The sequence below is a fragment of the Dehalogenimonas formicexedens genome, from assembly GCF_001953175.1.
GTDB classification, from domain to species: domain Bacteria; phylum Chloroflexota; class Dehalococcoidia; order Dehalococcoidales; family Dehalococcoidaceae; genus Dehalogenimonas; species Dehalogenimonas formicexedens.
The window spans coordinates 1,877,151-1,992,493 of record NZ_CP018258.1 but is presented as its reverse complement, the minus strand read 5'-3'; the positions used below and the strand labels follow the sequence as shown (position 1 = coordinate 1,992,493).

The 115,343-nt window shown below is 52.0% G+C and carries 111 protein-coding genes, 3 tRNA genes, 1 other RNA gene, 1 pseudogene and 1 riboswitch (2 of these 117 cut by a window edge); of the genes and pseudogenes, 70 read left to right on the top strand and 46 right to left on the bottom strand.

From position 1 onward, the window contains the following. On the top strand, positions 1-1,856 hold the 3' portion of the coding sequence (locus Dform_RS10405; protein ID WP_076004908.1) for an ATP-dependent Clp protease ATP-binding subunit. It extends 640 nt beyond the left edge of the window; only the last 1,856 of its 2,496 coding nucleotides appear in the window; the start codon falls outside the window, past its left edge; its stop codon occupies positions 1,854-1,856. Between the two features lie 64 nt (positions 1,857-1,920). Here Dform_RS10405 and Dform_RS10400 read toward each other — a convergent pair whose 3' ends face one another. Next, positions 1,921-3,351: a cytochrome c3 family protein gene (locus tag Dform_RS10400; RefSeq protein ID WP_076004907.1), complete on the bottom strand. Its 1,431-nt coding sequence runs from the start codon at positions 3,349-3,351 to the stop codon at positions 1,921-1,923. A 244-nt stretch (positions 3,352-3,595) separates the two neighbouring features. On the opposite strand from Dform_RS10400, the gene pyrG reads away from it, so the two are divergent. The 10 genes from pyrG (at position 3,596) to Dform_RS10350 (ending at position 14,855) form a co-directional block, all read left to right on the top strand. Next, the gene (pyrG, locus tag Dform_RS10395; protein ID WP_076004906.1) at positions 3,596-5,242 is read left to right on the top strand and encodes a CTP synthase; all 1,647 of its coding nucleotides are present in this window, start codon (positions 3,596-3,598) and stop codon (positions 5,240-5,242) included. A gap of 136 nt (positions 5,243-5,378) precedes the next feature. Continuing rightward, positions 5,379-6,044, top strand: coding sequence for a fructose-6-phosphate aldolase (gene fsa, locus Dform_RS10390; RefSeq protein WP_076004905.1), 666 nt, complete (start codon positions 5,379-5,381; stop codon positions 6,042-6,044). A gap of 63 nt (positions 6,045-6,107) precedes the next feature. Beyond that, a complete protein-coding gene (locus Dform_RS10385) occupies positions 6,108-6,464 on the top strand; it encodes a four helix bundle protein (protein WP_076004904.1) in 357 nt (118 codons plus the stop codon). 212 nt (positions 6,465-6,676) lie between these two features. After that, positions 6,677-7,918, top strand: coding sequence for a transcription termination factor Rho (gene rho, locus Dform_RS10380; RefSeq protein ID WP_076005152.1), 1,242 nt, complete (start codon positions 6,677-6,679; stop codon positions 7,916-7,918). 794 nt (positions 7,919-8,712) lie between these two features. Continuing rightward, on the top strand, positions 8,713-11,817 hold the full coding sequence (locus Dform_RS10375) for a hypothetical protein (RefSeq protein WP_076004903.1): 3,105 nt from the start codon (positions 8,713-8,715) through the stop codon (positions 11,815-11,817). A gap of 284 nt (positions 11,818-12,101) precedes the next feature. Next, entirely contained in the window at positions 12,102-12,344 is a 243-nt protein-coding gene (locus tag Dform_RS10370) for a ribbon-helix-helix domain-containing protein (RefSeq protein ID WP_076004902.1), read from the top strand. Then, on the top strand, positions 12,329-12,667 hold the full coding sequence (locus Dform_RS10365; protein ID WP_076004901.1) for a type II toxin-antitoxin system PemK/MazF family toxin: 339 nt from the start codon (positions 12,329-12,331) through the stop codon (positions 12,665-12,667). Before Dform_RS10370 ends, Dform_RS10365 begins: the two co-directional genes overlap by 16 nt. A 403-nt stretch (positions 12,668-13,070) precedes the next feature. Then, entirely contained in the window at positions 13,071-13,385 is a 315-nt protein-coding gene (locus Dform_RS10360; RefSeq protein WP_076004900.1) for a hypothetical protein, read from the top strand. A gap of 18 nt (positions 13,386-13,403) precedes the next feature. After that, positions 13,404-14,441: a histone deacetylase family protein gene (locus tag Dform_RS10355; protein WP_076004899.1), complete on the top strand. Its 1,038-nt coding sequence runs from the start codon at positions 13,404-13,406 to the stop codon at positions 14,439-14,441. A gap of 63 nt (positions 14,442-14,504) precedes the next feature. Further along, the gene (locus Dform_RS10350) at positions 14,505-14,855 is read left to right on the top strand and encodes an endonuclease domain-containing protein (RefSeq protein ID WP_076004898.1); all 351 of its coding nucleotides are present in this window, start codon (positions 14,505-14,507) and stop codon (positions 14,853-14,855) included. Positions 14,856-15,042: 187 nt separating this feature from the next. Here Dform_RS10350 and Dform_RS10345 read toward each other — a convergent pair whose 3' ends face one another. The 11 genes from Dform_RS10345 to gatB form a co-directional block, all read right to left on the bottom strand. Continuing rightward, complete coding sequence (locus tag Dform_RS10345; protein WP_076004897.1) at positions 15,043-15,948, bottom strand: cation diffusion facilitator family transporter; 906 nt, start codon at positions 15,946-15,948, stop codon at positions 15,043-15,045. Positions 15,949-15,951: 3 nt separating this feature from the next. Then, positions 15,952-16,863: a protein translocase subunit SecF gene (gene secF / locus Dform_RS10340; RefSeq protein ID WP_076004896.1), complete on the bottom strand. Its 912-nt coding sequence runs from the start codon at positions 16,861-16,863 to the stop codon at positions 15,952-15,954. Continuing rightward, a complete protein-coding gene (secD, locus tag Dform_RS10335) occupies positions 16,856-18,205 on the bottom strand; it encodes a protein translocase subunit SecD (RefSeq protein WP_076004895.1) in 1,350 nt (449 codons plus the stop codon). The genes secF and secD overlap by 8 nt, the downstream gene beginning before the upstream one ends. 80 nt (positions 18,206-18,285) lie before the next feature. After that, positions 18,286-19,773 (bottom strand): CCA tRNA nucleotidyltransferase, encoded by a 1,488-nt coding sequence (locus Dform_RS10330; protein ID WP_083635449.1) that lies wholly within the window; start codon positions 19,771-19,773, stop codon positions 18,286-18,288. Between the two features lie 113 nt (positions 19,774-19,886). Next, the gene (gene priA, locus Dform_RS10325) at positions 19,887-22,307 is read right to left on the bottom strand and encodes a replication restart helicase PriA (RefSeq protein ID WP_076004893.1); all 2,421 of its coding nucleotides are present in this window, start codon (positions 22,305-22,307) and stop codon (positions 19,887-19,889) included. Positions 22,308-22,376: 69 nt separating this feature from the next. Then, positions 22,377-22,730: a 50S ribosomal protein L19 gene (gene rplS / locus Dform_RS10320; RefSeq protein ID WP_083635448.1), complete on the bottom strand. Its 354-nt coding sequence runs from the start codon at positions 22,728-22,730 to the stop codon at positions 22,377-22,379. A gap of 241 nt (positions 22,731-22,971) precedes the next feature. Further along, the gene (locus tag Dform_RS10315) at positions 22,972-23,175 is read right to left on the bottom strand and encodes a hypothetical protein (RefSeq protein ID WP_076004892.1); all 204 of its coding nucleotides are present in this window, start codon (positions 23,173-23,175) and stop codon (positions 22,972-22,974) included. Continuing rightward, positions 23,150-23,914, bottom strand: a complete 765-nt coding sequence (gene trmD / locus Dform_RS10310; RefSeq protein WP_076004891.1) for a tRNA (guanosine(37)-N1)-methyltransferase TrmD — start codon at positions 23,912-23,914, stop codon at positions 23,150-23,152. The genes Dform_RS10315 and trmD overlap by 26 nt, the downstream gene beginning before the upstream one ends. A 767-nt stretch (positions 23,915-24,681) precedes the next feature. Next, positions 24,682-25,509, bottom strand: a complete 828-nt coding sequence (locus Dform_RS10305) for an SAM hydrolase/SAM-dependent halogenase family protein (protein WP_076004890.1) — start codon at positions 25,507-25,509, stop codon at positions 24,682-24,684. A gap of 75 nt (positions 25,510-25,584) precedes the next feature. Beyond that, complete coding sequence (gene secG / locus Dform_RS10300) at positions 25,585-25,803, bottom strand: preprotein translocase subunit SecG (protein WP_076004889.1); 219 nt, start codon at positions 25,801-25,803, stop codon at positions 25,585-25,587. A 49-nt stretch (positions 25,804-25,852) separates the two neighbouring features. Beyond that, on the bottom strand, positions 25,853-27,331 hold the full coding sequence (gene gatB / locus Dform_RS10295) for an Asp-tRNA(Asn)/Glu-tRNA(Gln) amidotransferase subunit GatB (protein WP_076005150.1): 1,479 nt from the start codon (positions 27,329-27,331) through the stop codon (positions 25,853-25,855). A 226-nt stretch (positions 27,332-27,557) separates the two neighbouring features. Here gatB and Dform_RS10290 point away from each other — a divergent pair, with 226 nt between their 5' ends. The 7 genes from Dform_RS10290 (at position 27,558) to Dform_RS10265 (ending at position 34,224) form a co-directional block, all read left to right on the top strand. Then, on the top strand, positions 27,558-28,583 hold the full coding sequence (locus tag Dform_RS10290; RefSeq protein ID WP_076004888.1) for a S1C family serine protease: 1,026 nt from the start codon (positions 27,558-27,560) through the stop codon (positions 28,581-28,583). 30 nt (positions 28,584-28,613) lie between these two features. Next, the gene (locus Dform_RS10285; RefSeq protein WP_076004887.1) at positions 28,614-29,444 is read left to right on the top strand and encodes a S1C family serine protease; all 831 of its coding nucleotides are present in this window, start codon (positions 28,614-28,616) and stop codon (positions 29,442-29,444) included. A 610-nt stretch (positions 29,445-30,054) separates the two neighbouring features. Continuing rightward, on the top strand, positions 30,055-30,600 hold the full coding sequence (locus Dform_RS10280; RefSeq protein ID WP_099092378.1) for a transposase: 546 nt from the start codon (positions 30,055-30,057) through the stop codon (positions 30,598-30,600). After that, a complete protein-coding gene (gene uvrB / locus Dform_RS10275; protein WP_076004885.1) occupies positions 30,593-32,605 on the top strand; it encodes an excinuclease ABC subunit UvrB in 2,013 nt (670 codons plus the stop codon). Before Dform_RS10280 ends, uvrB begins: the two co-directional genes overlap by 8 nt. Beyond that, positions 32,592-32,750, top strand: coding sequence for a hypothetical protein (locus tag Dform_RS11490; RefSeq protein ID WP_192846588.1), 159 nt, complete (start codon positions 32,592-32,594; stop codon positions 32,748-32,750). Before uvrB ends, Dform_RS11490 begins: the two co-directional genes overlap by 14 nt. A 104-nt stretch (positions 32,751-32,854) precedes the next feature. Next, positions 32,855-33,658 (top strand): phospholipase D-like domain-containing protein, encoded by an 804-nt coding sequence (locus tag Dform_RS10270; RefSeq protein ID WP_145925588.1) that lies wholly within the window; start codon positions 32,855-32,857, stop codon positions 33,656-33,658. Further along, positions 33,655-34,224: a class I SAM-dependent methyltransferase gene (locus tag Dform_RS10265; RefSeq protein WP_076004883.1), complete on the top strand. Its 570-nt coding sequence runs from the start codon at positions 33,655-33,657 to the stop codon at positions 34,222-34,224. Before Dform_RS10270 ends, Dform_RS10265 begins: the two co-directional genes overlap by 4 nt. A 73-nt stretch (positions 34,225-34,297) precedes the next feature. On the opposite strand, the gene Dform_RS10260 is transcribed toward Dform_RS10265, so the two are convergent. Beyond that, complete coding sequence (locus tag Dform_RS10260; protein ID WP_076004882.1) at positions 34,298-35,158, bottom strand: universal stress protein; 861 nt, start codon at positions 35,156-35,158, stop codon at positions 34,298-34,300. A 170-nt stretch (positions 35,159-35,328) separates the two neighbouring features. Between Dform_RS10260 and Dform_RS10255 the strand changes: the two genes are divergently transcribed. Continuing rightward, positions 35,329-35,760, top strand: coding sequence for a YkgJ family cysteine cluster protein (locus Dform_RS10255; RefSeq protein WP_076004881.1), 432 nt, complete (start codon positions 35,329-35,331; stop codon positions 35,758-35,760). A gap of 30 nt (positions 35,761-35,790) precedes the next feature. Here Dform_RS10255 and Dform_RS10250 read toward each other — a convergent pair whose 3' ends face one another. The 4 genes from Dform_RS10250 to Dform_RS10230 form a co-directional block, all read right to left on the bottom strand. After that, the gene (locus Dform_RS10250) at positions 35,791-36,099 is read right to left on the bottom strand and encodes a GIY-YIG nuclease family protein (RefSeq protein WP_425481065.1); all 309 of its coding nucleotides are present in this window, start codon (positions 36,097-36,099) and stop codon (positions 35,791-35,793) included. Between the two features lie 161 nt (positions 36,100-36,260). Next, positions 36,261-38,942 (bottom strand): MEDS domain-containing protein, encoded by a 2,682-nt coding sequence (locus Dform_RS10245; protein WP_076004880.1) that lies wholly within the window; start codon positions 38,940-38,942, stop codon positions 36,261-36,263. Between the two features lie 179 nt (positions 38,943-39,121). Then, complete coding sequence (locus Dform_RS10240; RefSeq protein WP_145925587.1) at positions 39,122-41,239, bottom strand: hypothetical protein; 2,118 nt, start codon at positions 41,237-41,239, stop codon at positions 39,122-39,124. A 755-nt stretch (positions 41,240-41,994) separates the two neighbouring features. Continuing rightward, on the bottom strand, positions 41,995-42,354 hold the full coding sequence (locus Dform_RS10230; protein WP_076004877.1) for a DUF2200 domain-containing protein: 360 nt from the start codon (positions 42,352-42,354) through the stop codon (positions 41,995-41,997). 164 nt (positions 42,355-42,518) lie between these two features. On the opposite strand from Dform_RS10230, the gene Dform_RS10225 reads away from it, so the two are divergent. From Dform_RS10225 to Dform_RS10210, 4 genes are all read left to right on the top strand, one after another. Next, complete coding sequence (locus Dform_RS10225; RefSeq protein WP_083635446.1) at positions 42,519-42,947, top strand: DUF1801 domain-containing protein; 429 nt, start codon at positions 42,519-42,521, stop codon at positions 42,945-42,947. A 61-nt stretch (positions 42,948-43,008) separates the two neighbouring features. Continuing rightward, entirely contained in the window at positions 43,009-43,416 is a 408-nt protein-coding gene (locus Dform_RS10220; protein WP_076004875.1) for a DUF6941 family protein, read from the top strand. A 319-nt stretch (positions 43,417-43,735) separates the two neighbouring features. Beyond that, positions 43,736-44,299, top strand: coding sequence for a hypothetical protein (locus Dform_RS10215; RefSeq protein ID WP_076004874.1), 564 nt, complete (start codon positions 43,736-43,738; stop codon positions 44,297-44,299). Positions 44,300-44,428: 129 nt separating this feature from the next. Beyond that, complete coding sequence (locus tag Dform_RS10210) at positions 44,429-45,163, top strand: hypothetical protein (RefSeq protein WP_083635445.1); 735 nt, start codon at positions 44,429-44,431, stop codon at positions 45,161-45,163. Between the two features lie 6 nt (positions 45,164-45,169). Here the strand turns inward: Dform_RS10210 and Dform_RS10205 are convergent, their stop codons facing one another. Beyond that, complete coding sequence (locus Dform_RS10205; RefSeq protein WP_145925586.1) at positions 45,170-45,592, bottom strand: hypothetical protein; 423 nt, start codon at positions 45,590-45,592, stop codon at positions 45,170-45,172. A 211-nt stretch (positions 45,593-45,803) separates the two neighbouring features. On the opposite strand from Dform_RS10205, the gene Dform_RS10200 reads away from it, so the two are divergent. Next, positions 45,804-46,310, top strand: a complete 507-nt coding sequence (locus tag Dform_RS10200; protein ID WP_076004872.1) for a hypothetical protein — start codon at positions 45,804-45,806, stop codon at positions 46,308-46,310. A gap of 51 nt (positions 46,311-46,361) precedes the next feature. Here Dform_RS10200 and Dform_RS10195 read toward each other — a convergent pair whose 3' ends face one another. Next, positions 46,362-46,700, bottom strand: a complete 339-nt coding sequence (locus Dform_RS10195) for an antibiotic biosynthesis monooxygenase family protein (protein ID WP_076004871.1) — start codon at positions 46,698-46,700, stop codon at positions 46,362-46,364. 469 nt (positions 46,701-47,169) lie between these two features. After that, a complete protein-coding gene (locus Dform_RS10190) occupies positions 47,170-47,376 on the bottom strand; it encodes a nuclear transport factor 2-like protein (protein WP_076004870.1) in 207 nt (68 codons plus the stop codon). Between the two features lie 145 nt (positions 47,377-47,521). Here Dform_RS10190 and Dform_RS10185 point away from each other — a divergent pair, with 145 nt between their 5' ends. The 6 genes from Dform_RS10185 to Dform_RS10160 all read left to right on the top strand — a co-directional run bounded on the left by Dform_RS10185 (position 47,522) and on the right by Dform_RS10160 (position 51,401). Then, the gene (locus Dform_RS10185; RefSeq protein ID WP_076004869.1) at positions 47,522-48,082 is read left to right on the top strand and encodes a DUF1697 domain-containing protein; all 561 of its coding nucleotides are present in this window, start codon (positions 47,522-47,524) and stop codon (positions 48,080-48,082) included. Between the two features lie 193 nt (positions 48,083-48,275). Next, on the top strand, positions 48,276-48,977 hold the full coding sequence (locus tag Dform_RS10180) for a ZIP family metal transporter (protein ID WP_076004868.1): 702 nt from the start codon (positions 48,276-48,278) through the stop codon (positions 48,975-48,977). A gap of 121 nt (positions 48,978-49,098) precedes the next feature. Further along, on the top strand, positions 49,099-49,479 hold the full coding sequence (locus tag Dform_RS10175) for a hypothetical protein (protein ID WP_076004867.1): 381 nt from the start codon (positions 49,099-49,101) through the stop codon (positions 49,477-49,479). Then, positions 49,476-49,664: a helix-turn-helix transcriptional regulator gene (locus tag Dform_RS10170; protein ID WP_076004866.1), complete on the top strand. Its 189-nt coding sequence runs from the start codon at positions 49,476-49,478 to the stop codon at positions 49,662-49,664. Before Dform_RS10175 ends, Dform_RS10170 begins: the two co-directional genes overlap by 4 nt. A gap of 431 nt (positions 49,665-50,095) precedes the next feature. Then, positions 50,096-50,824 carry a hypothetical protein gene (locus tag Dform_RS10165; RefSeq protein WP_076004865.1) on the top strand — a complete coding sequence of 243 codons (729 nt, stop codon included), beginning with the start codon at positions 50,096-50,098 and terminating at the stop codon, positions 50,822-50,824. A gap of 172 nt (positions 50,825-50,996) precedes the next feature. Continuing rightward, positions 50,997-51,401: an A1S_2505 family phage non-structural protein gene (locus Dform_RS10160; RefSeq protein WP_076004864.1), complete on the top strand. Its 405-nt coding sequence runs from the start codon at positions 50,997-50,999 to the stop codon at positions 51,399-51,401. Positions 51,402-51,453: 52 nt separating this feature from the next. Here the strand turns inward: Dform_RS10160 and Dform_RS10155 are convergent, their stop codons facing one another. From Dform_RS10155 to Dform_RS10145, 3 genes are all read right to left on the bottom strand, one after another. Further along, positions 51,454-51,927 carry a deoxycytidylate deaminase gene (locus Dform_RS10155; RefSeq protein ID WP_076005148.1) on the bottom strand — a complete coding sequence of 158 codons (474 nt, stop codon included), beginning with the start codon at positions 51,925-51,927 and terminating at the stop codon, positions 51,454-51,456. Between the two features lie 60 nt (positions 51,928-51,987). Continuing rightward, a complete protein-coding gene (locus Dform_RS10150) occupies positions 51,988-52,542 on the bottom strand; it encodes an AAA family ATPase (protein ID WP_076004863.1) in 555 nt (184 codons plus the stop codon). Between the two features lie 122 nt (positions 52,543-52,664). Then, complete coding sequence (locus Dform_RS10145; protein ID WP_076004862.1) at positions 52,665-53,180, bottom strand: SRPBCC family protein; 516 nt, start codon at positions 53,178-53,180, stop codon at positions 52,665-52,667. A 140-nt stretch (positions 53,181-53,320) separates the two neighbouring features. Between Dform_RS10145 and Dform_RS10140 the strand changes: the two genes are divergently transcribed. The 3 genes from Dform_RS10140 (at position 53,321) to Dform_RS10130 (ending at position 55,530) form a co-directional block, all read left to right on the top strand. Beyond that, a complete protein-coding gene (locus tag Dform_RS10140) occupies positions 53,321-54,610 on the top strand; it encodes a LemA family protein (protein WP_076004861.1) in 1,290 nt (429 codons plus the stop codon). A gap of 28 nt (positions 54,611-54,638) precedes the next feature. Continuing rightward, entirely contained in the window at positions 54,639-55,067 is a 429-nt protein-coding gene (locus Dform_RS10135; RefSeq protein ID WP_076004860.1) for a hypothetical protein, read from the top strand. A gap of 70 nt (positions 55,068-55,137) precedes the next feature. Then, the gene (locus Dform_RS10130; RefSeq protein WP_076004859.1) at positions 55,138-55,530 is read left to right on the top strand and encodes an NfeD family protein; all 393 of its coding nucleotides are present in this window, start codon (positions 55,138-55,140) and stop codon (positions 55,528-55,530) included. 5 nt (positions 55,531-55,535) lie between these two features. Here Dform_RS10130 and Dform_RS10125 read toward each other — a convergent pair whose 3' ends face one another. Both Dform_RS10125 and Dform_RS10120 read right to left on the bottom strand, forming a co-directional pair. Next, complete coding sequence (locus Dform_RS10125) at positions 55,536-55,946, bottom strand: Fur family transcriptional regulator (protein WP_076004858.1); 411 nt, start codon at positions 55,944-55,946, stop codon at positions 55,536-55,538. 163 nt (positions 55,947-56,109) lie between these two features. After that, positions 56,110-56,251, bottom strand: a riboswitch (molybdenum cofactor riboswitch). Between the two features lie 84 nt (positions 56,252-56,335). Beyond that, on the bottom strand, positions 56,336-56,986 hold the full coding sequence (locus Dform_RS10120; protein ID WP_076004857.1) for a hypothetical protein: 651 nt from the start codon (positions 56,984-56,986) through the stop codon (positions 56,336-56,338). A gap of 439 nt (positions 56,987-57,425) precedes the next feature. On the opposite strand from Dform_RS10120, the gene Dform_RS10115 reads away from it, so the two are divergent. Further along, positions 57,426-58,628 carry an SLATT domain-containing protein gene (locus tag Dform_RS10115; protein WP_076004856.1) on the top strand — a complete coding sequence of 401 codons (1,203 nt, stop codon included), beginning with the start codon at positions 57,426-57,428 and terminating at the stop codon, positions 58,626-58,628. A 9-nt stretch (positions 58,629-58,637) separates the two neighbouring features. After that, on the top strand, positions 58,638-59,420 hold the full coding sequence (locus tag Dform_RS10110) for an SMODS domain-containing nucleotidyltransferase (protein WP_076004855.1): 783 nt from the start codon (positions 58,638-58,640) through the stop codon (positions 59,418-59,420). Positions 59,421-59,588: 168 nt separating this feature from the next. Here the strand turns inward: Dform_RS10110 and Dform_RS10105 are convergent. The 5 genes from Dform_RS10105 to Dform_RS10085 form a co-directional block, all read right to left on the bottom strand. Further along, positions 59,589-59,665 (bottom strand) — tRNA-Val (locus Dform_RS10105). 137 nt (positions 59,666-59,802) lie between these two features. Beyond that, positions 59,803-61,608 carry an adenosylcobalamin-dependent ribonucleoside-diphosphate reductase gene (locus Dform_RS10100; RefSeq protein WP_076004854.1) on the bottom strand — a complete coding sequence of 602 codons (1,806 nt, stop codon included), beginning with the start codon at positions 61,606-61,608 and terminating at the stop codon, positions 59,803-59,805. A gap of 38 nt (positions 61,609-61,646) precedes the next feature. Next, entirely contained in the window at positions 61,647-62,309 is a 663-nt protein-coding gene (locus Dform_RS10095; protein WP_076004853.1) for a Dph6-related ATP pyrophosphatase, read from the bottom strand. Between the two features lie 667 nt (positions 62,310-62,976). Beyond that, positions 62,977-63,053 (bottom strand) — tRNA-Arg (locus tag Dform_RS10090). Between the two features lie 19 nt (positions 63,054-63,072). Then, positions 63,073-63,158, bottom strand: a tRNA-Leu gene (locus Dform_RS10085). Positions 63,159-63,228: 70 nt separating this feature from the next. Here Dform_RS10085 and Dform_RS10080 point away from each other — a divergent pair. The 4 genes from Dform_RS10080 (at position 63,229) to Dform_RS10065 (ending at position 65,548) form a co-directional block, all read left to right on the top strand. After that, positions 63,229-64,449 (top strand): ArsA family ATPase, encoded by a 1,221-nt coding sequence (locus Dform_RS10080; RefSeq protein WP_076004852.1) that lies wholly within the window; start codon positions 63,229-63,231, stop codon positions 64,447-64,449. Beyond that, complete coding sequence (locus Dform_RS10075) at positions 64,446-64,670, top strand: hypothetical protein (protein ID WP_076004851.1); 225 nt, start codon at positions 64,446-64,448, stop codon at positions 64,668-64,670. The genes Dform_RS10080 and Dform_RS10075 overlap by 4 nt, the downstream gene beginning before the upstream one ends. 51 nt (positions 64,671-64,721) lie before the next feature. Next, positions 64,722-65,089: RNase P RNA component class A (gene rnpB / locus Dform_RS10070), an RNA gene on the top strand. 234 nt (positions 65,090-65,323) lie between these two features. Beyond that, positions 65,324-65,548, top strand: coding sequence for a hypothetical protein (locus Dform_RS10065; RefSeq protein WP_076004850.1), 225 nt, complete (start codon positions 65,324-65,326; stop codon positions 65,546-65,548). A gap of 32 nt (positions 65,549-65,580) precedes the next feature. On the opposite strand, the gene Dform_RS10060 is transcribed toward Dform_RS10065, so the two are convergent. From Dform_RS10060 to Dform_RS10050, 3 genes are all read right to left on the bottom strand, one after another. Beyond that, positions 65,581-66,711, bottom strand: coding sequence for a S41 family peptidase (locus Dform_RS10060; protein WP_076004849.1), 1,131 nt, complete (start codon positions 66,709-66,711; stop codon positions 65,581-65,583). Between the two features lie 131 nt (positions 66,712-66,842). Continuing rightward, positions 66,843-68,540 (bottom strand): cation:proton antiporter, encoded by a 1,698-nt coding sequence (locus tag Dform_RS10055; protein WP_076004848.1) that lies wholly within the window; start codon positions 68,538-68,540, stop codon positions 66,843-66,845. An 80-nt stretch (positions 68,541-68,620) separates the two neighbouring features. Then, on the bottom strand, positions 68,621-69,130 hold the full coding sequence (locus Dform_RS10050; protein ID WP_145925585.1) for a hypothetical protein: 510 nt from the start codon (positions 69,128-69,130) through the stop codon (positions 68,621-68,623). 649 nt (positions 69,131-69,779) lie between these two features. Here Dform_RS10050 and Dform_RS10045 point away from each other — a divergent pair. Both Dform_RS10045 and Dform_RS10040 read left to right on the top strand, forming a co-directional pair. Continuing rightward, on the top strand, positions 69,780-69,980 hold the full coding sequence (locus Dform_RS10045) for a hypothetical protein (protein ID WP_076004846.1): 201 nt from the start codon (positions 69,780-69,782) through the stop codon (positions 69,978-69,980). A 33-nt stretch (positions 69,981-70,013) separates the two neighbouring features. Then, entirely contained in the window at positions 70,014-71,330 is a 1,317-nt protein-coding gene (locus tag Dform_RS10040; RefSeq protein ID WP_076004845.1) for a deoxyguanosinetriphosphate triphosphohydrolase family protein, read from the top strand. Between the two features lie 872 nt (positions 71,331-72,202). Here Dform_RS10040 and Dform_RS10030 read toward each other — a convergent pair. Beyond that, positions 72,203-72,790, bottom strand: coding sequence for a hypothetical protein (locus tag Dform_RS10030; protein ID WP_076004844.1), 588 nt, complete (start codon positions 72,788-72,790; stop codon positions 72,203-72,205). A 22-nt stretch (positions 72,791-72,812) separates the two neighbouring features. Further along, the gene (locus Dform_RS11315) at positions 72,813-73,706 is read right to left on the bottom strand and encodes an NHL repeat-containing protein (protein ID WP_145925584.1); all 894 of its coding nucleotides are present in this window, start codon (positions 73,704-73,706) and stop codon (positions 72,813-72,815) included. A gap of 231 nt (positions 73,707-73,937) precedes the next feature. Between Dform_RS11315 and Dform_RS11870 the strand changes: the two are divergent. From Dform_RS11870 to Dform_RS09990, 8 genes and pseudogenes are all read left to right on the top strand, one after another. Further along, positions 73,938-74,108: pseudogene (locus Dform_RS11870) on the top strand (MarR family transcriptional regulator); the annotation flags it as partial. Positions 74,109-74,133: 25 nt separating this feature from the next. Continuing rightward, entirely contained in the window at positions 74,134-76,539 is a 2,406-nt protein-coding gene (locus Dform_RS10020; RefSeq protein ID WP_076004843.1) for a hypothetical protein, read from the top strand. Between the two features lie 2 nt (positions 76,540-76,541). Beyond that, complete coding sequence (locus Dform_RS10015) at positions 76,542-78,986, top strand: phosphoadenosine phosphosulfate reductase domain-containing protein (RefSeq protein ID WP_145925583.1); 2,445 nt, start codon at positions 76,542-76,544, stop codon at positions 78,984-78,986. Beyond that, complete coding sequence (locus Dform_RS10010; RefSeq protein WP_076004841.1) at positions 78,983-80,899, top strand: hypothetical protein; 1,917 nt, start codon at positions 78,983-78,985, stop codon at positions 80,897-80,899. The genes Dform_RS10015 and Dform_RS10010 overlap by 4 nt, the downstream gene beginning before the upstream one ends. Beyond that, on the top strand, positions 80,856-83,159 hold the full coding sequence (locus Dform_RS10005) for a hypothetical protein (RefSeq protein ID WP_076004840.1): 2,304 nt from the start codon (positions 80,856-80,858) through the stop codon (positions 83,157-83,159). Before Dform_RS10010 ends, Dform_RS10005 begins: the two co-directional genes overlap by 44 nt. Next, positions 83,149-85,392, top strand: a complete 2,244-nt coding sequence (pglZ, locus tag Dform_RS10000; RefSeq protein WP_158513506.1) for a BREX-4 system phosphatase PglZ — start codon at positions 83,149-83,151, stop codon at positions 85,390-85,392. The genes Dform_RS10005 and pglZ overlap by 11 nt, the downstream gene beginning before the upstream one ends. A gap of 8 nt (positions 85,393-85,400) precedes the next feature. Next, complete coding sequence (gene brxL / locus Dform_RS09995; RefSeq protein WP_335583010.1) at positions 85,401-86,891, top strand: BREX system Lon protease-like protein BrxL; 1,491 nt, start codon at positions 85,401-85,403, stop codon at positions 86,889-86,891. A 4-nt stretch (positions 86,892-86,895) separates the two neighbouring features. Further along, positions 86,896-87,093, top strand: a complete 198-nt coding sequence (locus Dform_RS09990) for a hypothetical protein (protein ID WP_076004838.1) — start codon at positions 86,896-86,898, stop codon at positions 87,091-87,093. Positions 87,094-87,378: 285 nt separating this feature from the next. Here the strand turns inward: Dform_RS09990 and Dform_RS11485 are convergent, their stop codons facing one another. The 8 genes from Dform_RS11485 to Dform_RS11415 all read right to left on the bottom strand — a co-directional run bounded on the left by Dform_RS11485 (position 87,379) and on the right by Dform_RS11415 (position 93,196). Next, on the bottom strand, positions 87,379-87,861 hold the full coding sequence (locus Dform_RS11485; protein ID WP_076005146.1) for a hypothetical protein: 483 nt from the start codon (positions 87,859-87,861) through the stop codon (positions 87,379-87,381). A 64-nt stretch (positions 87,862-87,925) separates the two neighbouring features. Then, entirely contained in the window at positions 87,926-88,222 is a 297-nt protein-coding gene (locus tag Dform_RS09980; RefSeq protein ID WP_076004837.1) for a hypothetical protein, read from the bottom strand. A 70-nt stretch (positions 88,223-88,292) separates the two neighbouring features. Continuing rightward, entirely contained in the window at positions 88,293-88,706 is a 414-nt protein-coding gene (locus Dform_RS09975) for a hypothetical protein (RefSeq protein WP_076004836.1), read from the bottom strand. Positions 88,707-88,788: 82 nt separating this feature from the next. Further along, entirely contained in the window at positions 88,789-89,091 is a 303-nt protein-coding gene (locus tag Dform_RS09970) for a hypothetical protein (RefSeq protein WP_076004835.1), read from the bottom strand. A gap of 159 nt (positions 89,092-89,250) precedes the next feature. Then, positions 89,251-90,456: a DNA polymerase III subunit beta gene (locus tag Dform_RS09965; RefSeq protein ID WP_225973688.1), complete on the bottom strand. Its 1,206-nt coding sequence runs from the start codon at positions 90,454-90,456 to the stop codon at positions 89,251-89,253. Positions 90,457-90,628: 172 nt separating this feature from the next. Further along, entirely contained in the window at positions 90,629-91,387 is a 759-nt protein-coding gene (locus Dform_RS09960; protein WP_076004833.1) for a hypothetical protein, read from the bottom strand. A gap of 1,171 nt (positions 91,388-92,558) precedes the next feature. Beyond that, positions 92,559-93,041: a response regulator gene (locus tag Dform_RS09955; RefSeq protein ID WP_058437584.1), complete on the bottom strand. Its 483-nt coding sequence runs from the start codon at positions 93,039-93,041 to the stop codon at positions 92,559-92,561. Continuing rightward, positions 93,038-93,196: a hypothetical protein gene (locus Dform_RS11415; RefSeq protein ID WP_158513505.1), complete on the bottom strand. Its 159-nt coding sequence runs from the start codon at positions 93,194-93,196 to the stop codon at positions 93,038-93,040. Before Dform_RS11415 ends, Dform_RS09955 begins: the two co-directional genes overlap by 4 nt. A 146-nt stretch (positions 93,197-93,342) precedes the next feature. Between Dform_RS11415 and Dform_RS11865 the strand changes: the two genes are divergently transcribed. Then, a complete protein-coding gene (locus Dform_RS11865; protein WP_065128649.1) occupies positions 93,343-93,789 on the top strand; it encodes a helix-turn-helix domain-containing protein in 447 nt (148 codons plus the stop codon). Positions 93,790-93,855: 66 nt separating this feature from the next. Here Dform_RS11865 and Dform_RS09945 read toward each other — a convergent pair whose 3' ends face one another. Next, positions 93,856-94,593 carry a class I SAM-dependent methyltransferase gene (locus Dform_RS09945; protein WP_225973687.1) on the bottom strand — a complete coding sequence of 246 codons (738 nt, stop codon included), beginning with the start codon at positions 94,591-94,593 and terminating at the stop codon, positions 93,856-93,858. A 301-nt stretch (positions 94,594-94,894) separates the two neighbouring features. Between Dform_RS09945 and Dform_RS09940 the strand changes: the two genes are divergently transcribed. From Dform_RS09940 to Dform_RS09930, 3 genes are all read left to right on the top strand, one after another. Further along, complete coding sequence (locus Dform_RS09940; protein ID WP_058437579.1) at positions 94,895-95,314, top strand: pyridoxamine 5'-phosphate oxidase family protein; 420 nt, start codon at positions 94,895-94,897, stop codon at positions 95,312-95,314. Between the two features lie 166 nt (positions 95,315-95,480). Then, entirely contained in the window at positions 95,481-96,695 is a 1,215-nt protein-coding gene (locus Dform_RS09935) for a bifunctional 3,4-dihydroxy-2-butanone-4-phosphate synthase/GTP cyclohydrolase II (protein ID WP_058437577.1), read from the top strand. Between the two features lie 43 nt (positions 96,696-96,738). Beyond that, a complete protein-coding gene (locus Dform_RS09930; RefSeq protein ID WP_083496288.1) occupies positions 96,739-98,244 on the top strand; it encodes a B12-binding domain-containing radical SAM protein in 1,506 nt (501 codons plus the stop codon). A gap of 281 nt (positions 98,245-98,525) precedes the next feature. Here the strand turns inward: Dform_RS09930 and Dform_RS09925 are convergent, their stop codons facing one another. Further along, entirely contained in the window at positions 98,526-100,109 is a 1,584-nt protein-coding gene (locus Dform_RS09925) for a reductive dehalogenase (protein ID WP_058437571.1), read from the bottom strand. Positions 100,110-100,398: 289 nt separating this feature from the next. Between Dform_RS09925 and Dform_RS09920 the strand changes: the two genes are divergently transcribed. The 4 genes from Dform_RS09920 (at position 100,399) to Dform_RS09905 (ending at position 103,806) form a co-directional block, all read left to right on the top strand. Then, complete coding sequence (locus Dform_RS09920) at positions 100,399-101,124, top strand: Crp/Fnr family transcriptional regulator (RefSeq protein WP_225973686.1); 726 nt, start codon at positions 100,399-100,401, stop codon at positions 101,122-101,124. A gap of 16 nt (positions 101,125-101,140) precedes the next feature. Beyond that, complete coding sequence (locus Dform_RS09915; protein ID WP_076004832.1) at positions 101,141-102,484, top strand: reductive dehalogenase; 1,344 nt, start codon at positions 101,141-101,143, stop codon at positions 102,482-102,484. Positions 102,485-102,613: 129 nt separating this feature from the next. After that, positions 102,614-103,198, top strand: a complete 585-nt coding sequence (locus tag Dform_RS09910; RefSeq protein WP_058437567.1) for a hypothetical protein — start codon at positions 102,614-102,616, stop codon at positions 103,196-103,198. Beyond that, on the top strand, positions 103,195-103,806 hold the full coding sequence (locus tag Dform_RS09905) for a DUF1638 domain-containing protein (protein WP_076004831.1): 612 nt from the start codon (positions 103,195-103,197) through the stop codon (positions 103,804-103,806). The genes Dform_RS09910 and Dform_RS09905 overlap by 4 nt, the downstream gene beginning before the upstream one ends. On the opposite strand, the gene Dform_RS09900 is transcribed toward Dform_RS09905, so the two are convergent. Then, a protein-coding gene (locus Dform_RS09900; RefSeq protein WP_099092355.1) for an IS3 family transposase occupies positions 103,799-104,913 on the bottom strand; the annotation gives its coding sequence in 2 pieces (ribosomal slippage) (positions 103,799-104,649 and positions 104,649-104,913; 1,116 coding nt in all). The genes Dform_RS09905 and Dform_RS09900 overlap by 8 nt on opposite strands. A gap of 607 nt (positions 104,914-105,520) precedes the next feature. Here Dform_RS09900 and Dform_RS09885 point away from each other — a divergent pair. The 13 genes from Dform_RS09885 to Dform_RS09825 form a co-directional block, all read left to right on the top strand. After that, positions 105,521-106,045: a hypothetical protein gene (locus Dform_RS09885; RefSeq protein ID WP_076004830.1), complete on the top strand. Its 525-nt coding sequence runs from the start codon at positions 105,521-105,523 to the stop codon at positions 106,043-106,045. Between the two features lie 100 nt (positions 106,046-106,145). After that, entirely contained in the window at positions 106,146-106,562 is a 417-nt protein-coding gene (locus tag Dform_RS09880) for a pyridoxamine 5'-phosphate oxidase family protein (RefSeq protein ID WP_058437556.1), read from the top strand. A gap of 264 nt (positions 106,563-106,826) precedes the next feature. Further along, entirely contained in the window at positions 106,827-107,585 is a 759-nt protein-coding gene (locus tag Dform_RS09875) for a Dph6-related ATP pyrophosphatase (protein ID WP_225973685.1), read from the top strand. 2 nt (positions 107,586-107,587) lie between these two features. Next, positions 107,588-108,328 carry a radical SAM protein gene (locus Dform_RS09870; RefSeq protein WP_058437551.1) on the top strand — a complete coding sequence of 247 codons (741 nt, stop codon included), beginning with the start codon at positions 107,588-107,590 and terminating at the stop codon, positions 108,326-108,328. Then, positions 108,306-109,046, top strand: coding sequence for a cobalt-precorrin-7 (C(5))-methyltransferase (locus Dform_RS09865; protein WP_058437548.1), 741 nt, complete (start codon positions 108,306-108,308; stop codon positions 109,044-109,046). Before Dform_RS09870 ends, Dform_RS09865 begins: the two co-directional genes overlap by 23 nt. 202 nt (positions 109,047-109,248) lie before the next feature. Beyond that, positions 109,249-110,061 (top strand): radical SAM protein, encoded by an 813-nt coding sequence (locus Dform_RS09860; RefSeq protein ID WP_058437545.1) that lies wholly within the window; start codon positions 109,249-109,251, stop codon positions 110,059-110,061. A gap of 11 nt (positions 110,062-110,072) precedes the next feature. Then, positions 110,073-110,846, top strand: a complete 774-nt coding sequence (locus tag Dform_RS09855; RefSeq protein ID WP_058437540.1) for an adenosylcobinamide amidohydrolase — start codon at positions 110,073-110,075, stop codon at positions 110,844-110,846. A 5-nt stretch (positions 110,847-110,851) separates the two neighbouring features. Next, positions 110,852-111,592, top strand: a complete 741-nt coding sequence (locus Dform_RS11125) for a radical SAM protein (protein WP_058437538.1) — start codon at positions 110,852-110,854, stop codon at positions 111,590-111,592. Between the two features lie 3 nt (positions 111,593-111,595). Further along, positions 111,596-113,359: an adenosylcobalamin-dependent ribonucleoside-diphosphate reductase gene (locus Dform_RS09845; RefSeq protein WP_058437537.1), complete on the top strand. Its 1,764-nt coding sequence runs from the start codon at positions 111,596-111,598 to the stop codon at positions 113,357-113,359. Continuing rightward, positions 113,359-113,892 (top strand): cob(I)yrinic acid a,c-diamide adenosyltransferase, encoded by a 534-nt coding sequence (locus tag Dform_RS09840; RefSeq protein ID WP_058437535.1) that lies wholly within the window; start codon positions 113,359-113,361, stop codon positions 113,890-113,892. Before Dform_RS09845 ends, Dform_RS09840 begins: the two co-directional genes overlap by 1 nt. Before the next feature lie 25 nt (positions 113,893-113,917). Beyond that, positions 113,918-114,868 (top strand): adenosylcobinamide-phosphate synthase CbiB, encoded by a 951-nt coding sequence (cbiB, locus tag Dform_RS09835; RefSeq protein WP_058437533.1) that lies wholly within the window; start codon positions 113,918-113,920, stop codon positions 114,866-114,868. A 17-nt stretch (positions 114,869-114,885) separates the two neighbouring features. Beyond that, on the top strand, positions 114,886-115,137 hold the full coding sequence (locus Dform_RS09830) for a hypothetical protein (RefSeq protein WP_058437531.1): 252 nt from the start codon (positions 114,886-114,888) through the stop codon (positions 115,135-115,137). 48 nt (positions 115,138-115,185) lie between these two features. Continuing rightward, positions 115,186-115,343, top strand: partial view of a cysteine desulfurase family protein gene (locus Dform_RS09825; RefSeq protein WP_225973684.1) — the start only. Its footprint extends 1,000 nt past the window's final position; only the first 158 of its 1,158 coding nucleotides appear in the window; it begins with the start codon at positions 115,186-115,188; its stop codon lies off the right edge, out of view.

Sequence of the window (115,343 nt, the reverse complement as noted above, 5' to 3'; positions counted from 1 at the left end):
CCGCCATTGCCGAAGGCGTGGCCGAAAAGATCGTTGCCGGAGACGTCCCGTCTTCCCTTAAAAATCGGCGTGTCATGGCCCTGGATATGGGTTCGCTTTTGGCCGGCGCCAAGTTCCGGGGAGAATTTGAGGAGCGGCTTAAGGCGGTGATGGACGAGGTGCGCTCGTCGCAGGGGGAAGTTATCCTATTCATCGACGAGATCCATACCCTCGTCGGCGCCGGAGCGGCCGAAGGGGCCATCGACGCGTCCAATATGCTCAAACCCTCTCTAGCCCGTGGAGAGATGCAGGTTATCGGCGCCACTACGTCCGATGACTACCGCAAATACATCGAGAAAGACAAGGCGCTGGAACGGCGTTTGCAACCGGTCTTCGTTGACGAACCAAGCGTTGAGGATACCATTGAGATTCTGAAGGGTCTGCGCCCCAAGTATGAGGCTCATCACAAGATCAAGATCACCGATGAGGCTTTGGACGCCGCCGCCAGTTTATCGCAGCGCTATATAACTGATCGGCATCTGCCCGACAAGGCCATAGATCTTATCGATGAAGCCGCCTCCAAGATCAGGCTGGATATGGAAAGTACCCCCGAAAACGTACGTGAAATTGAAAAGCGGCTGCAACAGCTGCAGATGGAAGAGGATGCCGCTTCCCAGCGTAACGATTACGCGGAGGCAGCCTCTTTGAAGAGCGAGCGCCTGCGCCTGGAAGAAGAATTCAAAAAGGAGCGGGACGCCTGGATGGCCGGTAAAAAGATAACCGGGGAAGTCTGCGCTCCCGATATTGCCGCACTCATCGCCGTCTCTACCGGCATCCCGGTAAGCCAGATGCTGGAAGGTGAAGCCGAAAAGCTGGTTCATATGGAAGAGCGTATCCACGAGCGTTTCGTCGACCAGAATGAGGCTGTCGTCGCGGTGGCCGAAGCCATCAGGCGCAGCCGGGCGGGACTGAAGGATCCCCGTCGGCCGATAGGCAGCTTCCTCTTCCTCGGCCCGACCGGGGTCGGTAAGACCGAACTGGCCCGTTCTCTGGCCTGGTTCATGTTCGGCGATGAGACTGCTATGGTCCGGATCGACATGTCAGAGTACCAGGAACGCCACACCGTTTCCCGCATGATCGGCGCGCCGCCCGGCTACATCGGCTTCGAGGAAGGCGGCCAGCTGACCGAAGCGGTCCGGAAACGCCCTTACCGCGTGATCCTGCTGGATGAGGTCGAAAAAGCCCATCCTGAAGTGTTCAACGTGTTGCTACAGCTCCTGGACGACGGCCGTCTCACCGACGGGCACGGCCGGACGGTGGACTTCAAGAACACCGTGGTCATCATGACCTCTAACGCCGGGGTTGAGACCATCCGCCGCGAGTCCCGCCTTGGTTTTGCCACCGGGGGCAACGGCGACGGCCGAGAGGGCTACGAAAAGATGCAGGAGAAGGTACTGGCCGAGGTCCGCAAGATGTTCCGGCCGGAATTCATAAACCGCGTCGATGAAATTATCGTCTTCCACGAACTCGGGGAGGAACAACTCCGGCATATCGTGGACCTGATGGCCAAAGAAGTCGAAACAAGGCTTGAAGATATGTCGATCGGCATTGTCATCACAGAGGCTGCCAAGGGTTGGCTGGCCAAGGTCGGCTACGATCCGGTCTACGGCGCAAGGCCGTTACGGCGGGCTATTGAAAAGTATGTCGAGAACCCGCTGGCCACCCGAATCCTTAAAGGCGATTTCAAGGAGGGTTCGACGGTGGTTGTCGATCTTGGGGGCGATGAATTGACCTTCACGCCTAAAGGGGAAGAAATTCCTGCCGGCAACGGCCGTCGCAAGGGTCGCAAACCGGCGGCTCCAGCCAAGGGTTCGTAACTCCAAAACGGTAAACAAAAGAAGGGCGGGTCAACCCGCCCTTCTTGCTTTATCCCGAGTGAACTTATCGCTTCAACCACTGGAACATATGGGGCCATTGGCTGGTGTTGGCGGTGGTGACCGCGGTGTGGCACACGTTGCAGGCGTTGAAACGCTCCGGGGTGGTGCCGCCGTGGGCTTCCATGTACTCACCCAGGCTCCCGTTGTTACCGCCTCCCTTTGAGGTGGGATGGCAGGTCTCACAGGCCCCGATAGGCAACGCCTTGCCCTGGTATTGCAACGCCTGGAAATTGTCGGATAGGACCTCCGTCGGCACCATGGCGTGCGGGCTGGAGTGGCAGGCGGTGCAGTACATACCCCCGTGGCCTGTGTCATTGCGGTAGAGAATCGAACCGGTGTCGACTTCCGCCACACCCGAATGGCACTGGACACATTTCGGCTCGGTGAACCAGGGCACCCGGCCGGCGGTGATAGAGCTTCCAACATTAGCCAGCGTCCCGTGGCAGCTGGTGCAGTTCCCGTCGGCGGCGGTGTGGGCTATACTGCGGCTGCAATTGGTGTTGGCGCCCGGATGGCAGTCGTAGCAATTCGGCTGGGGATTCACCGTTGAATGCTTGGTGTGCATCGCCTGGGACAGGAAGGTCCCGGCAGACCCGGGTTGGGTTAGCCCCAGCACCGGAGAACCGTGGCAACTGGCGCACAGCACGGGTTTCTGGCTGACCAGGGAAGTGCCTTCATTTTTGTCATGGGTAGCCAGGATGTTGGCGAAGGTATTCGTGGTGCCATGGCACTTGGCGCAGTTCATCTCTTCCGATGTCGGCGCCGTGGTGTAAGTTTGAGCAACAATGGAACCGCCGGAGTTCTTTACCGTTATCTCGGCTATCTGATAGGGCGTCCAGGTGCCGTTGTCCAGGATGGGGGTCAGGGGGATGCCGTCGACCTCGAAGTGGTCGGTCTTGTTGACCATTGAACCGGACAGGCCGTTGCTGATCGACGGATCGACGAGATTCAAGCCTTTGTTCTTTTCGACAGTCACGCCGAAAAGCTTGAGCACATTGTCCCAGAATTGACCGAAAACGCTCTTGCCATATGAGTAGGTATTGCCCACGATGCGGTACTCAACGCTAAAACCCTGGGTAACCACCTGCGGCGGGTTACCCCGCTTGACCACCTGTGCCCAGATGGTGTTATAAGGCGGCAAGACAACCGCCGAATCGTAGGACGGGTTCAGGCAGTGCATGCCGAGGTCGTTCCAGGCGAAAACAACGTACTGGGTATTCTGGAGGGTGGTTTTCTGGCTGATCAACGCAGCCGGAACGTTCAGTTGAGGTACGCCGGTTGAGGGAATGGTGGGCGGATCGGTGATGATGCCGTTTGAAGTCGTGCTGGTGTTTGTTTTCGCGCCTTGCCCGGAGCATGCCGGGATCAATAAAAGGGAAGCAAAAACTATCGCCGTGAGGATTACAAGTTTGTGGTTCGGGTGAAGTGAACGCATCGGCTTGGAACCTTTCTTTAATCCCCAATAATGTTAGCCTCGAAAAGGTGAACCGTCATCAGCAAAACTACTTAAAAATTGGTTTTGGGGGTACGTATTTCGGGTTATTTTCCTGTTTGGGCAGTTGACAACGTTCGGGGGCGTACCTATAATAGCTGTCGGGCTTGTGAAAGTCCGCCCCGCAAAAATTTCCACATGAACATCGCAATGACTTTCCATTTGAAAATTCAGGTATTGCTTTTGGATGACTAAATACATCTTCGTCACCGGCGGCGTGGTCAGCTCAGTGGGCAAAGGCATCACCGTCGCCAGCATCGGCACCGTGCTGAAAAGCCGGGGAGTCAGCGTCTCGGTCCTCAAGCTCGATCCTTATCTCAATGTCGATCCCGGCACCATGTCTCCCTACCAGCACGGCGAGGTCTTCGTCACCGGCGACGGCGCCGAGACCGACCTCGACCTGGGCAACTACGAACGCTTTATCGACATCGATCTCACCGCCGAATCCAACACCACATCCGGCCAGGTGTATTCCGCGGTCATCGCTAGGGAACGCCGCGGCGATTTCCTGGGCGGCACCATCCAGGTGGTGCCGCACCTGACGGGCGAGATCAAAGACCGGTTCAAGAAGCTGGCGGTCAAATCCAAAGCCGACGTCATCCTGATCGAAGTCGGCGGCACGGTCGGCGACATCGAAGGCCAGCCGTTTTTGGAAGCCATCCGCCAGATGCGCAAGGATGTCGGCCGCGACAATGTCCTCTACGTTCATGTCACTCTCCTTCCTTATATAGGGCCCACCCAGGAACTCAAGACCAAGCCCACCCAGCACAGCGTCAACGAACTCCGCCGTATCGGTATCCAGCCGGATGTCGTCGTCTGCCGTTCCGATGTTCCCATCCCTGAATCGATACGCGACAAGATATCCCTTTTCTGCGACGTCGACCGGGAAGCCGTCATTTTTGCCCAGACCGTCGATTCTATTTACGAAGTGCCCCTGATGCTTGAATCGGAAGGCCTGGGCGACTTCCTCGTCCGCAAGCTGGACCTGAAGTCCCATGCCCCCGAACTCGACGCCTGGCGCGAAATGGTATCCTGCGTCAAGGGCGCCTGCGGTACCGTCCGCATCGCGCTGGTCGGCAAATATGTCGAATTGAAAGACGCCTATTACTCCGTCCGAGAGGCTCTTTCCCACGCCGGTATGTTCCACGGCCGCAAGGTGCAGATAGACTGGATCCAGTCTGAAGACCTGGAAAAACCCGGCGGCGAGAAACTGCTGGAGCACGCCCAGGGCATCATCGTTCCCGGCGGTTTCGGCGACCGGGGCATCGAGGGCATGATCAAGGCCGCCCAGTACGCCCGCGTCCATAAGGTGCCTTACTTCGGCCTGTGCCTGGGCCTGCAGATCATGGTCATCGAGTTCGGGCGCAACGTGCTGTCGCATTCCCGCGCCAATTCCACCGAGTTCGACGCCGGCACCGCCCACCCGGTGATAGACATCATGCCGGAGCAGAAGGCGGTCTGCGGCAAGGGCGGCACGATGAGGCTGGGCAATTGGCCGTGTCAACTGGTTGGCGGCACCCAGGCGGCATCCGCCTACGGGCGCGACCTTATTTACGAACGCCACCGTCACCGCTTCGAGTTCAACAACCAGTACCTGGAACGCTATGAAGCGGCGGGCATGGTTTTTTCCGGCCTGTCGCCGGACCGGAAGCTCGTTGAGATCTGTGAGCTGAAGGGCCATCCGTGGATGATCGCCTCGCAGTTCCATCCTGAGTTCACCTCGCGGCCTGGCAAACCCCAGCCCCTCTTCCGCGATTTCATCGGCGCGGCCAAAAACGTCATCCGCGAGGGTGACCAGCCTGCTTTGCCGTTGACTGAAATATCTAATGTCTAATATCTAAATCCTAAACAATGACCAAATATCAAATATCGAAATTTAAAACGTGTTTTGCCATTGGTGCTTTGGTCATTTGAAATTGTTTTGTGCTTAGACATTAGATATTAGGATTTTGGTTCAAAACAGGAGCCTCATGAAAATATTCCTCGATACCGCCAACATCTCCGAAATCAAAAAGGGCGCCGCGATGGGCGTCATCCACGGCGTGACCACCAACCCGTCCCTGGTGGCAAAGGAAGGGCACAAGGACTATAAAGCCGTCGTTAAGGAGATTGCCAACCTCCTGCCGGTGGCGGCGCCGATCTCTGTCGAGGTCGTTTCCGAGGCAGTGGCCGACATGGTCGCCGACGGCAAGCGGTTTTATTCCTGGGCGCCGGAAAACGTCGTCGTCAAGCTGCCGATGAACGCCGAGGGACTCCAGGCGACGCGCGAACTTGCCAAGGACGGCGTCCGGGTTAATATGACGCTGTGTTTTTCGGCCAACCAGGCTATTCTGGGGGCTCTCGCCGGCGTTGCCTTTATCAGCCCGTTCCTGGGCCGCCTCGACGACATCGGCCACGACGGGATGCAGCTTATCCGGGACATCCTGGCCATCTACCGGAACTACGATTTCAAGACCGAGGTCATCGCCGCTTCCATCCGCCACCCCCTCCACACCATTGACGCCGCCAAGGCCGGCGCCCATATCGCCACTATTCCTTACAAAGTGCTTGAGCAAATGCTGAAACATCCCCTCACTGATATCGGCATCCAACGTTTCCTCGATGATTGGAAAAAGTCGGGAGCCACCAATCTCTAATATCTAATTTCTAATGTCTAAACAATATCCAATACCAAATATCAAAAACTTTGGTTGAATGAATTGGAAACCGTAAAACCGAAACATGACCTTGAAGAGCGGACGTTGAATTTCGCAAAACGGGTCGTTACGTTTGTCGGAACGGTTCCGCAAAGTTTGGCCAATGTCGAAATAATTAAACAACTAGTCAGATCATCAGGCTCAATAGGTGCCAACTATATTGAAGCCAACGAGGCGATAAGCAAAAAAGATTTTACATTAAGAGTAAAAATCTGCCGCAAAGAGGCTAAAGAAACGCGATACTGGTTGCAGCTTATTGAGGCAAAAGGTGACGAACAGGTTAAACAGAGGGAATTGCTTTTCAAAGAGGCAACCGAGATCACCAAGATATTTGGAGCTATTGTAGATAAAACGACTTGATACAACTTTTTCCGATTTTGAAATTAGAGATTTGGATTTAGACATTATTTTGGATTTAGAAATTAGACATTAGATATTCGTGACCCAAGGAGAATCCCATGACCGAAATCGATCCCGTCAACAGTATTGAACCCGTCGAGGTTCAGCGAACCCCCGAACCCCCCGCCCCGCCGCCGCCGCCGCCGCCGCTGGCCTTGTCCGTCCTGGAGACGATGAGCAGGGAAGACCTGCTCGAACTGGCCAAGCGGATGAAGCTGGTCGGTGTCACCGGCGCCAAGAAGCAGGAGATCGTGCTGCGGCTGCTCCAGGCGTTCACCGAGCAGCAGGGCAACATCTTCTGCTCCGGCATCCTGGAGATCATGCCGGACGGCTACGGCTTCCTGCGCCAGGCGTCGCTGCTGCCGTCGAACTCCGATATCTATATCTCCCAGTCCCAGATCCGCCGCTTCGGACTGAGGACCGGCGACATGATCATCGGCCAGTCGCGCCACGCCAAGCCGGGCGAGAAATACTATTCGCTGCTTAGAGTCGAAGCCATCAATGACCTTAACCCGGACGTCGCCAAGCAGCGGCCTCATTTCGGCGCTCTCACTCCCACGTTCCCGGACAAGATGATCAACCTCGAGACCGAAATGGGACAGCTTTCGACCCGCCTCATCAACCTCATCGCCCCCATCGGCCGGGGCCAGCGCGGCATGGTCGTATCGCCGCCCAAGGCCGGCAAGACGATGCTTCTCAAGAATATCGCCAACGCCGCCACCGGCAATTACAACGACATTCACCTGATGGTCGTCCTTATCGGCGAGCGCCCGGAAGAAGTCACCGACATGCGCCGCTCGGTCAAGGGCGAGGTCATGGCCGCCACCTTCGATGAAGCCGTGGAGAACCAGACCCGCGTCGCCGAGCTGGCCCTCGAGCGCGCCAAGCGCATGGTGGAATCCGGCAAGGACGTCCTGATCCTGCTCGACGGCATCACCCGCTTGACCCGCGCCTACAACCTGGCCATGCCGCCATCCGGCCGCACCCTGTCCGGCGGCCTCGACCCCGTCGCCCTGCACCCGGCCAAGAAGTTCTTCGGCGCCGCCCGCAATACCGCGGAAGGCGGCAGCTTGACCATCATCGCCACCTGCCTGGTCGACACCGGCTCCCGCATGGACGACCTGATCTACGAAGAGTTCAAGGGCACCGGCAACATGGAACTGCACCTCGACCGCAGACTGGCTGAACGCAGGATCTTCCCCGCCTTCGACATCCCGCGCTCCGGCACCCGCCGCGAGGAACTGCTTATGTCGGATCAAACTTTCAGGCAGGTCCAATTGCTCCGGCGCATGGTCGCCCTCATCGCCGACGACGCCACCCACTTCGCCGAGGTCACCGAGCGCGTCCTGGACAAGCTCAAGAAGAGCCGCAACAACACCGAGTTCCTGGACAACCTGCAGCGGGGCAAAGACTAAAAACTATCTCCTCTCCCGCTGACGGCGGGAGAGGGTAGAGCCTGCACTGAGCGGAAGCGAATGTGGTGAGGGCGAGCGGATGCCCTCCCTTATAATGAAATCCGGAAGGGCGCTGCGGCGCCCTTCCTTTTTTTATTGTGTCTTTGCGAGGAGGGTGAAGCCCGGCGTGGCTTTCACTAATCCGTGCGCCCTAGCTTGTCCCGATGCTAATCGGGAAGCTTGTCGAAGGGTGAAATGATCCTTGTTAAGCACCGTCCGTTCGTGGTGAGCCTGTCGAATCCATGAACGGGCTAAAAAGGCGGTTTGTTTACTTGATTTTGCCGAAGCATCCCGGCCTACCGGTTAAAGCTGACGGCTGATAGCTGATTGCTGACAGCTGACGCCCAAAACTACTCGACATAAAAAAATAATGTATAACTTTCTCCTAACGTCCCCTTTCCCCGTCCGTTATTATTTTTGAAACCGGCATGCCCCTCGCGCTCTTCGTCTTACGTTTGGAATTTGGTAGTTTGAACCTGTTTGGTATTTGGAAATTGGTATTTGGAATTTGGACCCGGGAGGAGTGGTAGGGATTGACACTGGTGTTATCATAGTAAGAAGTGCAGGGAGAACCACCTGTACTGCGATGTTTTGTGATTAGTCGTAAATTAATATAGAAAGGAAGTGATGGGATTCGAAAATGAGCCGTAAGGCGGAACATGACACAATTGCTACCCCATAAGTCTAAGGGAAATAACCAAAAATAACCGATAGACAATAACCATAATAAAATTGAAAGGTAAACTCAAAGGTCGATGAAACACTTAAATAAAATCTTCGGTATCGTTATGACCGCAGCGATCGCCGCCAGCATGCTGGTGGTGTCCGCTCTGCCCGTCAGCGCTGCGGACAACGCCTGGACCGCAGTCACAATGCCCACGACAACTAGCCTCACTGGTTCCGGTCTTCTGACCAAAGCCATTGATGGTACCCTTTACGCCTGGACCAACACCGCCACGGCTAACACCAACAGCCTTGCCAAATCCACCGATGGTGGCCGCACCTGGACGTCTGTCAAGACTCCCGGCACCACCGCCGGGGCTGCTGCCATCACAGCCATCGCCACCTCACCCAGCGAAGCGAATGTTCTTTACATCGCTACTGGCTTGAGCGTGTGGAAATCCACCGATGGCGGCGCCACCTTTGCTGCCCTGCCCGTCGGCACGATTGCCGTGGCAGGTGTCACAAGCGTCAAATCCCTCGCTGTTGGCCTCCTGGGCGGCAGCTATAAGGTATTTGCCGGTACGGATGGCGGCGTGTACCTGTTTGACGAAGGTGTCTCCCTGAACAACCAGTTCGTCCTCTTTGGCGGCTTGGTTGCCAACGTTCTTGACGTCAAACTGTCTCCCACCTTCAACACTGCCGCTGGTATCTACGCTCTAACATCTACTGGCACTAACGCCTCGCTCTACGTCAGCACCGGCGGTGCATTCGCTCCGACTCCGGCCACAATCGCCTCCGGCGCTGGTACTACGGTTGGTGAAATCGGCTTCTCTGCCGATTTCAATATCACCAGCAACCCCGTCCTGTGGGTTGGTACTGATGGCGCAACCGGTGGCATTTTCCGCACCACCCTGGGTGGCACCGGTTTCCACCTGGGCGCCAACCTGCCTGTTGCCACCATTGATGTCACCGGTTCCGGCGTCTTCGGTGGAGCCGTTACCATCGTCTTCGGCACTACCGCCGGTGAAGTCTACACCACGTTCAACGCAGGCTTCTCCTTCAACGCTGCTGGGGCTAACCTGACCGGTGGTGCCCGCACCGCCTACGTTGCCCTTGCTAACGACTACGCCACTTCCGGCACCATTTTCGCCTTGAAGGCCGCTGGCGCTGCCGGTGATGAAACTGCTTTCAGCGTTTCCACCGATAAGGGCGCTACCTTCAGCCAGATCAGTTTCATCAACTCTTCCATCAATGAGATTGATAGCACTGCCTTCGCCGCGAATGGCGACTACTACATGGTTACCTCTGCCGCCGTAGTTACTCCTGGCGCCGGCGATGCCTTCACCTTAACAGCTACTGCTGCTGGTACGGTAACCTTGACTGGTGCGGTCGCCGCTGTTATCACTACGAATACAAGCGGTACTTCTTCAGTCGCCGGTTTGACCATCACCTTCGGTGGTGTTGGAGATGTGGCGACAGTTACAGCCACCGCAGCTGGCAATGCTAGCTGGACTGGTGCAGCCACTGCTCTCGAAACCGTTGACACCAACGCCAGCATGACCGTTGGTGCTTCCGGTGTCGCTTTCGCCATGGACATGAATCCCGTAACCACTTCCGGTAACCATAGCCTCTGGCGGAACGTCGGCGGCAAATGGAATCGCATCCAGGGCAATGTGGCCGCTGGCATGTATTCCATGCTCCGCGTTTCCCCCAACTATGCCACCGACAAGGGTGTCTACTACGTCTCTGCTACTAACGTTATCATGGCTTCCAACGACCAGGGTATCACCTTCACCGCCCAGTCATTCTCCCCTGGTACCATCACCACCTACGTGGTGTTGGACAATGCCACCTTTGTAGCCGCTACCTCCACCGCCGGTATCCAGAGAACCACTAATAATGGTTTCGTTTGGAACCAAGTCAGCACCCAGAACGCCGCTTTCCTGGTCCGCTCTTCTGACAGCACCGCTCTCGCAGCTGTCACCGCCGCCGGCAACGTCTTCACCTCTGCCGATCTCGGCGCCACCTGGAAGGCCGCTCTTTCCACCGGTTTGACCCTGGCCAACATCAGCGGTGTCACCTTCCAGAATGGTTCCAACACTGTTCTCTATGCCGTCACCAATGCCACTGGCACTGGTAACATCTACAAGTTGGATACCGCTGCTGCTACAGTTGCCTGGGGTACCACCGACTTGAACACCGGTACCGCAGTCACCAATGGCGTTGGTATCGTTTCTGGCGTAGCCGCCAGCCCCGTTATATACGCCCTGGGCGCTAACGGCGCTCTCGTCCGCTTGTTGACTGACAACAGCGCCAGCGAAGATATCGCCGCTGCCACTGGCGTCACCGCTGCCTCTGGACTCTTCATCGTACCCGCCGCCGGCGGCAACACGCTGTGGGCTGTTACCGCTACCAAGCTGTACACCTTCAAAGACACCATCGCTGTCGCCGTCCCGAACGTTGCGGTCACTTCCTTTACCACCACCACCGCTAATGTGACCTTCGGCGCTGTCGCTGGCGCTACCGATTACGCCGCCTTCGTCAAGGCCGGTACCGCCGCACAGAAAGACTACTTCACCGCCACCACCGTCGGTACCGTGACAGTTGACAAGACCGCTCTCACTGTTACCGTAAGTGGCTTGACCTCTGACACTACCTACACCGTAAGTGTCTTCGCCAAGACCCCGTTCACCTCTCTGGTTGGTTCGAAAACCTTCTCGACTCAACCCAATGTTGTTACCAATCCAGTGGACCTAGCTCCCGCCATGGGTGCTACCGGCATCGCCCTCACCCCCGGCTTCGGTTGGGGCGCTGTCACCGGCGCTACCAGCTACACTGTTGAGGTTTCAACCTCCAGCACCTTCGCTACCCTGGTTGGCACCAAGCAGACCACCACCGTCCCGGCCTTCGCCTGGACTACTCCGGCTTTGGCCTACAGCACCACCTACTACTGGCGTGTTGTTGCCATCACCCCCACTGGTTCGTCTGATCCGGTCGTCAGCGTCTTCACGACGATGGCCGCTCCGGTGACCCAGCCGACCACTCCTCCCGGCACGACCACCATCACCAACACCACAGTTACCCTGACCTCCCCGGCTGAGACCACTCCGGCCTACATCTGGGCGATCATCGGTATCGGCGCTCTCCTGGTTATCGTGGTTATCGTCCTCATCGTCCGCACCCGCCGCGTCGCCTAACCTTAAACGTTAGACAATCGGTTGGATAAAAAGAGGGGCTCCCGCAAGGGGGCCCCTCTTCTATTGTTCCTTTCCCTTATTCACTTCTGTCTTTGCGAGGAGGGCACAGCCCGACGGGGCAATCTGCCCCCTATGTCTTTGCGAGGAACGAAGTGACGTGGCAATCTCACGTGAATTGTTTGACCTATTTCAGAATCCTTCTCTCTGTTAATCATGATAGAAAACCCTGACATACAACTTGACGCTCTCGGAGGTATGACATATAGTAATACCGGAGAATGAATATGGAAAAGACCAAAGTTGCTGTTACTATCGACACCAAGACTCTTGAACGTCTGGATCGTATGGTTAAAAACCGCGTTTTCAATAATCGAAGCAGGGCGATCCAGCAAGCCGTCGAGGAGAAACTTGACCGGCTTCAGAGGAGCAGGCTCGCGATAGAATGCGCTAAACTCGATATCCCAGCGGAGAGGTCCATGGCCGAAGAAGGTCTGGCTGAGGACGCTATAACGTGGCCCGAATACTGAGAGGCGAGGTCCGCTGGGCGGATCTCAATCCCGTTAAGGGACATGAACAGGGTGGTTTGAGGCCGGTTGTAATAATCAGCCAGGACGTTTTCAACGAAAGATCGGGAACCGTCATTGCTTTGGCGGTTACCAGCCAACCGCAGCGGGCGGGCTTCCCGCTAACCCTGGAAATCGGAGGCTGCGGGCTGCCCAAACAGTCATGGGTCAAGATCGGCCAGGTGCGCGCCCTTTCGAACGAACGTATCGGAGAAACCATCGGCGTCCTCCCTCCCGAGCAGATATCGCAACTTGTTGAAGGCCTCAACGAGATCGTCGGGGACTAGGGGCTTGCTTTGGAGAAGGCACAGCCCAACGCGGCAATCTACCCCCTGTGTCTTTGCGAGGGCTGCCGGTTGGCAGTCCGTGGCAATCTGATTGGGAGTGTCCAAGATCAACCAGTTCCGTTTTTCTGAATACTGCTCAGTTTGAAAGCAGCACGCCGTCCCCCCGATTGTCATTCTGAACGTAGTGAAGAATCTCCATCTCGCCCTTCGATATTACCCTTCCTTTCTGCCGATAGAGTCTCCCCGGCCGCCTATTACTGAATACCGTAAACTGAAAACTGCTGACAAAAATATTCCACCAAAAACGTCATGAGACGCTTGACATCGAATAAGAACATAGGTACTATGTATGCCAGTACATACATTCTATGAAAGGTCTTTGGGAAATCGGGGACATATCCTCATGACGATTCAACACTCTGTTGAAAAGAAAACGAAAACCTTAAAACCAATCGGTTTTGAAAACGAATCCCACGTTTGGACTGAACGTAAAAATACAGCATTCGTTTTGCAAAAAACATTTTTGGAAATGTCGCCAAAACAATTTGCTCGTTTTTTTCAGACAACCCCCCAACTCCTTATCGGGGTCCGATTCGTTTCATTCGTTTTCACCCTCACCGGCGCAACGCACAACACCCCGGCGCGAAACAGCGCAACGAGAGCAAGAATTGTTTCATTTGTTTTACAGCAGAGAATTAGACTGAACGCTGATAGCTGATAGCTGAAAGCTGGCACTATGAAAACCGGCTACGTCTTCCACCCCTCATACCTCCTCCATGATCCCGGCGCCGGGCATCCGGAAGCCGCGGCGCGGTTGGCATCGGTGATGGCTTACCTGAAATCGTCCGGCCTCCTTGAAAGGCTGGTCAAAGTCGAAGCCCGTCGCGCAACCGCCGAGGAAATTTCCCTCGTCCATACCCCGGCGTATCAGGAGAAAATCAATTCGATATGCGCCTCAGGCGGCGGCAGCCTGGACGCGGATACCGTCCTTTCACCGGGGTCTTGCGAAGCATCGGAATATGCCGCCGGAGGCGCTGTGGCGGCTGTAGAGGCGGTGATGAGCGGAACAACAGGGAAATGCTTTGCCCTGGTCCGGCCGCCCGGCCATCACGCTTTCCCCGGCCGGGGTTCCGGCTTCTGCGTCTACAACAATATCGCCGTCGCCGCCCGGTACGCCAGGGTAAAATTCGGCGTCCGGCGGGCGGCCATCCTGGATTTTGACGTCCACCACGGCAACGGCACCCAGGGGATCTTCGACGATGATCCGGAAACTATGTATGTGTCCGTCCACCAGTCGCCCCACTACCCCGGCAGCGGCGGCGTCGATGATACAGGGATGGGTGGCGGGAGGGGTACCAAGGTCAACATCCCGTTGCCGGCGGGTTGCGGCGACGCGCAGTACGCCTTAGTCTACGATGAGATCGTGATGCCGGCCGTCAGGCGTTTCAAGCCTGAGTTGATCCTGGTTTCCGCCGGCTATGATGCCCACCGGGACGACCCGCTTGGGGGGATGAAACTGACCGAAACCGGCTACGCGGCGATTGTGGCGAGGATCGCGGCGCTGTCGGAGGAGTGCTGCGGCGGCAAAGCCGTTTTCTGCCTCGAGGGCGGGTACAATCTGGAGGCTCTTGCCAGATCGATCGGGGCGACTTTCAGGGTGTTGGTGGAGGAGGCCCCGGCGGTGGGGATCGAGACGGAACCGTTAAATTACAACTTTGGGCCACCGGATATAGCCGGACTGATCAGGGAACTCAAAACGATCCATAAAATCTGATAGCCGCCACATCAATCCCCTCGCCCCCACGGGGCGAGGGTTAGGGAGAGGGGGAACATCTCCATGAAACGAACTAACACAGAACTTGCCCGAAATCTTCGGCGGGAACAAACGCCGGCGGAGAGATTGCTCTGGAATCACCTGAACGCAAAACAACTGGGTAGCCTTAAGTTCAGGCGGCAACATCCTATCGGGGATTACATCGTGGATTTTGTCTGTCCGGCTAAGCTCCTCATAATAGAACTTGATGGCGGCCAACACGACGAGGCAAACAACCGAATCAACGACGCTCAGAGGGCGAAAGTTCTCGAAGCGATGGGTTATCAGGTAATCAGGTTCTGGAACAGCGAGGTACTTCAAAATCCAGAGGGAGTTATACTAGTGATAAGACAATGCCTGGGCTTTGTTGAGTAATGAACCCCCTCTCCCTACCCTCTCCCCGTGAGGGAGAGGGGACAAACGGGTGGAGTTCTGGCAATGAACCCCCCTCCATACACCCTCCCCGTTGGGGAGAGGGGATTTGAGACAGCGAGGCTTGTTTACCACCAAATATTCGACAAGAAGCCAACTGTCGACTGTTAACTGTGAACTGTGGACTGCCCTATCCGCTCCGCCGTGAATCGCAGGACATTTCGCAGGACTTGCAAGAATCGTCGCAGGGTTCGACATGGAGGGTTATTTCCAATCGGGGAAGGCGGCGTTTCAGGTCGGCTTCCAAATGGTCGCACATCTTGTGCGCCTCATCGACCGAAAGCGTCCCCGGCATGACCAGGTGCAGGTCGGCAAACCTCTCGGCGCCGGATTTTCGGGTGCGGATCTCATGGAAATCGACTAACTGGCTTTTATGTTCCGCCAGGGTATCGATGATGATCTTCTCTTCCTCCGGTGGCAGCCCGGTATCGATAATGCCGCCGAAAGACTTCCTGAGAATGTCCCAGGCGGCCTTGACGATGATCAAAGCAACCCCTATGGCGATGATCGGGTCGAGGATCTTGAGGCCGGTGAACTGGACCAGCGCCAGGCCCACCAGGACGCCAAGCGAGGTGATGACGTCCGTCCGCAGGTGCTGGCCGTCCGCCTCGAGGGCTATCGAATCATGGATCTTCGCCTGCTTGAACAGGTTGCGGCTGACCAGGGTATTTACAATCACGGACACCGCCATGACCGCGATGCCCCAGCCGAGGAGTTCGACCTCGACGCCGTGCATGATCTTCTTGACCGCCTCGTAGATGATCCAGATAGCGGCGACAAAGATGAGGACGGCTTCGACGCTGCCGGAGACGTTCTCCCATTTGCCGTGGCCGAAAGGGTGCTCCCGGTCGGCGGGCTTGCCGGCGGCGCGCAGGCCGAAAAAGGCGATGACCGCCGCCAGAAGGTCGATCGAGGAATGGATGGCCTCGGCCAGGATGCTGACCGAGCCGGTGACCAGCCCCACTACCAGCTTAAGGGCGATCAGCAGCGAGTTGGAGCCGACGGAGATGGCGGCGACGCGGCTGGCACCGCTCATGAGCTAGGTTCCTGCCCGGGAAACCCTGGGCGCAAGGCGTCTTTTGTCGAAATTGTCCCAGATCACCAGGATCGCCGGGGCCACAAACAGGGAGTCGTAGGTGCCGACCAGGATGCCGATGAACATGACGATAGCCAGGTTCTCCACGGTGGCGCCGACGAAGAGCATCAGCGCCAGCACTGCGATGATGGTGGTAAAGGAGGTATTCATCGACCTGACCACGGTCTCGACGACGCTGCGGTTGACGGTGGCTTCGAAGGTCGGAGCCACGCCGCGCAGCACGTTTTCCCGGATGCGGTCATAGATGACCACGGTGTTGTTCACGGTGTAGCCGAGCACGGCCAGGATGCCAATGACGAATACCAGGTCTATCTCCCAATGGAAGACGCTGGCCAGGATGGCGAAGATACCCAGGACGACGATGACATCGTGAATCAGGGCGATGACGGCGCCGGTGCCATAATGAAGCGGCTTGGGCATCCGCCTGAAGGCATAGGTCAGGTACAGCAGAATGCCGACGGCGGCCAGGGCGATGGCCCCGGCGGCGATTTTCCGGGTATCGCCGGCGATGGTCGGATCGATTGACTCGAAGCCCTCTTCAGTGAGCGCGCCGAAGGAGGTCTCAAGGCCGGTCTCCAGGCTGTTCTTCTGAGCATCGGTGACAACGCTGAGATGGATGATGAAATCACCGCTGCCGGTTTCCTGGATGACGGCTTCGGGGTGGCCCAGATCGCGCATTTTAGCGTTCAGGTCAGCCAGGGCGGGGGCAATGTCGAACTTGACGGTGAGCGACGAACCGGCGGAAAAATCGATGCCTGATTTGAGGCCGAAAATCGTCAGGCTGAGTATCGAGCCGATAACCAGCAGCCCGGAGATGATCAGAAAAATATTTCTTTTGCCGATGAAGTTAGGCATTGCGGTCTCCCGATTCAGTGGTAAACAGGGCCAGGTTTTTGGTGAGATTCGTCCCGATAGTCATCCTCAGGAAGGTGCGGGTGACGAAAATGGCGGTGAACATGCTGGCGATGACGCCGATGCCCAGCGTCAGGGCGAAGCCCTGGACCTTCTCGCCGCCGGTGACGGTGGCGCCGACCCAGACCAGGATGCCGCAGACGATCAGGGTGGTGATATTGGAGTCCCAGATGGCGCTCCAGGCCCGGGAGAACCCGGCCTCGATGGCCGCGCCCAGGGTGCGTTTGGCTCGGAGTTCGTCCTTCATCCTTTCAAAGATGAGGACGTTGGCGTCGACCGCCATGCCTATCGAAAGGATGAAACCGCCGATGCCCGGCAGCGACAGGGTGACCGGTAACAGCTTATAGACGGCCAGGATAAGAGCGACGTAAAACAGCAGCCCCAGGCTGGCCAGGAAACCGGGGAAGCGGTAGAAGAGGATCATGAAGGCCATAACCAGCAGCACGCCGACGATGCCGGCCAGGAACGACAGGTGGACAAAGTCGGAGCCGAGGACCGGCGAGACGGTGTTTTGATAGATGATGGTCAGCGGCACCGGCAGGCGGCCGGCATTGAGCTGCTTCGAAAGAAGCTGGGCTTCGCTGATCGAAAGCCCCTCGATGACGCCCCTGTCGGTGATGACCGCGTTCACCGTGGGAGCCACCGGCTGGCCGTCGTCGCCAAGCAGGGTGGTGTCGCCCTCGAAGATGCCGAGGCGCTTCCCCAGCATCCGCGTGGTCACCGCCTCGCTGATCTTGGCGCCTTCATCGGTCCATTCGAAATTCAGTAATACCTGGCCGGTCTGGCTGTTGGTGGTCAGAAAGGTATTGTCCTTGAAGTAGCTGGAATCCAGCACCTTGCCGTCCGGGGTTCCGGTGTCGGTGGCCGGTTTCCATTTGCCCAGGGCGTTTTCCCAGGTGTAGGGCTCGTCACCGGTGACCAGTTCGCCGAAAACCAGCAGCGCGGTGGAGCCGATGCGCTGCTTCTGCTCGTCGGAAAGGGCGGTGCCCGGCAGATCGACGACAATACGGTCGTCACCCTGCTGGGCGATGTTGGGTTCGCTGACGCCAAGGGGATTGACCCGGTTGGAAATGACCGAGACGACGCCGGAGAGAACATTGCCTTTTTCACTGTCGGCCACCCCTGAAAGGTCTGCCTGGTAGACGATATGCAAGCCGCCCTGGAGGTCGAGGCCGAGCTGGATCGGCTTGCCGAAGAGGACGCCCTTGCCGGTCGGCAGGACGATCAGGGCTGAGAGCACAAACAGGATGAGAATCACTACGAATCCGGGAAGGTGTTTTTTCATTCTTTCATTTCCATGATGGTCGTTCGAATTATGTTTAATTTATAGTTTTTTTGAGCAGCGGGATTTTACCCTCAGGTTCCTCATTTGGCTGTATTGATCAACCGTTCGGCCAGCTCGAGACCCTCTTCGTGGGTGCTGATTTCGCCGGTCGCCCGGGCTTCGGCGAGCTCTTCCAGGATCCGGCCGAGTTCCGGTCCCGGCTTCAGGCCGAACCGCGACTGCAGATCGTTGCCGTCGATCAGCCGGTCAGGGGCTTCCGCCTGCTGACGGTCGCGCTCGGACAAAACATAAGTCACTATTTTAACATGTTCGGCGAAGTTATCAAGCTGAAGGGTCGGTCCCCGCGCCGCCAGGTGGTCGGCCAGGCTTAAATAGAGGGTGGCGACGGCGGCATCGCCGGCATCCCGGTTGAAGCGGTAGACCGCCCTGGGGGTGGGCTGGATCGAGTCCGGGCCCATCTGGGTGGGGCGCATGTGAAGTTCCACCATGGCGGCGATAAACTTGATCTCCTTCTGGGAGAAGCGCAGGCGGGTGAGCATCGAAACCGCCGTTTCGGCGCCGCGGCCTGGGTGACCGTAGAACCTTACCCGTCCGTTGGGAGCCAGGGTCTTGGTCTCCGGCTTGGCGATGTCATGGATCAAGGCCGCCAGGCGGGTCAACGCCGTCCTGCAGGCGCCTGAGTTAACGGTGGACTCAAAGTAGTTTTGGACAGTTTTTGTCCAGGGGATCAGTTTTTGCGCCTCGACGGGGGCATAGTTCCAGGGGCCCCGGCGCAGCACCCAATCCAGGGACTGGACCGTCTTGAACTGATGCCCTAAGACATCCCAGGCGTGCTCGATGGGCTGGTCGACGCCCCTCGAAGGCTCGAGTTCGGGGAAAATCCGGGTCAAAAGCCCCAGCCGGTCGAGATAGTCCACTACCGAGTCCATCGACGGCAGCGAAAACAGTTTGACCAGGTCCTCCCGGGTGCGTTCGCCAGCGACGTTCTGACACAGGGCGGCGTTCTCGGCAATCAACTTCTCGGTTTCAGGCTCGATGGCGAAGCCCAGTTCGGCGGACAGGCGCACCCCGCGCAACAATCGGGCGGGATCGCTTTGAAATACGCCGGGGGAAACGGCGCGGAGAATCAGGTTCCGGGTGTCGGCGAGGCCGTTGGCAGGATCGATAATGGCCAGCCGGTTACCGGTCAGCTCCGGAATCGTCAGCGGCGCCGCCATGGCGTCCGCGGTGAAGTCCCGGCGCATCAGGTCATCGGCCAGTGTCCCATCTACCATGGTGACGTCAATCTGATCGAACGCGCCTGCAGCCAGGTTGATCCGGTACATCCCGGCTTCCTGGTGTAGAACGAACATGGTGGCGCCGAGTTTTGCCGCCAGAGCCCCGGAAAAAGCGCCGGCATCACCTTCCACCGCCAGATCCAGGTCCTTAACCGGACGGCCCAGCAGGGTGTCGCGGATAAAACCGCCGACGATGGAAACCCGTTCGCCGCGGCCCGCGGCGACCACGGCGGCCGCGATGATCTCAAGCTGGCCGGGGTCTGTAATCACAAGATCAGGTAAAGACGCCATTAAGTACACTACTATACAAGCAGGGGGTGACTACGACAAGCGTTAAGCCTGAAACCATGGGCGCCGACCTTGCCGGCGATGATTAACGTCGAATCAGGAGAAACCCGAAAGGGTTAATCCAAACCGAGGGGATCCACGTCTACGCCGACGCCGGAAGACAGACAGGCTTTATCCAGGAAATCAACGATATCCCGCCCCTTCACGATAACCTGCCAGCGGTATTTGCCCCGGCGGCGGGGAACGAACGCCGGCGCCGGGCCGATAAACTCGATGTCCTTGGCCCCGGTGGAATCCCGTTCCAATTCCAGTTTCTTCTTGAGATTGTGGGCAATCTGCAGGCCATCCGCCTCCGCAGGATGCTGGACGGTGAGCACCGCCAGTTCGATGAAGGGAGGATACCCCAGCAGACGGCGATACTCCAGTTCTTTTTGATAGAAGCCCTTATAGTCATGCGCCACCGCCGCGGTGATGGCATAGTGCGCGGGCTGGTAGCTCTGGACAACGACCCGGCCGGGAAACTCTCCCCGCCCGGCGCGTCCCGCCACCTGAAGCAGAAGCTGGAAGGTCCGCTCGCCAGCCCGGAAATCGGGGAGGTTGAGCGCGGTATCGGCATTGATGACGCCCACCAGTCCCACCCTGGGCAGGTCGAGGCCGCGGGCGACGACCTGGGTGCCGATCAGGATATCCGCCTTGCCGGCGCGGAAATCATCGAAAATCCGGTATCCGGTATCTTTATCTCGGGCGGCATCAGAGTCCCAGCGCAGGATTTTGACTCCCGGAAACTCCTTCTTCGTCTCTTCTTCCAGTTTCTGCGTGCCCAGGCCGATAAACTTGATACGGCTGCGGCCGCAAACGGGACAGACGGCAGGCACCCGGTACTGAGCGTTGCAGTGGTGGCACACCAGCCGGTTCTCCACCGGGTGAAAGCCTAAGGGCAGGCGGCAGTTGCGGCATTTCAGGACTTCGCCGCAGTCGCGGCACTGGATGAAAGTGGCGCCGCCGCGCCGGTTGAAAAAGAGGATGACCTGTTCGCCGTTTTTGAGCGCGGCTTCTATCTCGGCTTTCAGTTTGCGGCTGAAAATGGAGAGATTGCCGCTTTTCAATTCGTCGCGCATGTCGATCAGGGTCACCGGGGGAAGCGGGGCGGAGGGGTGGGGAGTGAGCCGGTCCGGCAGTTCCAGGAGGTGGTAATCGCCGCGCAGGGCCTTGAAATAACTCTCGATGTCCGGGGTAGCGGACCCCAGGAGCAGCGTAGCCCCGGTTTCCAGGGACAGGCGGCGGGCGGCCTCCCGGGCGTGATATAAAGGCGGCGTATCCTGCTGCTTGTAAGCCCATTCGTGTTCTTCGTCGATGACTATCAGACCCGGATTGGCGAACGGGGCGAACAGGGCGCTTCTGGGACCTATGACGATGTCGTAATCGCCCTCGGCGATGCCCCGCCACTGGTCAAACCTTTCCCCCAGCGAGAGTTTGCTGTGGAGAACCGCCACCCGGCCCGAGAACCGGGCGGTGAAGCGCTCGATGATCTGATGGGTCAGGGAAATCTCCGGCACCAGCACCACGACCTGCTTGCCCTGTTTCAGGGTGTGTTTGGCGGCATGGAGGTAGACCTCCGTCTTGCCGGAGCCGGTCACGCCGTGAAGCAGGAAGGTCTCGCCCCCGGCCCGGTCGACAGAAGCGGTCACTTCGGAAACGGCCGCGGCTTGGGCGGGGGTCAAAGTATGAGGCATGGGGAGCTCGACGGCTGCCGGAAGACTCGGATTGCGGCGGGATTCCTCGTTGGCGATGTGAACGAGGTCTTTGGCCACAAGAGCCGAAACAACGGCGGCGACATCGCCAAATTCCCGCCGGATCTCGGCTAACGGGAGGCGGCCGCGCGAGGTGGCTAACAGCCGGAGGACCGCCGATTGTTTGGGGGATCGCTTAAGCAGATTAGCCGCGTTTTTCAGGGCGTTCTCGGGATCGCCTTTCAGGTGCACTACCCTTTCAAGCAGGGGCTTCACCTTGAGCGCCTGCAGCCGGTAGCGGCGTTCGATCAGCCCGTGACCCAGCAGATGCCGAACGGCTTTTTGGGCCGCGAGTTTGCCGAACCGCTTTTCGAGCGTTTTCTGATCAGCGGGAATAGTGGTGTCAAGGGTAGCCAGGAAGTCCCGTTCGAGTTCCGAAAGGGGGATTTGGCCGATGTCCAGCCCCGAACGGGTAAACACCGACTCGGCGGACCGCTCAAAACCGGGCGGCAGCCACAGCGCCAAAGAAGGGAATAACGGCGCCAGGTAATGGCGTCTTATCCAGCGGCCGGCGGCCAGTTGAGCGGCGGTCAGGTATAACGGCGGATCGATGACCCCGGAGAGCTGGCGGGTGGCATCGAATCTGGGGGTGTCCGAGACCTCGACGGCGATGCCCTGAAGTATCCTGGGGCCGAAAGGAACCAGGACCGCCTGGCCGGGACGGACGGCGAGGTTTTCCGGCAGTTCGTAGCTGTACGCGCCGCGCCCGGCGGCTGGGGAATTGACGCTGACCTCGGCGTAAGGCAAAGCATACTCCCCTTGTTAAATCGGCGTCTCCTATCTGGAGACGCCGATGAAATTCAACGACCGGAGAAATCAGGTGGCGGTTCCGCGCTCGCCTTCCTTGATTCGGGCGGCCTTGCCGGACAGGTTGCGCAGGTAGTAGAGTTTGGCGCGGCGGACACGGCCTCGGCGGGTCATCTCGATCCTGGCAATCAGGGGCGAGGTGAAAGGAAATATGCGTTCGACGCCGACACCGTAAGATACGCGGCGCACTGTGAAGTTGCCGCCATCGGCGCCGGAGCGTTTCCTCAGAACAATGCCCTGGAACACCTGGATGCGTTCCTTATCACCTTCGATAATCCGGTAATGCACTTTGACGGTGTCGCCGGGGTTGATCTCCGGAAACTCGGCTTTGACCACCGGAGGCACCAATTCATCAATTCTCATACCTGGGAACTCCTTGTCTTGCCCGCCCCGGTCATCACCAGGCGGATAAATTCAATGTCACAGACTGAATAGTAAATCACAAATGGGGGGTTGATGGCAAGCCCAGCCGGCTAAAGGCGCCGGAAACCTCAAATCCCAAGTTCCAAATACCAAACAAATAACAAATACCAAATATCCAATATCAAACGGAAGGCAGGCCCCCGGATATTTAAAACGGGGAGGGGTGATAGAAGATTTCAGGCTATGTTCGCATATTCCTGTCGTTCATATCCTGAGCCAGACCGTCGATGAACATGGCGACCAGCCAAAAAACGAGAATGAGGAATCCGAAAGCGGTCAACTCGTTATTAAAAACGGCGTCGCCAAAGGTGATGCCCAGAGACAAGGTAACCACAATGCCGATAGGCGCCACGAAGATCTTAGCCCGTTTGGCTGTCAGTTTCACGCGTCGCCTCCGGTTCCGAATTTAGTTCGGCTAACGTTTTCCGGTCGGCCTTTGATAACGCGACACCAGCCAACATGTCCGGTCTCCGTTCCGAGGTGCGTTTCAGCGATTCTTTGCGCCGCCATTTGGCAATCTCTGCGTGATTTCCTGAGAGGAGAATCGCCGGCACGGGTGTCCCCCGGAATTCCGGAGGGCGGGTATAGTGGGGATATTCCAGGAGCCCCTGGCTGTGGGATTCCTCAACGTGGGACTCTCCGCATCCCAGGACGCCGGGAATGAGCCTTGCCACGGCGTCCACGATGACCATAGCGGGCAGTTCGCCCCCGGAGAGGACGTAATCCCCGATGCTGATCTCGTCGTCGATATATGATCTCACCCGTTCGTCGAACCCTTCGTAATGTCCGGCGATGAGGATGAGGCGTGATTTTAGAGCAAGTTCCGCAGCAATACCCTGGCTGAAGAGTTTTCCGGAGGGGGACAGCAGAATTGTCCTTGATTCCGCATCTGACAGCCTTTTTACGGATTCGATGGCCTCCACCACAGGCTCCGGTTTCATAACCATGCCGGCACCGCCGCCGTAGGGCGTGTCATCCACGACGTGGTGTTTGTCATGGGTATAGTCCCGGATCTGGTGAAAGTGGATCTCCAGAAGGCCCTTTTCGGCGGCCCGTTTCAAGATGCTTTCGGAAAACGGTCCGGCAAACATTTCCGGGAACAGCGTCAGAATATCAATCCGCATCGACTGATTTTAACATAAACCGGTATTCCGGTTTGACCGGTCAAAATACGAATCAGATGGATATATGGGTTTATGAACACGGTATTCATAACGCGATAAGAGAAGAAAAACGGGCTTGGAGACGGGTTAATACGAGTGAACGATTATGGTGATTGCCGGCAAATCCGCCTGTTTAGCTACACTTACCGTTGACCTTATACCGGATTGGGAGTAGGTTATAGGTGTGAGTACCGGTACTAGTACTCACAGGGTCACCCAAATAAAGCGAAAGGAGGGCGAATGGTAGAGAGACAAGCCGTTCTCGGGATTTGGCTCTTTCCGTGCACATGCTCCTCGCTGGGAGGTGGGAAATCCTAGTCAATGTCCATGGCGAGGAGTCAGGACGAAGGCTCTTGAGCTTTTCATAAGTGAGGATTGAAACCCATCTGGTTTTCTGACCAGGACGGAAAAGTAAAGGGCGAAGAACTTTCCCGGGTAACGAAAATAGAATAGGTCTCAAGGATCCACTGGTTCCAACCAATCTGGTTTCAACCAAGGGTTCAAAAGAGTTCAATCTTGGGGCGGGTGCTTAAGCGGACTAGCTAGGCACCCGCCTCTTTTTTAAATTCCAAGCACCAAGCACGAAATCCTAAACAAATTCAAAGGACCAAAATTCCAAATTCAAGCCGCAGAACCTTGCGGCGCTGTTCCGGTTCCAGCCGGGGAGTTCACTGAGCTATGAACTGATTTCGGCGATTACACGCAATCGATTAATTGCCAGAACCCTGTTATTCGGATGAAATTCTGATTTTGCCGCCCGCTTGAATGCCGGTTGAAGCCGCCGCACTTCCCCCAGGCACAGCTATTTCCAGGTAACCTGAGGACCCGATGAGAGCTATCAATCCGGTACCCTCGGCATAGGTCTTTTTCAGCCCGCTTATAACGTATTTGCCCAATTCGACGCGCAGTCGGTTACCCAAAGGCAGGTCATCGGCGCGGACATCGGTGATGAGATTGCCGAAGCTGTCGACAATGACAATGCGACCCAGAATCGACCCGTCGGTCTGCCTGGTTGCCTGCGGCAAATCGAGCATAACAAGGCGGTCCATGGGTTCTCCGAAAGCGGTTAACTCAAATCCCTTCGAGAGCATCGCCGCCACGGGAGCCATGATATCGCGTCCATGGAAGGTGTTCGATACCGGTTGGCGGAAGTGCCGGCTGTTGGTGACGGCCACCGCTTGGGCCGCCGCAGCAAGTTCGGCGCGATGCCGGCCGTCCTCCGAAGGGCCAATTTGGGTCGCATAATCTCTGAGGACGTACGAAAACACCCCGTTGTCAGGGCCGACAAATATGCCCTCGGGCGTTTTAACGGTAATGATCTTGCGGCCGGTGCCGACCCCGGGATCGACTACAACCAGGTGAACGGTGTTCTCCGGAAAGAAGCGGTAAACCGTTGCAAGGGTAAAAGCGGCCTCGAAGACGTTCTGCGGTGAGATGCGGTGGCTGATATCGACAATCTGGGTCTCAGGGGCGATACCCAGGATGACGCCCTTCATGGCGGCGATATAGCCGCCGGAATCCCCAAAGTCGGTAGTCAGGGTGATAATGCCGGACATGACCCACCCCCGGGCGAGTTTGGCCCCGCCCTCTCATGATACTCGACCGCGGGATCGCGGCGAGAGTATTTTAAGTTAGATTACCAGCAACACCCAGATGGAAATGAGAACCAGGAGGACGACCAGGACGATGGTCATCTGGAAAAGCGTCTTTTCAATGCCGCGCTTGGTGCGGAAAACAGTGTCGGACTGCCCGAAAATGCCGCCTAATCCGCCGCCGCGGACCTGCAACAACGCCGCCAGGCCCAGCGCGACAGCGACGATTATCTGGGCAACGAGTAAGAATGTCAGCATGTTTTAACCTTCCTGTAGGGGCACGGCGCGCCGTGCCCGCGGGCTTAAATTAACCTTCCTTGAGCTTTTGCAATATTATATCAGAAGCCACTGCCGGGTTGGCTCGCCCTTTGGACAGTTTCATCATCTGGCCGACGAGGAATTTCAGCGACTGCTCCTTGCCCGCTTTGAAATCCGCGACAGCGGCTGGATTATCGCCAATGATTTTCGCCGCCATCTCCCGCAACGCTGAATCATCGGAGATCTGGGCCAGGCCTTTCTCGGCGATGATGGCATCGGCAGCCTTGCCTGTCTGCCACATTTCTTCGAGCACGGTCTTGGCGGTGGCGGTATTGATGGCGCCTTTGGAGGTTATGGTAATCAGCTGAGCCAGGGCCGAAGCCGGAACCCTGGCGGCGAAAGCATCGATGCCCGCGTTAACCGCGTTCATGATCCGGGTAACCTCGCCGTTGACCCAGTTGGCGGCTTCTTTGGCGCTGACTTTCAGATCGGCGGACAGCACGCCTTCAAAATAATCGGCGGTGTCCCGGGCAGCGGTCAGCAGCGTCGCGTCATATTCGGACAACTCGTAATCACGCGTAAACCTGGCCTGGCGGACTTCGGGCAGTTCGGGAAGTTTAGCCCTGATCTCGGCGATCCACCTGTCGTCGAACTGGAGCGGCGGCAGGTCGGGCTCCGGGAAATACCGGTAGTCGTGGGCGAATTCCTTGGAGCGCTGGGAAACGGTGACGCCTTTTTCGTCCTGCCAACCGCGCGTCTCCTGGGGAACCCGGACGTGATTGTCGTAGTCTTTAGCCTGGCGGACTTCTTCGTATTCCAGCGCCCGGAAAACGGCGCGGAATGAGTTCATGTTCTTGACTTCAACCTTGGGATTGAAACCGGTTTCGCCTGTTGGCCGCAGCGAGATATTGGCGTCGCAGCGGAAAGAACCTTCTTCCATGTTGGCTACCGACACGCCGAGGTAGCGCAGGATGGTGCGGAGCTTCATCAGGTACTGGCGGGCTTCCTCCGGGGTGCGCATATCCGGCTCGGAAACGATCTCCATGAGCGGCACGCCGGAACGGTTGACGTCCACCAGGGAGTAACCCGGGCCGCCCGGTTCGTCACGATGGACGAGCTTGGCGACATCCTCTTCCAGGTGGACGCGGGTGATGCCGATCCGCCTGACCTTGCCGTCGACGGTGATGTCGATCCAGCCCTGGCGGCCGATGGGTTCGTCATACTGGGAGATCTGGTAGCCCTTCATCAGGTCGGGATAGGCATAATTCTTACGGTCGAACTTTGAGTGCGGCGCGATGGTGCAGTTAAGCGCCAGCGCCGTCATCATGGTGAATTCGACGGCTTTCTTGTTGATCACCGGCAGTACGCCGGGCAGGCCAAGGCAAACCGGGCAGACGCGGGTGTTGGGCGGAGCGTCGGCATAGTCCGAGGCGCAGCGGCAGTACATCTTGCTCTCGGTCGCCAACTGGGCGTGTACTTCCAGCCCGATGACTGTCTCGTATTTGGAGGGGATCGTCGCGTTAGTCATAAAATTAACCTTGTAAGTATAGCAATACCATTTTGCCTCAGCAACCGGACGCAGTAACGGTTGAGAATTCATTTCTTCGAGGTCTTTCAAATCGCTTGACCTCAAAGTTCCCACGAATCGCACATAATTTATCCACTATTGCGTGACAAAATAAAAATGTCATAATAGAAAAAGAGGGTAAATAAGTCGTAATTTTACAAGAATATTGGAAAGGATGAGATTGGAAATGGAAATGGAATCGTCGAACATGCCGGAACAAAATCCTTCGGAAGAGATGAGGGCACCGGAAACGCATCCCGCGGCAATGCGGCAGCCCGCGCCTTCTCAACCGGCGCCCGAACGCATGGAACCCATGCCGCGAAAATCGCACGGATCGGGAAGCAACGCTCTCGTCGCCGTCCTCATCGTCATCCTGGCTCTTGCCACCGTAGGCAACGGCGCGCTGGCTATTCAATCAAATTCCAAGGTGAACACGGCCAATACCGACCTGACCTCAGCTCAAAGCGCTAACACCTCCCTTCAATCCTCTATCGCTCAGCAGCAGACTGCGGCCAATACGTTGAGTGCCAATCTGGCAGCGCTGCAGCAGACCGTGTCCAAGCTGAGCGGCACCACCACTCCGACCCCCACGACCACTGATTTTGTCACGCCCGCCAAGCTGATCGAACCCCAGGTAGTGTATATAGAGGTTACCGACCGTACCGGCGGCGCCAGCGGTTCAGGCACCATTATCCGCTCCGACGGTTATGTCCTGACCAACCAGCACGTGATCGCAGGCGCGACGTCGATAACCGTTACATTGAAAACGGGTGAGAAGTTTACGGCCACATTGGTTAACAGCAACGCCGACCTCGATGCCGCCATTCTCAAGATGAACACCACCCGCACCGACTTGCCGACGGTAACCATTGGCTCTTCGGCCTCGGTGGTCATCGGCCAGGAAATCCTGACCTGCGGCTTCCCGCTCGGCTCCGATCTCTTCGCCCCCAATGCCGCCTTCGGTCCCGCCACCTTCAACGCCGGCGTGGTCTCGGCAATACGCAACCTCCCTTCCGGCAATACTGATAACCCGGCTTTCACCCTTGACTACATTCAGATTGATGCCGACATCAACCCGGGCAACTCCGGCGGCGGGCTGTTCACCCTTGACGGCAAGCTTGTCGGCATCCCGTCATACGGGTTTGCCACCGGTATCAACACCGCCATACCGATCGACGCTGTCAAAGCCCTCATCCAGAGTTCGGTAAAGTAGTGTAATTGAAGAAGGAGAGGTTGAAATGATATGAAAAATCCAGCTTCAATCGCTATTGTCGTCGTACTTCTGGTTGCCAACGGCGTTTTTGCCGCTTTCAACCTTGGGGCGGCCAGCACAATTAATTCCGACCAGGCAAAGATCTCGGATTTGACCTCCGCCAATACCTCGATGCAAAGTGGCCTGGCATCCCTTCAAAGCAGCAATACCCAGGCTCAGACAGCCCTGGCGGCGGTTCAGGCGGCGGTGGACAAGCTGACCTCCCAGACGTCTTCCGCGGCCTCAAAATACGGCACGGTGATGAATTCGATTAACCCGGTCGTCGTCAAGATCAATGCCACCGGTACGGGCCTCAGGGGTTTTGCTTCCGGCGTGCTGGTAAGTTCCAACGGATACGTCCTCACCGTACTGCATAATGTCACCGGTGCCAGATCAATCACCGTCACCCTGTCTACCGGCGAACAGTTCACCGGGACGCTGAGCGCCACCGATACCGTAAACAACCTGGCGCTGATCAAACTGACTTCGACGCGAACGGATTTTCCAGCGGCAGCCCGGGGATCGATGAGCACCCTTCAGAACGGACAGATAGTGATCTCGGCCAGTTACCCCTTAAGCGATGAACTGCACGGCCCGGCGACGTTCGACACCGGGATCGTATCGGCGCTGCGTACCGACATACCGGCCAACTACTTCATCCAGAGCGATGCTGATATCGCCCAAGGCAGCGGCGGCGGCGGCCTGTTCACCATGGACGGGAAGCTGGTCGGAATCGCCTCGCTCGGCATAGCGGACGGGATTTACGATTACATCCCGGTCGATGCGGCGGCTACATTGTTAACAGGCGCTAACATCACCTAGTCGAATTTAATGGGATACGAAGAGGAGGCCCTTGTGGTCTCCTCTTTTGTTTTTCCAACCGATTTGATGCCGTTACATAATCGCCCAAATGTCTTATAATTTAATGTATGCCTGAATTCAAGACCATTTCGAATCGTTCGTCGGTGCCCGTAGGGGCAGGTTTTTAACCTGCCCGGGGCGGGTCAACGACCCGCCCCTACATAAGATGACGAAAATGCCGAATAGTAAATTAAAAATCCACCATAGACGTTCGATTCGCCTCGAAGGGTTTGATCATCCGGTGACGTCATTTCCACCGAAAAGGAAATTATATGGATAAGGAACATCTCCCGGATAATGTTGATTTCGTAGGGGCAGGTTTTTAACCTGCCCGGGGCGGGTCAACGACCCGCCCCTACATAAGATGACGAAAATGCCGAATAGTAAATTAAAAATCCACCATAGATGCTCGATCCATTTCGAGGGGTTTGATTACTCGATGACATCATTCCCACCGAAAAGGAAATTATATGGATAAGGAACATCTCCCGGATAATGTTGATTTCGTAGGGGCAGGTTTTTAACCTGCCCGGGGCGGGTCAACGACCCGCCCCTACATAAGATGACGAAAATGCCGAATAGTAAATTAAAAATCCACCATAGACGTTCGATTCGCCTCGAAGGGTACGATTATTACCAGCCCGGGGCGTATTTTGTCACGTTTTGTACTAATAACCGAACGAGTTTATTCGGTGACGTCGTTGCCGGTAAAATGTATTTGAATGAATTGGGTAGTATTGTCCGGGATGTGATTGATGCGCTGCCTTCCCATTATCCATCGGTCGAGATAGGTTCCTGTGTTGTCATGCCCAACCACGTACACGCGATAGTTATTATCAATCAAACAGCCGATAATCGTAACACCATTCAGCTATCTGAAGTTGTAAGATTTGCCAAAAGTTTTTCGGCTAACCGATGCAATAAGAAACTCGGGAATCGTGGTACCCCGGTCTGGCAACGAAACTATTTCGAGCATATCATCCGGGACGAACAAGACCTGAACACTATTTACGATTACATCGAGACCAACCCGGTCGGTTGGGCAGATGATGAAGAGAATCCGCGGACAGAGAGAAAGGTTGGGTCAACGACCCGCCCCTACACGAAAAATGCCTGAATTCAATCTTATTTCCGATTTTGGACTTATGGGTGATCAACCTGGGGCGGTGGCGGGGTTGACCAAGGGCCTCGCCGATGGTCTTAAGGACCAGACCCTGCTCGGCGTCACCGGCTCGGGCAAGACTTTCACTATGGCCAACATCATCGCCCGCTGCGGCCGCCCGGCGCTGATCATTTCCCACAACAAGACCCTGGCGGCCCAGCTCTACGCCGAGTTCCGGGAGTTTTTCCCCAACAACGCCGTCGAATATTTTGTCAGCTACTACGATTACTACCAGCCTGAAGCGTACGTTCCATCCAAGGATATGTACATCGAAAAAGATGCCGACATCAACGACGAGATCGACAAGCTCCGGCATGCCGCTACCAGGTCGCTCCTGTCGCGCCGGGACACCATCATCGTCGCCTCGGTTTCCTGTATCTACGGCCTCGGCGAACCTGAAGAATACATGCGCTTCGTTCTGAATCTCGAAAAAGGGGCGCGGTACCCGAGGGCAGAGATCCTGCACAAACTGGTCGATATGCAATACGAGCGAAACGACCTCGATTTTTCGCGGTCGAAGTTCCGGCTGCGGGGAGATACGCTAGAACTGCACCCGGCTTACGAGGAAACGGCTCTGCGGATCGAATTCTTCGGCGATGAGATCGAGCGCATGGTGAGGATAGATCCGCTTACCGGCGAGATGCTGGAAGAGCTCAAGATGGTGGATATCTACCCGGCCAAGCATTTCGTCACCTCGCCGGAAAAGCTTGTCAAGGCTATCCAGGCCATCCGGGAGGAGCTGGCGCAGCGGGTGGAGCAACTGAAGAAAGAAGGTAAACTCCTCGAAGCCGCCCGGTTGGAACAGCGCACCGAATACGACATTGAGATGTTGGAACAAGCCGGTTATTGCAACGGCGTGGAGAATTATGCCCGGCACCTCTCCGGCAGGCCGGCGGGTTCGGCGCCATGGACGCTGCTGGATTATTTCCCCAAGGATTTCATCCTGTTTGTCGATGAGTCCCACATGTCGCTGCCCCAGATCCGGGGCATGTACAACGGAGACCGGGCACGTAAGGAAGTCCTTGTCGATTACGGTTTCCGGCTGCCGTCGGCCATGGACAACCGGCCCTTGAACTTTTCCGAATTCCGGCAGCGTTTCGAGCAGGTGGTTTACGTCTCGGCGACGCCCGGGCCTTACGAGAAGGAACATTCTCAGAACACTGTCGAGCAACTCGTTCGGCCGACCGGACTCCTCGAACCCATTATCGAGGTGAAACCGACTGAGGGCCAGATCGACGACCTGCTGTACCAGATTAAACTGAGGGTTGAGAAGGGCGAGCGCTGTCTGGTGACCACACTGACCAAGAAACTGGCGGAGACTTTATCGGAATACATTGCCGAATCAGGGATCAAGACCCAGTACCTGCATTCAGAGGTTGAAACCTTCGAGCGGGTGGAGATACTGCGCGATCTTCGATTGGGTGTCTACGACGTGGTCGTCGGCATCAACCTTCTCCGTGAGGGCTTGGACCTTCCGGAGGTCTCTCTCGTTGCCATCCTCGATGCCGATAAGGAGGGTTTCCTCCGTTCCGAGTGGGCGCTCATCCAGACAATGGGTCGTGCTGCCCGCCACGTCGACGGCCGGGTTATCATGTACGCTGATAATATGACCGGCTCCATGGAGCGGGCCATCGCCGAGGTCAAGCGCCGGCGTGAAGTGCAGGAAGCCTACAACGCCGAGCACGGCATCACACCGCAGGGCATCCGCAAAGCCATCAAGGATATCACCGAACGAATCCGCACCGCCGAGGCGGTGGTAGCCGAGCAGTCAGCCGAGTCTTACAAAGCCATGCCTCTGACTAAGGAGGACCTGGCTCGTCTCATTCGTGAACTCGACACCCAGATGAAGAAGGCGGCCAAGATCATGGACTTCGAACGGGCGGCGCTCTTGCGCGACCGGATTGTTGAATTGAAACGTGAATTGATAGAACCGGAGGCCAAGCCCCGTGCCAGGCGATAACGATCAGGGTTACTCGGAAACCCGCCAGGAGCGCCGGGAAAAGAAGCGCCAGGCGCAGAAAAACCGGATGACGCATCACGGTAAATCGATTGCGCTGATTTATCGGCAAAGCGTCGAGAAACGGGCGGGGAAGAAGGGGAAATAATCGTAATTAGGTAATATCGGTGACAATTAATCAATAGCCACGTTTTGCATTTTCTGGCTAGTTTGGTATATACAAAAGCCCAAGGGATTGCCTGGGAGTTAAAAATGGCCGAATTTCTAAACACCCAAAACGCCTATGCTGCCATTACCGATATCGTCGCGAAAGCGCAACACCAACTGGTGCTCATAACTCCTTACATTAAAATGCCTTCCCAATTGATGCAAAGGTTAATGTATTACGACAAAAATGGTGGAAATACTATCATTGTTTGCCGTAAAGACGATTTGAAGGAGGATACCTTACAAGAACTATTAAATCTTAAGCACTTAGATTTGAGGTATCTTAAAGAACTACACGCCAAGTGCTTCTACAACGAGTCTTGTATGGTGATTACCTCACTGAACCTTCATGATTATTCACAGCAAAACAACTATGAGATGGGCATTTTGCTTAAAAATGATGCTGACTCCACACTTTTCAATGAAGCGGTTAAAGAAGCGAATTTCATCACGGGCTCGGCTGTTCCCCATGAAAGCCCTAAAACCACAACATATAAACCTAAAGAATTGTCTATTGCTTTTATTCGTGAAAACCCCACTAGGGTTAATCACAATCCAAAACCCCGAGTCCAGATTACCGACTCAAAAAAGCAGAGTTCAACAGATAAAGTAATTGGTGGTTTGGCGGCTGCTTTGTCCGGGATTTTTGGTCCAGAACAAGGTCATTGCATTAAGTGTGGTAGCAAAATCGACTTTGACCCAGAGAAACCGTATTGTCCAGATTGCTACGCAGTTTGGTCTAAATGGAAAAATGTGGATTACCCTGCAGAATTTTGTCACAGTTGCGGAAAATCCCATAAGACCACAATGGCAAAACCTTTGTGCCGAAACTGCTATGATAAACTATGACCGACGCCCATTTTGACATATCCAAAGCCGCCCGCCTGGATAATCCCGGCCGCATCGCAGAGTTGAGGATTCCCGATCTTCTGCGCGACATCGGCGGGGTGAAAACCGGAATGGTCTGCGTCGACCTGGGATGCGGCACCGGGACATTTACGCTGCCATTGGCCGGCATGGCCGGAGACAGTGGCAAAGTTTTTGCCGTTGATGACAGCGCTGAAATGCTGGGTATCCTTGGGTCCCGCAATCCACCGGGGAATGTGGTTACGATTAAAGCGGATTTCATCGGGACCGGCCTTGAAAACGGCATTGCGGATTTCTGCCTTACGGCGTTCATTTTGCACGAGACCAGGCATCCTGAAAAATTGCTGGCTGAAGCCTATCGGCTCCTGAAACCGGGCGGCATTTTACTGGCAGTAGAGTGGCGGCCGGATTATGAAAGCCACGGCCCGCCGCTCAATATACGAATATCTGCCGAACGAATGGAGACAATGTTCGGAGTCGCGGGTTTCAAGATGTTCCGGACTGCCATGTGGACTGAGAAACACTATTACGGGACCGGTGCAAAATAAGTCACCGGACCGTTAGTCTTCGAAAAATTGGTACGGGGATTTGTTTCGTATTTCGTGCTTCGTGCTTTCGGATTTATCCGCCCGGCGGATGCACCACCAGCACCGGGGTTGTACCGTAAACGACAATCTTTTCTGTGACAGAACCGAACACCCACCGCGTCAGACCGGACAGGCCATGGGTTGACATGGCAATGAGGTCCACCTGGTTATCCCGGGCATAATTCATGATCAGTTCGGCGGCGGACCCGGTTTTGACCACCGTAGACACGGTGATGCCCTTTTGGCGCAGGGCTTCGGCGCGGCGGTTCAAAAAGGTGGTGGCGTCCGCTTCGATCTCGGCGTCATCTATGGGGAGGGTATAGGCGCCCATACCGTCAACGCTCGGCAGGTACCGGACGGGTTCGACAACCTGGGTAAGCACAACCTCGGCGTTGAAGGCCGGCGCCAGCTGGCTGACGATATCCAGGGCGGCTTGCCCAATGCCGGATCCGTCGAGGGGAACCAGGATTTTACTGATGAGCGGTCTATTCTCAGGCGGCGGAGATTTGATGAGAAGCGCCGGCTTATTGGTGCCGGTCATGATCTTGTTGGCAACCTTGCCTACCAGCGCCGAGCCGCGTCCCGAAGCCCCGTGGGCTGAAAGGATGACCAGGTCGGCTACGTGTTCCTCGATGAACCGCAGGATTTCCTCGGCGGCTTTACCGTTCTGGAGGCGGGTTTGCCAGGCTCGCTGGCCGGGATATTTGGCTTTTAAGCGTTCGTCGAGGTGGCGGAGATAATTCCGGTACAGGTTGCCGGTATCGGCGGCGCCGGTTTCGTCGACGCTGACAAAATCAAGCTGAGCGCCCAGTTTCTGAGCCAGCGCCATGCCGTAAGGGACGGTTATTTCCGCCTCCGCCGAGCCGTCGAGGGGAATTACAACCTCTTTGATCATGCGGCTTTACCTTTCTTCAGAGAGTCGAATGATCGCCTGTATCGCTAGTATAACATCGTTTGCCTGCGCCGTGGCAAGAAAATGACAGCATCCATCGGTTAACCTATAATATTTCTGTCGATGTCGACAGGCCTGGGTGAAATCCCAGGCGTTTTAATATGAGGTGACATGTGTCCGGTGAAGGTTCTTTCCAGTGCTTTTGCTGCGGCGTGTGCTGTTCCAAGTACCAGGTCCAGATGACGGTGAATGAAGCGCACCGCATCGCTGAAAAATTGAAAATTGAATGGGATATTTTCGAGAACGATTATCTTGACGGCGCCTGGCCGGGGACGAGGACGGTGCTGCTGCGCCACCGGGAGGGACATTGCGTTTTTCTGGAGCAACAGCCGGACAAACGGGTTTTCTTCTGCCGCGTCCACAAATTCAAGCCCGAATCCTGCATCCAATGGAACGCCGACGCCGATAAGAAAGACTGCCAGGAGGGGCTCGAAAAACTCTGGAATCTGACCGTCGACGCTGAGGGCAGTTTCTCCGGCGCGCCGGGCGCCGTGGAAGAACTCGAGGCACTCCTGGAAACACTGAGCAAACCAACTCGCCGTTGAGCATCGCCCCCAAAGGTTTGTCATTCCCCGCTATAGCGGGGAATCCACGTCACCTGCTAGTTCGGGATACAAGTCTCGCCACTCGGGATTATCAGATTCAATGAGTTGTTTCTTCCAAGCCCTGTTCCACTTTTTTAACCGTTTCTCGCGCCAAATTGCCACTGTGACGTCGTTGCATTGTTCAAAATGTACCAGCATGTGTACGCGATACTTCTTTGTGAAGCCATCGACCAGGTCATTCCGATGCTCGTAAACCCGGCGGATCAGGTCATTGGTCACTCCGATGTAGAGATGTTTCGTTGGGTTGGCTTGCCATAATGTAGACGTAGTGCAATCCATGGCAATGTGGATTCCCCGCCTGCGCGGGGAATGACAAGGTTGTTGGTCATTTGTCACACCCATGTAAACGTCCTGATTCGGTTGTCTTGCCGTGTACAGGCGCAGTGGCAACTCCCGCGATTGGGATTATGTTTGCTGGCTCCGGGAAAAATGGGCTGACTTCAGGGATTGACGGTTGCGTTAATGGGCAGGGTCAGCGTTATGACCGTCCCCTTGCCTGGGGCGGAAACGCACTCACAACTACCCCCCAGGAGGGCCGCCCTCTCCCGCATCGCTGACAAACCCGTGGATTGTCCCGGCTGCAGCAATGAAGGGTCGAAACCGCGGCCGTTATCCCGGATGCCAACGAACAGCCTGTCTCCCCCATTTTTGATGCTGACCCAGGCTTCCTTGACCCCGGAATAGCGCAGGACATTGGTCAGCGCCTCCTGGACGACGCGGAAAGCCCCGGTGGCCTGGTCGATGGGCATCTGGGGCAGCAGCTGGCATTCGAAAAATACCTTCAGCCCGGCCTGGGTCTGCAACTGTTTGAACAACGACTCCAGGGCGGGCACCAGTCCCAGTTCGTCAAGCACGCTGGGGCGCAGCGACAGCGAAAGGTTTCTCACGTCACGGATGATGTTGCCGATCTGGTCGGAAAGGTCCTTGAGGATGGGATGAAGTTCCTCGGGGGCCTGCCGGTCGGCCCGGCCCGCCATCAGCTTGGCCACGGTCAGTCCCTGGCCGATCTCATCGTGCAGTTCGCGGGCGATGGCGCGGCGTTCGGTCTCCTGGACGCCCATGAGGCGGTTGGACAGGGCCCGCGCCGTTTCCTCTGCCCGTCGGCGAAGCTCCACCTGTTCCCGGAGTTCAAGTTCGACCTGTTTAAGGTCGGTAACATCGCGGGCGGCGGCGAAAACCCCGCTGACATTACCGTCCAGGTCACGGATAACCGAACCGTTGTAAAGAACATCGATTAACCTGCCATCTGCACGCCGGATGGTAAGCGGATAACCGGTCACCAACCCCTGCGCGAAACCATTCAGATACGCTTGCCGCGCCTTTTCGGGGTCGGTGAAATAGCCGCAGAAATCGTCTCCGATGAGCATGTCGCGTTCAACGCCTGTGGCTTCGACGGCTGCCTGGTTGACATCGGTGATCTTGCCTTCCGGGTTGATGGTGACCAGCGGATCCACTGAAGCCTCTAGTAGACTTCGTACGTAAGAGTGGGCCCGCGCCAGTTCCGAGGTGCGCTCGTGGATCCTGGCTTCCAGGTTGCCTTTAGCCTGTTGCAGCTGCTCCTCGGCCGAAAGCCGCTGCAGCGCCATGCCGATATTGGCGGCGATACTCTCGAAGAAGCTCACCTGGTCGGGGGTGAAACGCCCCGGCTGCCGGTCGTTCAACTGCAGCAGCCCCACGATTTCATTACCCGCCGTCACCGGGAACAGGCCGACAGACATGTAACCTGTGTGGATGCACCGGTTACGGGGTTTAATCCGGGGGTCCTCCTCTGGGGTCAGGGCTAACAGATCCGATGAATGGTTGGTCCAGAAGCTTCCGGAGGGCGTAAAGCAAGGCATATCCGGAAGGCCGCGTCCCGAAAGGATCAGGCCGCAGGTGCATTCCAGGTTCGGACGGCCGTCCGCGCCGGTGATGACCTGTCCGTCGCCGCCCCTGCGGCACAGGAAATTTTCTTCCCTGATGAACTCATCGGAAAAGCCCTCGATGCCGAAATAGGGATAGTCCTCCCCCATGGACAGCCTCAGGCCGACAGCCTCGAAGCCCGTCGCCTTCTGGATCAGGCGGAGGGTGTCGCCGATAATCACCTCGAGCGGGTCATGCCGGTTTAGTATCTTGAGGATCCCGGTCAGGAGGGCCTGGCTGGATTCCTGGCTCTTGCGCTCGGTGATGTCGCTGAAGATGGTGCCGAACCGGTTTTTGCCCGGCGAAAAGACTGAAATGCTGAAGTGCTTTCCCATGGGCGGGAAATACGTTTCGAAGGATTCCGGTTTGCCGGTTAAGGCCACTCTTTCGTAAATGTCGAAATAGGGCGGCTTTCCGGTGCCGTAGAGCGCCGACGCTTTTTTCCCCATCGACTGGGAACGGCTCAGGCCGGTGAAAGACTCAAAGGCCGGGTTTACCTCGAGGATGCGATAATCCACGGCTTTCCCCGAATCATCGAAGACCAGTTCATGCAGGCACAGTCCCTCGCGCATCGAGCGGTAGGTAGCCACGATCTGCTCCTGCTGCCGCTGCAACGCCTGGCGGGTCTCCCGGTGGGCTGAGCTTTCGATCAATTGCCACTGGCCTTTTTGCTGGATCAGGGCGAATTCATGGTTCTTGATGACGTCAATGATCTCGGTCGCGCCGCATTTTTCCAGCGAGTAGGTGCACAGCGCCAGCATATTGTACTGGCCGATGACCGAATCGACGGCGCGCTCGTAATCGGTAAAGCCGTCCCAGTCGTCCTTTTCCAGCCAGAAGGTGTTGCCGGTCAGCCGCAGCCCCTCGAACCCGTTGTCGAGGGCTTTATTCAGCCTGTCGACCCACCCTGCCAGGACGCGATTTGAATCGAACGTCCCGCCGATCAGATACCAGTCCCGGTGCGACAGGATCTCGATCTGGCCGGAGGCGATCCTTGAATCCAGGTCGGGTACCGCTTCGGACAGGGCGGCTTTAGCCTCGGCGACATCCAGGGGTTCGGAGGTGATCCACATGCAGAACTCGTTGTTTTCAAGCCCCGACCGGAAATACGGCACCAGAGTGTCGATCAGGTCTTGCCTGGATTGATAGAACTGACAGAAACGCGTGCCCCAGGGCACGTTGCCGATAATGTCGATTCCGCTTTGCCTGAGGGTTTCCAAACGGGTCTCCGTTCTCCGGATTCGGGGTTACAAGGATCATGGAGAAGAGTACGTAACATTATACTCCGGACTTCAACAACCGGTTAAATCGATCTCAGGCGAACCGGGCGGACGCGAATCAGCGGGCAAAAAAGAAGCCCCCGGTAATCGGGGGCTTCTTTGGGTTCAGAAATTAATCCCTAGAATGAAGACCGGCGTCTCATCAGCAGCAGGTACACCCCGCCCCCGATGATGATCACGGCAAAGAAGCCGACGGTCACCCACACCCACACCGGGACGTCCGCCCAGGAGAAGCCGACGACGAAGGAATTGGCGGTGCTGGGGGATCCGACATTGCCCGCGGCGTCCGTGGCGATAACCCGCCAGTAGTACGGGACCTTCTTTGAGACAGTCGGCAGTTCCTCAGCCTCGGTCGTGGTGTAACTGGTGGTGGTCAGGCCTTCCTTGGAAAGGATAAGGGTGGTGAAGTTGGCGTCGGTAGCCACTTCTAGTTTGTAGGTCACCGGGTTGGACTGGTCGGTGACGGCGCCCCAGGTGAATGTGATAGGCTGCTTGGCCTTGATCCCGGATGCCGGTTCGGTCAGGGTCGGTCCGGCCGGCGCCGTGCCTTCCATAGTGAACGTGAACGGTTTGGTCGTCTGTCCGTCTGACACCGTCACCGGATGGGCGCCCTTGGCGATAACCGGAGCTTTGAAGGTAATGGTGAAAGCGCCGGAAGTGTTCGATGTGCCGGTGGCCACTGAGTTTTCCTCAAGCTTGACGGTGATAGTCGCATTAGGTTTGAAGCCGCTGCCGGTGACCGTGATGTCCTGGCCGACAAAGCCCGGCGTAGCCGATGTATCCGGCGAGATGCTGGCGGTTATGGATGAAGAAAAGGCTGTCGTGGCAACGTTGCCCAGTCCGTCGGCGGCGATGATGGTATGGGAGCCCTCGACAGCGCCGGGGACGGTGAATATGCCGCTGAAAGTGCCGTCGGGCAGGACCGTAAGCGTGGCCGGCGCGGTGGGCAGGGCGATGGCATCATAAGCCAGGGTTATCTGACCGTTGGGATAGAAGCCTGTGCCGCTGATGGTGACAGAGTCGCCGGTTTTGCCCGTTGTCGGGCTGACGGTTATCTTGGAGGACACCGTGAAGTTGGCCTGGGCAAACATCGCGGCGTCTGTAGTCACCCTGGCGGTTATCACGTGGACGCCGGAGGGTGAGTTAGTGATGGTGATAGTTTTGGAGAAGCTGCCCTTGGTATCGGTGGTGACCGTGGCGCCGGTGATCGCCGTGCCGTCGAATTCGAATCCGACGACAACGCTGTCGGCGAACCCGGTGCCGTTGACCGTCATTACCGTCCCAACCGGGCCGGAGGCCGGGCTGAGGATGATCTTGGACTGGTTGATGGTAAAGGCTTTTAGCGCAAAAACCGTGGTGTAGGTGTTGTCCCGGACATAAATGGTATGCTGTCCTCTGGTAGCAGGCGGGATCACTATACTTGTGGCTGGAATGGCACCCAAGGAGTTGGCGGCCACTGTGACCAGCGGGGTGTTGGTGATGCTGTCAAAGAAGACACTGACCGAACCAAGGGCGGTGAAGCCGTCGGCGTTAACAGTAACCGAATCGCCTACAGCTCCGGCTTCTTGGGAAAGACTGATAATCCTTGAAAGAATGGCGAATTGGGTGCTGGCGATATTCGATGCTGAGTCGAAGGCAGTTATGTAGTAGGGGACAGGCAGGTAAGGAGTTTGAGGGAGATTAAATGGGTTGCTAGTGAATGATCCATTAACATTCTGCGTTGTGCTCACAGTCATCAATGGGGTACCGGTTGTAGTTTGGGTTGTCCCAAAATAGATGTTTACGGCTAGATTGGCTCCAAATCCGCTACCGTAAACGATTATTGGCGTTCCTGCCGTGGCGGAGATTGTGGATAATGTGATCGAAGGAGTTACGGCAAAATTACCTACATCTACCGCTGTCGGGTTGCCATCCCCAAGCACGCTTATTTTATAGTTCCCTTTGGGTACTGCGGGAACCGGGAAATTCCCGGAAACGAATCCATTTGTCGGTATAACCGTCGACTGGATCACGGTCACATTTATACTGTTGTTTCCGGCATCGATACCAATAAAATGGACAGTATAATTAGTCCCTGTTACCGGGGTCGGATCTGTACTAAAGGTCACCGTGGAGCCTACGTGTCCTGTTATCGGTGCCGAACTAACCGCGGACACCGGAGAAATGAACACTCCGATCGCGATCGACGCAGCAATTATCAGAGCGGGGAACACCCTTAACAACGTTTTAATCTTCATCTGCCTGCTTTACCCTCCTGACATTCCAAACGTACTTCCGAATTTGCCGGTATTATAGCACGAGTTTTCCGGCCTGTATCCAATTTCTTTAGAAATATTACGATGGTAACACCTGCGCTCATCTGTTTGTAACGACAAGGCGCCGGGGAGGATAGCCCCGCCTTTCCACTAGTTGCTGACCGCTGGTAGCACTAACCAAAAAATCAATTACGAAGTTGTAAACACTACAGAAAGGAAAAAACGTCGTTTCTTCCCAAATTTCCATCTTCCCACAATGGTTGTTCCTGTACTATTTTTTATTGGCGCTGTTGCGTGGTTCTCATATTTCTTATATATGCATATTCAGGAAGCTGTTTTTTTAAACACAGGAACACATGCTACAGCGGTGGTAGTTAGCACGAAAGCGGTCTCGACAGGCAGGTATTCAACTGACTACCGCGTTACATATGCGTTTACAGCGAACGATGGCAGATCGTGGACGGCAACGCATTCGCTTTCTTATAATTTATATAAGCCACTTAAACAGGGAGATCCGATTGACGTTGTTTACGACTATTCACGCAACATGAGCGCGCCACTAGGGTGGAATACATATACATTTTGGGGCATTGTTGGTATGCCGTTGATTCTAACCTTCCTTGGAATAATATCTCTTCCGAAACGAAGAGGTCGCAGACAAAAAATTGGCTTCTACATTTGAAAAATGACTGAGTGTGGCTTCTGGTAAAATGCCAACTTTGAAGGAATATATCATACTAACAGGTCTTCGGCCGTAAAATCTTCTCCATCGCTTTCCCCTGTGCCAACTCATCAACCAGCTTATCCATAAAGCGGATTTCCCGCATTGTCGGCTCTTCGATGTCCTCTACCCGGATGCCGCAGATCAGGCCTTTGATAAGGGTGCGGGAGGGGTTGAGGTGGGGCGCTTCGGCGAAGAAGGTCTCGAAGTCGGTCCTCTTTTCAAGAACCGCCTCCAGCTCGATCTGGCTGTACCCGGTTAGCCAGCGGATGATCTCGTCGACTTCGGTCTTGGTGCGCCCCTTTCTCTCGGCCTTGGCAATGTAATGGGGATACACCTCGGCGACGGGCATGGTATAGATCTTATGTTTGGGCATGGAAAAGTCCTCCATCCTGGTCGGAGACGGGCGCCGAAAACGCCTCGGATTTCAGCCTTTAATCTACCATGTCGGCCCGGGGAGACAAAAGGTGGGATCTGTTTGACCTAACCGGGTCAGGTGGGTACAGTTAAATCGAGTTCATATACCACAAGGAGAAGGCCGTGGCTGAAAAGAAAGTTGCCCAGTTATCGGAAGGCGAAAAGGCCTCACTGAGGGAACACCTTGAAGAGTTGGCGGCGGGCAAGGCGGCGGAGGGGGAAGGCGCCGTGATGGCCAAGATCGGCGAAATGTCTGAGCCGGACATGTCCCTGGCCACGCGGCTGCACGCCATCGTCAAGGCTGCCGCCCCCGGCTTGACGCCAAAAACGTGGTACGGCATGCCCGCCTGGGCGACCAAAAACGGCAAGGTAGTTTGCTTCTTTCAGAGCGGGATCAAGTACAAAACCAGATACTCGACGTTCGGCTTCCAGGACGCCGCGAAGCTCGACGAAGGCAATATGTGGCCGACCTCATACGCTTTGATGGAGTTGACCGCCGCCGAAGAGGCGCGGATAACCGCACTTGTCAAGAAGGCGGTTGGGACCGGTTGATTAAAGTTGGTCGGGATGCTTAAAATGCGTCGTAACGTTGTGGTTGAAAGCCGAAAACTCTATGTCTGAATTCAGACCCTTAAGCCAGGTCAAACCGGTACTCATCGCCGCGCTTGTTTGCGATGTGGCGATGAAAGACCCTACCACCGGGAAAATCTCCCTGATCGGCATCTTCGATAAAGTCCACGTCAAGCAGTTTCCCGCCCAGCGGCCCGTTTCCCTTTACGCCAAGCTGACCGAGGCCGAGGGCAACTACCAGTTCCAGGCCAAATACGTTTACTCTAACACCGGCGAGACCCTCGCCGAGGCCAAGGGCGAATTTACCGCCAAGGACAAGCTCGGCACGGTCGAGCTTAACCTTCAGTATCCACCTCTCCCCATTACCGCCGAAGGCCGCTACGATTTCCAGCTCTGGGTCAACGGCCAGTTCCTCGGCCAGACGTTTATCGATGCTGCCGTGATGGCATGACGCTTCATGGACCTTCACTGTAACGACGCTGAAAGCTGACCGCTGAAGCCTGATAGCTTGGATCGGTGTGACATTCGTCATATTTGTCCTCAGCCCAAAGTATTAAAATAGCCACGCAAAGTTGAACCGCATAACCCCGTCAGACAATAACCACCCTCAAATTCCCCGGGATAGCCTCAAATAGCTTCAAGTTTCAGCTTTGATACCCAAAAGGATTACTCGGATTCCTTAAAAAATACCTATTTTGAGGAATGTTCGAAAAGGCTTTTCCCGGCTAGACTTAACATAACACCCCAGATACGACCTGAATGGAGGAAAAATGAAACGCCAAACACTCATCACCACGGTTGTCGCGCTTTGCACCCTGTGGATCGGAAGCGCCGCCGGTCTCCTTTTCAATAACGATAGCCCGGCTACGATTGTCCTTCCCGTCCCCGTTTCCTTCGATGCTGCGACGATCACGCCCGCCCCGGTTGCCGATGATAGTAATCTTGCAGCCCTGATTCCCGGCACCACCGCTCCCGTAGTTGAACCCGCCACGGTTCCGGCGGTGACTACCGCCGGACCGACGACCGTCCCTCCGGTACCCGCCACCACCCCCGCTCCGGTTCCGACTGTTGTTGTTCCGGCTCCCGTTCCGACGGTGGTTCCTGATCCGGTTCCGGCGCCCGTCCCCACGACCACGCCGGTTCCCATCCCCACCCCGGTGCCTGTACCGACTCCTACTCCGACTCCAATTCCTACCCCGGTGCCGACGGTGACCACGCCGCCTCCGCCCGCGACTACCCCGGCTCCCGCTCTACCGGCGGTTCCCACCGGCAGCCTGATCAAGACCCACATGACGCTGCCGGCATACCAGGGGTTGTGCGCTTCCTGTCACTAGCTGAAAACTGAATAGAAAACCGAATAGAGGAGACCCGGCGAAAGCCGGGTCTCCTTCTTTTTGACCTCAGAACAACGGGTGTTATGCTTTTGGTGACAGGTTAAGCGTTCACTTTGAGGATGGTGTTAGATGAAGATGAAAGGCGTTTACATTGCGGTTTCTTCGGCTTTAATGTTGTTTGCGCTGGCCGCAGCGGGTTGCGTCAATAACAACCCGACGACCACAACCAATCAAACGACTGCGCCGCCCACGACCACACCGCCGATAACTACGCTGCCGCCGGGGACTTATTATCCCGGGGGTGGTTACGGCCCCGGAGGGATGATCGGCATCGGCGGAATGATGGGTCCGGGAAGCGGCATCTACCAGCCTAACGCCCAGAGGATGACGCTGGCCCAGGCCACGACTATCGCCAACAATTTTATCCAATCGAGAACCGATCTCGGTTTCAAGCTCGGCGAGATCATGGAGTTCCAGTACAACTTCTACGTCGATTACGTTGAAAGCAGCACCGGCCTTCACGGATTCGAGGCGTTGGTCGATCCGTACACCGGCGATCTTTACCCTGAGCCGGGGCCCAGCGTAATGTGGAACACCAAATATGGCATGATGTCGGGTGTCCTGTGGGGGGCGGCTTCAAATGCCACTCCGATGACCGTATCGCCGTCACAAGCCCAGGCCTACGCCCAATCGTTCCTCGATGGCTATCTCAAGGGGTCCAAGGTATCGGACGTGTCGCAGTTCTACGGTTACTACACGCTCGATTTCACGCTGAATGGCAGGACCTACGGTATGCTGTCGGTGAATGGCTATACGGGGCAGGTCTGGTACCATTCTTGGCATGGCCAGTATCTCGGACCGTAGCAGCCGCTAGGGTAAAATCGTCGCCTGGGTCACACTGATCTGGAAGTTATAGGCGTCTAGATGCCCGAACTTTCCTTGCTGGAATAACCCGGTAAGTCGAATGTGGCCGAACTTTTCGGGATAGCCTGACGGCGTGTCCGACTGCTGCTGCAGATTCTGATAAACCGACTGTCCCAGGTCCCCGGTTATCCAGATGAGCGGTTGGACCGGGGTGAGGCGTGCCGGATCATATATAGACGGGACGAGTCCGGATGAAAGGGCGGAGATTTCGAAGCCGGCAAAGAAGTAGCCCTCCACGGTGACCGCCCGGTTATTGTACGAAGCCGGTTGGCTGACGAGATCGTTGAAGGTTATCAAAGCCGGGGTCTGAGTCGCCCCTTTGCAGCCTCCAAACAAGGAGATCGACACCAGGGAGATTCCGATCGCCAACCAGCATCTCAGGATTTTGTGCGCTCGACGTTTCATCTTTTAGCCTGCCAACCATGATAACGACCGAAGTGCGAAATAGTTTGCGCACACGGGAACCACTTTTATTGTAACTTTTCAGTAATTACAATTAAATATGGTTGCCAAAATTTCGAGGATGAGCCGGTTTCCGTGGCTCGTATTTTGAAAGCCTCGGCGTTATATTATTCAGGATATGAACACGAACTGGTGTCGGATTCTGAAGGTCGCCGTTATTTCAGTCGTAGCGATCACGCTCATGGCGGGGTGTGTCGGAACGCCTTCACCCGCGAGTGAAACATCCTCTACCCCGTCGCCTTCGTCAATCAATTGGCCGGCCCAGGGCAAACGCCCGGACGGCATTCTCGGCCTGCCCACGCCGGTTACTCTGACCGCCGAGGACAAATCGCTTCTCACCCTCATCGCCCAGGGGCCGGTCTACCAGTTATTGGGTTCAAAGTTTGAATGGCTGGCAATCATCTGGGATGAAAATGCGGTACCTGCCACCGTCTGGACGCTAGATGAAGATGCTGCGCTGAAGGGGGTGCCTGAGTATATCAACCCGAATGCCCTGTGGTACCCTGCGGCGACAGTAACTCTTATCGGGACCAGTGTGGTTTATCAGAAACAGGTAGCCGTAGATTATGACAGTTTCAGGGTGGTGTACACGGCGGTATTGTCCACCCAGAACATTGCGCCCTAGAAGGGGAGGAGTTCCTTCCTTTGCAACGAAGCTTTTATCGGGTTCTCGGGGTTACGCCACGCCAGCCAGTTGCCGGTCTTGTTTCAGCGCAGTGTAGGTCCATCCGGGCATGGGCTCTTCCTTGTAGACGGTGACATGAGGTTTATCCACGAGAAGTTGCTCGGCGCTCTCCATCAGTTGCTTTCTTACCCTGGAGAGTTCCCATGATTTCCAGTCGTCGAGGCTTTTCCATTCGTAAACCAGGGCGACGACCGAGCGCTCCGGCAGCATTTCGATGCACTCGACCTTCGAGAAGCCGCTAAACGACCCGGCGTAAGACATCATCCTTTGCAGTAGGGGTTTGATGTCTGCGTTTGGCTTCTTTCTGAACCCGACGATTGCCTTGATCATTGAAACTTCTCCAAACCAACAAAATGTGTCACGAATTGTTATCTGATGTAAAATTATATTCCCGGTGTCAATAGCTTTTTGAACGTCCATTCAATGACTGCGGTTCCAAAACTTAGAAAAATATCCCCTTCTTCCCTTTTTCCCAACAGTCAACAGCAACACGGTCGGTAAAAATATTTTTGATAATCGGATATATGAAGAAAGCCGGATTTGTTCCGGCCTTCTTCTTCTCCTCCACCTCGGATAGATGTCTGAGGAAGCTATGTCTTGGATCGACCTCAGAACGACCCTCCCGCGTTAGGCATGTCTGGCATTATCTGCTGGGTGATGTCCCAGTACTCGGCTATCCTGCCGCCATCGAACGGAAAAGGTGTACCTGCCTCAGGCCGCCGGCCGATGGTTTGGCCTTATCGTTCAACAATTGCGTATATGCCGCCGCCATATTTCCTTCGACGATAACGTAACGGACCTAAAAACCGGCATCAGGGTTCTGGGCGCGACCTTCTTTATTTGCGGCTGCCATCGCCTTTGTCAGATCCGCCATTGTACCCGTGACATAAGGGTTGTGGATCTGGCAGTCCGGAGAACAGAGTCTCAATATGCCATCGAATTTTTGGGCCGTCACTAATTTGAAGAATTCGTTTACAATGTCGCGTTGTTTCTGTGTCTCTGCCATATTTCAGCCTCTCATACATTTCCTCCAATGTAAATCTTACCCCCGCAAACACCCCCTTCAAAATCCGTAAAATTGCCGGGTAGCGGGTTCCAGAGGCTTTAATCGGCATGTTTTCCCTGGCGATTGTTGCTGGTACACTTGTGATATGGTTTATGTAGCTCTACTTCGGGGCGTCAATGTCGGCGGGAAGGGTCTTGTCAGCATGACGGACCTGAAGGCCGAGTTGAATGGGCTCGGTTTTAGAGAAGTCCGAACCTATATTCAGAGCGGCAACATCCTTTTCGAAACCAACGATGATGTTGCTACTGTCAGGCATAAACTGGAAGACTTGCTCAAAGCAAAATTCAAGATCGATACCCTCGTGATCGTTAAAACTCGGGAACAGCTGAAACAAGTTGCCCAGAATGCCCCGGAAGCATGGCACAGCCGCGACGATTTACGTCGCTACGTTGCTTTTATCAGTGAACCGCTTGATCCCGGCGATGTTCTACCTGAGGTGGAACTCAAAGAAGGAATTGACTCCGTGAAAGAGGGTCCGGGCGTTCTTTATTTCTCAATACTTTTAAGCGGCCGGACCCGGAGTCGCCTCAACAGGTTGATGTCGAAGCCGGTGTATCGGTCAATTTCTTTTCGTGACTTCACCACAGTTCAAAAACTCGCCGAAATGATAGAGCAGACTGGTGTTCGACAGGCACTTGGTGATTAGGCTCCGCCCGCCGAAAACCGCATCTTGTCGTCAAACCCCGTTCATCCTCAGCCCCGATAACCATGTCTTTTCCCGTAAAGGGAAAAGGTGTCGGACACACACCTAAAATAGGTATTTCTACGTATTTCCTTCGGCACCGTTTACGATTACTCTTGAATTGGATCGCTACAAACGGCGGTCCTGGAGGAAACACGTGCCTGAAGTCCTGGAGATCATCCTTTTCTCCTTCGCTTCCGGAGTTACTGTCATCCTGGGATGGGGCCTGGCGGGTTTTCGCGTCCTCGAGAGCGGATCGACATTCCTGCACAGCATCACAGCCTTCGGCGCCGGGATCATTACAGCTGCCGTAGCCCTCGTCCTCGTCCCCGAGGGGATAGCTGGTTTGGGGATTCCCCGCATCATTGTTGCCTTCGTCATCGGGGTCTTTTTCTTCGCGGTTCTAAACTGGTTTATAAAGTCACGCACCGGACGCGTGGCCTTATTTCTCGTCATGCTTTTGGATTTTATTCCGGAGGCATTGGCCCTTGGTGCTGTCTTCTCCGCCAGCAAAGCTACCGGACTGCTGCTAGCTATATATATCGGCCTTCAGAATTTACCGGAGAGCTATAGCGCTTATTTCGAATTTGTCGGAAGCGGTTTCAGCCGCCGACGGACCTTTGCCGTCATGGCTCCATTCAGTCTGGTGGGTGTGGTTGCCGCCTTGATCGGTTTTTATTTTTTGACCGGGACAGTCGCCCTGGTCGCCTTTATCATGATGTTCTCTGCCGGCGGCATCCTCTACCTGGTCTTCCAGGAGGTTGCCCCTAAGGCTCGAATCAAGGAAAATCGGATTCCCGCGGTTGTTTTCACCCTCGGGTTTCTGGTTGGGGTCATCGGCCATATCCTCTTCGCGTAAGTTCGGACAAATTTCCGGTTACCGCCAGAAAGACTTGGAATGGCTAGCGAAATGTAAATAATACTTGACATTATGGCAATAAAGCATTACAATGGTCTCAAAATCTTGGGGGAGGGTGAATATGAAGAACAGAGTCACTGATACCGCCATCTACGTGACCGCCGGGTTGATGGCGGTAGCCTGGGTCTTTGCCGCAACGTTGTTAGCGCTGGTTCACACCAACCTTGCCGTCCGAATCCTTATCGGTATGGTGCCGGTAGCCGTTCTAGTTTACCAGGTTAGTCTGGCTTATCGATATACCCTTAGCCAGGATGAGGTCCAGAGAAGGATAATCCTCGAGGGATTGTCTATTGCCTTTATGATCTCCCTGCCGGTGATTTTCTTTGTCGGGTTTCTCATGGAAGCAGGCGTGAGCTTGCCATTTCGGTTCATCGACGCCGGCTATTTTCTGGAAGTAATGCTGGTTATCGGCTACACCATCGCCTGGAGGCATTACCAGTGAAAAACCGGTTGCGAGTGCTTCGGGCAGAACGTGACTGGACTCAGGAAGAACTTGCTCAACGTTTAGGCGTCTCTCGCCAGGCCATCATCGCCATCGAAAAGGAAAAGTACGACCCTAGCCTGCCGCTGGCATTCAGGATGGCGGAGCTATTCGGTAAAAAAATCGAGGACATCTTCGGCCCTTAGCTGAGGACTATTTTCCCTTTAAAGCGAAGCCTTTCCGGATTTTCATCTCCACCCTGAATTATAGTTCCGGACACTCTCTGATAATTGAGAAGAGGCCGTTAAGGTCTCTTCTCAATTATATGGGCGAACTGCGGAAATTATTATGATAAATACAAAATAATATTTTATAATTAAATAAATATACACCATAATTACGATCGGATGTCATGATTTGTTGACATCATTTTGATGAAAATTATAGATCACCAAAAATGGTACTTTAGGGTAGGTTAGATAAACTAAATGCATCTTGAAAAATACTGTTGCCGGGCAAATAATTGGTAGGAATTTACAAAATTACAACTGGATATTCATGAATGGAGGGGGTGGTGCCAATCAATAACGCCCGACGACCCATGGACAGTCACCATTACAAAAATGGAGGAGAAACAGTGAAAAAGGTTTTACTCATGGTTGCCATGGCTCTTGTAATGGTCCTTTCGGGAGCTCTAGCCGTTTCAGCCGCACCAAAAGGCATTGACTTCAACGGTGCCCATTTCAATCTGAACCTGATTGGTAAAGCTAAGACGATGCCGGGCGACTATAACAATCCCGACCGTCACACCATGTTTGTGCCAACCGATACCTCCGATTTCTCGTTCAATCTGAATACCCCTAACAACCTGGACCAGGAGACCATGGCCGGGGTCAAAATCAACATGACCCAGGGTTCTGAATTTGCTGTTCTCGACGGCAATGCCACCGATGGCGAGGGATCCTTCCAACTGGGGCCTGGCAAATATCGTGTTTACATTGCCGTGAAGGCTAAAATGCCCAAGACCCCGGGCAACGTCCAGATCGACGGCTGGGTCGAAGCATACGACAACCTCGGCCAACTCTGGTACTACATCAATGTTGGGACGGTGACCGTCAGCAAGAACAAGACCTGGACAGATGCCTCTACCCTGTTCTACGTGAATACAACAGAAGACACCTTCGATTTCCTGACCGGCAGCGAAGCAAATTACGAACCCGGGCTTGGAATGTGGGTCTTCGACTACATGGCCGGCCTCGATGCCTGGGTAACCGACGACTACAACTTATCCGATCTGGCTTACTTCTGGCAGTTCCAGAACGATGGCGCCAAGTTAATTCAAGTACGGTTCTATCCTGTCAACTAATACCACGTACATAACAGAATATCGTGCTTAAGGGCTGGCGCACTGCGCCAGCCCTTTCCTTTTGTTTTGGTGGATCGGAATTAATTATTAAATATCTTTTTCTTGTTTAATGAAGTGATATTTTGTAATATTTGGCATCACCCGATCGAAACAGGGAAAGGAAGTATGGGACATGGCGCAGTACCACACTGACCACACCCTCCCCGCTGATTCGGAGATCTTTGTTTTCGGCAGCAACCTCAAGGGGCTTCACACCGCGGGGGCGGCGCTTGTCGCCAGGGAACGATTTGGCGCTGAACCCGGAGTCGGCGCCGGGCCTACGGGCAAATCTTATGCAATTCCTACGGAGACCTTGATATTCAAACCGAGGACTTTGCCTGAAATCGAAAAATCGGTCACCGAATTCATCGAGTACGCCCGGAAAAATCCGGCAAAAAAGTTCTTCATCACCAGGATCGGATGCGGGTTGGCGAGATATAAGAACTACCAGATTCTGCCGATGTTCAAGGACTGCCCCGCAAATTGTTCTTTACCAGAGGAATGGCGGGAAGTTTTCGAAACCCTCGGTAAGAGGTGATGTTTCTTCTTGCCCGCCAAGCGTGGGAACATGAGGCGAGGATTCGGACAAATTAATCCAGAAACTCGATGCAGGCAGGTGGCCGCGGCCTTAACTCGACCTCGATTCCAACTTCTTTGAACAATTCTATGAAGCTGTCATCGGCGTATTTGCCGTAGCTGACGAAGCGCTTGATCCTGACATTAGCCAGCATCTTGGCGCACAGGATGCACGGCGTATGGGTGCAGTAGACCGTCGACCCCTCCAGATTCACACCGTGCTGAGCCGCCTGGATAATGGCGTTCTGCTCGGCATGGACGGCCCGGCAGATCTCGTGGCGGGTCCCGGAGGGGATATTGTTCTGATCACGCAGGCAGCCGAGTTCCAGGCAGTCGCGGGTGCCGGCCGGGGCGCCGTTGTAGCCCGTGGTCAGGATGTGCTTGTTCTTGACCGCCACCGCCCCGACGTGATGGCGCCGGCAGGTGCTTCTTTCGGCAACCACCGCCGCGATCTTCAGGAAATACTCGTCAATGTTGGGTCTGTTTATCTGCATATCGTTTTTTTCTTTCCTCGCCCCCTGTGGGAGAGGATTTGAAGGAGAGGGGTTTCAGCACTTCAATTCGTGAATGAGATTTTCAACCTGCGCCCGCAGTTCCTCGAAACTGCCGCTGTTGACTACCATATAGTCTGCCACGGCGATCGGACCCGCCTTTGAGACCTTTTCGATCTCGGACTTGTCGCGGGAGAAGGTCTCTTCCCGGGTTAGCGGCCTCACGGCGCGGGTGGAGAGCCTTTGGGTGCGGGTTGTGGGCGATGCCCATACTGCCGCCACCGCCAGGTTGTCGCCGTAGCGCTCTTTAAGGAACAGGTACTCCTCCCAGGAATACATGCCGTCGATAACTACCGGTCCCGTCTTAAGGGCTTCATCGATGCGGGGCAGGTTCAGCTTGGCGTAGGCGGCCATGCCGAGTTCGGAACGCAGTGCTTCGCGTACGGCGCGCTCGTTGGCTTCGTTGAGAGGCAAACCTCGCTTCTTAACCTCGTCGTCGGTAACGTCGCCGAAGCGGATGCGGGTGTAGCCGTGGTTCTCGAACATTTTCGAGGCGGCTGTCTTGCCGGCTCCGGCCATGCCGACCATGGCGATGATTTTGGGTGTGTTCATTGGGGGACATTATAGGGGAGAGGGAGGGGAGGGGACAAACGGAAATATCGGTCGAGGAGACCGACCGGACCGCTGTACGAATGAAAGAGGCGGGCTGTTTTAGGGCGCCTCTTTCTGGATCATCAAATATGGTCCCGTCGGGTTTCTCTGAGCTCTGCCTCGTTCGAAAGTTTCTCCAGCAGTTCATCGAGGCGCTCGTAACCCTCGATGATGCCCGCTCGCATCCCCGAGTCCAGCATGGCATCCCTGTCGGCGACGGACTGGAACAGGGACTGCTGCCTGACCTTGCTGCGGCGATCAGCCAGTTCTTCAAACGTCTGCGTTATTAAAGATACGTGCTGCGGCGTATCCTCATACTCGAACGTGTCGATAATCAATTGCGGCGACTTGACCTCGTGATACACCCCATGGAAACTGAACTCCCCGCCCTTGGGGTCCCGTTGGGTGAAGCGGTAGGAGCCGCCGGGTTTGGCCTCAAGGTAGGTGAAAGTCGTCTCCAGGTCTCGCGGCCCCATCCACTGGACCATAAGCTCCGAATGAACGTGGCAGCGGAAAACCAGGTCGCGCGGATAATCTAACTCCCTCTCTATCAGGATCTCTTGTTTGCCGTGGTCAGCGGTGATGGTTGTGTCAGCCATTAGCGACCTCCTGAAGTTTGTATTCAATAAAATATTACTCCGCCTTTCTGACTCGTCATAATGAAAGACATCTTGTGAGAGTCGGAAACGATCTGATTGGTTCCTCTGAACGCCATTTGAGAAAGTGCTAATATAACCCCATGCCGAATTCGTACGTCTCGCCGTGGATCCTCATCGGAGCCGGAATCATCGCTCTGGCGTGCCTGGTGGTCGGTTTCCATTTCTATCGCCGCCGTCGGTTGATCGATGATACGCCGACGTCGAAAACCCAGGGCGTCTTCATCGGCTTGTCCGAACTTAAAGGCACCGCCGAAACCGAGGCGCCTCTTCAGAGTTACCTGGCCGCCGTCCGCAGCGTCTGGTACCGCTATCGAGTGGAGGAACACTACGTCCGCACTTCCGTCGACGCTAAAGGCCGCCCGACGACTCACAGCGGCTGGGAGAATGTCGCCAGGGGGTCGAAGAGCGTTCCAGTCTTTCTCAAGGATGACACCGGCGTCATCAGGGTGTTGCCGGAAGGCGCCGAGGTCCACGGACGGGAAGTATTCAAAAAAGAGGTCAAGCGCGACGATCCGCTCTACTACGGCAAAGGCCCGGACAGATCCATTTCCGGCTCGACCCACCGGCGGCGCTTCATCGAGGAGGCAATCTGCCTCCATGACACCATCTATGTCATCGGCCAGGCGCGTGTCAGGACCGACGCTGTAGCCGCGGAGATCGCCGCCAGTAAAGGATCGCTCTTCATCGTCTCCGTTCATTCGGAAAAAAAGCATAGCGATATGTTCCGCGTGTGGTACTGGGTGTGGCTCGGAATCGGGCTGGTTGCGACGATGGCAGGTTCGGGCGTCTATTTCAGCCAGGCTTCTCCAGGAAGCAGCGTGGCTGTCCCGATCGTCGTTGCAGGGCTCGTTTACGCGCTGGCGACATTGATCGGCTGGGTCTGGACCGCCTACAACAGCCTGGTAAACCTCCGGGCGCGGGTCTGCCAGGGTTTCTCCCAGATAGACGTGGAACTCAAGCGCCGCGCCGATCTCATACCCAATCTGGTCGCCGCCGTCGAAGGCTACCGCTCGCATGAAAGCGGGTTGCAGCAGATGGTGGCCGAACTCCGCAGCCAGCAGACCCTCACGATGGACACCAGGGACGGCGAGCTTAAGGGTGTTGCCGCCCGGCTAACGATCATCGCCGAAAAGTACCCCAGCCTCAAGGCCAGCGAGTCTTTCCTGGCTTTGCAGAAGTCGTTATCCGAAACGGAACAACGCCTGGCCCTGGCGCGGGATTATTATAACTCCATCGCCACCTTCTATCGGACCAGGCTGGAAATTTTCCCGGACGGGGTCCTGGGCAGGCTGCTCGGTTTCAAACCGATGGACCTGCTTGAAGCCGCTACGTTCGAGCGCGCTCCGGTTGAGGTAAATCTGGCCTCGTAAAAGCTTGTGTTATTGAGGAGGTAGCGGAATGAAAAAACTGATAGCAATAGTGTCACTGGTTCTGACAGTCGGCATCTTCGCGGGAGTGGCCGTCCCCCTCTACGCCGCCGACCCCGGCGGTACTGCTCCTGCGACCGCGCAAAATATCGGTAAGTTCGGACGGGCCGCCATGCTGGCCAGGTTGCTGCTCGTCCAGGACCAAGCCAAAGTCGATCAACTGCTGGCCAATGCGGTCGCCAACGGCAAACTGACCGGCGATCAGGCCGCCAGGATTGACGATTTCTGGGCCGACCATCATGCCCAGTTCACCAAAAGGGTAGTCTTGCGGAACTTGCTTCGCGTCCAGGACGAAGGCCGGCTTAACGAAATATTGAGTCAGGCGGTAACCAACGGCAGGATAACTCAGGAACAGGCCGACAGGATCACTGCCGCCTGGGAGAAAATACACAACAAATAACACTGAGGTACGTTTAAAAGAGCCCTCGAAAGAGGGCTCTTTTTTACACACTCGTTGTATAATTTGCCTTGTGAGAAAGCTGAACCCCAGGATAGTCGTCGCCATCATCGCCTCGCTTCTCGATGAGCTGCTGCTGGTGGTTGCGGTGGTGTGGATTCTGCCGAAATTCGGCATAACGGTGCCTGTCTGGCTAGTGATATTGCTGGCAGTCATGTTCTTATTCTCAGGATCCTGGGCTTTTGTGGTCGTAAAGCGAAAACCTAACTTAGGTTTCGAGAATCAGATCGGGTTAAAAGGGATCGCCGTAACCGTCATCGGCAAGAAAAAAGGGCTGGTTAGGATCGGCAGGCAGAACTGGGCGGCTAGAACCGACGGACGGGACATCGAACCGGGGATCGAAGTTGAAGTTGTTGGGCAGAACGCCCTGATTTTAACAGTCGTACCAGAATCAATTAACGATTAAAACAATCAACAAGCCGCGCACTTGGCGCACGATCCTCTGACGACGTACTTTGGCTGGTTTATCTGGAATCCGTATTTTGATTTGAGTACCCGCAGGAACGAAGACACGGATTTATCGTCGCAGGGAATAACTTTGCCGCATTTTTCGCAGATGAGGTGGTGGTGCGGGCCGTCCTTGGAGAGGTAGTAGAACCGCTGGGCATCGGATTCATAGGCGCAAATACAGCCTTCGTGTTCAAGAAAATCAACGGTGCGTTTTAGGGTGGATGGTGAGACCCGGAAATAACGTTCTCGAATACTATCAATGATCTGTTCGGCTGTCGGTGGGGCCGCGCTCTCACTGAGGTAGTTCAGCACCAGTTTACGCGGGAGTGAAAGCTTCAACCCCTTCTTTTTTAAAAGCCCGTAATTTTCCATTCTCTTGCACTCGCTTATTCAGTTTCGGGAAAACCAATTCCCCTCGCTGTTCTTTGCGAACGCAGTATGGATGTAACCCTTCGCCGGACTCGAAAAAGAGGTGGAGATCTATGAAGAAAACACAAAGAGACGCCTGGCTATGAGGCGCCTCTGAATAAGTGCTTTGCTCCCATCGTGTTCTCCTTTCCGAATTCGGGAGGCGCCGGTGTTTCCACCTTGCACCCTCGGAGCCTTTCGGCTCACCGGTCCTGGAACCATAACTTTAGCTTGTTTTAGGTTATCAGGACTCGAAGAGCTATCGCCATTTATGCGTTAGCGGCTAAATTGTAGTCCAACGGTACTAGTACTGTCAATCTGGGATCTTTCATTATTCTCGGTTCATGCACGGCTTATCGGTTTGGCGGCAAATCTCCAAGTATCGCCTCGCCCTTCACCAGCCACGACACGCCGAAGGCTACGATGGCGATCGATTCCAGCCAGAAAGTCGGATGGAGCGCGTTGATCGAATCGTTCTTTGGCAGTATTCCCCCGAGTAACATTATCAGGATGCACCCCAGGATCACCCAGCCGCAGATTCTGTAAACGATGTTGCGCTCCAGCTTGCGGGGTGTCGGCGTTTGGGTGGGATCTGTTTTTGTAAATAGGAATAACGAAAAATAGGCCAGTGTCAGAAACATGCCGGCCGCGAAGATCAGGTGAAACGTGCCGATGGTCTTTGCCAGGTCGGACGGCTGCATTTCCGGAGTCGCCGGAAAAAGGGCAACGCCGATCGAAAACATGCATGCCATGATGCCTGCCGGGCCGTCACCCTTGTACCCTCGGTATGAAAAAAGAAAAACTCCGATTGCGCACAGGCTACCGACGAATATATTGCGCATTCCGGTGTAGTAATAGGAACTGATGGAATTTTGAATGCCCGGGCTCTCAAATAACCATTTGCCGATCACCAGGACGAACGGCAATGAGATTCCGATTATACCCACGGCCTTACGCAAGGTAAGGTAGGACCGAATTAAGACGTCGTTGGATTGTTCGACCATTGGGAAATTATAACGCCAGTGAAAAGCGGCATTTCAAATTTTATTTCTGATGAAAGTTTCGGTTACAAGGAATTTTCCGGAGGCAGGGGATGGTGGGTGGAGTTGCGATTATGCAGAACCCGCAGCCACGTGGGTCGCTGCAATTCCTCGAAAAACAAACACGCCACCAAGCATTCTCTTGAGACGGGACACCAATTATCAGGTCTTATCCCGGTCAGGATTGGGCCTGGTGTTACGTCGATGAATTTTACGTCGAATAAACGACTTGTTTCCATTCAGTAAGAACCTGGATTGGCTATTGGCTTGAGTAATGGGGGAAACTATCAGATTCGAATAGTGGGTGTAAAACAATTACAAAAAGGCGGAGAGTGAACGTTCTCATTAGCTCATTATTTATTCTTCTCCAAGAAAGCTTGTCAAACTCTGATTCGAGTGTATAATGTCAAACGTGCGAAAATCATCTCTGTCCCTAACGACGGTTCTCATTATCGCACTATCAATTGTTTTTTTAATTAAGTTCTTCATCGATTATGACCAAATACAAAATTTTCCTGCACCTGCGATAGTTTTATTTATCGAACTCTCTGCAATCGTTTTATTATTCGGTAAATCCCAACAATTCAGAAATATAATAGGAGAGTCTGATTGGGAGCAGTTGTCTTGGCGTGTTACTATTTCCGCCTTCATTTTTCTGACTTTTTCAATTTATCTTATTCTGAATGACGAACTAAATACTTTTTCATCGGGGTTCTTTTTAATTGCTCCTACAATAGGGGCAATAATTTCCACAATATCATCCAACGCAAGGTTGAATCCCCAAACACAAGAAGAATTAATTAATGCATCAAAAAAACTTATTCTTTCCACAGTATTGCTTTTGATCGCGGTCCCTTCACTATATTTTATTGATAATTCAAGCCTAAATGGGATTAATCTTTATCAATTCGCTTTTGATTCCAAAGCAATAACGCGTTTCTTCTTTTTTTGGATCACAGGTACTCCCTTATTTTATGGTGGTCTATTTCTCTTTTCCTTGGGAATCATCGATCTGGTATGGGCATTTAGATATCCATTGAAAGAGACTCGAAAAATTCAAGCTACAACCGGTAATATTGCGACGCAAGGTAAACTTAAGGTGGGGAATAGAATGACACCAATAGAAGCTATCGAAAAAGAAGCCAAACGAATTGAAGAGGACGCTTTACTTTCATTTAAGGGGCATTTCAACGACGCCGCTTTTTACAATACCCTTTACTATTCTTTGGCTATACCTACTATTGTATTTGCTTCAATCGCTAGCTTTACCGCATTTGTGAGCGTGAACATTTTATCGGGAATATCTGCATTAATTGCAGCAGTATTATCTGGTACTAATATTCTGATTAATCCCATCGAAAAATCCAAGTCTCACCACGAGGCCGGAGCACAGTTGCAGGGGTTAAGAGACCGAATCAGACTATTCACAGAGGTTGATTTACGAGCAGGAATAACTGCAAAGGTGCTTACAATAAAAATCCAAGAATTCTCACAAGAAAAAAATAGCATAAATAAGTGCGCCCCAGCAATATCTAAACGAGCTTACGGAAAAGCGAAAGACGGAATTTCTAAAGGGGAGGCTTCTTATCAAGTAGACAAAAACTAGGAGGATGTTATGTCGGTTTTATCACATCTCACGGATACAGCTAGTAGTATTGTTCTCTCAGATACCGAAAAGGGAAGTATTCAAAGATCGATAAAAACTATCGAAAACCGATTAGATTCTTATTTTGGTCAAGAATTATCCCTTCATTTTACATTTGGTTCTCATACGCGAGAAACTATACTTCCTCGTAAGATCGATTCATCTTCCGATGTGGATTATATGATTGTATTTAAGGACAATTCTTATAAACCCCAAACATATCTAGATAGACTCAAAAGATTTGTTGAATACTATTATTCAACATCGGAAATATCCCAATCTTTCCCAGTGATAGCGCTCGATCTTGAACACATTAAGTTTGAACTTGTGCCAGCTATATTAGACTGGGGAATGTATAAAATACCCTCGACAAATAACTATACCGGTGAATGGATGTCAACTGACCCAATAGGGTTTAACTCTAGTCTCATACAGAAAAACGTCGACAACAACTATCAAATCAAACCCCTTATACGAATTATAAAATATTGGAACGCGCTGAATGGCGTATTTACTTCATTTCCCCTAGAAAAATATATTGTTGACAAATGGTATTTCAGTTGTAATAACGTTAAGGATTATGTTTACTCCGTATTCGAAAGTATAGAACTTAATCAAAATGCGTCTCAAACATCAAAAAACAAGTTGCAGCGCGCAAAGGATGTCATAAGCGCGACAAAACTCTACGAGAATAACAACATGCCATATACAGCAGAATCTGAAATTAAAAAAATCTTTCCTGTAATTCCCTAAAACAAGTAGGCCTCCTTTAAAACTCCAAATATCTGCCTGGTGCCATGCGTTATTTTGTTCCATGCGGGTTTACCCCGTTTGTTAGCAACTCTTTCGTAGGATACGCAAAACTGTACTAAAACAGATGCGTAATGTGTCTTTATGAAAGATTGGCTTTGCAATGAGTAGTGGTGGGCAGTACAGGATTCGAACCTGTGACACCCTGCGTGTAAAGCAGGTGCTCTAACCAGCTGAGCTAACCGCCCGCGTGAACTGTAATTGTAAACCAACCGCCGGGTGATGTAAAAGGGATTAACTCCGAGGCCGTTTTGAATTTGGGACTTTGAATTCTGAATTTGTTTCGGATTTCGTGCTTCGGATTTCGGATTTCTCGTCTGACGAGCTATGGATTGGCTTTGATGTACTCAGTAACCAGCTTGTGTGCCTTTTCGTCCGCGCACAAGGATTCAAGTTCGCGGCTGGCGTCGCGGTAAAGTGTGATGCCCTTGACCCCTTCGCGATAGCCGAACAGGAAGATATCGGCCTGTTCCTGGGGCGTCGTCGTATTCGGCACGTTGGTCATCTTGGACACCGCGCCGTCGGTGTGTCGCTGGAAAGCCGCCTGGATGCGGACGTGTGCTTCGGGGCTGATCCGGTTGGAGGTGGCGAAGACGCGCTTGACGGTGTCCGGTACCGATTCGGCTTTTTGCAGGTCGGCACAGGTGACTAGTTCTTGCAGTAGATCGCCGGAATAAAAACCCTGGTGGCGGGCGGCGGCTTCGAAATAGGGGTTGATCTCCAGCAGGTTCTCGCCGTCGAGGACGTTCCTGACGAACACCGTGGCGTAAAACGGCTCGATGCCGACATTGCATCCAGCGATGAGGCTGATGGTGCCGGTCGGGGCGACGGTGGTGCAGGAGGCATGTCGTTGGGGGCGGCCGACGGGGGCATCCCATACGCTGCCTTTCCATGCCGGGAAAACGCCGCGCTTTTTGGCCAGTTCCTCCGACGCATCGTGGGCGGTGTCGGTGATGAAAGCCATGACGTATTCGGCGATCTTGACGGCCTCGCCGGAATCGTACGGGATGCCCAGGAGTACCAGCATGTCGGCGAAACCCATGACCCCGAGGCCGATCTTGCGAGTCTTTTTGGTGACTTCTTCGATCTGCGGCAGGGGGTAATGGTTGACGTCGATGACGTTGTCGAGCAGGTTTATCGCGGTTTTGATGACGGTGCCCAGTTTTTCGTAATCGACGACGGATTTACTGCCGTCGGTTTTGACCATCTTTGCCAGGTTGATCGAGCCGAGGTTGCAGGACTCGTAGGGCAACAGCGCCTGTTCGGCGCAGCCGGTGACCGTCTCGATGGGCCCGAGGTTCGGTGTCGGGTTGCCGCGGTTGATCCTGTCGATGAACACCAGTCCCGGGTCGCCGGTCTTCCATGACTGGGCGACGATCTTCTTGAAGACCTCGACGGCGTTCAAATGGCCGGTCACCTTGCCAGTGCGCGGATTGATCAGATCGTAATCGGTGCCCTTGTCCAGGCTGTCCATGAAGGCGTCGGTGATGGCCACCGAGATGCAGAAATTGGTCAGCGCCATTGGGTCGTCTTTGGCGGCGATGAATTTCAAAATATCCGGGTGGTGCACCGAAAGCAGGCCGATGCTGCAGCCGCGGCGCACGCCTCCCTGCCGGATGACGTCAGAAGCGATTGACAGGGCGTTCAGGAAATTGACCGGTCCTCCTGCAATACCGGCTTCACCGTCGACAGAATCACCGGCCGGGCGCAATCGCGAGAACGAGAAACCGGTGCCGCCCCCGCTTTTGTGGATCAGGGCGGTGTATTTCATGGCGTCGAAAATGCCCTCGACGGAATCCTCCACCGGCAAAGCGAAGCAGGCGGCTAGCTGTCCGTTTTTCTTGCCGGCGTTCAGCAGAGTGGGGGAGTTGGGCAGGAATTCCAGGCGCGACATCACGCCGAAGAGCTCTTCTTCTTTGGCGGCGACGTCGGCCTTGGGGTCATAAATTAGTTCGGCGGCAGCCAGGGCTTTGGCCACCCGGCGAAAAAGGCCTTCGGGGGTTTCGATCACCCTCCCGCGGGAGTCTTTCCGGAGGTAGCGCTTTTCCAGCACCCGCCGGGCGTTGGGGGTGATTTCGATTTGATCGCAAGCTTGAGTGGGTAGGGTTTTTGAAGTTTGGGCTTTGGACATTGGGATTTTCTTCGGATTTCGATATTCGTGCTTCGAATTTACTCAACTTTTAGGATATTGAGGTACCAGAAGCCATCATCGAGGACCTTTTTCGATTCAACGATTTTGAGCGTCTTTTGGAACAGCGGTCCGCCCAGCACAGTGGTGTGGTAGGCTCCCGCTTCGGCTGCCCTCGAAATATTCTTTTCGCGGCGGACATTGTCCCATGCTTTCAGGAAATCAGCATCCAGCTTCCTGCCGAGCCATTCCTCACTCATAACGTTGGCGCGGGTGGTGACGACGATGGCCTCAAAGCCGCGGCTGATAAATTCTTTCAGGATGCGGTCCTTGGTCATGCCCTCCAGAGGCAGGTGGGCGCTCATTCCGGCTTCGCGGCAGACGCAGTCTATCCATTGGCGGTCCACGTCGCCGTTGCCGAATACTCCTCCGTCGACGCCTTGTGTTTTGAGTTCGTTGAGGCACCTCTTGAAATCAGCCTCATAACGAAAGCCGTTGGTCACCAACTGGATCAACGGCAGCCCGAGGGCTTTTGCCTGGGCTCGCATCAGTTCGGATGACAGGCCGTGGGTGCAAGAAGTCACACCATCCTCGTTCAGGATATTTAAAAGATGGCTCACCATCATCCCGGAGTCCTGAGCCAGGGCAAGCGACAGGCAGGAATCTTTACCGCCGCTCCAGGATGCTACAACCTGTTGACGCAAGAAGATCTCCCAAAAGAAGTTATCATCAAAAAATCCGCCGGTTAATTATGTTCACCCGCGACTAGTCAATATTAGCAAAAACTATATGCACTGACAATGAAACAGCTTCAAGCTATTGTTCTTCCATGGAAAAAAGAGGATTGGGAGGATTTGTTAACCATCCTGCAGGCCGGTTCATATTGATTCACCGCTGAACATAATAAAATATCGTACCAAAAACGACACGGGACGGTTGACAGTGCACATACGTTCTATAATAGCACTCACGACTTTCCACTTTGTCATTCTTAACGCAGTGAAGAATCTCGGTGTTCATCCTCTCACGCGCTGACGATGGCCTGTCCTGAGCCTGTCGAAGGAGGCGAGGGTTAGAGCCTGCATTGGCTAAGTGAATGCGGTGAGGGTGGAAAAACTCCGCGGTCCTGGCTTAGTCCATACCGTTCCCGAGAACGATGCCCAAGTTTGGAGGTTTAGGCGATCGGGTTACGAGCTTTGAAACCTCTGGATTTAATCCTCTCGTCCGCGGCCTCGCGGGAAAGGGTTATGGGGGCAAGGTTCAAGAAGACGAAATGAGTCGTTTCAGCCGTTTTGGCGTCTTAAAAACACATAATGGTGAGACACAATGCCCCGGCGGGAATATCGATGAAGTTCGAAAGAGGAATCAAGGTGGCGCGCTTGGCGGGGCTCGAACCCACGACCTCGGCCTTCGCAGGGCCGCGCTCTATCCAACTGAGCTACAAGCGCCCGTGAAAACCTGAACGATTGGTGCCGAAGGAGAGATTTGAACTCTCATGCCCTTACGGACACTACGCCCTGAACGTAGCGCGTCTGCCGTTCCGCCACTTCGGCGCGGTTTTGATTACAGGCAAGTGTCAATTATACTGAGCTTAGCATTCTAAAGTCAATCGGAGGGCTATCGATGAGGGTCATCCTCTTCACCGGCAAAGGAGGCGTGGGCAAGACCTCTCTCGCGGCGGCTACCGCCGTCCGCTCCGCCGACATGGGAAAACGGACCCTGGTCCTTTCGACCGATATCGCCCACAGCCTGGCGGACTCCTTGGATGTCGAACTGGCAAACGAACCCCGCGAGGTCATCCCGAACCTCTGGGGCCAGGAGACCGAGATTTATAAGACGCTGGAAACCTATTGGGGCGTTATCCAGCGCTATATATCCGCCCTGATGGCCTGGCGTGGGATGAACAGCATCGTAGCTGATGAAGTCGCCGTTCTGCCCGGGATGGAGGAACTGGCTAATCTGTTATACATCGAGCGCTACCGCCGGGAAGGCGCCTACGACGTGGTAATCGTCGATTCCGCTCCCACTGGGGAAACCCTGCGGTTGCTGTCGTTTCCGGACATGCTTCACTGGTGGATGAACCGCTTATTCCCGTTGCAGCGCAAAGTGGCCGCTGTTGTCCGGCCGGTTGTCGGCGCCCTTTCAGATATTCCGTTGCCGTCGAATTCGGTCATGGATGCCGTGGTTGAACTATACGCAGAGCTTGAGGACGTCCATAAGCTGCTCCTCGACGGGGAACAAACTTCGATAAGGCTCGTGGTCAACCCGGAAAAGATGGTCATCAAGGAGGCTCAGCGCACCTTGACCTACCTGAACCTGTTCGGTTATTCCACAGACTCAGTCATCGTTAACCGTATCCTGCCGCAGTCCGTCACCGACGATTACTTCAGCGGTTGGAAGGAGAGCCAGCGGAAATATATCGAATACATCGACGAGGCGTTCTCGCCGCTGCCGATTCTGAACATGCCGCTATTAGACCAGGAGGTAGTGGGGGTAGACATGCTCCGCCGCATGGCTGCCGCGGTCTTTGGCGAAACCGACCCAACCAGGTTCTATTACAAAGGGCATGTCCAAACGATCGACAAAGTCGAAGACGGATACGTTCTTAACCTTGAACTGCCTTTTGCCAGCAAGGAGCAGGTGTCTTTGATCCATAGCCGGGATGAATTGAATGTAAAGGTCGGTTCTTACCGGCGCACGGTCACACTGCCTCACGTCTTGATCAACCTCAAGGTTTCCGAAGCTAAAATGGATGGGCATGTACTCCGAATCCATTTCCTGCAGGAAGCAACGCCTGAAGAGATCAAGGGTAAAAAACAAAAACATCTTGGAGGAAAACCATGAACGACAGCATGTTCGAGATCTCATTCCAACCTGGAGAAGAAGTCGTCATTCGCCTGCGTCCGCCGAATCTCAAGATGATGAAGGGCGAAACCGCCCAACACCTGATCGGTGCCAAGAAGGAGATGCTCATGGCGCTGCGCAGCCTGCTGGATGAAGCCATCAACAAGACAGAAGCCGCCGCCGCCCCGGAAGAAGAAAAAACCCGGATCAAGGTTGAGTAACGCCCCTCGGCTCAATTGACATAATAACCCGTTTATAATAGAGTAGCTTGCCAAGCAGAGCGGGCAGTCGCTCCGGTTTTATCGGAGAGGAAAGTCCGAGCTCCGTCGGACGGGGTGCCGGGTAACACCCGGGAGGGGCGACCCTACGGAAAGTGCAACAGAAACACACCGCCAGCGGTCCCGACTCGTCGGGATGCGGGTAAGGGTGAAATGGCGAGTTAAGAGCTCACCGGCAGCCGGGAGACCGGCTGGCCGTGAAAACCCCACCCGGAGCAAGGCCAAATAGGGGGACAAAAAGGCGTGTCCGCGCTGTCCCCGGGTTGGCCGCATGAGCCTGCCGGTAACGGCTGGACTAGATAGATGGCTGCCGTCCCGAGAATATCGGGATACAGAACTCGGCTTACAGCTCTGCTTGGCACTTCTTTCTGATTTTTATGCCCCTTTGCCATCGTCAATACAGCCTCGACAATGTGGCAATACAACCGCCGCCAGGTGAATTGTCCAGCCTGTCACAGAGTGGTAGTAGCAAAAATATCAGGCAATCTTGCGTGGTACACTGCACATCAGCCGTGACACGGTTGCGCCGTTGCCGCTAAACCGCCCAGAATAGCCTTGAATCGGTATTGGCGGGGTCGGTTATAATACGCGCCGTTATGAGCCACCCCCACCTCCACGAATTCATCCTGTCGTGCGCCAATCGCGCCGGGAATCATTGGCCGGATCTATATGACGAGATGTGCCGGTCGGCTGCCAAAAAAAGGTTTATGGGTCTGGGATACCCTGAACTTCGGGCGCTCGGTTTAGCTCTTGACCTTGACAGCCTGGACACTACCGCGGCCTTGGTCAACACCGTTTTGGAAAACGCCGCCGCCAATTAAGCTGGAAAATATCAATACGGGTCAATGCCCGTTTAAGTTCCCTTGAGATACCCTATTCCCCAGTTGAGCAGATCATTCCCGGTGAGGTCCGAAGGAAAGTCCGGGGTGATCCCCTGGCCCTCGATCAGGTTCCCATTGGGTGTCAGCCAGCGGGCGATAGTCAGGTAGATGCCAGTCCCTCCGGGAAGTTCGAATAACTGGTCGACGCTGCCTTTCCCAAACGTTTGCGCTCCGGCGATGACCGCCCGATGGTGGTCCTGCAAAGCCCCCGAAAGAACCTCTGAACCTGACGCCGAATACCCGTCGACCAGCACGACCATCGGCAGATTCGTGGTAGTCGGCTGCTTGATCACATCGTAGGTTGTCGTTTTGCCGTCGCGGTCGCGTATCGTCAAAACCACGCCGTCGGTGATGAAATAGCTGGCGATATTGATCACAGTGGTCACCAGGCCTCCCGGGTTGCCCCGCAGGTCCAGAATGATGCCGGTGGCGCCGTTGGCGGCTATTTGCTGAAGGATGGGGAGCATGTCTTCATCGGCGTGTTCGGTGAAACTTGAGATCTGGATATAAGCGATCGTGCCTTCCATCTCCATCGTGACCGAAGGCGGGGTGATTTTTTCGCGCGCCATGGTAAACAACAGACTGGCGCCGTCCCTTTCGATTCCGAGGGTCACCGAGGTGCCGGCATCGCCCCTGACCAGGGGAGCCAATTCAGCTATCGTCATTCCTTCAGTTGATGTTCCGTCCACGGTCACTATGTGGTCACCCGGCATAATTCCCGCCCGGGCAGCCGGCGAACCGGGATACACGGTCAATACGATCACCGCGCCGTCACGGACCGCCATCTCGGCGCCGATGCCCACATATGAACCCTCGAAATTCTGCTGTAACGAAATAAACCCTTCGGCATCGAGGTAAGCGGAATAGGGGTCATCGATAAACCCCATCATTCCCCTTATGGCGGCTTCGGCCAGCGCGTTCTCGTCCACCTTGGCCTGGTCTACGTAATTACTGGTGATGGTATCCCACGCTTCGACCACCCGGTTAAGATAGGTGTCCCCGGGAGGGGCAAAAGCCGCGGTGATGTATCCCAAACCAAAAGAGGCGGACAGGAGTATTATCGAAAGAAGGCTTCCGAGAGCTACTTTCCAGCGCGTTGTCATCCCTGGTCTCCTAATGTTTCTCCAAATATATGTTACATTGGAACCTTAACAACTCACAGCGACCACCGCAGAAACCGGGTGCTTTAAAGATGGTGATCGACGCGGGCTCAAGGATCAAGAGAGCCAGAAGTTCAACTCATCGTCCCCTGACGCAGGCTGTTCAACAGGTACTGGATCTCCGTCGCTGTCAGGCCGTAGCGGTGCAAGCAATGGCGGGTAATTTCCAGGCTGGACTCGAACTCGGGTTTCACGAGTTCGTTGACCCCGATGTTAAGCAGAGCGTTGGCGTCGCGGTCCCTCTCCACCCTGGCGACGATATCCAACTTGGGATTGACTTTTCGGGCATTTTTCACCGTCAATTCGACATCGAGAAAGCTCGGGAAAGTGCAGATAAGAAGCTTGGCCTTTTCAAGGCTGGCCCGGTCGAGGATCTCCGGATTGGAGGCGTCTCCATAGATACATGGGATACCCATTTTCCGGAACTTTGTAATCACCTGGGGATCCAGATCGATGATGAGGTGAGAGATGTTACGCCGCGCGAGGACCTTGATCAATGATTCCGAAGACCGGCCGCCGCCGCAGATAACGGCATGGCCCGAAAGAGGTTGGACAACGTGCTTCCGATCCGAAGCGGCTCGTGAGCTGATTAATCTCTGGCCTACCGGGAAACGTTCCAGTTGGCGGTATGAAAAATTGGCCAGGCTCAAGGCAAATGGAGTCAGAATCATGGTGGTAATGGCCGCGCCCAGGGTCAGCGCGTAAGTTGAGTTGCTCAATATGCCGGCGGTGACGCCGACGCCGGCTAAAACGAAACTGAATTCGCCTATCTGAGTTAAACCGAACCCAGTGAAAATGGCGGTGCGGATGTTGTAGCCGAAAACCAGCGGTACGCCGCCGCAGATGATGAATTTCACCACGATTATAAAGGCGACCACGCCGATGACCAGCCCGGGATTATTGGTGATGAACGACAGGTCAGCCAGGGTGCCCAGCGAGACAAAGAACAGCGCCCCGAAGGCATCCCGGAAGGGAACGATATCGGCCAGGGCCTGGCGGGCGAAGATCGATCGGCCGATAAGCAAGCCCGCGATGAAAGCCCCGACGGCGGCGGACACGCCGAAGAATTGGGCGGTGATCGCCGCTGCCAGGGACAACGATACCACCGTGATGAGGAACAGCTCGCGCGACCGGGCTTGAGCCACTTTGTCGAGGACCTTGGGCAACAAAAACAATCCCAGGCCGGCCATGACCACGACGAACCCGACCGCCTTGGCTCCGGCGTCGAGAAGCGCCGGGGCGATTTCTGAGCCTGACTTGCCCAGGGTGGGCAGGATGATCATCAGCGGCACGAGCGAAAGGTCCTGCATGAGGAGGATTCCGGTCATGACTCTCCCGTGGACGGTATCCAGCTCACCCCGTTCGAGCAGCAATTTCAAAACTATCAGGGTCGACGACAGGGAGATGAGAAATCCGAAGAAAATCGCCTCGGGTGTGGCCCAGCCCAGGACTTTACCCAGGATGACACCTGCAGCGGCGGTCAATAATATCTGGGCGATGCCCCCCAGAACCGCCACCCGACCGATGCGCCTCAGTTCGTCGAGGGAAAACTCGAGTCCCAGGGTGAAAAGAAGCAGGATAACGCCCAGGCTGGCCAGGTTCTTGATGGCGTCGGTGTCCTGGACCAATCCCAGGCCGTGGGGACTTACCAGGATGCCGGCAACCAAATATCCAAGCAGGACCGGCAGTTTCAGGCGGTGGGCCAGGATGCCTCCGGCTACCGCGGCCACCAGCACGATGATGAGTTCAAATCCGAGGCCAAGGTTTTCCAAAGAGACAACTCCGGTGAAGCCCAGAAATGTCTCATTCTATCACGAAGCCCTTCCGGGCAGAAGCAGCGGAACCGGGAGAGCTACCCGACCAGCCGCCCTGCCAACCCGGCCAGTATCCTCGGGTCCGATCTCGGATCCGAGGCTGTGACGTAGGCGCTGGAGGGATAGCCGAGTTCGATGGTCAATACCCTCGAATCCTGACCTTTTGCCGGTTGTACAATCACCGGTCCGTTGTATGAAAGCGAGGATACCGGCGACCAAAACGCCCCGGTGTAGATTACTTCCCTGTCCACGCAAACCGCAAACTCCCGGCCGCCGACGGGCACTTCGAGTTGCGCTAACCTTTCGATGGCGGCGCTGGTGAGCGTCAACCAGTGGTGGTTTCTGTCGTAAGCTTGAATGTCGGACAGGCTTATAACCGGCGTGTCTTGGATATCGGGCGATTCCGATGGCTGCCATACGCCGGGGTTCTCCCGGACGGTCAGATAGATAGCGAAGCCTTCTCCCTTTTGACCGGTGCAACCGGAGGCGATTAAACCCGGAATCATTGCCAGCGATAATATTAAGCCCAGAATCCGTCTGAATTTCACATCATTATCTTAAACGAAATTCCAAGAAAAAAGGTACCGGCCGTAGGCAAACCTCTCGCTGCCGTCGGATCATAAAGCGGGGTTGAGGTCAAAATTGTAGATAAAGAAAGCAGGGAGAATGGTGGAGCCGGAGTATCAATAGGTAGAACCGGCCATGACTTCGAAGTGGTTTTTGGCCTTAGCCTTTAACCCGATAGTTCGAGTCGCCACAGGTGGAGTAGGAGGTATCAATGGGCAGAACGGACAGGACTTCGAGTTGCGTGTTGGTCCGGGCCTTTCCTGCTAGGCCATCAAGGTGAGCCAATCACGTTTATGATCGCGGACGTAATTGTCACTCCAATGAAAAAATCTATGACCTTATGACGCTTGCCACAGCCATGCATCAATAATGCTGAAGTTAGGAGCCACCCAAGATCGTCTGAGAGAGCTAGGGCATTCTAACATCGAGTTCAGCTTAGATACTTTCAATCATATGGCGCGGGGTTACAGGAGGCGGGCGCGGCATAACGGTTCGATGAGCTTTTTGACGGTGTAAAACATCTAAGCACGATCGGCTCTCAGATATGTACTCAAATCAGTTGTTGTAACTATCACGTGTACACCTTATAATGTGTACACGAACACACACCAATTCCATGTAGGGAGAGATATGACCGTACGAGAAATCGAAAAACAGGTCAAAGCAACCCTAAAAGAAACTCCCGCACTATCCCCAAACCAGCTTGTAAATCAGCTTGTCGAACGGGGCGTTTCTGACTCGAACGTGCGTGCCGTCACTTGGCGCCTTCTTGACGAAGGCGAGATTACCCTCGATGGACGTATGCGTCTAATTTTAGCTTCTGGGCATTAGCTACTGGCGCACCGCGTTGGACAATAACGGCTGATGCGAGACGACAGACTGCATCCTCCAAAAGGGATCCATGCCGATCAAAGGCGACCAGGCGAGCGTGATAGAGACCGAATTTTATACTCGCCCGCTCTCCGTCGATTAGGTGGGGTGTCCCAAGTTGCATCGGCCGTCGAAGGTCATATTTACCACAATAGACTCACCCACACCTATGAAGTTGCTCAGATAAGCCTCCGGCTCGCCCAGCATCTTAAAAGACAGACTTCGCCCGAAATACTTAAACAAGCAGGTGATCTTGACCCTGATGTTGCTGAGGCGGCCGCTCTAGCCCATGACCTCGGTCATCCACCGTTCGGGCACTTAGCAGAATTAGAATTACGAACCCTTCTCAAGAATCATTGCAACGTCGACAGTTTTGATGGAAACGCCCAATCCTTTCGGATTGTCACCAAGCTTGAATTCCGCCATGACAACTGTCCTGGACTAAACTTAACTCGTGCGACACTAGCTGCAATATTAAAGTATCCTATCAGGGATCTCGGTGATCCTGGCCAAAATAAATGGGGGGCTTACACAACTGAAACAAAAGACTTCGATTTTGCAAGAGCACTCCTGCCAGCGGGTGACCACGAACGTTCGATCGAAGCGGAAATCATGGACTTCTCGGATGACATCGCATACTCAGTTCACGATGTTGAAGATTTTTACAGAGCAAGACTTATCCCCATGCATTCCCTAATCTTAGATGGTGAGGAGAGATCAAGGTTAGTTGAGGGGATTGTTAAGCGTTTCCAGACTAAAAGCGAAAAACTTCCATATTCCCAATCTGAGATCGATGAGACGATACAACGGGTTTTTGCAGTGGCTTCATTAGGCAAACCGCTTACAAGACCTTATTCTGGTTCCGGAGATCAGAGATCCGCTCTAAAGGCATGGACATCCTTATTAATCGGAAGGTTTCTCGGAACGGGTATCACTGTCAAGGTACCTTCGAAATCATCGCCTCGACGCGTCGAGTTAAATCCAGAAACGACAAAAGAAATATTCGTCTTAAAGCAATTGAACTGGTATTACGTGATTGAAACCCCATCACTTCTAACACAGCAGATAGGACAACGGACCATTATCAGGACGGTTTTCAATGCTTTCATGGAAACCGGTAGAGTTGGAGGGTATCCTCTAACCTTCCCAGAAGTTTTCAGATCTCAATTGCCTGCCAGGACGGATAGCGAGCTTGCTCGGATCGTGGCTGACATGATTAGTTCAATGACTGAACAACAAATAATCGATATGTATGACCGGATAACCGGACATGGGATGGGTTCTATCGTCGACGTCGTCCTTCGCGGATGAAAGATTGCTATCCAACATAAACGGCCCACCAAAGGTGACGATACCGAGAACCGGGCGGCCTTTGTCCGGGGAGGGTCTTTTCGATAACCTTCTTGTGGCCTCAGAGGGAACACACCCTACCACGAAGTTCGGATCCGATATGCTAGCCCAGGCTGTTTAAAATATAGAACTTTTAGGACGGAGTTTGAATTAATTGTATAGGTTCGAGTCCAGCGTTGGGGATGAGACAGCACTCCCATGTTGGAATTGGCTTTCAGTATCACATCGCGATGAAGCTAAGGTGATTTGAGCCACCTATTTTCTATATGCGCATATTTTGGCTTCTCCGTGCAAACTGCGGATGTAGCAAGTTACGATATCGTTCTCGTACTTCTTTAAGCCCAATGCCCAAATGTTTTATCTTCGATTGATCATAGGATTGTGGGTTAATCCAATACTCTGACTTGTTTTCGCATATCTCAGCTAAATTGGCATCTATGTGACGTAAGGGAATCGCCGCAGCAGCCCAATACCTCGATAATTGAGCTTCAATATCTAAGTCACGTTCTTTTCCATTATCGGTAATATAGGTAGGTTTCGTTCAGAGCATATGAGATAGCCCTTAAAGCATTGTCGCGCAATTCTCTTCTATCCCGACCAAATACTTTCAGATTTCCCAGAAGAATAATCAGCCTATCAACCACGAACTCGATCATTCAGATTTGCTCCTTTGGCTGCTAAGTCTCACTTTGGTATTGTTCGTCTACCTCTTTTGCCATCATCTTCTATTCCTCAATATGTTTTTAAACGAATAAGGCGATGTGGGGGCTCTTTGCGTTGAGGGCAATACCTTTAGCACCGCTGAAATACCTGGCGAGTTCCTGGATTGGATCTCATTTAGAGCAATATAGTAATACAACGTCACGTGCAATCTTGAGACTTCTACCAATTTTTACCTGGTCAAATGCCACACTCAATGCCTTTGCGAACTGGGCATGTTTCTGTTCGATCCACGGTTGACCATTTCTATTCGTCTGATGTTGATACAACACCAACACATCTCCCTTGTATAAGTTTCCCCATACGTTTGAAAGCTCCTTCTCCAACACATGCTCGTAACTTGGTTGACCTTGAGGTTCCAAACCGGTGTCTGGATCTAGGAACAAGATACACGGGTGCTGGCTTTCACCCACACTCTTTATGATGGTTTCTTCATATAGGGCACGGTCTTCAAATCGTAAATCGAGAACTTGGATTCGTGGTTCGCCCACTAGCTTCTCAACATTTTGTATATCCCTAAAATGTTTGATTACACAGTGGGGAATGGGTTTGAATTCCCCGTCAATCTCGACGTTTTCCCATGTGGTCGAACGAAGATAGGCAACTTGAAGGATCTGTTTTACGCCGTAGTATTCCGCTAATGTGAGCAGCACTCCCCATTTCACAAGATCACGGGCATCGCCGTACCATTTTTCCCTCATGATACACTCCTGAATGGGCTCATTAATCCAATTTGCTGACGCTGTTATCGTTATTATTTGCTACCCAAATATCCGCTCCATCGAAACAAAGAGCCCGGGGATGACAGTTTCTAGACGCTATTCCGGTGACGCGATAATTTCCTAACAAAAACCCATCACTCGTGCGAATTTTGGATATGCTATTACTTTTATTATTTGCTACCCAAACGTTGGCGCCATCAAAACAGATTGCGCAAGGTCGATGCCTACCGGAACCGGCGACAGGATAGGTCCCTAACAAAGTGCCATCACTGGCCAACAGCTTTGAGACGCTATCGCTTCGATTATTTGCTACCCAAATATTGGCTCCATCAAAACAAATCGCGCAAGGTTGTTGGTTCTCAGTTCCAGCCACTGGATAATTCCCTAATAGACCACCATTGCTTGCACATAACTTGCTGAGAATATTGCTATTCACGTCTGCCACCCAGATGTTGTCGCCATCAAAACAAATTGCGCAAGGATGGCTACTATCCAAACCGGCGGAAGCTACATCGTAATGTCCTTGTAGAACACCGTCGCTCGCCTGTAGCTTGGAGACGTATTCACTTCGATAATTAACCACCCAAATATTGGTGCCGTCGAAACAAACAGCGCAAGGGTGCTTGGCATTTACGGTGTAGTTTCCCAAGAGGCTGCCATCACTGACTCGTAGCTTCGAGACACTGTTGCTACCACTGTTGGCTACCCATATATTGGTGCCATCAAAACAAATCGCGCAAGGGTGGCGACCGCTTACCTTATAATCTCCCAGGAGACTTCCATCGTCCATCCGTAACTTGCTGACGCTATTATTACCAGCGTTCGCTACCCAAATGTTATTGCCATCGAAGCAAATGGCCGAAGGATTCCTGCCTACCGGGAAACTAATACTCATTCTGATAACATTGTACCATCCAATGATCTGCGGCGGGCTGTAGGAGTTGTTAGACCCAATGATATCAAACGCGACAGTTCATGTGTCCCCGATCGGTTGGCCTCTGGCACTGGAGGTCCGTTGGTGAAGCAAGTATAATGCAATCACTAACGTTAACACAAGGATAGCTGTTATGACTACACACATTACCAACAAGCCTGATTTTGCGGGACAAGTTAGAGATATTTAAGTAAAGAGCCTGGCCTTAGTGTTAAAGAACTGGCAGAGAGACTAAAGACTAACCGGCAATATATGGCTGGAATACTTAAAGTGCTCGAAGAAAGAGGGGACGTAACTTTTCGCCAGGTTGGTCCCGCGCGTATTTACTACGTTCGCACTGGGAATCAAATGGAGTCTAGCTAATCAGAAAGAAGGAGGAGTCCAAGGAATGGCTGTATTAGATCTCGTGAATACAGCCGTGAATCCTGGTGTTGAGCAGGTTTCCTTGGCGTCCGTTTCGAGCATGAGAGAATCGTTTCAAAACTGGCTCACTGACGGCAACACAAAGAAGTATTCCCCTGAAGATATTTTATCCTGTTTGGAGAAGATTTCGGGATATGCCGTCCGAAAAAAGATTAGTTCCACCAGCGTTTGGGGATACACGCAGTTTAGTATATTTCAATCTATTTACAACAAACTCATTGGAGCAAAGTTACTACGCATAACTGACAGGAATACATACAAGGTATTCGTCGTTGCCGGGCAATTATATTTGCAGTTTCTTAGGGAGAAGCCGTTTGTCCACAAAGCGGCTATTGCCGCCTTTGTCGAGGATAAAGAGGGGGGATCGGCTATCGTTCCCGACCGTTCGTCAGAGGGAGTTATCGACCCCGAAGCTGTAATCACATGGCTGGTTATGCAACCTAATGCTAACGGCACTTTGTATCTAGAAAATGTGGCACGGCAGTATATGAACGCACTCCGCTCCGCACCCGGAAAACTTGAGACACCTGTCATATTGGATGATAGGTGCGTTTTCTCATGTCATACACCAGAAGAACTAAACACCTATTGGGACATTTTCAAAGCTGCTCCAAACTACAAGCAAGTGAACACGTCAAGCTCGGGGATGTTTTCTGCCGGTATTGGATGTTTAATGAGATACTTGCAACACATTTCGGAAGCCACGTCAAGGGTCGAGAAAACTGACGAGACTGACGTGATTCAGTTGGTTGAGAGCCTTAAATTAGAATATGTGGATAAACGTAATTCTGGCGGGGCGTTATGGGTCATTGGAGACAGAAAATTGACCACCATAATGATGAAGTTGCGCGGCACAGGGTTTCACTTTTTATTTAAGGAAGGTGGCGGGAGAAGTACCGACTACAGGGATGCTTGGTGGTATAAACCAACAGACTCGCACCCTGCGCATGTTGCCCCTGCGCTTTCGACAAAGCCTGCGCTTGATCCTGTGGCCGTCGATAACTTGACTAATGTTCTTTCGGCACATTTCGCCAATGGATACAGGCTGAACTCCCCTATTGAGTTGGCGCGATTCAGGTCTTTTGCCGCAAAGGATTTTGGCGAGGAAATCGTGCTGCCTGACGAGGAATTGAAAGGGTACATTTCGGCTTGTGGAACTACCTATGACGGCAAGGTATATGCCGTGTCGGCAGAGACTAAAGGGCGAATCAAAGAATTAGTAGATGAATACTTCTCCGATGGAGCCCAAGCTATCTTCTTTGCCGAATTCTATGCCAAGAACGAGAATTGGCTATTCGGCGCGAGTGTAGTCTCCGAGGATATGCTGGTTGGCATTCTCCGTAGGCTGTTCCCGAAGCTATCGTTCACACAAACTTATTTTGGCCACATGGACGCTTCGGTTTTTTCGGCTCTTGAGAGCGAAATCCTCCGTGTCTGGGGAGACGATGTGCTTCTTACCTACGAGCAACTTGCTAAACGGTTGCAGTACATACCCATCGATAGAATTAAGTACGCCCTTGGTCAGAACGGCAATTTCATATGGAGCAAAGTGGAGACCTTCACGCACGTCAACCGAATTGATATCAGCAATGAGGAACGTAAAATCATCACCGAAGCGGCTATGCAAGAGTGCAACGCTCGCGGTTATACCTCCATCACCGACTTACCTTTCAGGAACATCCAGGAGCGCAACTATGAACTGTCTGTCACAGCGGTTCACAATGCCGTCTTCTGCATTTGCCTATCGGACAAGTTCGACAAGTGCGGCAAAATCGTTACGCGTAAAGGCGACACCCTTAACGCACTGACCATTATGAAAGATCGTTGCCGAACCATCGACAAATGCTCGCTTGACGACCTACTGAACTACGAAAAGGAACTAACGGGTGAAGTTCATCGTTGGATTCCGATGGAAGCTGGCAACGCTGTTCTGGTTCGTATCGATAAAGACACATACGTCGCAGATAAGTATGTTCACTTCGATGCCGAGGCGGTTGATGCCGCAATTGAACTGTTTATCGATGGCGACTACTTGCCACTTAAATCTTTCACAACCTTCGGGGCTTTCCCTGATTGCAGGCAGACTTGGAACTTGTTTCTCCTCGAAAGTTATTGCCGACGGTTCAGCAAAAAGTTTCGATTCGATACCCCGTCAGTGAACTCGCGCAACGCTGGAGCGGTTATACGCAAAATTTGCAGCCTGGACTACACAGAGATTATGACCGACGCTGTTGCGAATGCCGATGTCCCTTTGACGGACAGGACCGTTGGCAGATTCCTCTTTGATGCCGGATACACAGGCAGAAGTACAACAAGCAAAGTTAATGAAATTATATATAAGGCGAAAGCCATACGTGAAAGGAGGGGTTGAAGGTGTACTCGTATACCTACGATTGTGAAACGGGCGGGATACTTCTTAATTCCTCGCCGACCGGATTCTCAAAAGAACCCCGCCCGGTTTACGCGCCTGAATTGGACGTACTGGGCTTCGATAAGTATTGGAAGTACGATAACCAAATCGATCGACCCTATATGTGGGCAGAGGCGAACACCTATTGGTATCGTGGTAAGCTTGTTGCTATGTTAAAAGGTGGAAATCTGTACACAGCACCTGAGATACACCTCGCGTATTTGTGCAGTGAATACAAGGAAACTCCCGATGGCAAAGTAACCCAGAAGGTGATCTGTGACTTACCTGACAAACGTCCGTCATTCATTGATAAAAAGGGCAATGTATTCGGTATTGTAAAACCAGAGCCAAACGGAAACTTTCTACGCCCTATTGATGTTGTGGCAATGGTTGAGGCAAACCGCGCAATGCTTGAAATCATCGAGCAGACCACTGTCAAAAAGATCCTTGCTATCTACACCATATACAAGAACAGGCTCAACTGCTTCCACGTGGCGTTTTCGGGCGGCAAGGACAGTTGTGTCCTTCTTGATCTTGTAAAGAAAGCTTTGCCCAAAGGTAGCTTTGTTGTGGTGTTCGGCGATACGGGCATGGAGTTTCCCGACACCTACGAGGTTATCAGGAAAACAAAGCAACAGTGCGTTGAGGACGAGATACCTTTCTACATTGCAAAATCGCACCTCAACCCAAAGGAGTCGTGGGAGTTGTTCGGCCCCCCGTCGCGTGTCCTTCGTTGGTGCTGTTCTGTACACAAAAGCACCCCACAGACATTGAAACTTAGAGAAGTAACCAGCAAGAACGACTTTATCGGTCTGGACTTTGTTGGAGTCCGAGCACAGGAGAGTGTGGCGCGAAGTACATACAAGTACGAGAATTACGGCGCAAAACAAAAGGGACAGTTCAGTCATAATTCAATCCTTGAATGGACGTCTGCGGAGATATGGCTTTATATATATACGAATGACGTTCTAATCAACGAAACTTATAAAAAAGGTAACGGTCGTGCTGGTTGCTTGTTCTGTCCTATGTCGGGCGGCTCGAGTGACTATCTGCGGCGAAGCAGCTACCCCGCTGAGATTGATATATATATCGACTTAATTAAGTCTACCTACGACGGCGACAAGCGCAAGACAAGCAACACGGAGTCTTATATCCTAAACGGTGGCTGGAATGCCAGGAAAAATGGTCGGGAGTTATCGAACAATGCATTCCGATGCATTGAAAAGATCACAAATGGAAACCTAACGCTAACAATTACGGACCCTGATTCCAACTGGCTGGAATGGATAAAGACACTTGGAGACTTAACCGGCTGCAACGGCCAGTATTCAGTTATCTTCGAGAGCGAACGTATTTGGTTTTCCGTTCGGGCAAATAAAAACGGATACATCGTGGCATTACCTGAATCCATTTTGAAAGAGAAGCCCGCGTTCGGGAAAATATTCCGGCAGGTGTTCCGAAAAGCGTCGTACTGCAAAGGTTGCCGAGTTTGTGAAACGAACTGCCGAAATGGATGTATAAGTTTTGCGGAAGGTAAAGTCCAAATAAATGACTGTATCAGGTGTCATGAGTGCCATGCAATAGATAGCGGTTGTTTGTTGTTCCACTCGTTACGCCATCCACAAGGAGGAGGGAACTCGATGAAAAGCCTAAACTCATTTGCTGACCACGCACCGAAACCAGAGTGGCTGCGCTCATTCTTTGAACTGAAGGAGGCATTTTTTTCGGAACATACCCTGGGACCGATGATGTTCGATATATTTAGGCGTTTCCTTAAGGATGCTTCCTTAAATGAAAATAACCACTTCACGCCATTTGCAGAGTTAACCTCTCAGATTGGCTGGGAAACGGACACGGCGCAAGGTTTGATTCTTATCAACCTTGTCTCCGAAAATCCACAGATGGAGTGGTATGTCAACAAGTTCGATATCGGCAGAACTTACCCACGTCAGAGGGTCGAGGATATGCTGACAGCCGTTGATGTCAAGCCGAAAGACGCTAAATCAATCGCTAAATCCTATAAGCGTCTGGTCAAAACGCCCCTCGGGACAAGTCTTCACTGGGGCTTTATCACCGATGATGGCGACCTTGTCCGCACGAAATGTATGGTGAGCGATCCACGGGTGGTGCTCTACGGTTTGTTTAAGTTTGCGGAGAAGTGCAACGACTACAAGGAATTCACTCTCGCCACGCTCTTAAACGATAGAATTGATCGCGATGGCATAAGTCCCACACGTATCTTCGGGCTTGACCGCGACGACATGACACCGATACTCTTAGGGTTGTCGGCGAAGTATCCTAATTTCATAACCGCGTCATTCACGCATGACCTTGAAAAGATAACGCTTGCGGAGGACAAATCGTCCAAAGATGTACTCGACTTGTTTGAGAGGGGATATAACAAATGACCAATAATAAATACCGCGAATACTTCGACATCGACGAGAGGTATTTCCCTTGCATTGACGATGCCGCAATCAAAGCCGGTGCTCCCTGGGACAACACCTATCCGCACAGCACGTTTATTGATATGCTCACCGAAATGGAGCGTGCTTTGGCGCGGCAAAACAACGGCAAGACGCTCTGGATTGAGGGTGCATACGGAACAGGCAAGTCCCAATGCGCCTATGCCCTTCGAAAAATCCTCGAAGTGCCGGAGGTGGAACTGCGTGCATATTGGGACATATATGATCCCCTGAAAAAGAAAAGCGACCTGCTTGAAAAGCTGATTGGTCATAAGAAAAAGGGAATCGTGGTGGCTCACCGTTATGCTTCTGGCGGTATTATGTCGGCCCGTGACCTTTTCTTTGCCATTCAGGAAAGCGTAAAGTCCGCCCTTGTGCAGCAGAAAGTGTCCTATCTTGGCGAGAATACTCTTAAGGAAAGCATTATTGCGTGGCTCGAAGACACCGATCATAAGCTGATGTTCAACAGCCTGCTGCAAAACCTTGGTAAGGAATGGAGAGCACTATTCTCCCAGTCCACCGCCGATGATGTGTTGAATATGCTCCGCAAGAATGGCGAAGTTAAGTCTTTAGTGAGTAACATCTTCCGTCTCGCAAATAAAGAGGGTATTACCGCGCTGACCATCGATTCAGATAGGCTCATCAATTGGCTGACTGACATCATCGACCACAACAACGTCAGGATTGTCTTTATTTGGGATGAATTCTCAGATTACTTCAAGAACAACCGGGAAAGCCTTTCGGAGTTTCAAAAAATTGCCGCTCTGGTTCAGAATAAGCCCTTCTACTTCATTGTGGTGACACATGAGCCTCAACAAATCTACGTGGCAGACAACGACAGGGGAAATCAATCCAAGGTGAGTGATCGTTTTATCTCAATACCCATTGTCTTGCCCGACAACATCGCGTTCGACCTCATCGGTGAAGCTTTTACTGTAAAACCCGCCGCAAGGTTGGATTGGGATACTTTGGTGGATGGCGATTTAGGCTCGCAAACAAATAGTGCTCGCACAGCGGTAATGAAGGCGACAAATATTATAGATCATCAAGTGATGAAGAAAATATTGCCTATTCATCCGATGACAGCACTACTCTTGAAAAACATAGCCTCCGCTTTCAAATCAAACCAGCGCAGTATGTTCGACTTCATAAAGACTTCGAATACGGACGATGTGAAGGCGTTCCAATGGTTCATTGATCACGCAGGCCCCTTTGATGATCACCCACTTCTCACGGTGGATATGCTTTGGAACTTCTTCTACGAGAAAGGCAAAAATCATCTTACCTCCGATATCCGCCTGATTCTGGATACCTTTCAACAGCAACAGAATTTACGCGAGGACGAGAAAGCTGTTCTGAAAGCCATTCTTATTATGCAGGCGATTGACCAGAGGTTGGGTGGTGCGATTGACCTTTTCAAAGCAACCGAACAGAACCTCAGTTATGTATTTGCAGGTATCTCATCTGGTCTGGACGTGTCCTGCAAGAATATTGCCAAAGGTCTCAAGGAAAAGGGAGTTCTAGTCGCCAATCCGATAAGCGGTGGACGGTATGCTTATGCGGCGGCCGTGCTTGCGGGAGATCAAGCCAAAATTGACGCCCACAAGAAAGATGTGCGGCAGAATAGCACAACCTCGAAACTGGTAACTGAGGGGGGGCTTTCTACCGTTTTGTCGCTTTCACCCGCTCTCCGTCTACGCTTTGAGTCGGAACCGGGTACGGGGAAAATCATGCCCGTGACCGCCGCAGACTTAACCCGTACGCTCAACATTCTCCGGGACAAGGCTACGGGGTGGAATTTCCACGCCGTTATTGCCTTCGCCAAGGACGAGGCGGAAGGGGGCGACGTTCCGTAAGACCATCAAGACGGCGGTCGCTGATAAGCAGTACGAAAACATCGTGTTTATTGACGCGCTTTCTACGCCACTTGGCTCAGAGGCGTTTGAGCAGTATGTGGACTTCTCAGCTATGGCGTTATATTACCAACGCAACAACAACACGCCATCGCGAGAAAATTCAGACAAGGCAAAGCGCGTTTTAGACCAAGACTGGAAAAACCGCATCTGTAACGGTCAGTTTGTCGTGTACACCTATGCCAACCAGGAAGGCGAGAAACTTGGCAACGGGCAAGGCGTGGCAAGTGTCCTTCAGACGATTGTGGCAACGAAATTCCCGTATGTATTCGACTTTGCCAAGAACCTTACAGAGAGCCAATTGAAGATAACTCCGGCGATGAGGCAGTCAGCGAAGTCCGGCATTATGCAGACCACAAGCGGTGTAGTCGTCGGCGTTGAAAAGCACGTGCTGCCGACCGTTTGGAAGATTGACAAGTATTGGGAAAGCCCGATGGCATCTTCGCTACCCATCTCTAAAATTAAGGTTGAGATTGATAAGCGAATCGAAGTCGCATTTGCCCGTGACGGACAGATTTCAATCGGCGAGATCTACGACTTCCTCGAGGAGACCTATGGTTTTGCTCCGTGCAATCTCTCGGCGTTCATTACGGGATTCCTCTTGAAAGAGTATGGCAGCGAGCCGTTCCGTTACAGCGATTCATCCGGCGGCCACGAGCAGATCACGCAAGACAAACTTGCGGAGATGATCGGCAACTATATCGGCAAATCACCGAAACCGACTTATATCGTAAAGATGACCGCAGATGAGATGGCGTTTTACGAACTCACTGAAAAAGCATGGGGTATTCAACCGAATTCGTGTTCATCTGCGGGACAGGCGGCTATGGCCGTAACCGCAAAAATGCGGGGCTTAAGCCTTCCTGTATGGTGCCTTGAAGAAGTGGACACCGTTGCCATTTTCGATATGGTTCAGAAATACATCGAACTCGTGCAGAAAGAAGGAAACGAGGCACATAAAAAGGCTGTTGAGATTGGTAAGATTGCATCCGCGAAACCATCGCTCGGTGAAAATCTGTTCGCTTTGATCACGAGTGACAACTGCCAAAAGGGTATGCGCGAGTACCTTCGCTCGTTTGAGGGCGGCAAGATAATGGAACTCGCTACGGCAATCGGCGCGGAGAATAATGTGCTTGCCGACACTCGCCGTTTGTTTGAGGTAAAACACTCGTGCCTGTGGAACAAGCAAACCGGAGAGGACGAAATCCGCAAGCTATTGACTGAGTATGGCATGGTTAAAGAAAGCAACTCAATTCTGAGCGTTTCGGCGCATTCCCTGGCAGAAGCATGCAAAGAGTGGCGCGACCGGATGAAGTTCATCGGCATTTCCTGCGAGGCTCTGCGGACGAAATACCCCGCGCTGGTAAAAGTCCTCGACATTCTACTGAAAATCTGCAAGCAGGAAGATCTCTTACCCGAACATCTAAAGGCGTTCCATTCAGAACTGGTGGCGCACGGCACCGCAATCAGGGAGTTACTAAACAATGACAGGCGGGTCTTTGCTGAGTTTTATAAGCCATACCTCGAAGACCTGAGCGATAACGATATTGCCGACGTTAAGAGCAAACTGCAGACAGGCTTGTTTGAATTACCAAAAACCGATTGTAACGTCAAGGTGAAAGAAGCCGCTGAGGAGTTCCGAAAGAACCAGCTGAAGTCGCAGCTTTTCCGCTTGTGGAAAGACAAGACTGGAACGAAAAACCCACGCGAGTGGTCGAACCGTTACAGGACGCCCATTCTGTGCTGTGTTACCGAAGCTGAGTTTGAGAAGGCAAAGAAAGCCTTTGAAACGCTAAACAGGAATTGGGGAACGGATGCCGAAATCAAATCTGCTCTTGCATTCCTCGAAACCACAACACTTTTCGACTGTTTAGCGGACGACGAAAAGCGAAACGCTGCGTTCAAGTGTGACATCGTCGGCGAATACAGTACGTTGCTTCCTCACCTTGATAAGGTTAGGGATACCCTCGACCGTCTTTCCGTTGATACTTATGATTGGCGTGAAAATCCAAGTGTAAAGGGCAAGGTAAAGCAGCTCGCCGAAGCCGAATACAACGCCGGCGGCAGCGATAAGGTACTCTTGAAAATCGACCAGATGGACGATACCCAGTTGAAGCAGTACCTCAAACGGCTTGTTAAGGATAGCATTACGGTCGGAATTGAAATACTGACGAATGGGGGCGGGGATTATAATGCAGATTGACTCGGTGAAGAAATACCTGGCATCTTCCGACAAGACGCCATTTTTCTTGTTCGTTAGCGACGGACAATACGCTTCCGCGATAGCCGAGTTATCAGTCTTGGGGCTTGATTTTGTCCAGATGAGTAGCTTTTGTAGCGGCAATGACAAACTGCCTGACATTGACGGACTGCTCTCCTATATCGAAGCTATTGATGTAAACACAAAAGGTAACAAGTTCGTTGTGACGGGGTTTGGGGAATACCTTGCGCTTCGCGGAAACAACGAAGCCAAACGCGCCCTGTCGCGATTAAAAGATCTTAACATCACCAGGGTAAAAGTCGTGTTACTACTACGAGGGCTTGCTTCTCAAATTGTCGGGTTGCAGACCGACCCGCGTTTTGACAACCGTCGATATTGTGTAATTGATAAGGCGGAGTGCAACTTGTCGTTTACACTTGCCGCTCCATCGGTTGGACTATCGGCACTATCTGGTTTCAAGGTAATGCTCGCGGATCTTGAAAACGGTCGGTGTGGGAATGTTGTCGTTAACACAGCGGTGGATCTCGATGAGGCTATGTTCACCGTACACAGAATAAGCAGTGCCTACGAGGGAGTTAAATTTTCCACTATTTGCTTTGCTTTGCCACGCTCCTGTGGAAGTGATACTCGTTGGACAGAACTATTGACTGAATTGAACAAGAGTAACGGCTCGCTCGATGAAGTGTTTGAGAAACATGGACTGGGCGGTAATCTGGAATCTGATTTCTATGCTCGTGTTTCGGGTAATGACTATTGCAATTGGCTCTATTTCATCTGCTTGAAATGTAAAGCCGATACATTGCCCAATGGTTACCTCCGCTTTGTGTTAGAAAGAACAAGGCGTTTTGAAGACTTCGTCGGAAATGTCCTTAATACAATAATTGAAATTAAACACTCAGACACACGATTTGTCGCGTTCTATCGGGAACGAAAGATGCTGGTCGAGAAGTTCCCGGAATCGGACATCGCCGATTTCGTTGTGAACAATCGAAAGGTTGAGTCTGAAAGCATTTATAAGCTGACAGATAGCACAAAATCCGAGCGTGAGGAGATTATCGCTTGGCTTTCCCAGAACGGCATGATTACACAAATTGAAAGCATTTATCCGGCGTTAGCGGCATATTTGAAGAGGTATGTTTTCAAATGCCCCGAAATGGCCGACCTGCTGTCCGATTATTTCGAGGCGTACAAGCAGCAAAAGATTTCGAACAGGCTTGAACCTGGATTTTTGGAAAAGGTTGATGAACTCGCCCACAGTCCGCGGAAATTCAATCGTTTGCCTACACGAAACGAAATCATAGACGGTTTGGATAAAACCGACACATACCTATACTGGCTAGACGCGCTCGGCGTTGAATATTTGGCTCTTATTGAAGCCCTAGCTCAGAAACGAGGGCTATCGGTTCGGGTTAACATCGCCCGTGCGGAGTTACCGACGATAACGTCAATGAATCGTGACTTTTTCGATGCTTGGCCAGGCCGTAAGGAAAAGAACAATGAACTTGATGACACCAAGCACAATGATGTGGGTGGCTACAACTTCACAAACAACGAACTGCCTATCCACCTCGCCAAAGAGATAGCCATTATAGAGGCAATGATTGGTAAGGCAGCCACGGACCTTGCACTAAGGCATTGTAAACGCTTCCTGATTGTAAGTGACCACGGTGCGTCACGGCTTGCTGTTCTGCGCTGCAAAGAGGAACAGTACGAAACCGATACAAAGGGCACGCATTCGGGGCGTTGCTGTAAGCTGTTCCAACCTTATGATCTCCCGTTTGCCGCAGAAGAAAATGGATACCTTGTACTTGCCGATTACGGCCGTTTCAAAGGAAGCCGGGCAGCGAACGTGGAGGTTCACGGCGGCGCATCGTTGGAAGAAGTTATCGTCCCGATTATAGAACTATCGCTGAAAAACGGAAACGTAACAGTCAAACTGGTCAATGAGGTAGTGATCGTTGACTTCCGCACTGGAACAGAGGTTATTTTGTTCTTCAACTCACCCGTTCAGGATGTGTCCGTTGTCCTGGATGGAAAACCACACCCTGCCACGCAAATTGATGCCAACCACTATGCCGTAAAACTGCCCGACTTAAAACGGGCGAGTGATTATCCGGCGGACGTTTATGCAGGCGACAATCTGATCGGTAAAATCATAATTAAGGCGAAAAGCAAGAGCGGCAAAGTCAATGATGCTTTTAATGACTTGTTTTAGGAGGTACGATGATGATTGAAAAACTCCGAAATTGTTTTGACGAGATGGTGGTATATAAAGACCTTAAAAGAAGTAACTTCTTCTCCGCTCTGAGCCTGCCTTCCTTTATGCGCGACTGGCTCTTGAAAAAATTCGAGGACGAGAACGGTCACTTCGACTCCGAAGAATTGGTTCGTTTCATACGGACTTACTTGCCGCGAAAGGACGATTGGACTTCTATAAAGAATCAGGTGGTAATTGAACACGAGCGAGTGAAGTTCCTAGCTAAGGTGTCTGTTGATATTGACATCAGGACGAGTGTGGTGTCGTTTGCTTTGCCTGACTTTGGCTTGACGAGCAAGGATACAATAATTGAAGATTCAGTGTGGCAAATCTGCAAGGAAGACTTGGTGCGCGGGCGCGAAACTTGGGGAATGGTCGAAATCGGCTATCGCCCGCCCGATGACTACGATATGGAGTTTTCAAAAAACAAGGCAAAGGGCGCAAACAGGGGTAAAATTAAACTAACTGCGTTTAAGACATTTTGCCCTTACACCATTGATATCGACTATTACAAAGATGCCCGTCGGGAATTCACCACGACAGAGTGGCTTGATGTTCTACTCGGCGCAGTGGACTACAACGCGAGCGGTTACCTCGGCGACGAGGAAAAGAAACTCACGATGCTCACCCGTTTGCTTCCGTTCGTTGAAAAGCGACTGAATCTAATTGAACTTGCCCCAAAGGGAACTGGCAAGTCGTACCTGTTCGGTCGTGTCAGCCGTTTCGGGTGGCTTTCGAGCGGTGGCGTTATGAGCCGGGCGAAGATGTTCTATGACCAGAACAAACGGGTTGAGGGGTTGGTGTCCGGCAACGACTTTATAACGCTTGATGAAGTACAGACCATTTCCTTCCCGGACGTTGACGAAATGCGAGCAGCGTTGAAAGGTTATCTTGAATCGGGCATCTTCACCGTTGGTAATTATGAGGGGACCGCCGAGGCGGCCGTTATCCTTTGCGGCAACATCAAAAAGGAAACGATGGACGAGGACGGCTTTGCCAATATGTTTGAAGAACTGCCGTCTGTATTCCATGAGTCGGCGTTAATTGAGCGTTTCCACGGCTTCATAAAGGGGTGGAATATACCCCGAATGAACGACGACCTTAAGATTGCGGGTTGGGCACTGAACTCGGAATACTTCTGTTCGATAATGCACGAACTGCGTGACGATATGAGCTACCGCGCCATTGTGGATGAACTTGTTGAGGTTCCTGAAGCCGCGGACACACGCGATACTGAAGCGGTTAAGCGCATTGCTACCGCATACTTGAAATTGCTGTTCCCGCAGGTTCGCAGTGCGGACGACATCAGCGCACGCGAGTTCAAACGTTACTGCCTCGACAGAGCACGTAAAATGAGGGATACCATCAAGTACCAACTGGGTATACTCGATGTAGAATATCGCGGGAAGGACATCCCTGCGTTCAGCGTCAGACCAGACCTTGAAGAAGTTGTGTAATTGTATGGAAAAGAAAAGCTGTTATATGTGCCAGAAAGAATCCCTGAGCAAAAACGAAATCGGGTTGACCAAGAAGTTGCTTAACAAAGACTCGAAGGGGTTCTTTTGCCTTGATTGCCTTGCAGAATATCTGGAAGTGGATACAGAGTTCCTCCTCGCCAAAGTCGAGGAGTTCAAAGAGCAGGGCTGCATATTTTTCTGAAAAGGTGATACCGTGATTTACGCTGACAACGCCGCTACGATACAAATATCTGGTCGGCTTTTGTGTAGAAGCTTCCGTTTTTGCGTGAACAATACGGCGATGCCTCTAGTTAGTATACGCTTAATGCATTGCTGAAACCTACCGCAACGAGCCGATGCACATTATAGCCTCTGAGGTGGCCCCCCAGAACTAGATAGATTGTTGTATACGCAAAAAAAGAGCTGGGAATTTTATCCAGCTCTTTTTTTGCGTTTCTTTTAGATGAAGGCTAGTCACTCGTGGCCTTTATTTTAGCGGGTCCGTGAACTTTGTTATTGCCAAACAAGCACAGTGTGACCGGAAAGTGTTGATCGGGCTTTGGCCGAAACCATTCCAGAAATCCAAAAGATAGTGGTAGTAATCTTGGTACTCCTGCTCTCGAACAGCTAACAGGCAATCGGCGAATATCCTGATGCAAGCTCCTTTGTTTCCCCACAAGACGATGACCGATGGCAGGCAGGTTTCGTCACGCTCTGTCCTGAACGATTCCACTCTCAGCTTGGAAAGCTTCAAGTTGTCCATCCAGAAGTGGCCGCCACCGGCGCTGTATGAACCGATGAAAATGTCGTTACCCTCCAATTCTTTCAATATTTCCATGAGACGTTTTGCAGCTTCTCGTTGCTTTGTTCGCAGCGGTATCTGGGCAGCCCTCCGGCCGAGCTTCACCGTCGTTTTCGGCTCCGGCTCGGACAAATTAATTCCCTGGAACAGATCGAGCTCACCTGTCATAGCATTCTCCTTCTCCATCAGATTTTGACATGGGTATCCGTTTGAATTCAGACTCAGCGGTTGATTAACTTACGAGGACGAGTTGGCTGCCGCTTTCGATTCGCACCTGTTCTTCCGCCGCGGCACCAATGGGTAGAGATTCCCGGACGGCCTCGATAGAGCTTCTAATACTGTCAATGCGCTCAATGTTGACAATGAGACCGGCGAGACGTCCATCGACATACTGAGGAATGTTCGCTATTTTCCGGGCTTCAATCGCCACGATTTTCGCTTGTTCCAGCGGTTCGATAGTTTGATCAATGAACTCCTCGACCATATCCATCGCCTCGCCGACCTTAAGAGCACTCCACTTGATTGGCATAGCTTCCCCTCCTTTCAGTAAACAGCTCTGTATTCCTGCGTGGTTACGGATGCGCAGCCCCGTGAAGCGGCTAATTACCAGAAGACCTGGCGTGCTCGGTTTTCACCAGGCCGAGGTCTTTGAAGTTCTGAAAGATCTCGTCGAGTAAGCTGTAGTCTTCCCCTGACAGACTCCGGCTTGCCCCGTCATACCAGTCCAGAAAACAGTATTCGATTTCAACCGCTTCGAGATTCTCATCCATGTAAAAGCGGAACTCATCCGCCGGACCACCCCATGACAGTTGCCAGCGGAAATATCCCCGCTTCTGGTCTTGGAATGTTCCCTTGGCCACGTAATCGCAGCCCAAACCGTATTCCTCGAAGCGTCCCAGTTCTCTGTGAGAGGCCTCGGGGTTTCTCTGGTATAGCCGCCAGAGCGTTCGGATGTCCCGTAACCGGTCTTGAAGTTCAGCTTCAAGCCGTTCCTGGCATGATTTCTGCCGCATTTTTCACCTCCATTCGGGCAGACTTACCCCTTCATATTTACCGACTTTGATAACCCTAGCCGGCGGACAAGCCCGTGATGGGTCAGTATTCCTCGGGGAATAGGATCGTCGTTGACAACCGGTCTGCTTCGGTGATGATCCAGATTTTGGGCATCCCTTCGGCTTCATAGGCTGAGAGTGTTCTGAAGCCCTGTTTCAGGCTTAACTCATTCTCCTGCTTGTCTGCGTCATCGAGATTGCCCCAGTCGCCTTGAGCATGGCGATTCAGAGAACGGCGCATGAACTCGGCAAACTCCGGCTTCTCACCGGCCAGCGCGTGAACTCCCCGGGTGGCCACCACCTGGCCTAAAGGAACAATGGGGTTGATTACCAGCAGCGCATCCATAACTAACATCTCCTTTCAAGTTGCGTTAGAACAACAGGAAGGGGATATTCCCGCCGCCAAGGGACAGGAATATCCCCTTACAAAAAGAAAGCACAAAAAGGGGCACTAGGCCCCTTCATGTGCGGCTGTTTTGTGAGTTCAAGCGTTTCAGTTCAGGTTTTAGGCTACGGCGACTGGTTCTTTCGCCTTGCCGTGTTTCTTGGTCTTGGGCTTCTCGGCCTTCGTGATGGCCTCGGCCTCGGCGACGGCTTGGGCGACTTCCTCGGCGGCGACCGGCTCGGCGGTTTTAGCTTCCGGCTCGGCGACCGCTTCGACTGTCTCGACCTTCGGCTCGACGGCTTCGACGGGTTGGCTCGCTTCGGCCTTGTCCCCGCTTTCGGCGGCTTTGGCTTCGTCCCTCGGCTTCTTGGCTTCCGGCAGAAGCATTGGCATGACCACCAGCTCATAGTCCGGCGCGGCAAAAAGCATCGGCGACCTTGCGTCAACGAGTTTAAGCTCCACCATCCCGCCGCAAGCCCTTAGAGCTTCGGCGAGATAGCCCCCGTCAAGCCTTATCTTGATTGGCTCGCCGGTAGTGTCGGCGGGTATCTCGGCCTCGCCCTTGTCGTCGGTGTTCGCCATGACCACCTTGCCGTTACCGATGGTGAGGTCTATGGCATAGGCTTTGACGTTGGCGATGACCTTGAGCGAGCTTACCGCCTTGAGCGCCTCATTGGTGTCGAAGCTGGCGCGGGCAGTGAAGTCGGCGGGTATGAGTTTCTCATAGTCTGGAAAGTTACCGGCGCATCCCCGCCATCCGTAGCGGATTAGCTCGGTGTCCAGATTGAGGTCCATCCCCTCGCTGTCTTTCCTCTTTTCGAGTGACAGCCTGACCCGTCGCGCCCGTCTTAGGGCGGCGGTGACGCCCTTTAGCTCATCGCGACTAACGAGAGCTTGTCCCTCATCCCCGACGAAATCCAGTTTGAGTACGGCGAGTCGGTAGCCATCGGCGCTAACGAGGGTTAGCTTGCCGTCCTTGACTCGAAAGAGAACGCATTGAAGTACCGGGCGGGTGTTCTCATCCGAGGTGAATGGCAGTACCCTTGAAAGGGCTTCCGAAAGCTCCGTCGCGCCGAGGTTGGGACTTACCGAGTATGAAGGGCTTATCCTGATGTCGCACAGAGTAAGGGGTGTCTTTTCGCCGACCCAGGCCATGTTGTCAAGGTAGCTGGTATTGGCTCCGCAGACCACCTTAAGGCATTTTCCGGCGACCCGCGATACGCTGGCATCGCCGTTAGACGGGACGATTTTCACGATGTTCGATCCGCCTAAAGACTTCAGGTAGGTAAGAAAGCCTTTCCGCCCGATGGTAAGGTCAAGAAGCATCGCCCTTTCGGCGAGTGTCCTTGATAAGGCGTTGACCAGTACCGCCTTGTGCGCTAAAAAGCCCTGACCTGAACGCTTGCCCTCAATATTCAGTTGTTCGATTGTCCGACCCCCTTTTAGCTATCCGACAGTTGGGCAACTCCATCGGCTTCGCCTAGTAGTAAGCTCCTAGCTACCCGCAATTCGCTGGCATAGCCGAAGCTCCCACTGTATTAGTTGCGGAATATGGCCGAAACGTGACACCCGAAAACAAAGATTGTTGTTCCCTTTGCCGGAAGCGGCATAGGTACTGTCGCTCAGTCTCATCCAATGTTATGCCGTCCCGCCGCTTTTCGGCGATGGCGATTAACCTGTCGGGACAATGGAGCAGAAAAGTGCCGGCATCGAGCCAGGCATCGAGGTCTAACGCCCTGTCGTCGGCAATCAGATCGCCGAGTTCGGTGGTATTGCCTTCATCGTCTATGACGGGCTTGTTAAGACTTTCGAGCTTGACGGCTTTGGGACACGCCGAAAACAGCCAGTTCTCTTTACACTTCTGCCGTTGCGCCTTGCTACAATCCCCGCAGGTTAGGCCGTTGTCTATCCGGTAACGCTTTCGCCAGTACAGGGCTTGGGCGCGGCTGGCGATGCGATACATGGCGGCTTCGGTGAAGGGATGGTATCCGTTATTCCGCTCGATATCGGCAAGGGTGATGATAATGTCGTGGAGCAGGTCATCCCGCTCATCCGGCTTGGCCTTGTGGCTGAACTTCGAGGCGATGGTATAGAAGGTAAGCCATTGGCCTCTAAGGTGGTCATACCCGCCAGTTTCGGTTTGCTTTGGTCTTGTGCTTCGGCTAGACTTGAAGCTACGCAAGGCGCTTGTCTCTTTGGTCTGACAGGTGGCGACCTTTCCGCACCATCGGCAAACGCCTTGCCGTTCTTTTAGCACCCAAACCTTATGACACCGGTTACAGAAGCCCCCAGGCCGATTGTACTCCCCCGTTACTGTTACGCTTGAACTCACGCTTTCCCCCTTTCAGGGCAAGCGTTCAGGTCAAGGCTTTTCACGTTCAGTTGTTAAGGTGCGTTTGCTTGTTTTTCCAGCTTCATTGTCAAACAAAAAGTCATTTTGTTCATCCTCAAGAACTAGCACGATTTTCACCCCTCCCCCGGGGTGAATTAACTGTCAGGAAATGAAAAAAGGGAGCCTGAAGCTCCCCTTATGGTGTCTGAGCTGACGCTGGTTTCTTATTAAACCGGGGGGTTCACCCACTCGGTACTGCGCGGTTGGAAGGTGTTACCCTTATCAAGGGTCAACAAGCAGAATATCATCAATATTGACCCTCAATAGGAAGAGCCGTTAAATACCCACAACGAATTAGAGGAGGTCATTTACTTGTCAGCAAGAGTTGGGATAAAAGCATTAGATGAGGTTAAGCGTGCACTTCAAGAATATCGTGAAACCTGCTGGACAAATCTCGGAACCGATATATCACGCGAAACATATTTTCACTACGCTGAACGGTTTGTTCGTTGGATGGATGGAGACTTTACCCCAGGTAAAATGCGTCCAAAGTAGGACCATCATTACATTATTCGGGTGCTTTACAAGCATCTGAATTTAAGTCGGATCGGGGGGCCGGGTGGAATTGAACTAATCGTCATTTTGTTGAGCTCTAATGGAATATATCTGAATTTAACTAAAATCACAACCCGGGCTAAGATGGATGTAGTGGGATGGGAGAGTGCTCTCGACGTATAAACATTCTAGAAAGCTGGTTTTTCATTCTTGGCGTGGTTTTTATTATCTTGTAAGGAACGTCGCCAGCTTTTAAAATCTTGTGAGGATCATTTTCTAGATCTAGCCTGATCCATTCGTGGCAACGTGGACACACGATCGCGCAATTGTCCAGATCTCCATGCTCGCCTGAACTGATAGGCGCGATTGCAACGGCATACGATTCGGTCCTGTTAATCCATGTCTTGCATACAGCACGGTACCAACCATTACCATCACCTCGGCCTTGTCTAAATCTGACCTGTACAATAATTACAGGTTGAAAATCCATAGGTCGCCTCAATCGAGGGTACACAAATATGTGCAGAAACTCACAACGACCCTACGAAGCTAGGGTTCTAGGCAAAGAGGGGGTCCGAATGCAAATGGGTTTAGTGCTTGAAATGAGTTCCGTCTGGCCTGGGGGCCCATCGTTTTGACTTGTCGGTTGTTGTTTTTTAGTCTCCCGTTTTTCAGTCAACCTACAAATTTTTACTAGAATATCCATCAAATCTAATGGTTTTTCGATGGACTCATTCGCTCCCAGATTGATTGCCTTAGGAATATCGTTTACTGTTTTCAGGTCCGCCACGGCTATTATTGCGACTTCAGAAAAAGATCTTATATTTATTATAGCCTCGAACCCTGCCATTTTTTTTAACCCAAGGTCAACGAATACAACATCCGGATTAGTCCCCCGTATTAGACTTATCATATCAACCTCAGGCGTAACGGCAATTATCTGGGTATCAGGCCGGCCGACACTAAAAGCCAAGGACACAAGATCCGATACCTCGGGGGAGTTCTCAATTATGACTAACTTCATAAACAGACAGCCTGCGAAAGGACGGTATCGACTCGAACCGTGCCCACACCAGCAATATTGACGATCATGGCTTCCTTCAAGGCTTGGAAGGCCACCATTTTGGGGAGTGAGGGATTCTGGACTCGATCAACCACATCCTGGGGCATTGAAGCCAAAGTGCCTCTCCTCAGAATCAATTATCTCGAACGGTTCCCAAGTTTAGGCGGAGTATAATATCACGTAGCGTCAATGTCAATCCCTATAGTAATGTTTATCCCGTACCTTCATTGAAAAAGATATAACATTGCGTTACAATCACGGTATGAAATCAGAGACAGTACACGAATCTATTCTCCAAATTAGTGACATCGCCAAGGCGGTTGGCGTCAGTCTCAGGATGGTTCGATTTTACGAAGAGTCGGGGCTTCTAAAGCCGTACGCAACCACTCAATCGGGGCTCAGGCTTTACAATAATAAAGACGTTATCAGATTGCGGTTCATTAACACACTGAGGCGTCTCGATATTTCTCTTGATGACATCAAGACAATCCTAGGGGTTAACAGCTCCTCTGCTGGGACAAAGGCAGAAGTGTTGAATCGATCCTTGAGTGCTTTTACCCTTGCCCAACAAAAAATCGACGATTACCAGGAAATTTTAAACGAACTCCGAAAAAATAACTCAATCGCTTTGGAATCGGTTCAAAATTGTCTAAAGTGTGATGCTTCTAGTTGCAAGGACTGTCCCCAAAGTGTTTATATTTTTTCGTAGATCCCCAACTAACCTGCTAGTCACTGATCTCTAACATAATGTCGATGGAATAAGTCGAGCTCCGCTTCATTGACTACGTTTCCATGTAATCCACGCACCAAATAAGTATGTTTGATAAAAACGAACAGGGACCTCAAATCCCGCCTCTATTAATATTGCGAACAACTCGGTCTCTGGAATGAAAGAAATATCTCGTTCAATATGATTTTCGTTTTTTATTAGGACCTCTGCGGACCACCCTTGTGATTCGCATGAAACTAACCAAGCCGCTGACAAACACTGGAATTCATCTGAATCTTTAGCACCGAACAGATCAGCGAGAATGAACGGGGCACCAGATTTTAGATTAGCGGCGATAGAGCCAAAATACTTTAATTTATCTTCGCGCTCTTTGATAAAGTGGGATACAAAAATCGAAGATGCTGAATCGAACTGGAAGGTTGAATGAAAATCTTCCACCCTGCCAATTGAGAACTTTACTCGGTTGTCCATTCCTGCCTGAGTGACCCGCTTTTGACAGGTTGTAATCATACTCGCAGAAACGTCAACAGCGGTGAACTGCCATAAAGGGAAATGTTTTCCGAGACAGAGTATTTCAGTTCCGGTCCCAGCACCAGATGAAAGGAATTTAGACCTCTCAGGTTGGTTTCGGAGCCAATTCAAAACCATCTCGTGTAAAACATCGTAAGAGGTGCAGAATAAGCGGATATTTTCATCATATTTCTCAGCAAGATCGGTATTAAAATGCACTGCAGCATTGAATGGTTTCTGTTTGGACGGCGTATTGCCGTTTTGAATCGCCACAGAGTTTATCTCCGATCCAAAAATAGATGGCCTGGATTATACAGACCATTCTCTAAGCCTTCAAACAAATTCGGCTAGATAACGACAAGGCGGTTCTAACTTATGATGCAGACTTTCGTAGTTGACTATCGCGATGAACCCGATTTACATTTGGCATTTCCCAAATTTCAGAGCAATCTCGTTTTGAATTAAACACTGACGTATGGTATTGACAGTGACGTAAGGTGATGATAAACTTTCAGCCATTCCAATGAAAACTAGAATACGTTTTCATTGAGAAAAATTGTTGGAGGGAAAACACATGGCGAAAATGCCCAAGGAAGTTATCGATCTGTTCCAAGATGCCTCGGTACCTAAGATGGTGGCTACAGTCGACAAAAAGGGAGAGCTCAACGTCACTCCAAAAACAAGCATGACCGCGGTGGACGCAGAGACCCTGGCTTTTGCCGACCTATATGGCAAAACTACCAGGACATTCAAGAACCTTGAAGAAACCAAAAAAGTGGCGATCGTCGCTGTAAAGATTCCTATCGCCCCTCCTTTCACCACAATACAAGTTAAAGGGACTTTCCAGAAGTATGAGACTTCAGGTCCACTTTTTGATAAGTTTGCCGAAGGTCTGAAGAAAGCGATGGGTGTAGATATCACTGGAGTGGGAGTTGTCCACGTGGATTCGATTTTCTCTCAAGCTCCACAGGATAAGGGCAAGAAACTAGCGTAATTCGGATTGACTGCTTACAAAGAGCGAGTGAGCCCAACCGGCTCACTCGCTCTCGTGTCCTTCACAATAAGACTTCGTATCAATAGAAGTATGAAAACAAATCTGGCAAAACATTAACTCCGGTATTTACCTGTACCACATCTACCAATCGGTTGAAGGAATTTGAATGTTAAATACGGATAATCTTAACAAGGCGATAGTTGATTTTAGGCAAGGGAAATTTGTCATTATTGTCGATGATGACAGCCGCGAAAACGAAGGTGATCTGGCAATAGCTGCTGAGGCAATTACACCTGAAACAATCAACTTTATGGCTAAAAACGCTCGCGGTCTAATTTGTGTCCCCATGGATCCGGATCGTTTGGAGATGCTCAATCTTCCGCTAATGGTTCATGACAACACTTCAAAACATTCCACCGCTTTCACAGTGTCAGTAGAGGCTCGTTTTGGAGTCTCTACAGGAATTTCGGCTGCCGATAGGGCGGCAACGGTGAAGGCTTTGATCGATCCCTCAACTCAACCAAATGATTTAGTGAAACCCGGGCATATTTTCCCGTTGAAAGCCCTCAAGGGTGGCGTATTGAAGAGAGCTGGCCACACTGAGGCTTCAGTAGATTTGGCAAGGTTATCAGGATTGTATCCGGCCGCAGTGATCTGCGAGATTATGAACCCTGATGGGACTATGGCGCGTCTTCCCCAACTCAAAATAATGTCCAAAGAATGGGGCTTCACCATGATCAGTGTTGCCGAATTAATTGCATATCGCCGAAGAACCGAGCATCTGGTTCAACGAGTCGCAGAAACCAAAATGCCGACCCGTTATGGGGAATTTCAAGCGATCGCTTATCGTAGTGAAGTTGAAAGCGGTGAACACGTTGCTTTGGTGAAGGGAAAGATCAACGGAGATGAACCTGTTTTGGTCCGGGTGCATAGCGAATGTCTTACCGGGGAAGTATTTGGCAGCCTGAGGTGCGATTGCGGTGAACAATTGGACATGGCGATGAAAGCCATTATTAACGAGGGTTCTGGGGTGCTACTATATATGCGGCAGGAAGGCAGAGGCATAGGTTTCCACAACAAATTACGAGCTTATGCCTTGCAAGACCAAGGGTTGGATACGGTAGAAGCAAATCATGAGCTGGGGTTTGAAGATGACCTTCGGGATTATGGAATTGGCGCTCAAATCCTATCCGATTTAGGATTGACTCGTATCAAATTGATGACCAATAATCCGCGAAAAGTGGTTGGACTTGAAGGATACGGATTAACAATAACAGAAGTTTTGAATATCCAGGCGCCTCCAAATTCTTACGACAAAAAGTACCTTAACGCCAAGAAAAACAAACTTGGGCACCACCTTGAATTGGTGGCGGATCCCTAGGTCGATAAGCTTGATCGGTCCTTCGTAAAGCAACAAGGGATTCATGAGAATATTACTCGTTATCCCATCCAGGGCGTACGGCAATATGCCGGGTTACACCAAATTTCCGGATGAGATGCTGTCTATCGGCGGCATGCTGGAAAGCTGCGGACATGAAGTCAAAATAATCGATTGCAACCTGGATAAGAAAAGTCAGCCGGCAGACTTTATCGAATTTGCCCCCGCGCTTATCGGGTTTGGCGTGGCTACGGGCCCGAATATCGCCAGCGCCCTGTCTCAGTCAGCGGAATATAAAAAACTGCTGCCTGGAGTTAAGATCACCTGGGGATTCAGGCACGCCAGTGCCTATCCGGCTGATGTTCTTGCCGAGCCCTGCGTCGATTATGCCGTGATAGGGGCGGGTGAATTCACTATCGCCGAACTCACCGACTACTTACAGAATGGTGATATTGAGATTTCATCGATTAAAGGGTTGGCCTACAAGGACCCTCAAGGCAAAGCGGTAATCAATGAAGTCAGATCTTTCATGCCCGATCTCGACAGCCTGCCGGATCCGGCCTGGCATCTGATAGATGTCAACAAATATTCTGACGTCACTCTGAATACCTCCCGGGGCTGCCCTTATAAATGCACTTTTTGCTCCGATGCAAATTTCTGGGGCGGCCAGATGTGTGATCTTTCCGCCAGGCGCATCGTGTCGCAGATGGAGAAGCTGCATGAGGAGTTTGGAACCCAGCACATCTATTTTTCTGGGGAGCGGTTCGTCATCAACCGCGAGCGGCTCAAGGAGTTCTGTAATCTTGTCATCGCCAAGAAATGGAAATTGACCTGGAACGCTCCAGTCTCAGGTGGCATTGACGAAGAGACGGTTAAGCTCATGGCTAAGAGCGGTTGTACCTCGGTGCTGCTCGAGGTTGAAACCGGCAGCCAACGAATGCTGACCTTTCTGGACAAGGGCACTGTGGCCGAAATGGAATCCACATTCTGGTTTTTAGTCAAACACCGCATCATCCCGACCATCTTCATGTACTACGGGTACCCCAACGAGACTCTCGCCGATTTCAGGGAAAGCCTGGACCTGTTGAAGCGACTTGACGATCCGCCCTATCTCTACATGAAATTCGTACCCTACCCCGGTACTAAGCTTTTCGATTATTGTGTCGAGCACGGACTCCTGGCTCAACCCAAGACCTTAATAGAATGGGCCGATTTCCCTCTCCGGTGTGCTAACGAGATGAACCTGTCTTCTGTACCTCAAAAAGCTATGGATGATGCCATGGCCAGCTTTCGCCGCAGCTATGCCACGAGGCGAGTGCGCTTCATGATGCGACATAACCCGGCGTTCTTCCTGACCGCGGTCAAACGTCCAGGTGAATTCTTCCGTTCGGTCTGGGACCTGGGAAAGTATTACATCGACATTATGATGGACCAAACCAACAGTTCCGATTCATGGATGTTCAAACTGTTTAAAAGGATGGGTTGGGTAGGTAAGGAAAACAAAAAGCTCGATGAAGCCAAGGGTATTACACGCGGTGGAGAGGTGAGGTAAGGTAATGAAAGTCTGGTTGGAGAATACCGGCCCTTATATTTGATCCCTTCTCGGCGGGTTACTAATTACGCTGCCCTGCCCGATCCCAACATCCCCATGTGGTGCTTCCCTACTTCATCACCGACGACAGACCTAACTCCGTCCGATACCCAAGGCATAGATGAAGTTGTTACCTAGGCAGAAAAAGAGCCGCGTCTTCTATCTCCGCGACCGACCTATTATATAAAGAAAGACGGGGACGATTTCTGAAAATCGTCCCCGCACCATCTTATCTAATCTCCTTATAACCTATGGCGCCCGTAGGTTCCGTCATATCCCCATTCACTGAGGTTTTCTCCAGAATACATTAACGCATCAATTTCTTCTTGCGTTGTTTCTCCCCAACCTTTGGCTTTGGACCCATAACCGAAGAAATCGTCCATTTTCCTAAAGAACCCGTTGAAAACTGGAGTAGTTGATGCAGTCCCCATGATGACCTGGTGAATTCCTGCTTGATCAAATTTCGAAAAAGTGCAGTTGGGCTGGCAAAGTCCGCAATACCCCGAAAGGGATTTTCTCCAGCCTTGATAGCATTTATTGTGATCCAGATACCAGGCATTTAATCCAGCATTGTTGAATGTCTCGGGTTGAACATAATTATCATATTTCTTGGTGATGTCCCATGATGGCTCTTTTTCTGTACTTATTGCTCCCATTGGACAGACATCAGCGCATTTTTTACAGGTAAAGCAAAAGCGACGAGCCCCAAATTCAATCGGATTATCATAAGCGAGTGGGAGATCAGTGAACACACAACTTGTGGCTCGTATTTGGGGTCCTCTTTCCGGAGTTATAACCATGGTCATGCGCCCCATCTCGCCTAACCCCCCCATAACCCCAAAAGGAGGAAACAGATGATTACCTATTGCATCGGTCGAAGCTGCGTGCCAACCCAAGGCCTTAAAAAATTGCAGTAAAGTATGTCGAGGGACATCTATTTGAATACAAGTACCTCCAGATTGCTGTGCTGTATGCATACCAGGAACATTCATAATGGCTTTGGACATTTGCCAACTAAAAGTCACTGCAGTCGTGAATTTGTTTGGTATAACAAATTTTGATTCTGAATTGTCTTTACCAGAATACTTAAGGTACGGCGCATCCACATCTTCAAATTCAATTCGCATTCCGGGATCTCCAATTGGTCTAGTGTTGATAAACCTCCTTGTTTTCTCATTTAGAGGTACAAAACCGATGGTAGATCCTCCCAATGTCCTGATAACCGTTCGGAGAAGAGCACTGTTTTCTTCAGGGGTACCACTCCAAGGAGGAACACCTAATTCTTGTGGGCTCCAAATACGGCTCATAATCCGGCTATCCCCCATGAACATTGCATGAGGTTCCAACAATTTTGAAGGCCAGGTCACCATACCATGCCCAAACGCAAATTCCCTGACGCTGTAACCAGGTTTCTTATTTAACATAGCTTCAATGTGTTGTGAACCTGGTTGCCACTTGGGAAACTTGATCATCGCTGCAGTGTTCCCTAAATCGTGTTGAAGAGTTTCGAGTAAACCGATCATCCCCGTTTCATCAGTAAGTTTCTTGGCTTCGTCCGGAGCCATGTTCCCAAGGAACGGTACAGTATTGAGCGCACCATCGTATCTTTTATAGATATCCCAATCCACCGGAGTAGTTGAATCCAATGCCTCGCGCTCTTTTACCCACCAGGCGCGTTTAGCTTTACCAATTCCAGTTGCTCCACCCAGCTCATCCAAGTCATGAAATACTGGGTTTGCCAGTGCGGCGGCTCCAACCCCGGCTCCAGCCAAGCCAATCGCCTTCATGAAATCACGACGGGTCACGGTGCTATGGAACTTGCTCACATCATTCTCCTTTTAACTTATTTACCATAAGCTAATACAAACACGTTTCTTTGGCAGTAAATATAAATACAATGAAGTTGTATTCTGGATGACATCCTGGGTGGCTAGGAACGACCCGACCCTTTTTACACTTATCTCATCTCCCTCAAACAAATTTGTCCCAAAATTATGTATTACGGATTACACCACGTCTCTTAGGCTAGTGATATAATTTTGATATAGGGATTTTTCTGCGCAGAGGCATTTTTGTTACTAGTGTTAAGAGGGTGGGATTGAAATGATAGGTTGTATGTCTGACTTTTGGTTGTTCGAATCGCTAAATGCTTCAGAGAAAGAATATGTTCGGACTTTGTTTCGCCGACCGATGTATGGTAAAGGTGAATACCTGTTCATGCAGGGGGAGCCTTCGACAGCGGTGTTCATGGTTTTCGAGGGCAAAATTAAGCTTTTCAAGACGTCCGATGAGGGCAAAGAAATTGTCTTGGGCTATCTGACATCACACGATCTTTTCGGTGAGGAAGTCCTATTCAACGATAGTGTTCATGCCCTTTCAGCTCAGGCTATGGAAAGATCCCGCCTTTGCGCCTGTTATAAGACAGATTTCGAATCACTTATCGCTCAGAATTCGTCAATAGCGATCAAAACAATCCGAATTTTAAGCGAACGTTTGGGAACGATGAATGAGCGGCTGGCTGACATGGCAATTTGTGATACTCAGACGAGATTAGCTCGGATGCTTGGCCGTCTGGCTCAAGAACACGGTGAAGTAACAAAGGATGGCCGAAGATTGGCTTTTAGAATGACTCACGATGAATTGGGAGCGCTGACTGGGACATCCAGAGTAATGGTAACTAACGTCCTGAAAAATCTTAAAAAGGCTGGCATAGTTAAGGACGATTTGGAACATAAATTTATCATAAGCAATTGGTTCCTAAAAGAGATGGAATTGCACCCCAGAAATGAAGTTGAAGAACTAGTCCCGAATCTAAATTGCCAATGCCTATCTCAGTCTTAACTTATGCAGTGGTTTTATGACCAAATATCATGTTACCCACACAGAAAAAGCCTTCACAACCCACTTTGATCTCCCTTCACATGTTTTTCAACAGTCAATTGCTAGTGACACTTTCCATGACCTTGACGAGGTGCTGGCATCCCAATTAGCCAAAAATCAACGACCTTGGTGGGTTTCACCTCTCGAAATCAACCACCCCACTTGTGAAATTAATTGGGAAAATATTCACCGTTTTGACGGACGAGAGTCTTTGCACACGATCCATAGTCTCGCTAAATATATTGGCGGAATCCAAGCAGTTTACGATTCAATCAACTCGGGACACAGGGCTTTACTATCCGAAATACGCCACTCTCGACTAACACTTTTCCGTCAAGCCTTAATCGAAGGTAGTAGGATCAAACCGTATTTTGCGAAGACGTTTTTGGGGCGTGAACATGCAGAAACATCTTCCGCTTACAGGGAACCTATAACTTGGCAAGGTACACCGGAAGAAAACCTTGGAATTCTAACTGCTGCTGCTCGGTACTTTGGCGCATACACAATAGGGACCATGGAGCTTAACAGCCTCGAGCGTAAATTGCTTTTTACCTATCCGAGAGGAAACAATAATCCTCCTGCAAAATATGGGAAGACAAAAGCTACAACAAATGATTTCACGCATGATTGGCCGCCACCAAATGATATTATAAAACCCATCGTATTCGAGGATGTTACCCGGGCATACGAGTCGGCAAACCGATATGTCATACCAAAGAAAAAACTTTGGATTGTCAGTATCATGATGCCTCCGATTCGTTCGACTCACGAAAATTCTTCGATCTGGGGACCGCGTTATTACGATAACAGTTATAGGACGCATACAGCTGTACAAACGTGTCTTCAGGATTTCCTGAGAGCTATCGGATACCAAGGCATGGGGTACATGGATGATACACAGGGGCTGTTGCCTGCCGCTGCCGCCGCGATATTGTCAGGACTAGCCGAGGTCACAAGGAATAACAATTATTGTTTTTGTCCAAAGCCTCAGAACAATTCGAGTTATTTCAGTATGATCACAGATCTCCCGTTAGCTCCCACCGGTCCAATAGATTCCGGGGTGTTTCGCTATTGCCATACATGCTTTAAATGTGCAACCGTATGTCCGAGCGGCGCGATTTCGAACCATTCTGAAGCGAGTTGGGAACCGCCTACGTTCGAGGGGATGTCAAACGAATATACAGTGCCAGGTAAAAAATTGTTTTTTAATAAGACGCATTTGTGTAAGAAACACAGCCTCGAACAATCGAGTGAATGCAATTTATGTTTGGCCACATGCCCATTTTGCTCAAGCCTCCTCAATATTCCTCGATCATTTTAGGACAGAGAAAACTGGTTTCAAACGAATAAAACTTTCCCGATCAAACCAACCATACCGTTACCTATTTTTACCATTTTGTTACCATGAGGCATGCTATAATACTTCCTGGTTAATAAAAGGAATTCTTACATGCCAGCGACCAGCGTTAACCGTATACAGTTCTATAACGACCTTCTTGAAAAAGACTTCAATGCTGAAAGAATATATTCGAGTGAGGAACTGCTCGCCACTGTTTGCGACTTAACCACTCAATGGGAAGCAGGAAATGTGAATGCGGCGGAATTAAATGCCGCATTGAAATTTGTTAATCATGGATTATCGCTTATCGCGTCTCACCATTTATCTGAAACAGTTATCCCAATCTGTTATTTTTCTGAGTTCATACCTAAATCCGTTGAACTAATTTATCTACTGTTGACATTATCAGGGTTTCGAGCTCGACCCACGTCAATACTAAACCCTGAAAGACAAAAAACCGAATTCATAAACGGTAGGTTCATCGTAGTCACCTTGCCACAATATAACCACATTATTCTATTAGACAGATTTCTTAAATTGTTACGTGGTAAGGATATACGTGTTCTCTTGGGGGGGAATATATTTATTCTAAAACCGGAGTTAATGGATAATTACCTATCATCATGCAATTTCCCTCCCAGCATATTGGCCCTTCCTACTATACTTAAAGATTCGTTGCTGGAGAAAATGGAATGAGAATCGGCCTTTTAACCTGCGCTTCGATGCTTGACCAAGTAAGATTGGTAACAAAAACGTTACCTGATAACGCCTATTCTATATATCCGGTGTTACCCTGTTGCCTTTTTCCAGTTGGTAGTCAAACGTTAAGAACACAGATTGACAAGTCAGTAATAGCAAATGAATCAACTATTATTATTTACGGATCTTGCCATCCTGATCTTGAGAAACTCATGAACAAATACCGTGATTACTCGATATCTATGCTGGGAGGGAAGAATTGTTGGGAAATGTCACTTCCCCCTTCGTTGTTACGAAAATGCTTAAGGAATAATGAATGGATGTTGAGTAAACCCTTTTTGACTAAATGGAGGAAGGAAGTTATTGATGGTTTTGGGTTAAACACAAAAAATGGGAGAGTTGTCCTTGATTCCAACGTGACAAAAATGGTTGCGCTTAGGTTTAAAGGAATCAAGTTTGAAGAACAAATAATAAGCGAATTTGCCGACAAGGTTGGGATACCGTATTCGATACAAGAGGTAAGTAATTCACATCTTAAAATAATGTTGACCAAAGCGGTAGCTAAATTTGACCTGCCCCCGATAGCGATACCACTTCTTAAGTAGTTATTGCAGCTATCTTGGCCTCTGGCGCCGGTGGACGGTAGCCGAGTGAGCTGTGGGGCCGGATCTGATTGTAGTCCCTCCTCCACTGCTCAATCAATACCTTCGCCTCAGTTAACGTACTGAATATTTCCCGGTCCAGGAGTTCATCACTGAGCTTGCCATTGAAGGACTCAATGTAGCCGTTTTCCCATGGGCTCCCTGGCTCGATGAATAGCGTTTTAACTCCAATCCTGGCCAGCCATTTGCGTATCTGCCTGGCGGTGAATTCGGTTCCATTGTCGGAGCGGATGTACTCAGGTATTCCCCGGAGCACAAAGAGTTGGAAAAGCTGGTCTATGACATCATGAGAAGGGATACTGCGGGCCACCAGCAGCGCCGGGCACTCCCTAGTGAACTCATCGATAATGGTCAGTATCCTGAAAGCCTTGCCGTTCTCTGTCCTACGTTTAACAAAGTCGTAGCTCCAAACGTGGTCCTTGTGTTCCGGCCTCAAACGGATGCACGAGTTGTCGTTAAGCCATAGTCTTTTACGCCTTGGTTGCTTCTGGGGCACCTTTAAACCTTCCTGCCGCCATATTCTTTCCACCCTCTTGTGATTTACCATCCAGCCTTCCGATTTGAGCATAGCCGTAATACGCCGGTAGCCATACCGGCCAAACTTGGTGGCCAGGGAAATGATATCGTCCGTCAGACTCTCCTCTTCGGCACTTGAGTTGTGACTCCGCCGTTGAGTAGATCTCGTCTGACCTAATACCATACATGCCCGCCTCTGGGAGATATGAAGTGCATCCGATATTCGGATAATCACCTTCCTTCTCCTGGACGGGCTTAGGAGTTTCCCCGGGCGGCTTCGGCCAGGATGGCCTTATCGAGAGATAGATCAGCCACCAGGCGCTTCAGGCGTGCGTTCTCTTGTTCGAGTTCCTTAAGTCGTTTTGCCTGCTCGATGCGCATGCCACCGAACTCCTGGCGCCAGCGATAATAGGTGCAGTCGCTGACTCCGATCTTCTTGAGCATTACGGAGAGGGTAGTACCTTGGCTGATAAGGACCTCAGCCTCTCGGAGCTTGTTGATGATCTGCTCTGGCGTGAAAGATTTCCTGGGCATCTGCTTCCCCCTTTCTTATTTTCCAGTCTAACATGAAACTGGACTCGTTTTAGGGGGTCAGGTCAATGGATGATGCTTTCGGTTTCGGCCAACTACCTGTTGAACAATATGAAGATTGGTGGAATCTCGGAAAAGAAATGCCTATTTTTGGTATGGATCAGACGTAAATATCGAGAAAGGAAAGTACAATGTGGTATTGGTATTTAGGGATTCTTGGTTTAGGGATCGTTTTAACCTCGATTATTTATTGGGTTCGAACGAATAAAATTGCGGTTCAATGGTACGTGTGGGTTCTATCTGCTATTGGATTGCTTTCAACACTATTCGCTCTTCAAAACATCGTTGGGACATATGAAGAGCACTATCCGAAAGCTGCGGCAATGTCGGCTCTTCTCTTTGGGGTTCCAGGCTTAATACTATTGGGAATCGCGACTCAGCTGATGGTTCGATCTCGAACTCACGAAAAAGTGTAGAACAAAATAGGGACCGGCTGGCTCAGACTGCTAAAACCTGAATCACTTAAATAATTATCGAGTCAGCCGGTCCCTATTTGTCTTGCAGACAATTCTTGCGTCATAAATTACAAGATAATTAATTTGATATTCCAATGAAAAAAATGATTAAGTCAATCGATAGTAAATGTTTATTACGCAGTATCGTTATTACTTCACCCATTGTACTTTGTGCAGTGATAAGCATGACCTATAGTGTTATATCAATTACAGATCATGTAGATGCAAAAACCAGTACGACCCATGTGGTAGTGAATACGACAAGCGGATCAAATACTCCAATTATATTGGACGCATCGAAACTTTTTACCGCTTATGCCACCAATTCTTCAGATGCAAACAAGAACTACCTCGAACGGGATGTGGTTCTTAGCGGGAAGCTTATCTCATGGCAAAAGCAGGTTGATGCTGTCAGTGCTTCTGTCGGTTATTATCTATTTGTCGGGTCTGACAATCCAAGTGATCTATTTAAAATAAAATGCATTGTGCAAATCCAAATACTTTCAGACACTCAATTAAATAATGTGGTCGGGAAAGATGTCACCATTACTGGGGTATGTCTCGGTTTAGTGAACAACGAATTAGTCATAGCAAATTCATTTTTAAAAAACGCTTCCTGAATTTGCAGCTTAAGAATCTGGAGGAATGGATGCAAATATAGGGCAGATTCAAAGTGACCTGAGTCTAGTGATTATTATTAGGTGAAAGGATTTAAATAAAATGGCCAAAATGACAAAAGAAGTGGTTGCTCTGTTCCAAAACCCGAGCGTTCCCAAAATGGTTGCGACGATAAGTAAAAAGGGTGAATTAAATGTCACACCTAAAACTAGTATGACCGCCGTAGATGACGAGACTCTTGCATTCGCAGATCTGTATGGCCGAACGACCAGGACATTTAAAAATCTTGAAGAAACGAAAAAAGTTGCAATCGTTGCCATCAATTTGCCAATAGCCCCTCCATTTACGGCTTATCAAATAAAAGGAAGTTTTCAAAAATATCACACGAGTGGGCCGTTATTTGACAATTTTGCTAAAGCCATCAAGGAAGCCATGGGCGTAAACATTACTGGAGTTGGTACTGTAAAGGTAGAGTCCGTCTATTCCCAGGCTCCTCAAGACAAAGGTAAAGCAGTATAGATCAGTTCTCAATTTGATGCGTTGGGCTGGTAACCCCAGCCCAACGCATGCGACTATTTTATGAGAATACTGTACGAGAATAATTCCGAGAAATTGGTTCAATAGGTCCCTAGGTCTATGTAATGGACATTACTGAAACCCACGAAACGACACTGATATATTTTAAGATGAATGGCCTCCCGAAATGCTTCCTGTTGGATTCCGATACAGTAACTAGTGAACTAGTTCTGGATCGACTTGGTTATGGTAGACAAGGAGAAATCGATGGATGTGTTCGTATCTTGGAGCGGTGGAAAAGACTGTTCGCTATCTCTGTTCAGAGCACTCAATATTGGCCATAACGTTAGATGCGTTGCCAGCATGTTCACGCGTGAAGTGGGGCGGCTTTATCCTCATCACCTTACCCTTAAAGTAGTTGAGCAGCAGGCAGAAGCCATTGATATCCCCCTGACTGCCAATTGGACTGACGGAGCCGGTTATACCACCAATTACATCAAAATGCTTCAGAATTTCAGAAAAGACGGTATCACAGGTGCCGTTTTTGGCGATGTCAGCCTTGGTAATCCCGATGCCCTGGAACACCGGATGTGGATTGAAAGAGTCTGTCGAGCGGCAGACATGGAACCGATCTTACCTCTCTGGGATGAAGATCGTGAATCAATCATAAACGATCTCATAGATTCCGGATTTGTGAGTCTGATCATCGCCGCGGATAATTCGAAATTAGGTAGAAGTTGGCTCGGGAGAACTCTCGACCGAGATTTGCTGGATGAACTTAAATCACTATATGTCACCTCAACCGATGGTAAGGTAGGTTTGTACCATACACTAACTGTTGACGGGCCGATCTTTAAAAAGCGGCTTGCTTTAGGACAACAGAAGGTTGTCTTCAAAGAATGCGGCCTATACGATGGCAAACCAACTGTATCGCCCTTCTGGTATCTCGAAATTGACAATTGTTCACTTATCGATAAACCCGAATATGGCGAAGAAACCGCGTTATTATCCAACTCAATGGTATAAATTTGAAAACCAATATCTACCATATCACTCATACTCCAGCCACCGACAGTGTTTCACTACGTTTCTGGGGCTGCAACATGGCCTGTTTGGGATGTTTGTGCAAGGAAGGTATCTACGATCACCTCCTTAAAGATGATGACCAAAAATACTTTGCAAATGCTCCGAATGCGCCGGAGCGCCTGTTAGACCTGGATCAAGTGCTTGATCGACTTGATGAACTCAATCCCAGACGAATATATCTCACTGGCGAAGAAGCAACTCTCGATCCGAATTACGCGGCGATCACCAAAGCTTTCCATGAGCAGTTCAACTCAGAAAACGTCCTTTACACAAACGGCTTCAAGATGCCATCAATGGACGACACTGATTCGGTTGAAGTGGGTATCAAAGCCATCACGGAGGAACTTCACCAGTGGTATACCGGCAGATCAGCTGAGCCGGTAAAGAATAACTTCATTAGGTACGCCCGTTCCGGGGTTAGACTAACCGCGGCTTCGATTTTGATTCCTGGACTAGTGGAGATCGCCGAAATTGAGCGTATCGCCCAATTTATCGCCGGAATCGACCGGAATATCCCCTACTACGTCTTGCCTTATTTTCCGGCAGGGGAAAACAAGTGGCGGAAAACAAAACCGGAAGAAGTTGCAGAGGCTGTTGAGCGAGTAAGCCGTTACCTGACCAACGTATCGGGCTGCCAGGGTGTGAAAAAGGAAATCCTGCATGAAGTGGAACGGGTTGTCTAAGGCGGCGGGTTGTTGGGACCTGTCTCAACCCAACAAAGTTGGGGTGTCGATAATCGGCACAGGCCCGGGCAATGGTGAGTTCATTACTCCGATATCAGAGAGATCGCTTGATGAAAGCCAAATCGTCATCGGATGGCCGCGGTCGCTTAGAGAACTCGGACTTAATTTGAAGCAAAAAGTCGTTTTGCAGCAGGATGCGTCGACTTATCAGAATGTTCAATACCAAAGTTGGGAACTGGGGCTAATAAGTAATCAAGATGTGGCGGTATTAATCCAGGATGATCCCACTACCTACCCTGCCAGTCATGATTTCGAAAAACTGTTTCCTTGCTACAAAATCGAGCTAGTTCCTGCCATCTCGAGCCTGCAACTCCTCGCTGCGGCAGCTTGCATATCACTCGAGGATTCGCTGCTGGTGGTTTACGCTCCCGATCCCCAAGGCAATATAGACCAAAATGACCTGATGCGGAAAAGGCAGCGGATGATCCGGTCTTTTCGCAACGGTTACAATTTGATTGTTTTAAGTGACATTGAACAGACCTTGTCTCAGACGGCATCTTTCCTTCTGAAGAATCGGATCTCGAAAAACACTGAAACAGTGGTGGGTGAATGCATGGGATGTGCGGATGAACAAGTCCGCACTCTTACTCTATCAGAAGTGGCCGCTGGCAATTTCCATTGGATATCCTGCATGGTAGTAAGGAAGGAAAAGAATTGATGATTCCGCGGCAAGCTTTGTGGTGGGGGAAACCGGGGTGCCTGACTGCGCGACTCAGTCTGGCTTAATAAGCTGTGAAACCCTTCCCGTGGGCTCCTCGGGTGTAATCGGGGTTCACCGCCGGGCTTGCCGAATTTTTTAAATATGAGTCTTAGGACAAACCTGATTTAGAACATAGATCTTTATCGATAAGGAACAACGCATGGCTACCCTGACCGAATTTACACCCAGTTTAAGCGCCCTGAAAAGAAGCCTGACGCACGTCTATCACATCGCCTACGCGCCGGCGATTAAAAAGGCTTATCTGTTTCACTGGGGCTGCAACTTAAAATGTAAAGGGTGTCTATGCCATAAAGAAATCAACTGCATGGCACTGGAGGAAAACCTAGACGTGGTCTTCCGGGATCCCCGGCTCAGGCCGCCGCAGACTCCGGCGGGATCGCTTTCATTTGATGAACTCATAACCATCCTGGAAAAAGTGGAACTTGCCGAGGTAGCCTTTGAAGGCCAGGAAGCATCGCTTGATCCGACGCTACCGGAGATCTGCCGCTATTTAAAGGGCCGGAACGCAAGGGTAGTGCTTCATACTAACGGAGTGGCCAAGGCGGACACGGCCAATATTGACGAGGTGATAGTCAGTCTCAAGGCGGTGACGCCTCGAATCTACCAAGAATATACCGGTCTTTCGAACTCGTTCGTCCTTGAAAATTTCAAGCGGTACCATGATTCTAGTGTCCTTTTGAAAGCCGAGAGCGTCTTTATCCCCGGGTATATTGGGTTTGATGAGACTGAGAAGATTGCCAGGTTCATTAGTTCGGTTGATAAAAGCATTCCATACCGCATAGATGCTTATTTTGAATCCGGGGATAATCCCTGGCGGGCACCTGAGCCGGCAGAGATGAAAGAAGCGGTCGGCATCGCCAAACAACACCTTGCCAATGTCTACAGTACTCAGCAGACCAAAAGAGAACTCACCAAAGCCGACCTGCTATATGAAGTAATCCGGCTGTATTGAAAGGGGTATTTATGCCAGTTTCAGCGATCGAAAGACGCCCTGTAACCGAACTCGAAGGTCTTTCTGCCGAGACCATTTATTATACGGCGCTTGGCGTACCCAACAATGTCTTTGCCATAAAATTTGACGAGGCTAGAAATGTCATCAGCAGTCGTCATGGGTTAGTCAAAGCGAAAATACTTTTTAACTGCCACATCCCCGACGAACTCGGACTATACATGCATGATCAGAGTAAAGATCATTTCTACTACTATGAGCAACTGCTGAAAGACATCCTCACAGAACACAGGGTGGACATCAGGGACACTGCCTTCCTCTCCACCGGTGTGCCGATGGGGAATTTAGCGTGGGCGGTAGAGCGCTACGAGGAGTTGTGGGTCGCCTGTTTCACCACCGCGGGTGTACGCCACAACGCTGTCCGGATTGGCCGCGATAAATCAGTGGGCATGGAGAGGAAAGGACAGTTCATTCCCTTTGGCACGATCTGCCACGTCATGGTGACCAATGGGACGTTAGACCCTGGGGCTTTGGTGTCGTCGGTCATCACCGTTACCGAAGCCAAAAATGTGGCTCTCCAGGAACTCGACATCAGGAGTTCCAAGCACCCGGAGTGGCTGGCTACCGGGACTGGCACCGACCAGGTGATTGTGGCTTCAGGTTTTGGAGAAAAGTGCCAGTACGTCCAGGGCCATACGATTATGGGTGAGATGATGGCGCTTTCTGTAATCCGTTCGACCCAGGAGGCAATAGCGACAAGCATCCGAAATTCCAAAGAAACCTGTTAAGCGTTATGAATGTCTACCACATCACCTATGAACCATCTTTTCGGATTTTAGACCTCCATTTTTGGGGCTGCAATCTCCATTGCCTTGGCTGCTACAAGAATTTTGAGATTCATGACTTGGGACTGAATGAGAATGCGGTTGAACAGTTGTCTCATGCCGCCCCAGCCGAGCCGCCAACCCACTTTTTTACTCTGGCAGAGGTCCTGCATAAAACCCAAGGCCTCGATCCGAAATACACTATTTTTATGGGGCAAGAGGCTATCATGGATCCCGAACTGCCGGCCTTGGCGGCATCCCTCCATGAGAGAGACCATAGTCAACAGATTCTTCTAACCAACGGGCTTAAGGTGGGCGACCTGAAAGATATCGATGAGGTAGTATTCAGCTTCAAAACTTACTTCAAAGCAGCCCACAAAAGATATACCGGGCAAACGAACGAAACGATCATGACCAATTTCAAACACATTTTTGACAACGGTAAGAAGTTACAGGCCGAGATAGCGTACATTCCGGGTATCGTGGAAGAGCCTGATATAAAGCAACTGGCAAAATTTATTGCCGGGATCGATAAGAACATTCTCTTCCGCGTGACATCTTATTTCGCCGTACCCAAGGCGCCGTGGCATTCGGCGACCCGCGAGCAGGTTGAAAACGCCGCCAGAATGGCAAAACTTTATCTCAACAACGTGACAACGGTCACCTCAGAAGAGAAAAGCGGCCAATGGAAACCAGTGGTGGTGTCGTAAAAGATGGAACTTAGCCAAAACGCCCGCATTATTTTAAACAAGCGCTATCTTAAAAAGGATGAGGGTGGAAACATTATCGAGACGCCCGAGGACATGTTCCGCCGGGTAGCCAACGTCATCGCTTCGGTAGAAAGGCGTTATAAGACAGACGAAACGGCATGGGCGGATGAGTTCTATCGGATGATGACCGGACTTGAATTCCTGCCCAATTCGCCGACCCTTTTAAACGCCGGTCGCGAAAGGGGGCTGTTATCGTCGTGTTTCGTGCTGCCTGTTGAGGATTCGATTGAAGGTATAAGTTGTGCCTTGGTTAAAGCGATGACCATCCATAAATTCGGCGGTGGTACCGGGTTTTCCTTCGGGCACATCAGGCCGGAAGGTGACCTGGTGTCCGGAAATCTGAGCTCTGCCGGAGGGCCGGTCAAACTGATCAAGGTGTTTTCCGAAGCGACCAATTACATACGACAGGCGGGGGTGCGCTGTGGCTGTAACTCCGCAAGCCTACCGGTCAACCACCCAGATATCCTCAAGTTCATTCAGGCTAAGCGAGATGGGTCGGCCTCAGCCAATTTTGCCACGAATATCGAGATCACTGATGACTTTGTTGATCGGGTCAGGCATGGAAAATATTGTCAACTGATTAATCCCCGTAACGGTGTGGTAACTGGAGAAATCCCTGCCAGGGTAATTATGGACAGCATTGCAGAAGGCGCCTGGGAGACCGGAGACCCGGGGATCATGTTCATCGATCGGATAAATGACAGCAACCCCACCCCCCAGTTGGGTAATTTCGAGACGACGGATCCCTGCGGTGGCCAGCTCCTGGTGCCTTTCGAATCCGCTACCCTGGGAACGATAAACCTGTCGCTCATGGTTTCAGAGGATAGTGAGAAACCTTCGATCGATTACCTGCGGCTGGGAGATGTTATTCCGAAAGCGGTGAGGTTTTTGGACAACGTTCTCGATGTTAATCTTTATCCGCTTGGCGACGTCGAAAAGGCATCGAGAGCCACTCGGAAAATCGGCTTAGGGCTCATGGGTTTTGCAGAACTCCTGATCAAACTTGGCATCCGTTACGATTCTGACCAAGCGCTGGAAATAGCCGATGAACTAATGTGGTTTGTCCGCACAAAAACCTACGAAGCCAGCGAGAACCTGGCTAGGGAACGGGGGACTTTTCCGGCATTCACTGGGAGCGTTTTTGATCGTCAGGATGGTCACCCGATGCGCCATGCCTCCTGCCTGACCTTCACCAATACCGGTACGACCAGCATCCTGGCCAATACTTCTTGCGGCATTCATCCAATATACGCCATGGTCATGGTACGCAATATTCTCGACGGTGAGCGTCTATTGGATATTAACCAAGCCTTTGAACAAATCGCCAAAAAATTTGGGTTCTTCAACTCCAAACTCGTTGAGGAACTCCTGTCCGGGGTGAGCCCAGTCAACTGCCAAAGAATCCCCGAGCCTTTCCGCCAGCTTTTCGTTACTGCCCGGGACATTGATCCAGAGTGGTGCATTCGGATGCAGGCAGTTTTCCAGAGACACATCGACAATGCCATTTCTCAGACGGTTAATTTTCCAAAAAGTGCTACCGTGGAAGACATCAAGTCCATGTTTTTGAAAGCCTATGATTTAGGTTTAAAAGGAGTCACTGCCTACCGCGACACCAGCCGCGATGCTCAGGTATTGTGCACCGGGCCGGAGTGCGTCGAGGTAGCCCAGAGATATTTCCAAAGCAATGGTATGGTTGAGGCGGTTTGATGCCGAATCCAATGACTACGGTTGGCAAAATACACGTGTTTCATGGGGACGGGCGCGGCAAGACCTCGGCAGCGATGGGCGAGGTGCTTAGAGCCAAGGCTCTGGGGCAAAGAGTAGGCGTCGTTTTCTTCATGAAAGGCAAACGGAAAGGTGCGGAATACAGATCCCTGGAAAACCTGGGGGTCGAATACGCCGTTTTCGGCCGCAGCGGCTTTTTAAGCGGTGCTGATGCCGAGACCCAGGACAAGGTGCTAGCCCGGCAGGCTTTAGAATACTCCGGAGCTATTTTAAAGTCAGGCCGTTTTGACCTGGTGATTCTCGACGAGATTATCAATGCCCAGTATTACGGTCTGATTTTAGCCGACGACATTGTGAAACTGATGGTTTCCAAGCCAAACGGGATGTCAATGATTCTTACCGGTAAAACTGCCGATAAAAGGATTCTAGAACGCGCTGACCAGGTGTGTGTTTTTCACAAAATCAAGCATCCATACGACAAAGGTATTTTTGCCAGGAAAGGCATAGATTTCTGAAGGCAGCTGAAGCAGGGATATATCCGTGAGTTACGACATCTGGATTCTCTTAGGTGCGGTGCTGTTAGACTTGGTGATTGCCGAACCCCCGGCAGCCGTCCACCTCACCGTCTGGATCGGGCGAGCGATCTCTGTCGTAGAAAAGATCGGGCTTGGGATCAAGAACCACACCCTGCAATTCGTTTTTGGCATGTTTGCTTCCCTTATCCTGATCGCCTTTTTTGGTGGCATCACCTATTGGCTCTTGAGCTTGTTGAAAGGTTTAAATATCGTCCTTTATCTCCTAATCGGGGTAATCATCCTGAAGCCGACATTCTGCCTTAAATTCAATGGCCAGATGTCGCTGTTAGTGGAAAAATATCTCAAGGGTAGCGACTTACAGATTGAGAACGCCGACAAGAAGATCCGCTATCTGCTTACCACGGTTGAACGAGGATCGCTTGATGAAACAGTCCCACCAATCGTGTCTTCGACCGTCAGATCCCTGGCCGAGAATGCATCGGATTTTTTGGTTGCTCCCTTATTCTATTTTCTCATCCTTGGAGTGCCCGGCGCCGTGGCCTACCGGGTAGCCAATACCCTTGACGGCATGCTGGGCCACCGGGGGCAGTACGAATACCTTGGAAAATTCGCCGCCATTTTCGATGACGTCGTTAACTTTATCCCGGCCAGGCTGACTGCATTCTTCTTTATCACCGCAGCCTGGCTTACCGGTCTGAACTCGAAAAAGGCCTGGCACATTACGATGCGGGACCACGCTAAAACCGAAAGCCCGAACGGGGGTTGGCCGATGGCGGCTGCTGCCGGTGCCCTTGAGGTCAGACTCGATCGAAACGCCCACTACGCCCTGGGAGATGCCGATCTGCCCCTGGCCCCAGGTGTAATCGGTCATGCGGTGCATCTCTTCTGGTTCATGGCCGCCACCGATATCGCACTCAGTGCAAGTGTCCTCTGGCTGGCATTTTACGTATTTTAAGCGCTTGGAGGTTGGAAATGGCCAAAGAATTAGCCCATTGCTTCGTAAAGATCCCGGTCAAACCCCTTGATGATGCTGCGCTGGATAAAGTCCGGGCGCTCGAACGCAAACTTGGGGTACAGCTCATCGCTTTCTCGGCGATGAATGAAGAATACGCCAAACTGTCCCAGGATCAGTTGAAAGAAGTGGAAGGCCTTGGTAAGGACATCGACGCGGCGGTCGTTGCCTATAACGTTAAAAAATCTCAGGCCCGGCCTCGTGCCTGTTAAAAGGAAAACGATATCCGATTAAATAATCCCGATAGGCACTTAGACGACGTGATCTATCTTGATCATGCCGCCGGAACGGCTGTCGATCCTGAGGCGGTGGCAGCGATGCTACCGTATTTTTACTATGATTACGGCAATCCGTCTTCGATTCATCCCTTGGGCCGCCGGGCCAGGGAAGCGGTCGAGAGGGCGCGGGAACAAGTTGC

Coding starts and splice junctions, on each gene's coding strand:
- Dform_RS10400 (WP_076004907.1), bottom strand. CDS start 3,351: ATGCGTTCACTTCACCCGAACCACAAACTTGTAATCCTCACGGCGATA.
- pyrG (WP_076004906.1), top strand. CDS start 3,596: ATGACTAAATACATCTTCGTCACCGGCGGCGTGGTCAGCTCAGTGGGC.
- fsa (WP_076004905.1), top strand. CDS start 5,379: ATGAAAATATTCCTCGATACCGCCAACATCTCCGAAATCAAAAAGGGC.
- rho (WP_076005152.1), top strand. CDS start 6,677: ATGAGCAGGGAAGACCTGCTCGAACTGGCCAAGCGGATGAAGCTGGTC.
- Dform_RS10375 (WP_076004903.1), top strand. CDS start 8,713: ATGAAACACTTAAATAAAATCTTCGGTATCGTTATGACCGCAGCGATC.
- Dform_RS10370 (WP_076004902.1), top strand. CDS start 12,102: ATGGAAAAGACCAAAGTTGCTGTTACTATCGACACCAAGACTCTTGAA.
- Dform_RS10360 (WP_076004900.1), top strand. CDS start 13,071: ATGACGATTCAACACTCTGTTGAAAAGAAAACGAAAACCTTAAAACCA.
- Dform_RS10355 (WP_076004899.1), top strand. CDS start 13,404: ATGAAAACCGGCTACGTCTTCCACCCCTCATACCTCCTCCATGATCCC.
- Dform_RS10350 (WP_076004898.1), top strand. CDS start 14,505: ATGAAACGAACTAACACAGAACTTGCCCGAAATCTTCGGCGGGAACAA.
- Dform_RS10345 (WP_076004897.1), bottom strand. CDS start 15,948: ATGAGCGGTGCCAGCCGCGTCGCCGCCATCTCCGTCGGCTCCAACTCG.
- secF (WP_076004896.1), bottom strand. CDS start 16,863: ATGCCTAACTTCATCGGCAAAAGAAATATTTTTCTGATCATCTCCGGG.
- secD (WP_076004895.1), bottom strand. CDS start 18,205: ATGAAAAAACACCTTCCCGGATTCGTAGTGATTCTCATCCTGTTTGTG.
- Dform_RS10330 (WP_083635449.1), bottom strand. CDS start 19,773: ATGGCGTCTTTACCTGATCTTGTGATTACAGACCCCGGCCAGCTTGAG.
- rplS (WP_083635448.1), bottom strand. CDS start 22,730: ATGAGAATTGATGAATTGGTGCCTCCGGTGGTCAAAGCCGAGTTTCCG.
- trmD (WP_076004891.1), bottom strand. CDS start 23,914: ATGCGGATTGATATTCTGACGCTGTTCCCGGAAATGTTTGCCGGACCG.
- Dform_RS10305 (WP_076004890.1), bottom strand. CDS start 25,509: ATGTCCGGCATTATCACCCTGACTACCGACTTTGGGGATTCCGGCGGC.
- secG (WP_076004889.1), bottom strand. CDS start 25,803: ATGCTGACATTCTTACTCGTTGCCCAGATAATCGTCGCTGTCGCGCTG.
- gatB (WP_076005150.1), bottom strand. CDS start 27,331: ATGACTAACGCGACGATCCCCTCCAAATACGAGACAGTCATCGGGCTG.
- Dform_RS10290 (WP_076004888.1), top strand. CDS start 27,558: ATGGAAATGGAATCGTCGAACATGCCGGAACAAAATCCTTCGGAAGAG.
- Dform_RS10285 (WP_076004887.1), top strand. CDS start 28,614: ATGAAAAATCCAGCTTCAATCGCTATTGTCGTCGTACTTCTGGTTGCC.
- Dform_RS10280 (WP_099092378.1), top strand. CDS start 30,055: ATGCCGAATAGTAAATTAAAAATCCACCATAGACGTTCGATTCGCCTC.
- uvrB (WP_076004885.1), top strand. CDS start 30,593: ATGCCTGAATTCAATCTTATTTCCGATTTTGGACTTATGGGTGATCAA.
- Dform_RS10270 (WP_145925588.1), top strand. CDS start 32,855: ATGGCCGAATTTCTAAACACCCAAAACGCCTATGCTGCCATTACCGAT.
- Dform_RS10265 (WP_076004883.1), top strand. CDS start 33,655: ATGACCGACGCCCATTTTGACATATCCAAAGCCGCCCGCCTGGATAAT.
- Dform_RS10260 (WP_076004882.1), bottom strand. CDS start 35,158: ATGATCAAAGAGGTTGTAATTCCCCTCGACGGCTCGGCGGAGGCGGAA.
- Dform_RS10250 (WP_425481065.1), bottom strand. CDS start 36,099: ATGGATTGCACTACGTCTACATTATGGCAAGCCAACCCAACGAAACAT.
- Dform_RS10240 (WP_145925587.1), bottom strand. CDS start 41,239: ATGAAGATTAAAACGTTGTTAAGGGTGTTCCCCGCTCTGATAATTGCT.
- Dform_RS10230 (WP_076004877.1), bottom strand. CDS start 42,354: ATGCCCAAACATAAGATCTATACCATGCCCGTCGCCGAGGTGTATCCC.
- Dform_RS10220 (WP_076004875.1), top strand. CDS start 43,009: ATGTCTGAATTCAGACCCTTAAGCCAGGTCAAACCGGTACTCATCGCC.
- Dform_RS10215 (WP_076004874.1), top strand. CDS start 43,736: ATGAAACGCCAAACACTCATCACCACGGTTGTCGCGCTTTGCACCCTG.
- Dform_RS10210 (WP_083635445.1), top strand. CDS start 44,429: ATGAAGATGAAAGGCGTTTACATTGCGGTTTCTTCGGCTTTAATGTTG.
- Dform_RS10200 (WP_076004872.1), top strand. CDS start 45,804: ATGAACACGAACTGGTGTCGGATTCTGAAGGTCGCCGTTATTTCAGTC.
- Dform_RS10195 (WP_076004871.1), bottom strand. CDS start 46,700: ATGATCAAGGCAATCGTCGGGTTCAGAAAGAAGCCAAACGCAGACATC.
- Dform_RS10190 (WP_076004870.1), bottom strand. CDS start 47,376: ATGGCAGAGACACAGAAACAACGCGACATTGTAAACGAATTCTTCAAA.
- Dform_RS10185 (WP_076004869.1), top strand. CDS start 47,522: ATGGTTTATGTAGCTCTACTTCGGGGCGTCAATGTCGGCGGGAAGGGT.
- Dform_RS10175 (WP_076004867.1), top strand. CDS start 49,099: ATGAAGAACAGAGTCACTGATACCGCCATCTACGTGACCGCCGGGTTG.
- Dform_RS10160 (WP_076004864.1), top strand. CDS start 50,997: ATGGCGCAGTACCACACTGACCACACCCTCCCCGCTGATTCGGAGATC.
- Dform_RS10150 (WP_076004863.1), bottom strand. CDS start 52,542: ATGAACACACCCAAAATCATCGCCATGGTCGGCATGGCCGGAGCCGGC.
- Dform_RS10145 (WP_076004862.1), bottom strand. CDS start 53,180: ATGGCTGACACAACCATCACCGCTGACCACGGCAAACAAGAGATCCTG.
- Dform_RS10140 (WP_076004861.1), top strand. CDS start 53,321: ATGCCGAATTCGTACGTCTCGCCGTGGATCCTCATCGGAGCCGGAATC.
- Dform_RS10135 (WP_076004860.1), top strand. CDS start 54,639: ATGAAAAAACTGATAGCAATAGTGTCACTGGTTCTGACAGTCGGCATC.
- Dform_RS10125 (WP_076004858.1), bottom strand. CDS start 55,946: ATGGAAAATTACGGGCTTTTAAAAAAGAAGGGGTTGAAGCTTTCACTC.
- Dform_RS10120 (WP_076004857.1), bottom strand. CDS start 56,986: ATGGTCGAACAATCCAACGACGTCTTAATTCGGTCCTACCTTACCTTG.
- Dform_RS10115 (WP_076004856.1), top strand. CDS start 57,426: ATGTCAAACGTGCGAAAATCATCTCTGTCCCTAACGACGGTTCTCATT.
- Dform_RS10110 (WP_076004855.1), top strand. CDS start 58,638: ATGTCGGTTTTATCACATCTCACGGATACAGCTAGTAGTATTGTTCTC.
- Dform_RS10100 (WP_076004854.1), bottom strand. CDS start 61,608: ATGTCCAAAGCCCAAACTTCAAAAACCCTACCCACTCAAGCTTGCGAT.
- Dform_RS10080 (WP_076004852.1), top strand. CDS start 63,229: ATGAGGGTCATCCTCTTCACCGGCAAAGGAGGCGTGGGCAAGACCTCT.
- Dform_RS10075 (WP_076004851.1), top strand. CDS start 64,446: ATGAACGACAGCATGTTCGAGATCTCATTCCAACCTGGAGAAGAAGTC.
- Dform_RS10065 (WP_076004850.1), top strand. CDS start 65,324: ATGAGCCACCCCCACCTCCACGAATTCATCCTGTCGTGCGCCAATCGC.
- Dform_RS10060 (WP_076004849.1), bottom strand. CDS start 66,711: ATGACAACGCGCTGGAAAGTAGCTCTCGGAAGCCTTCTTTCGATAATA.
- Dform_RS10045 (WP_076004846.1), top strand. CDS start 69,780: ATGACCGTACGAGAAATCGAAAAACAGGTCAAAGCAACCCTAAAAGAA.
- Dform_RS10040 (WP_076004845.1), top strand. CDS start 70,014: ATGCGAGACGACAGACTGCATCCTCCAAAAGGGATCCATGCCGATCAA.
- Dform_RS10030 (WP_076004844.1), bottom strand. CDS start 72,790: ATGAGGGAAAAATGGTACGGCGATGCCCGTGATCTTGTGAAATGGGGA.
- Dform_RS11315 (WP_145925584.1), bottom strand. CDS start 73,706: ATGAGTATTAGTTTCCCGGTAGGCAGGAATCCTTCGGCCATTTGCTTC.
- Dform_RS10020 (WP_076004843.1), top strand. CDS start 74,134: ATGGCTGTATTAGATCTCGTGAATACAGCCGTGAATCCTGGTGTTGAG.
- Dform_RS10010 (WP_076004841.1), top strand. CDS start 78,983: ATGACCAATAATAAATACCGCGAATACTTCGACATCGACGAGAGGTAT.
- pglZ (WP_158513506.1), top strand. CDS start 83,149: ATGCAGATTGACTCGGTGAAGAAATACCTGGCATCTTCCGACAAGACG.
- brxL (WP_335583010.1), top strand. CDS start 85,401: ATGATGATTGAAAAACTCCGAAATTGTTTTGACGAGATGGTGGTATAT.
- Dform_RS09990 (WP_076004838.1), top strand. CDS start 86,896: ATGGAAAAGAAAAGCTGTTATATGTGCCAGAAAGAATCCCTGAGCAAA.
- Dform_RS11485 (WP_076005146.1), bottom strand. CDS start 87,861: ATGACAGGTGAGCTCGATCTGTTCCAGGGAATTAATTTGTCCGAGCCG.
- Dform_RS09980 (WP_076004837.1), bottom strand. CDS start 88,222: ATGCCAATCAAGTGGAGTGCTCTTAAGGTCGGCGAGGCGATGGATATG.
- Dform_RS09975 (WP_076004836.1), bottom strand. CDS start 88,706: ATGCGGCAGAAATCATGCCAGGAACGGCTTGAAGCTGAACTTCAAGAC.
- Dform_RS09970 (WP_076004835.1), bottom strand. CDS start 89,091: ATGGATGCGCTGCTGGTAATCAACCCCATTGTTCCTTTAGGCCAGGTG.
- Dform_RS09965 (WP_225973688.1), bottom strand. CDS start 90,456: ATGCTTCTTGACCTTACCATCGGGCGGAAAGGCTTTCTTACCTACCTG.
- Dform_RS09955 (WP_058437584.1), bottom strand. CDS start 93,041: ATGAAGTTAGTCATAATTGAGAACTCCCCCGAGGTATCGGATCTTGTG.
- Dform_RS11865 (WP_065128649.1), top strand. CDS start 93,343: ATGAAATCAGAGACAGTACACGAATCTATTCTCCAAATTAGTGACATC.
- Dform_RS09940 (WP_058437579.1), top strand. CDS start 94,895: ATGGCGAAAATGCCCAAGGAAGTTATCGATCTGTTCCAAGATGCCTCG.
- Dform_RS09935 (WP_058437577.1), top strand. CDS start 95,481: ATGTTAAATACGGATAATCTTAACAAGGCGATAGTTGATTTTAGGCAA.
- Dform_RS09930 (WP_083496288.1), top strand. CDS start 96,739: ATGAGAATATTACTCGTTATCCCATCCAGGGCGTACGGCAATATGCCG.
- Dform_RS09920 (WP_225973686.1), top strand. CDS start 100,399: ATGTCTGACTTTTGGTTGTTCGAATCGCTAAATGCTTCAGAGAAAGAA.
- Dform_RS09915 (WP_076004832.1), top strand. CDS start 101,141: ATGACCAAATATCATGTTACCCACACAGAAAAAGCCTTCACAACCCAC.
- Dform_RS09910 (WP_058437567.1), top strand. CDS start 102,614: ATGCCAGCGACCAGCGTTAACCGTATACAGTTCTATAACGACCTTCTT.
- Dform_RS09905 (WP_076004831.1), top strand. CDS start 103,195: ATGAGAATCGGCCTTTTAACCTGCGCTTCGATGCTTGACCAAGTAAGA.
- Dform_RS09885 (WP_076004830.1), top strand. CDS start 105,521: ATGAAAAAAATGATTAAGTCAATCGATAGTAAATGTTTATTACGCAGT.
- Dform_RS09880 (WP_058437556.1), top strand. CDS start 106,146: ATGGCCAAAATGACAAAAGAAGTGGTTGCTCTGTTCCAAAACCCGAGC.
- Dform_RS09875 (WP_225973685.1), top strand. CDS start 106,827: ATGGATGTGTTCGTATCTTGGAGCGGTGGAAAAGACTGTTCGCTATCT.
- Dform_RS09865 (WP_058437548.1), top strand. CDS start 108,306: ATGAAGTGGAACGGGTTGTCTAAGGCGGCGGGTTGTTGGGACCTGTCT.
- Dform_RS09860 (WP_058437545.1), top strand. CDS start 109,249: ATGGCTACCCTGACCGAATTTACACCCAGTTTAAGCGCCCTGAAAAGA.
- Dform_RS09855 (WP_058437540.1), top strand. CDS start 110,073: ATGCCAGTTTCAGCGATCGAAAGACGCCCTGTAACCGAACTCGAAGGT.
- Dform_RS11125 (WP_058437538.1), top strand. CDS start 110,852: ATGAATGTCTACCACATCACCTATGAACCATCTTTTCGGATTTTAGAC.
- Dform_RS09845 (WP_058437537.1), top strand. CDS start 111,596: ATGGAACTTAGCCAAAACGCCCGCATTATTTTAAACAAGCGCTATCTT.
- Dform_RS09840 (WP_058437535.1), top strand. CDS start 113,359: ATGCCGAATCCAATGACTACGGTTGGCAAAATACACGTGTTTCATGGG.
- Dform_RS09830 (WP_058437531.1), top strand. CDS start 114,886: ATGGCCAAAGAATTAGCCCATTGCTTCGTAAAGATCCCGGTCAAACCC.